The sequence below is a fragment of the Pseudomonas sp. RIT-PI-AD genome, from assembly GCF_025642785.1.
GTDB lineage: Bacteria > Pseudomonadota > Gammaproteobacteria > Pseudomonadales > Pseudomonadaceae > Pseudomonas_T.
On record NZ_JANZKU010000016.1, the window covers coordinates 1 to 111,611 of the forward strand.

Sequence of the window (111,611 nt, forward strand, 5' to 3'; positions counted from 1 at the left end):
CTTCCACTTTCTTCGAAATAGTCGAATGGCGTCTTTTGGCATGGCGCTCCAAGGCAGTAGCCAGGGGAGGAAACCGAACCAGCAGGAGCGCCGTCGCGATGGCGGTGTAGAGCGTCCATTCGCCCAGGTCGGAACGGACGATCCACAGCATATGCAGCAACGCGAGCCCAACGGCGGGATAGATGAGGCGATGAAGCCGCTTCCAACGCTTGCCCAAGCGGCGGATGCTGAAGCGATTCGAGGTCAACGCCAGACAGAAAAGACAGGACCAAGCCAGGGCGCCGACGATGATATAAGGACGCTCGCTCAGGTCCTTCAACAGTTGACCGGTATCCAGCGCCAGCAAAAAGAACGCATAGCCCGCCACATGCAGGAAGGCATAGGCAAAGCTCCAGAGCCCCAGTTGCCGACGCAGCGCTATCCAACCTCCCCATCCACTGAGCGCTCGCAACGGCGTCATCGCCAGCGTGATCAACAGGAAAATCAGCGCCGTCACACCCAGGCGATCGACCAAGGTCTTGCCCGGATCGGCACCCAGACCATCGCCCAAGCCCTGATACACCCAAATCGCCAGGGGCAGGCAGGCGCCCAGAAACACCAGCACTCGCAATGCGCGGTACCGCATCAATAGTTCGCCTTCAAATCCATGCCGCCGTAGAGGCTGGCGACCTCGTCGTAGCCGTTGAACAAGCGTGTCGGAATCACATTGGGTCGGAACAGGCTTCCCGGTAGCCGGCGTTCCTTGGCCTGGCTCCAGCGAGGATGATCCACCTGCGGGTTGACGTTGGCATAGAAACCGTACTCATCCGGCGCGATGCCTTCCCATGTCGTCTTGGGCCGCTCGCGAGTCAGACTGATCCGCACGATGGACTTGATGCTCTTGAAGCCGTACTTCCAAGGCAGCACCAACCTCAACGGGGCCCCATTCTGGTTCGGTAGAACCCGTCCATACATGCCAACCGCCAGGAAGGCCAGCGGATGGGCCGCTTCGTCCAACCGCAGTCCTTCTACATAAGGCCAGTTCACCAAGGTGAACCCGGAACGTACCCCGGGCATCTGCTCGGGGGCGACCCGGGTCTCGAAACGCACGTAACGCGCCTGAGCGCTGGGCTCTACCTGCTTAAGCAACTCCGCAAGGGGAAACCCCAACCATGGGATCACCATCGACCAGCCCTCCACGCAGCGTAATCGGTAGATGCGCTCTTCGAGCCCATGGGGTTTCATCAGATCTTCGAGGGAATAGGTACCCGGCTTGCCCACCTCGCCATCCACGACCACTTGCCAGGGCTCGGTCTGCAAGGCTCCCGCGTTGCTCGCGGGGTCGCCCTTGTCGGTCCCGAACTCATAGAAGTTGTTGTAATGGGTGGCGTCCCGGTAGGGCGTCGTCGCCTCATCGCCCGCGGTGATAGCCTGCCACTGGGCAGAGGGAAGCTTTTCCGTGAACCATTGCGGCGCCTTTGCCGGATCGACGCCCTCATAGCGGCTGATCTCGGCCGCCGTGACGGGCAACGCCAGCCCAGCCGCCAACGCACCGCTAACGGCCATGAAGGCACGACGGGACAGGTACAGGGATTCGGGGGTAACGTCGGATTCGTGGGAACGTGAAGCGGCGGGAATCTTGATCAGCATGGCGGGCTCCGCACTGGACACCGGGGATGGCCAGTAGACTGCGGAGCCCGGCAGAAATTACATCACTCGACCTGCTTGCGCCGACGCAATTGCAACAAATACTGCACCGGCCCGGACGCCGCATAGGCGAGGAAGATCAGCAGCAGGATGCGCGGCGGGTCGCTGAAGATCACCGCGAACGCCAGGACCACGATCAGGATCGCGACGAAGGGCACCCGGCCTTTCATGTCCAGGTCCTTGAAGCTGTAGTACTTGATGTTGCTGACCATCAGCGTACCGGCACCAGCGACCAGCAGCGCGACGAGGAACGACATGTTCGATCCCTTGATGCCGAAGTCGCTGAAGGCCCACACCGTACCCGCCACCACACCGGCCGCGGCCGGGCTGGCGAGGCCGATGAAGTACCGCTTGTCGACCTTGCCGATCTGCGTATTGAAGCGCGCGAGCCGCAACGCGGCGCCTGCGACATAGATGAAGGCCACGGCCAGGCCCACGCTGCTCAGACTGACCAGCGCCCACTCGAACGCCAGTAGAGCCGGGGCGACGCCGAAGGCCACCATGTCGGACAGGGAATCGTATTCCGCCCCGAAGGCGCTCTGTGTGTTGGTCAGGCGCGCGACGCGACCGTCCAGGCTATCCAGCACCATGGCGACGAAAATGGTCGCGGCGGCCACGGAGAAGTTGCCGCTCATGGCGTTGATGATGGAATAGAAGCCAGCGAACAGGTTGGCGGTGGTGAAGAGATTGGGCAACAGATAGATGCCGCGATGGCGGACCTTGCGACCTTCGTCGTCATGTCCTTCCTCGACATGCTCGTCGATCGGCAACAGGCTTTCGGCATCGGCCGCCTGGTTGGACTCCTCGGGACGTTCGTTCATGAACAATACCTTGCAACGGGTTTGGTTAGGGTTACGACAGGCATCACCGGCTCGGGTTCGAGCTCTGATGCCCTGGCTTTATACCAGATGCCCTTTCCGGAAATGAAAAAACGCGGCCGGGGCCGCGTTTTCTCAGGTGACCGCCGGACTCAGTTCTTGCTCTTGTCGACGATCTTGTTGGCGGAGATCCACGGCATCATCGCGCGCAGTTTTTCGCCGACCTGCTCGATCGGGTGAGCCGCGTTGTTACGACGATAGGCCGTCATCGACGGGTAGTTGCCCGCCCCTTCGCCGATGAACATCTTCGCGTACTCGCCGTTCTGGATGCGCTTGAGGGCATTGCGCATGGCTTGGCGGGACTCGGCGTTGATGACTTCCGGGCCGGTCACGTACTCGCCGTACTCGGCATTGTTGGAGATCGAGTAGTTCATGTTGGCGATGCCGCCTTCATACATGAGGTCGACGATCAGCTTCAGTTCGTGCAGGCATTCGAAATAGGCCATTTCCGGCGCATAACCGGCTTCGACCAGGGTTTCGAAGCCGGCCTTGACCAGCTCGACGCAACCGCCGCAAAGCACCGCCTGCTCGCCGAACAGGTCGGTCTCGGTCTCGTCCTTGAAGGTGGTCTCGATGATGCCGGTACGGCCGCCGCCGACGCCGGAGGCGTAGGACAGGGCGACGTTCTTGGCATTGCCGGAGGCGTCTTGGTAGATCGCGATCAGGTCGGGAATGCCGCCGCCCTTGACGAACTCGGAGCGCACGGTATGACCCGGAGCCTTCGGCGCGATCATGATCACGTCGAGGTCGGCGCGGGGCACCACCTGGTTGTAGTGGATGGCGAAACCGTGGGCGAAGGCCAGGGTGGCGCCTTTCTTCAGGTTCGGCTCGATTTCGTTCTTGTACAGGTGCGACTGGAATTCGTCGGGGGTGAGGATCATCACCAGATCGGCGGCCGCGACGGCGGCGGGCACGTCGGTCACTTTCAAGCCATGGGCCTCGGCCTTGGCGACGGTGGCGGAGCCCGGACGCAGACCGACGGTCACGTCGACACCGGAGTCCTTCAAGTTGCACGCATGGGCGTGGCCTTGGGAGCCGTAGCCGATGATGGCGACTTTCTTACCCTGGATGATCGAGAGGTCGCAGTCTTTGTCGTAGAAAACTTTCATGGATATCCCCTATTTTCTTGGCCTGAGCCGGCCATTCGCTAATGCGTTCAAATGCTGAGTACTTTGTCGCCCCGGGCGATGCCGGTGACGCCGCTGCGTACGGTTTCCAGGATAGAGGCGGTGCCGACGGCCTGGATGAAACTGTCCAGCTTGTCGCTGGTACCGGCCAACTGGATGGTGTAGACGCTGCTGGTCACGTCGACGATCTGCCCGCGGAAGATGTCGGTGGTGCGTTTGACCTCGGCACGTTGGGCGCCGGTGGCCTTGACCTTCACCAGCATCAGCTCGCGCTCGATGTGCGCGCTTTCCGACAGGTCGACCAGCTTGACCACCTCGATCAGCTTGTTGAGGTTCTTGGTGATCTGCTCGATCACTTCGTCCTGGCCGGCGGTGGTCAGGGTCAGGCGCGACAGGGACGGGTCCTCGGTCGGCGCGACGGTCAGGCTTTCGATGTTGTAGTTGCGCTGGGAGAACAACCCGACCACGCGCGAAAGCGCGCCCGGTTCGTTTTCGAGCAACAGGGAAATGATATGGCGCATGTCAGGTCCGCTCCGTCTTGCTCAGCCACATGTCGCGCATGGCGCCGTCTCTGATCTGCATCGGATAGACGTGCTCGCTGTCGTCCACCTTGATGTCGAGGAACACCAGGCGATCCTTGAGGGCAAAGGCTTCCTCCAGCTTCGGCTTGAGGTCCTTGAGCTCGGTGATGCGCATGCCGACGTGGCCGTAGGCCTCGGCCAGCTTGACGAAGTCCGGCAGCGATTCCATGTAGGAGTGCGAGTAGCGGCTGCTGTACTGCATGTCCTGCCACTGCCGCACCATGCCCAAGGCGCCGTTGTTGAGGTTGACGATCTTCACCGGCAGGTCGTACTGCAGGCAGGTGGACAGTTCCTGGATGTTCATCTGGATGCTGCCTTCACCGGTCACGCAGGCGACTTCGGCTTCGGGGAAGCTGAGCTTGACGCCCATCGCCGCCGGGAAACCGAACCCCATGGTGCCGAGCCCGCCGGAGTTGATCCAGCGATTGGGCTTGTTGAAGCGGTAGTACTGCGCCGCGAACATCTGATGCTGACCCACGTCGGAGGTCACGTAGGCGTCGCCCCGGGTGACTTCCCAGAGCGTCTCGATCACCGTCTGCGGCTTGATGATGCTGCCGTCGCCCTTGTCGTAGGGGAAGGTGCCGCGGCTCTCGCGCCATTCCTCGATCTGCTTCCACCAAGTGGCGACGTTCTCCGGATTGGGCTTCTCGCCCATGTCCTTGAGGATCGCGACCATCTCGGTGAGCACGCTGTCCACCGGACCGACGATCGGGATGTCCGCCTTGATGGTCTTGGAGATCGAGGCGGGATCGATGTCGATATGGATGATCTTGGCGTGGGGGCAGAACTTGCTCGCCCCGTTGATCACCCGGTCGTCGAAGCGCGCGCCGACCGCCAGGATCACGTCCGCGTGATGCATCGCCAGGTTGGCGGTGTAGCTACCGTGCATGCCGAGCATGCCGAGGAACTGGCGATCGCCACCGGGATAGCCGCCGAGGCCCATCAGGGTGTTGGTCACCGGTAGCTCGAGCATCTGCGCCAGCTCGGTGAGCGGCGCCGAGGCATTGCCCATGATCACGCCGCCACCCGAATAAAGGATGGGCCGTTGGGCCGCCAGGAGCATTTCCGCCGCCTTGCGGATCTGCCCGGAGTGCCCGCGTACCGCCGGACTGTAGGAGCGCAGCTTGACCTTCTTCGGATAGGCGTATTCGAACTTCTGGCTCGGATCGCCCATGTCCTTGGGAATGTCCACCACGACCGGGCCCGGGCGGCCGGACTGGGCCAGGTAGAAGGCTTTCTTGATCACTTCGGGGATTTCCGAAGGATGCTTGATGATGAAACTGTGTTTCACGATGGGCCGGGAGATGCCGACCATGTCGGTTTCCTGGAAGGCATCGGTGCCGACCATGTTGCTCGGCACCTGGCCGGACAACACCACCATCGGGATCGAATCCATGTAGGCGGTGGCGATGCCGGTGATGGCATTGGTCGCACCGGGGCCGGAGGTCACCAGGACCACGCCGGGCTTACCGGTGGCGCGCGCGTAACCGTCGGCCATGTGGGTAGCGGCCTGTTCATGACGCACCAGGATGTGGGTGACGTCGTTTTCCTTGAACAAGGCATCGTAGATATGCAGGAGGGCACCGCCCGGGTACCCGTAGATGTACTTAACGCCCTCGTCACGCAATGAGCGGACGACCATCTCAGCGCCGGATAAAAGCTCCACGTTGTTCACCTCTAAAACGCCGGAACACCGTCCAAGGCTGGACGGATGTCGAAGTAGGTTACTGCCGAGCAGAGAGCATGAGCGACGTGTGGTCGCCGACTACGTCAGCTACTGACTGAGCAAGTATTGGGAACACCCCAAGTGTTGCGGGGCTTCCCACCCAGCGCGAGGTAACGCGGTACGGGTAAAAGCAGGTCGGCGCGGGTGTGCACCTCATGGTCTGCTGAGAGAAGCCGGCTTGCGGCCAGCCCACTACAGCGAGCCTTGGATTGTTCGGAATAGACAACGGCAAGTCAAGTCATCCGTTTGCATTCTTCACTGCGCGGCTGTGACGCGGCGCAGGATGACGCGGCGTCGGTTTTGGTTATAGTAACGGGCAGTTCCGCAGCAACTCACAAAGGAAACAGCATGCGTCGCATGATTCTAACGAGCAGCCTGCTACTCGCCTTGAGCGGCACCGCGATGGCCGCGCAGGTATACAAGTGGGTGGATGCTCAGGGCATCACTCATTTCGGCGCGCAACCGCCGGAGGGCCAGGAGACCAAGGCGATCAGCACCACCGTCGCGCCGCCTCCGAAAGGCACTTCGCCCGCGAAGCCGGCCATTACCGCCCCGACCACGGGTCAGCCCGACGCCGAACAGGAGGCGATCAACGAAAAGGTCAAGCAGGAAGTGGCCGTTCAGGAAGCCAAACGCAAGAAGTTCTGCGAGGACTCGCGTACGAACGTCGCCCAGCTACAGAACAACCCGCGAGTGCGTGAGAAGGTCGACGGCGAGTTGCGCCGCCTGACCGAAGAAGAGCGCCAGTCACGCATTGTCGAACTGCAGAAAAGCATCGGCGAGAACTGCCTCTAAGGGGACCGTCGCCTGGCGCGGCGTCAGTCCGCGCCGCCGATCAACCGATCGAAGACACCCAACGCCGTCAGCAGCCCCCGCGCCTGCGTGGCGCGCTCCCGATACGCCACTTCCGCCATCGGCCGGATGCCCGAAGCCCTGGGCAGCTCGGCGCCCTCTTCGAGGATGAGCTTCATCCGCGGCAGGAAGATCCACTGCAACCATTCCTCGAACGCCAGCGTATCCACGCAGAACGGTGCCTGACTGGAAAGCGCTTCCTGGCTCGGCGAACGCTCCGACCACCATCCTTGCATGCGCAGCTCGCGCTCGATGGAAAGGAGTTGGTCGGCCACGGCCGGGAAGCGCTCGTCCATCATCACAGGGTCACGCGGGCCTTTTCACGCGCCTGCGCCGCGCCGGCGGCGTCGCCACGGCGTTCCCGCGCCTGGGCGATCAGTCCCCACAGGCTGGCCTGCAGGGCGGGGCGACCGTTGGCGTAGGTCAGACCGCGCTGGGCGAATTGCTCGGCCTGCTCGGCATCGCCCTGGGCCAGGCGGACCTCGGCCAACCGATAGAGCACCTGCGGCTCCCGCGGAGCGATCCGTTGCGCGCGTTCCAGGCTGGAGGAGGCGCCGTTCAGATCACCGCCGCCCTGCTGCTGTTGCGCGGTGGTCAGGAGAGCCAGGACCGGCCCATCCAATTGCTCGTCCGCCGCCAGTGCGCCGCCGCCATTGGCGGGTATGCCGCTGGGGGAGGCCGGAGCCGGCGCGCTGTAGCTGCCGGACGACATCGGGCTGGTGACCGGTCCTGGCGTGATCGGCGCGCTGCTGATGGGCGCACTGGCCGCGGCGGGATAGGCCTGGATGGGCGCGGACGAAGCGCCGGCTCCACCAGGCACCATGACCACCACGCCGGAATCGTCGTTTTGCGGGACGCTGGCCGCCGCGCGGGGCGCCGCGACGGGGGCCGGCGCACGGTAACCGCCGCTGTTGGCGAGCGGCTCTTCGTTGGAAAGAGGCGCCCCGGAGTCCACCACCGGAATAGCGCCGCGCTGCGGAGTCGAACAACCGGCGAGCATCACCGATGCCGCCAGAACAGATAGCCACCACTTGTTCACGTAAGACCCTCTTCGCTCAGTTCATCCACCCGCGGACCCAGTCCATCACCGAATCCGCCGGCGTATCGCCGCCACAGGCAGGGCCCGGGGCGGGTTCGCTGCCGCGAATATACGGCATCTGCACGGCGTTCGGACAACCGGCCGCCGATCCCTGGCCGGTACCCGCGTCGATCCAGGCCTGGGTGACGTTGTTCGGCAATGGCATGTCCAGTGGCAGCGGATCGGCCTTGCGCATGAAGCCGGTCCAGACCTGCAAGGCACCGGTGGCGCCGGTAAAGGGCGTCTTGCCGTTATCGTCGCGGCCCAGCCAGACCACCGCCAGGAGATCCTGGCTGAAGCCGGCGAACCAGCTGTCGCGGGAGTCGTTGCTGGTCCCGGTCTTGCCCGCCAAGGTGAGGCTGGACGGTAGCTGGCTGTAGACCGAGCGGCCCGTGCCTTCGCGCATGACTCGCTGCATGGCGTTCTGCACCAGGTAGATGGCGCCCGGGTCGAAGCGTTGCTCGATCTGGAACGGATAGCGCTTGAGCGGCTGGCCCTCGGCGGTCAACACGCTACGGATGCCCCGCAACGGCGTATTGAAGCCACCGCTGGCCAGGGTCTGGTACATGGTGGCCACTTCGATCGGGCTAAGGGCGCCGGCGCCCAGCAGCATCGAAGGGAAGGCCGGCCAATCGCGGGACACACCGAGGCGTTCCAGGGTCTTCAGCACGTTCGGCACGCCCAGTTCCAGGCCGAGCTTGGCGGTGGACAGGTTGTAGGAGTTGGCCAGCCCCTGGTAGAGGTAAATGGTGCCGTGAGCCTTGCGGTCGTAGTTCTGCGGCTTCCAGATCTGACCGTCCTGGCCCTTCACCGAGAAAGGTTCGTCGGCCAGCCAGCTGGTGAGGGTGTACTGGCTCGGCCGTTCGAGCGCGGTCAGGTATACCGCCGGCTTGATCAACGAGCCGATCGGCCGCACCGCGTCGAGCGCCCGATTGAAGCCGGCGAAACGCGGCTGGCGGCTGCCGATCAGCGCCTGCACCTCGCCGGTCTCCGGATTGCTCACCACCATGGCCGCCTCGACGTCCTCGGCCCCTTTGCGGCCACCGAGGCGCTTGAGGGTTTCGCTCAGGGCGCTTTCCGATTTCAGCTGCAGGATGGGATCGAAGCTGGTGAAAATGCGCAGGCCTTCCTCGGTGAGGTCTTCATCGCGGTAATCCTGGCGCAACTGGCGCTTGACCAGGTCGAGGAAGCCGGGGAAAGAGCTGTCGGCGAGGCTTCCGCGCTGGGTGACGCCCAGCGGCTTCTGCTTGGCCGCCGCCGCCTCGTCGGCGCTGACGACGCCCCGCTCGACCAGCACGTCCAAGACCAGGTTGCGCCGCTCCAGGGCACGCTCCCGATAACGCCGCGGGTTATAGAAGGTGGGCCCCTTGACCATGCCCACCAGCAAGGCGACCTGATGCAATTTCAACTCGGGCAGGGGCTGGCTGAAGAAATACTGGCTGGCCAGGCCGAACCCGTGCACGGCCCGCTGGCCATCCTGGCCGAGGAACACCTCGTTGAGATAGGCTTCGAGGATTTCCCGCTTGTCGTAGTGCAGCTCCAGCAGCATCGCCATCATGGCCTCGGTGGCCTTGCGGGTGATGCTGCGCTCATTGGTCAGGAAGAAGTTCTTCACCAGCTGCTGGGTCAGGGTGCTGCCGCCCTGGCGCAGTTGTCCGGCGGTGGCGTTGATCCAGAAAGCACGGGCGATGGACTTGGGCGAGACGCCGTGATGGTGGTAGAACTCGCGGTCCTCCACCGCCACCAGGGTCTCCAGCAGGTAGGGCGGCGCCTGATCCAGCTTGATCAGGATGCGATCCTCATGGTGCGCCGGATACAGGCCGCCGATCAGCAGGGGTTCCAACCGGGCCACCGCCAGGTCCGCGCCATTGCCCTTGGTCAGGCCGGCCACGTAGCTGCCGGAGAAGCGAACCCGCACCGGCTGCGCCGGTTCCGCGCCCTCGTAGAATTGAAAGCCACGGGTATGCAGGTCGACGGTGTTTCCGGATACCGCCACCGCGCCAGGACCGGTCACCGAACCCTCGCGCCGATAACCCAGGGCGTCGAGTTCGACGAGGAAATCCTCCTTGCTCAACTTCAGGCCGCTGAACAACTCCAGCGGGCGCGCATACACCTTCGCCGGGATGGTCCAGCGCCGGCCGGAAAATTTTTCCTGGACCACGGCGTCCAGGTAAACGGCGAAACCCGCCAGGACGACCAACCCCACCAAGGCGAGTTTCAACCCCCAGGCGAGCCAGGGTCGTGTGCGGGAAGAGGAACGTTTGGAAGGGGTGCGGGAAGATCGGGAGCGAGTCATGGCGCGGCATTATACGCACTTTGCCAGTGCTCGACAGGCGGCCCTGGAGCAGTTTGCAGTGTCGCGCCCAGCGGCCATAATGCGGGCTTCAACTCAGCCCAGACGCAAGGATTGACTGTGAGCCAAGCCCTGATCGCCGCCCTGCAGAACCCCACCCTGTATCCGCATCCGGTGGAGCAGTTCCAGGTCATCGAGACCCATATTTCCTGGGTGCTGCTCACCGGCCCCTACGCATACAAGATCAAGAAACCGGTGAACTTCGGCTTCCTCGACTTCACCGATCTCGAGGCCCGGCGACACTTCTGCGAAGAGGAGCTGCGCCTGAACCAGCGTCTCACCCACGGGCTCTACCTGGAAGTCCTGCCGGTCGCCGGCAACGAACAGGCGCCCCGGCTGGACGGGGACGGCCCGGTCATCGAGTACGTCCTGAAGATGCGCCAGTTCCCGCAGAGCCAATTGCTCGCCGAGGTACAGGCGCGCGGGGAACTGACCCCGGAGCATATCGACGCCCTGGCCAAACGCATCGCCGAATTCCATCGGGAAACCCCGCGGGTAGCGGACGATCACCCGCTCTGCACGCCGGAGTCGATCATCGCCCCCCTGCGCCAGAACTTCGAGCAGATCCGCCCGCTGCTCTCGGAAAAGGCCGACCTGCTTCAGTTGGACGCCCTGGAAGCCTGGGCCGAAAGCAGTTTCGAACGCCTGCGCCCGCTGCTCGCCCAGCGCGCCAGCGAAGGTCGGATTCGCGAATGCCACGGCGACATCCACCTGGGTAACGCGACGCTCATCGACGGCGAAGTGGTGCTGTTCGACTGCATCGAGTTCAACGAGCCTTTCCGCTTCATCGACATCGCGCTGGATACCGCCTTCCTGATCATGGACCTGGAGGACCGCAACCTAAAACCCCTGGCGCGGCGCTTCCTCAACGCCTGGCTGGAACACACCGGCGACTACGCGGCGCTGGAACTGCTCAACCTGTACAAGGCTCATCGCGCGCTGGTGCGCGCCAAGGTGAACCTGTTCCGCCTCGGCCAGGAGCAAGACGCGGTGAACCGCGCGGTGATCCTGCGCCAGTACCGTGCTTATGCGGCCCTCGCCGAAAGCTACAGCGCCATTCCGTCCTGCTTCCTGGCGATCACCCACGGGGTGTCCTCGGTCGGTAAAAGCCATGTGGCGCTGCGCCTGGTGGAGGCGCTGGGCGCCGTTCGCCTGCGCTCCGACGTGGAACGCAAGCGCCTGTTCGGGGCGCAACCCGAGCAGGCCGGGGACGACCTGAATGCCGGCATCTACAGCGAGGAAGCCAGCGAGGCCACCTACGACCGCCTCCACGAGCTGGCTCGCCGCGCGCTGCGCGCCGGATTCCCGGTGGTGATCGACGCCACTTACCTGAAGCACGCCCAACGCCGCGCGGCGCGCAAGATCGCCGAGGCCACCGGCACGCCTTTCCTGGTGCTCGACTGCCAGGCGCCGGAAGCGGTCGTCGTCGGCTGGCTGGCCCAGCGCCAGGCGCGGGGCGACGACCCTTCGGACGCCACCCTGGAAGTGATCAAGGCGCAGGAGGCCAACCGCGACGCGCTCGACGAATACGAGCAGGCCCACAGCAAGCGCATCGACACCCATCAGCCGGCCAGCCTCGATAGCCTGGTCGAGCGCATTCGCCAGTCCCTTCCGGGTTTCTGATCGGGACGCCACGCGCGCGCAGACCGCGCCGTGGCCGGGCAGACTGTCCGGCGGCTTCTATACTCCGGTAAAAAACCTGCCGGATATGCGCCATGACACAGCCCCATCAGCTCGACGATCCGCTGTATACCCTGCTGCGCAACGAAGATGTCACCGGCTTCAATGCGCAGCGGCCTAGAGATCGGGAAGTCGACTTCAGCGAAGGCGATTTCCGCGGGCTCGACCTCCGGCGCCTCGACGCCGCGCAGGTGAATTTCAGTGGTGCCTACTTTCGCGGCGCCGATCTCCGCGGACTCGACCTGCGCCAAGCCAATCTGGAAGGTGCCAGCATCGCCCATGCGCAGATTTCCGGGGCCTACTTTCCGGTCGACCTGAGCGCCGACGAGATTCTCATGTCGGTCAATTTCGGCACCCGCCTGCGCTATCGGTCGCGTCCGTGAGGTCGAGCATCCGGCATCCGGAATGCACCCAGACAGCCCCCCTCCGCCTGGCGAACCCACCGCCAGCAGCGGCCTGCCCAACGAAAGAGTCCGTGGAAGGTCATTCACCGGACAAGGCGAAAGCCGCGGCCGGGACGTTGAAACGCACAAGCCTCGAGCCGGGAAAGCCCGTCCCTCCCCCAGGAGTGGACCCGCAAGAGGGTCCCTCGGCCCTCCCGGGATTGGATGCTGCGCTAACGCCAAGGCCTGGCTTCCCGGCTCGAAGCGTCCTTTGCGACCTCCAGTCGACACCCCTGTTCGGCACCCATCGCAAGGAGGCTCGATGAACGACGAACTGCAGCATTTGAAAAACCTCGGCAAGACCTCGGCCCAATGGTTGCACGCCGTCGGCATCCATACCGGCGCCGACCTGCGACGCGTCGGCGCGGTGGCAGCCTACCGGGCAGTACGCGCCCGTGGATTTCGTGCGTCAAAGGTGCTGCTATATGCCATCGAAGGCGCCCTGCTCGACGTACACTGGAATCAGTTGTCCGCTGCCCATAAAGCCGAGTTGAATGACCGGCTGGCGGCAAATCCTCCCGGCAACAAGAGCTAGCTCACAACCCGGGCGTCCGAAGATTTACGTCAGGCCACGCTCAACCTATTGTTTCAGGGACGTTCGTGCGTTTTCGTCAGACCAGCCAGTTCAAGGATATTCAGTCATGTACTTACTCGGGGAGCAACCGGCCTACGCCGATCAGCTGATCAATCGCTTGCAGGGCATCCCCAGCCAGTTGCTCGAAGGCCTTGAGCCGAGCGGCCCAGCGGTGAATCTGGAGCGCGTCGACGACTTGGCTCGGGTGCTGCCCGGCAATCAGTTGTTCCTGATCGACAACGGTTTGCTGCACGCCCTGGTGGACGAACGCCCGCTGTTCTACCTCCAGGAAGGCGATCTGGTCGGCTTGCGCCAAGGCATCGAATTGCCCAGTTGCCGCTATAGCAGCGACGAACCCCTGACCCTGACGCCCTACCTGCGTACCGAAGTGTTCAAGCACATCTACGCCAGCGAACAGCGCCAGGAACTGTTCATCCAGTACCTCATCGGCCATACCGCCCTGCTCTCCGATGCCCTGGCGCGCCTCAAGCAGCCCGAGATCCGCCCCGCCACCGGCTTCCAGCACTTCGCCGCGGGCGAAGAGCTGATCCACCAGGGCGACGAAGCCGATCACGTGTTCATCATCATCGAGGGGCATGCCGAGGCCTATGTCGGCGGGCAGAAAGTCGGTGACGTGCAAAAGGACGAGATTTTCGGCGCCATGGCGGTATTCACCCACGAGAAGCGCAGCGCCACGGTGATCGCCAGCGAGCCCTGCACGGTGATGGTGATTCCCAAGGAGCAGTTCCTCAGCCTGATGCAAAGCAACCCGCGCATCGCCCACAGCCTGATCGAGAGCATGGCGCGGCGCATCGACCTGTTGAACAAGGAAGTGACGCAACTGCGCATGCCCGACGCGGAAGACCACTGAGCGCTCGTTCCAAGCGCCTGGCGAACGTGCGAGTGAATGCGAATGCGGGGCAATTGAAAATACTTCGCAAGAAGTCTTGACACTGGAATGAGAATTGTTATTATTACCGCAACTGGTCGCGAGATCAGCCGATAAAATGAAGGCTCAAGCAGTTGGACTTCAGATTATCTCCTCATCAGGCTAATCACGGTTATTGACCCGGCTTTTTGCCGGGTCTTTTTTTGCCTGAAAATCAACCCCGGCGTCTCATCGATCACCGCCCGGAGGCGGTGTGTTTCCATCCCTCAGCGTTTCAGTTCGGCACAGTGGTCGCGCTCGGGCACCGCGGCGGTGTACCACACGTAATCGGCCGCGCCAGCCGGAACCTCCTTGCCCACCTCTGACAGGATCAGCACCTGCTCTCCCTGACCCGGCTGCAAGTCGGCCAGGTGCAGCGGAACGCCCAGGTCGCGACGCACATGGAAGGCGCCCGCGAACAACAGCGCGGGCGCCGCGGCGGCCGCCACGCGCTGCGCCATGCGTCGGTCGCGCTGCTGCTGCACGGCGAGCATCGCCGGCAGTTGCGAATCCGGCAACAGCCCGCAATGGGATTCGCGTATCTGTTCCAGCAGGGCCTTGCGCACCTTCGGCGCCGTCGAGGCCTTGCCGGTGAGCGTCGGCCGCGCGGTGTAGATGTCCATGATCTCGGCGCGATCCAGGTTGGCGGCCAGCAACGGGTAGGGTCGTTCCAAGGCATGGCGTACCAAGGGCCCGTAGAGGGCCCAGTCCCAGCCCTTCTGCCAGGCCAGCGCTGCAGCGAGGTCGGCCGGAGGATGGCCCTCGGCATAGGCCGCCCGGGCGGTTTCGACCCGCGCCTGCTGGTCGGGGTTGAGCATTTCCAGCAGCAGGCTGCCCTGTGGCCGGCGCGCCTCCAGCGCCTGCAGCAGCCATACCTGCAAAGCGTGGTGATCGGGGTTGTCGTGCTGCTCGCCGACCAATACCCGCGGGGCGCGGGCAAGGCGATCGAGCAACTGCACGGGACTCAGGGTCTCGCCGCTGCGCAGGTCGCGGATCAACCCCAGGTCGGGGTGCTTGCGCCCTTGCGGGCTCTGCCAATCGGGCAATGGCGGTGCAGCGGCACAGGCGGCCAGCAACAGGCAGCAGCCCAGGAAAAATGAACGCATGGAAACTCCTCGTTAGGCGCGGGCGCCTGTGATCTCAACGGGCGACGATCAGCGGATGGCCGCGCTCCGGATGGTGCTGCACCAGCACCTCGAGGCCAAAGACCGCTTGCAGCGGCTCGACCCTGAGCACCTGCTCGGGACTGCCGAGCGCATGGGGACGGCCGGCATCGAGCAGCAGCAGACGATCGCAGTAACGGGCCGCCAGGTTCAGGTCATGGAGGATCACCAGGACCGCGGCGCCCTCGCCGGCGAAATCCCGGGCGGCCTGTAAAGTCGTGTGCTGATGCAGGGGGTCGAGCATTGAGGTGGGTTCGTCGAGCAGCAGTATCTGTCCCTCGGCGCCCGGCCACAGCTGCGCCAGCACACGCGCCAGATGCACGCGCTGGCGCTCGCCCCCGGACAATGCCAGGTAGCTGCGCCCGCGCAGGTGCCAGGCGTCCGCCGCGCGCAAGGCCTCCTCGACGATCTGGGCGTCGCGCTGACGCCCGCTGGCATGGGGCAGACGGCCCATGCCGACCACCTCCTCCACGCGAAACGCGAACCCCAGGGTGGAGGTCTGCGGCAACACCGCCAAGCGCCGGGCCCGCTCCGGGCCTGGCCAGTCGCCGAGCGGTCGCTCGTCCAGGCTGACCCGTCCGGCCGTGGCGGGCAGTTCGCCGCACAGCGCGGCGAGCAGCGTGCTCTTGCCGGCGCCGTTCGGCCCGAGCACGCCGAGCATTTCGCCGGGCCGCAGTTCCAAGTCAATGTCCGCCAGGACCGGGGTGGCGCCCCGGCAGACCCCAAGGCGTTCGGCTCGCAGCATCAGACACGTCCCCGCAACAACAGATAAAGGAAGAAGGGTGCGCCGAGCAGGGCCGTGACGATGCCGATGGGCAATTCCGCCGGTGCCAGCAACAGCCGCGCCAGCAGATCCGCCAGGAGCAGCAGACTGGCGCCGGCGAGCATCGAGGCCGGCAACAGGACCCGGTGGTCGGGCCCGACCAGCAGGCGCATCAGATGCGGCACCACCAGGCCGATGAAACCGATCATGCCGGCCGCCGCGACGGCGGCGCCGACCCCCAGCGCGGTGCAGAACACCAGTTCGCGCTTGACCCGCTCCACCTCGAAACCCAGGTGCCGTGCCTCCGATTCGCCCAGCAACAAGGCGTTCAGCGCGGCGGCGCGGCGCGGCAACCAGCCGGCGACCGCGACGGTCACCAGCAACAGCGGCCACAGCCGCGCATAGCTGGCGCCATTGAGGCTGCCGAGGTTCCAGAACGTCAGGGTGCGCAAGGTGGCGTCGTCCGCCAGGTAGGTGAACAGCCCGATGGCCGCGCCGGCCAGGGCGGTCAATGCGATCCCGGCGAGCAGCATGGTCGCCACGCTGGTCTGGCCGTCCCGGCGCCCCAGTCGATAGACCAGCCAGGTCACGCCGAGGCCGCCGCCGAAGGCGCTGAAGGACAGCAGGTAAGGCGCCACGGCGTCGGGCCAACCGCCCACCAGCGACCCGCCGACGATGGCCATCGCCGCACCGAGCGCCGCGCCACTGGAGACGCCGACCAAGCCGGGATCGGCCAACGGGTTGCGGAACAACCCCTGCATGGCGACTCCCGAAAGCGCCAGGACCGCGCCCACCGCCAGGCCCAGCAGGGTACGCGGCAGGCGAATCTGGCCGAGGATCAGCTCGGCGCGCTGCAATCCCTCGCCCGCCAGCGGCAAGCCCAGTGCGCGCCCGGCGGCCCGCAGGGTCTCGCCCAGGGGCAGGCTAACCGGTCCCAGTGCCAGGGAGAACCAGATGGCCAGCAGGAGCACCCCGCCCAGGACGATGAACAGGCAACGGGGCTGAATCGTGGCCTTCATGGGAGCGGCCGAGCGCCGCTCGCCGGTTTCGGATAGAACCCCGCCGACAGCGCGGCCAGAGCGTCCGGCAGGCGCGGCCCGAGGCCGCCCACCAACAGGGTCGGATCGAGCGGCAGGAAGCGGCCCTCCCGCGCCGCCCGGGTGGCGGCCAGGGCAGGATTCTGCTTGAGCAGCGCCTGCCGCGCGGCGTCGCCTTGCAGGGCGCGGTCGGTGAAGATCACCACCTCGGGGTCGAGGGCCGCGAGGGCCTCGCTGGAAATCGCCTTGTAGCCCTGGTGCTCGCTGACGTTGCGACCGCCGGCGCGCTCGATCAGCCACTCCGCCGAGGTGTCCTTGCCGGCGGCCATCGGTCGATCGCCGGCGTGCCCGAGCAACAGCAGCACGCGGGGTGTCGGGCGTTCGGCCTGGGCGTGTGCCACCCATTGCGCCTGGCGTTGCAGGCGCTGCCGGTAGTCGGCGAGCACCTGGGCCGCACGCGGCGCCAGGCCCAGCCACTCGCCGAGCCGGGTGAGGGTGTCGGCCAGCGCCTGTTCGTCGGCCTTGGCCGACAACCGCTCGATGCGGATACCGGCGGCTTCGAGCTGCGCGAGCACCGGCGGCGGGCCCATCTCCTCGGTGCCGACGAGAATATCCGGTCGCAAGGCGAGGATGCCTTCGGCGGACAGTTGCCGCTGGTAGCCGATGCTCGGCAATCCTTTCAAGGACTCCGGATGCTGGCTGGTGGTGTCCACGCCGACCAGTCTGTCCTCCGCCCCCAGGGCGACCACCCATTCGCTCAGGCTGCCGCCGGCGCTGACCCAGCGCTGGGGCAGCGGTTCGGCCGCGAGTGAAAGACTGAATACAAGGCTGGCACAGAGGCCGGTGAGGCAGGCGCTTAGGCGCATCGGATATCGCTCCAGGGATCCAGTGACGACGGCGCCCGGCAGAGGCCGGGCGCCAGGGTTACAAGCAAAGCAGGTTCGCCGCGGTTATGGCAACGGACGACGGCTCAGGCCAGTGCCGCGGCCTCCTCCGCCAGCGTCCGCCAGTCCTCGCGCTCGGGGATGCCGGGCTTGCGCGCGCCGAACAACTGGACGATCAGTTCGCCGTCGGCATCGAAGGCCTCCCAACTGGTGATCACCCCGTCGCTGCTGGGCTTGCGCACCCGCCACAGCTCGGCCACCGCCGGCGTCTTCAGGTGCAGGTTGAACTCCGGATCGAGCACATTGAACCAGGTATCCATCCACGCGAGGTTCTGCACCGGCCCGCTGTGGATCTGGATGCAGTGCCGATTGCCGACGAACACCATGATCGGAATCCGCCTCGCCCCTGCCGCCTCCAGCAGCCGCGGCAATTCCGCGGGGTCGAGCGCTTCGGCCCACGCCCCGCCGGCCAGGCGCAAGGCCTGGGTGCGGGTGGCGCCGTGCTTTTTCAGCAAGGCGAAGAAGTGATGCGTGTCCTTGAGAGCGGCCCAGCCCTCGCGCAGCGCCGCGACGTCGACCTGGGTATCCGCGCGCGGCGCCTCGGCCGCGGGAAGCGGGCGCAGCTCCAGACGCGCCTGCTGGTCCTCGTCGCGGAAACGCTCGACCAGCGGCTCCCAGGCGCTGTCCTCGCTTTCCTCGGTGAGGAACACCTTGTGCACGGCCGTGCCCTGGTGATCGAAGACCTGGATGCTGCGTTGCAGGCCCCGGGCGGTGGACTCGGCGATCGCGAAGACGCTGGCCCAACCGCCGAGGAACAGGCGCAGGTCGATGTCGGCGGAAACCACCAGGCCCATCTGGCCGTTGGCCATGATCGACACCTCCCGGTAATAGCCCTTGCGCTCGTGCACGCAGTGCTCGTTGCGGGTCAGAGCCATCACGTAACCCAGGTCGCCGAGGGCCGGCAGCAGGCTCGCCCATTCGGGCCGCAAACGGACCGCGTCCACACCCAGGCGGCTGGCGGTCAGTTCGGCTTCGCTCACTGCGAGATGGGCGGCGGCATCGCGGCTGCGCAGACGTGGCTGCTGGTTACGCAGGGCCTGCCAGGCCTGGTAGAGCGCGGAAGGTTCGGGGGCGGCCTGAATCTGGACGGTCATGGGATTCTCCTGGGATCAAGGGTTCGCTTTCAGGGCGAATTGAATCGGTATTTGCACGCGGCTGGGTACTTGGCGTCCCTCCTGGGTTTCCGGGCGAAAACGCCAGACGGATACCGCTTCCAGGGCAGCCACGTCGAGGCTCTCGACCCCCGACGAACGCAACAGCTTGAGCTCGCGCTGCTGCCCGAATTCGTCCAGGCGGACCTCCACCCAGACCACCCCCTGCTGATTGCGGCGGCGGGCCTGGGTCGGGTAGCGCGGTGGCGTCGGCGGTTGCAGGAATGCCGGCTCCCGGCTCACCACTTCCACTGCAGCCGGGACGGCCGGAGCGGCCGGCAAGGACGCGACCTGCCGCGGAGCGACCGGCGAGGCCGCGGGCCGGTCCGTGCCGGCCGCCGGGGCGAGTGGCTCGGCTGGCCTGGCGCGAACCTCGGAGGAACGAGCCCTGGGCTCGATCCGGGCGATCGGCGGTTTCGCCTCTACCCTACGCGGCGGCTCGACCGCTTTCGACGGCTTGGCCACAACCGGCGCAACGGGTGCGGGCGAGGCGCTTGGCGTATTCGCCGAAACCGCTGGCGACTCCAGCGGCGCCAGACTGATCCGTATTACGCTGGCCGCCGCGTTCCTGTGGGTTCCGCCGGCGACCTGCGGCGACTCGCGGAGCAACCAGCCGAAACCGGCGTGCAAGGCGAGCGACAGCAATAGGTAGAGGGTCAGGCGCAGCATCGGAGCTTCGACATCCTAAAGACGAATACATTTGATAATTATTTGCATTTATCTGTCAAGGTGACTAAGGTTTGCCGCCGATGCCAACCCCCGGCCACGCACGCGGACGTTTGAACCCCGCAGAGGGTGGGCGAAAGCCCGAGACGATCCGAAGTCCCCGCGAACAGGGCCATCAACCCCATGGGTTCGCCCGGCGGGCTCCGCGTGCGTCGGCTGGAACTCGATAACCAGGAGTATCCATGTCGCCCGTTCGTCCTCCTCACGCTCTTCGTCCCTGGCTGGCCCTGTTGCTGCTCAGCCCGTCGCTCGCACTCTCCGCGGAGAAGACCGCCACCCAGTTCGATACCGTCACGGTGACCGCCACGCGGAACGAACAGACCCTCGGCGAAGTGCCGAGCACCGTGTCGGTGCAAAGCGAACGCGACATCGACCAGAAGAACGTCAGGGACATCAAGGATTTGGTGCGTTACGAGCCGGGCGTCTCGGTGGGGGGCAGCGGCAGCCGCTTCGGGCTCTCGGGCTTCACCATCCGCGGCATCGGCGGTAACCGCGTGCTGACCCAGGTGGACGGGGTGAGCATGCCGGACGCCTTCTCCTTCGGCGGCTTCCTCAGCGCGCAGCGCGACTACGTCGACCCCGACACCCTCAAGCAGGTGGAAATCATCCGCGGGCCGGCCAGCTCGCTCTATGGCAGCGATGCCATCGGCGGCGCGGTGAGCTTCCTCACCAAGGACGCCGCGGATTACCTGGAGGACGGCGACGACTTCTACGCGCGCCTGAAGACCGGCTACGACGGCGCCGACGACAGCTGGCTGCGCAGCACCACCCTGGCCGGGCGCCAGGGCAGCGTCGACGGCCTGCTGCACCTCGGCCGGCGCACCGGCCAGGCGACCGACAGCGACGGCCATGAAGGCGGCATCGGCAGCGCGCGGGAAAAGACCAACCCGCTCGACTACACCACGGACAACCTGCTGGCCAAGGCCGGCTGGGACTACGCCGAGGGCGAGCGCCTGCAATTCACCTACGAACGCTACCAGAACGACGTCGATACCCGCGTGCTGAGCAACTACAGCCGCACCGCGACCATCCGCACCCAGGACGCCGACGACGCCGTCGACCGCGAGCGGTTCTCCCTGGCCCATACGCTGCGCCTGGACAACCCGCTGGCCGATCGCATGCAGACTCAACTGAGCTATCAGGACAGCCAGACCCGCCAGCGCACCTACGAGGATCGTGTGGTCGCGAACCAGCCGCGCTACCGCACCCGCGATTCCCACTACGAGGAAAAGCTCTGGGTCTTCAACAGCAAGCTGGACAAGGCGTTCGAGCTCGGCGAGACCCGCCACGCGCTGGTCTACGGCGTCGACCTGAAGCGCCTGAAGAACAGTGACCTGCGCGAAGGAGGCGAGACCGTGCTGGCCAGCGGGGTCCGTACGCCGGTACTGCCCACCAGCGACTTTCCCGACCCGACCACCAGCGAGTACGCGCTGTTCGTGCAGGACAGCATTGCTATCGGCCGCTGGACCCTGCTACCTGGGCTGCGCTACGACCGCTATGAGATGAAACCCCACGCCACCGGCGAGTACCTCAACAGTCAGGCCACCGATGCCAGCCCGAGCGACTTCGAGGATTCGGCGGTCTCGCCCAAGTTCGGCATCACCTATCAGGTCGACGATCACCACAGCGTTTATGGCCAATACGCCGCCGGCTTCCGCGCCCCGCAGGCGGTGGAGATCTTCGGCGAGTTCATCAACCCCGGCATGTACCGCACCCTGGCCAACACCAACCTCAAGGCGGAAACCAGCGACAGCTACGAGCTGGGCCTGCGCGGGCAGTACGACCTCGGCAGCTTCGGCGTCTCGCTGTTCTACAACCGCTACGACGACTTCATCGAGCAGGTCAGCCGCCCCTCCAGCGTGCCCGGCTATCCCTACGGCGAGTTCCAGTACGTCAACCGCGACCGCGTGACCATCCGCGGCGCCGAGGCCAAGGGCGAGTTGTTCCTCGACCACCTGGGCCTTCCCGGCGGCTGGCGCGCCATGGGCTCGCTGGCCTACGCCCGCGGCAAGGACGAAGGCACCGGTGAGCCGATCAACAGCGTCGACCCGCTCAAGGGCGTGTTCGGCGTGGGCTACAGCGAGCAGAGCGGCACTTTCGGCGGCGAGCTGAACTGGACCCTGGTGGCGGCCAAGCAGCGCGTCGACAAGAGCCAGACCACCGACCAGTTCGAGACCTCCGGCTATGGCGTGCTCGACCTCAACGGCTGGTGGCAGGTCAGCGAAGCCTTCTCGGTGAACGCCGGGCTGTTCAACCTGACCGACAAGCAATACTGGCAGTGGGCCGACGTCCAGGGCCTCGGCGAGAACACCGCCGGCCTGCAACGCTTCAGCCAACCCGGCCGCCACGCGGCGGTCAACCTGATCTGGGAAATCTGACGCCCCGTTCGGCGCAGGGACGCGCACCCCTCTTGGCAAGCCGCGGCGGAGCGGGATAATGCCCGCCTTTCGCGGAGGCGCCGATGATCCTGCTCTGCGCCCCGGATGCACTGGCCGAAGGCCAGAGCCGGGGCTTCCAACTCGGAAATATCAGGCTGCTGGCGGTGCGTAGGCACGGCCAGGCCTATGTCTATGAAAACCGTTGCCCCCACCGCCATGTGCCGCTGGAATGGCAGGCCGACGGGTTTCTCGACGACAGCGGCAGCCTGATCCGTTGTGCCACCCACGGCGCCCTGTTCCTCATCGAATCCGGCGAATGCGTCGCCGGCCCCTGTGCCGGCGACGCCCTGCATGCGCTGGCGTGTCGCGAGGACGACCAGGGCCTCTGGGTGCAGACGGACTGAACGCCATGCAGGAAACCGCGCCCCCGCGCCAGCCCTAGTCGATCAGCACGTCCAGGCGCCGCTCCAGGCGGATCGCCTCGGTCGACAGCACGACGCCATAGGCCAGGACCTCGACGCCGGCGGCCACCGCCTCGCGCAAGGCCGCGGCGTACAGCGGATCGATCTCCGCCGCCGGGCGTACCCGCTCGATATCGCTCAGGTTCACGCAATACAGTTGCACTGCGCGAACGCCCTGGCACGCCAGGGTGGCCAGCTCGCGCAGATGCTTCGCGCCGCGCTGGGTCACCGCGTCGGGGAAAGCCGCCACCGCGGTATCGGCGAACCCCAGGGTGATGCTTTTCACCTCGACGTAGGCCGGGCCCTCGGGGTAGTCGAGGCGGAAGTCGATGCGGCTGCGCTCCTGGCCGTAGGCCACTTCGCGGCGCAACCCGGTGAAGCCCGTCAGCTCGGCCAGCGTGCCGGCCCGCAGCGCCTCCTCCACCAACGGATTGGCCCGCGCGGTGTTGATGCAGGCCAGGCGGCCCTGGGGCGTCTCGCTGAGCTCCCAGGTCCCCGGCAGTTTGCGCCGCGGATCGCTGGAGCGGCTGAACCAGACGCGCCCGCCGGGGCTCATGCAGTTGAGCATCGAGCCGGTGTTCGGGCAGTGCAGGGTCAGGCGCTCCCCGGCGGGCGTCTCGATATCGGCGAGAAAGCGCTTGTAGCGCAGCAGCAGGCGGCCTTCCTCCAGGGCCGGCTCGAACCTCATCGGACCGCCGCCCAGGTCCGCAGGCCCCGGGCGATGCGCTCGACCGCCTGTTCCAGGCGCTCCAGGCTCTGGGTGTAAGCGAAGCGCACGTGACACTCGGCCCGGTGATGACCGAAATCCAGCCCCGGGGTGAAGGCCACGTGCTCGGTTTCGATGAAGTGCTGACAGAACCGATAGGCGTCGCCGCCGAACGCGGAGATATCGGCGTACAGGTAGAAGGCGCCCTCGGGCTCCACCTCGATGCGAAACCCCAGGGAACGCAGCGCCGGTAATAAATAGTCGCGGCGCTGGCCGAAGGCGTGGCGGCGCTCCTCCAGCAGCGCCAGCGTCTCGGGCTGGAAGCAGGCCAGGGCGGCATGCTGGGCCATGGACGGCGCACTGATGTAGAGGTTCTGCGCCAGCTTCTCCAGTTCCGGCACCGCCTCGGGGGGTGCCACCAGCCAGCCCAGGCGCCAGCCGGTCATGCCGAAATATTTCGAGAAACTGTTGAGCACGAAGGCCGAGTCGTCCACTTCCAGGACGCTGGCGGCCTCGCAGCCGTAGGTCAGCCCGTGATAGATCTCATCCACTACCAGATGCCCCGAGCGCGCCTTCAGGGTCGCCGACAGCGCGGCCAAGGCCTCGCGACCGAGCAGGGTCCCCGTGGGGTTGGCTGGCGAGGCGACCAGCGCGCCGACGCTATCGGCGTTCCAGTGCCGCTCCAGCAGTTCCGGGGTCAGTTGGTAGTGGGTCTCGGCGCCTACCGGCACCAGTTGCGCCGACGCCTCCACCAGGCGCAGGAAGTGGCGGTTGCACGGATAGCCCGGATCGGCCAGCAGCCAGTGCTTGCCGGGGTCCACCAGCAAGGCGCTGGCCAGCAGCAGGGCACCCGAGCCGCCGGGCGTGACGAGGATGCGCTCGGGGTCGAGAGTGATCCCATTGCGCTCGGCATAGAAGCCGGCGATGGCTTCGCGCAGCGCCGGCAATCCGCGCGCCGCGGTATAGCGGGTATGGCCGGCGGCCAGTGCGGCCTGGCCGGCGGCGATGATCGGGGCGGCGGTGGTGAAGTCCGGCTCGCCGATCTCCAGGTGGATCACATCGTGCCCGGCGGCCTGCAGTTCGTTGGCGCGGGCGAGCAGCGCCATCACGTGGAAAGGTTCGATGGCGCGGCTGCGTGCGCTGTAGGAGGTGGCCATGGCCTTCCTTATATAGAGGCAAAGAAGGGATTCTAACCAACCGCCTGCGATCGCTGCAGCAGCCACGACAACCGGGAGTGGCGCGGCCTGATTCGATCTGGTAAGTTCGCCGGCTTGCAGTCGCAGGGGGCCGACGCCGTTGGCCGGATAACCGGTCCTGCGCAGGAATTAGAAAGAGTGAGAGGCGGTCATCATGCCCACTAAAGCGAAGCAACAGAATAGCCAGCTGAACCGTGGTTACGAGCCCTACGTCGAGACCAAGGGCGAGGAATACATGAGCGATCGCATGCGCGCTCACTTCACCGACATCCTCAACAAATGGAAACAGGAGTTGATGGAAGAGGTGGACCGTACCGTGCACCACATGCAGGACGAAGCCGCCAACTTCCCCGACCCGGCCGACCGCGCCAGTCAGGAAGAAGAGTTCAGCCTCGAACTGCGCGCCCGCGACCGCGAGCGCAAGCTGATCAAGAAGATCGACGAGACGCTGCAACTGATCGAGGAAAACGAGTACGGCTGGTGCGATTCCTGCGGCGTCGAGATCGGCATCCGCCGACTGGAAGCCCGCCCCACCGCCACGCTCTGCATCGATTGCAAGACCTTGGCGGAAATCAAGGAAAAGCAACTCGGTTCCTGATCCTCGACGGGGCGCTACGGCGCCCCGTTTCACATGCCTCGCCCCCGCTCCGCTGATGAATCTCCCCTCCTACGTCGGCCGCTTCGCTCCCACACCCAGTGGCTACCTGCATTTCGGCTCCCTGGTCGCGGCACTCGCGTCCTGGCTCGACGCGCGCGCCGTCGGCGGCCGCTGGTTGCTGCGCATGGAAGACCTGGATCCGCCCCGGGAAATGGCCGGCGCACAGGCCGCGATCCTGCGCGCGCTGGAGGCCTACGGCCTGCATTGGGACGGCGAATGCGTGCGCCAGAGCGACCGTCACGCCGCCTACGCCGCGGTGATCCAGCGCTTGTCCGAACAGGGCCTGGCCTATGCCTGCACCTGCTCGCGCAAGCAGCTCGAGCAGAACGGCGGCCTCTACCGCGGTACCTGCCGCGACGCCTGCCACCCGCTGGAGGAGGCGGCCGTGCGCATCCGCGTGCCGCAGCTCGGCTATGGCTTCGTCGATCGGGTGCAGGGCGAATACCGCCAGCACCTAGGCCGCGAGGTCGGCGACTTCGTCATCCGCCGCCGCGACGGCCTGTTCGCCTACCAGTTGGCGGTGGTGCTCGACGACGCCTGGCAGGGCGTGACCGACGTGGTGCGCGGCGCCGATCTGCTCGACTCCACGCCCCGCCAGCTCTACTTGCAGGAACTGCTGGGGCTGCCGCAGCCGCGCTACCTGCACGTTCCGCTGATCATCCAGCCGGATGGGCACAAGCTGGGCAAGACCTATCGTTCGCCGCCGCTCGCCGCCGACCAGGCCGCGCCGCTCCTGACCCGCGCCCTGCGCGCCCTGGGCCAACGGCCACCGGCGGACCTGGCCGACGCCGGGGTCGAGGGGGTGTTGCAGTGGGGCGTCGCCCATTGGCGCGTCGAGGGCATCCCCCGCACCCGCACGCTCGCCGAAGCGCAGCTGGTCTGAGCCGGCCCGCTTCCGGCGCTTCCGGCCAACCCCGGCCTCCAGTACCATCGCCGCACACTCGACGCGAGAAGCGGCATGTACATCTATCGACTGGTGTTGCTCCTGGTGGTTGGGATCTACCTGTTCTCCCCGGCCATCATGGATTGGTGGATCGACCCCAACGGCGCCTGGTACCGGCCCTACCTGCTGTGGCTGATCCTCATCGTGGTGACCTTCATCCTGCAGAGTCAACGCGATGCTGACGAGCTTTAGCCTCGGCCACCTGGTGCTGATCAGCACCGCCTACCTGCTGGTCCTGTTCGGCATCGCCTGGCTCAGCGAGCGGGGCGTGGTACCCAAGCGGATCATCCGCCACCCCCTGACCTACACCCTGTCCCTCGGCGTGTATGCCAGCGCCTGGGCGTTCTACGGCACCGTCGGCCTCGCCTACCAGTACGGCTATGGCTTCCTCGCCAGCTACCTGGGCATTTCCGGCGCCTTCCTCCTGGCACCGGTGTTGCTCTACCCGATCCTGCGCATCACCCGCACCTACCAGTTGTCGTCCCTCGCCGACCTCTTCGCCTTCCGCTTCCGCAGCACCTGGGCGGGCGCCCTGACCACGCTGTTCATGCTGATCGGCGTGCTGCCGTTGCTGGCCCTGCAGATCCAGGCGGTGGCCGATTCCATCGGCATTCTCACCCGCGAACCGGTGCAGCAACGGGTGGCCCTGGGTTTCTGCGGGCTGATCTCGCTGTTCACCATCCTGTTCGGCGCCCGCCAGATCGCCACCCGCGAGCGGCACGAGGGCCTGGTGGTGGCCATCGCTTTCGAGTCGCTGGTCAAGCTGGTGGCCCTGGGCGGCATCGGCCTGTACGCCCTCTACGGGGTGTTCGGCGGGCCCCATGAGTTGGAACTCTGGCTGTTGCAGAACCAGACCGCCCTCTCGACCCTGCACACCCCCTTGCAGGAAGGCCCGTGGCGCACCCTGCTGCTGGTGTTCTTCGCCTCGGCGATCGTCATGCCGCACATGTATCACATGACCTTCACCGAGAACCTCAACCCGCGGGCCATGGTCAGCGCCAGTTGGGGCCTGCCGCTGTTCCTGCTACTGATGAGCCTGGCGGTGCCGCTGATCCTCTGGGCCGCGCTGAAGGTCGGCGCCGCCACCGCGCCCGAATACTTCACCCTGGGGCTGGGCATCGCCCTGAACAGCAACGCCCTGGCGCTGCTTGCGTACATCGGCGGGCTGTCCGCCGCCAGCGGACTGATCATCGTGCTCACCCTGGCGCTCTCCGGCATGGCCCTCAACCACCTGGTGCTTCCGCTCTACCAGCCTCCCGCGGAAGGCAACATCTACCGCTGGCTGCGCTGGACCCGGCGTGGCCTGATCATCGCCATCATCATGGCCGGCTATGGCTTCTACCTGCTGCTCGGCACCGAGCACGACCTGGCCAACCTGGGCATCGTCGCCTTCGTCGCCACCCTGCAATTCCTCCCCGGCGCCCTCTCGGTGCTGTACTGGCCGACCGCCAACCGGCGCGGTTTCATCACCGGGCTGCTGGCCGGCATGGCGGTGTGGGCGCTGTCCCTGCTGCTGCCGCTGATCGGCGACCCGCAGGGGTTCTACCTGCCGCTGCTGGACATGATCTACGTGCCGGACGACACCAGTTGGCACCTGGCGGCCATCGCCTCCCTCGCCGCCAACGTGCTGGTGTTCACCCTGGTGTCGCTGTTCAGCGAGGCCAGCCCGGAAGAGCGCAGCGCCGCCGAGGCCTGCATGGTGGACAACGTCCGCCGTCCGCAACGGCGCGAGCTCAGCGCCAACTCGCCCCAGGAATTCGCCGCGCAACTGGCCAAGCCCCTCGGGGCGAAGACCGCGCAGAAGGAAATCGAACAGGCGCTGCGCGACCTGCACCTGCCGTTCGACGAGCGTCGGCCCTATGCCCTGCGACGGCTGCGCGACCGCATCGAGGCCAACCTGTCCGGGCTGATGGGCCCCAGCGTGGCCCAGGACCTGGTGGAAACCTTCCTGCCCTACAAGACCGGCAGCGAGAGCTATGTCACCGAGGACATCCACTTCATCGAGACCCGGCTGGAGGACTACCAGTCGCGCCTCACCGGGTTGGCCGCCGAGCTGGACGCGTTGCGCCGCTACCACCGGCAGACCTTGCAGGAACTGCCCATGGGAGTCTGTTCCCTGGCCAAGGACCAGGAGATCCTCATGTGGAACCGGGCCATGGAAGAGCTCACCGAGATTCCCGCGCAGCGGGTGGTCGGCTCGCGCCTGTCGGCCCTCGACGAGCCCTGGCGCGGCTTGCTCGAAGGCTTCACCCGGCAGGCGGACGAGCACCTGCACAAGCAGCGCCTGTCCCTCGACGGGCAGACGCGCTGGCTGAACCTGCACAAGGCGGCCATCGACGAACCGCTGGCTCCCGGTAACACCGGGCTGGTGCTGTTGATGGAGGACGTCACCGATACCGAGCTGCTGGAGGACAAGCTGGTCCATTCGGAGCGCCTGGCCTCCATCGGCCGCCTCGCCGCGGGCGTGGCCCACGAGATCGGCAACCCGATCACCGGTATCGCCTGCCTCGCCCAGAACCTGCGCGAAGAACACGAGGAGGACGGGGAGCTGGCGGAGATCAGCGGACAGATTCTCGAGCAGACCAAGCGCGTCTCGCGCATCGTCCAGTCGTTGATGAGCTTCGCCCATGCCGGCGGCCGCCAGGAAGCCCACGAACCGGTGTGCCTGGCCGACGTGGCGCAGGAAGCCATCGCTCTGCTGTCGCTGAACCGCCGCAGCGTGGAGGTGCAGTTCTTCAACCTCTGCGACCCGCACCACCTCGCCGAAGGCGACCCGCAACGCCTGGCCCAGGTATTGATCAACCTGCTCTCCAACGCCCGCGACGCCTCGCCCGCCGGCGGCGCCATCCGCGTGCGCAGCGAGCGGCAGGAGCACACCGTCGAACTGGTGGTGGAGGACGAGGGCAGCGGGATTCCCAAGGCGATCATGGATCGCCTGTTCGAACCGTTCTTCACCACCAAGGACCCCGGCAAGGGCACCGGCCTCGGTCTCGCACTGGTCTATTCGATCGTGGAAGAGCATTATGGACAAATCACCATCGACAGCCCGGCCGATCCCGAACGGCAACGCGGCACCCGCATTCGGGTGAGCCTGCCCCGGTATGTCGAAGCGACGTCCGCAGTGAATTAGCGAGTGCAGGGAAGAGAAGACGCGCGCAGCGAGGAATTCGGCGACGACGCGATCCAGCCACTGGATACGCCAGCGCACCGCCCTCCCGAAGTGCCCCGCGCGATGCCTCGAACCGCCTCCGAGACCGTCGAGAGAGCCTGATTAATGCCACATATTCTGATCGTCGAAGACGAAACCATCATCCGCTCCGCTTTGCGCCGCCTGCTGGAACGCAACCAGTATCAGGTCAGCGAAGCCGGCTCGGTGCAGGAAGCCCAGGAACGCTACAGCATCCCGGGCTTCGATCTGGTGGTCAGCGACCTGCGCCTGCCGGGCGCGCCCGGCACCGAATTGATCAAGCTGGCCCAAGGCGCGCCGGTGCTGATCATGACCAGCTATGCCAGCCTGCGCTCCGCGGTGGATTCGATGAAGATGGGCGCGGTCGACTACATCGCCAAACCCTTCGATCACGACGAGATGCTCCAGGCCGTGGCCCGGATCATCAAGGACCGCCAGAACACCAAGGCCGCGCCGGCCGGCGAGCGCAACACGGGCTCGCCCCGCGGCGCCGACAAGTCGAATGCCGCCGAAGGCGAGATCGGCATCATCGGCACCTGCGGGCCGATGCAGGACCTCTACGGCAAGATCCGCAAGGTCGCCCCGACCGACTCCAACGTATTGATCCAAGGCGAGTCGGGCACCGGCAAGGAACTGGTCGCCCGTGCCCTGCACAACCTGTCCAAGCGCGCCAAGGCGCCGCTGATCTCGGTCAACTGCGCGGCGATCCCGGAAACCCTCATCGAATCGGAACTCTTCGGCCACGAGAAAGGCGCCTTCACCGGCGCCAGCGCCGGCCGCGCCGGGCTGGTGGAGGCCGCCGACGGCGGCACGCTGTTCCTCGACGAGATCGGCGAACTGCCCCTGGAAGCCCAGGCACGCCTGCTCCGCGTATTGCAGGAAGGCGAGATCCGCCGGGTCGGCTCGGTGCAGTCACAGAAGGTCGACGTACGCCTGATCGCAGCGACCCACCGGGACTTGAAAACCCTGGCCAAGACCGCCCAGTTCCGCGAAGACCTCTATTACCGCCTGCACGTCATCTCGCTGAAACTGCCGCCGTTGCGCGAGCGTGGCAGCGACGTGATCGAAATCGCCCGGGCCTTCTTGGAACGCCAATGCACCCGCATGGGCCGCCCGGACCTGCGCTTCGCCGCGGACGCCGAGCAAGCCATCCGCCATTACTCCTGGCCGGGCAACGTGCGCGAGCTGGAGAACGCCATCGAGCGGGCGGCGATCCTGTGCGAAAGCCCGGACATTTCCGCGGAGCTGCTGGGCATCGACATCGAGCTGGATACCCTCGACGACCTCGATCAGGACGAGGCTTACGGCGACAGCGCGCTGCTGCCGAGCAACAACCACGAACCCACCGAAGACCTGTCCCTGGAAGACTATTTCCAGCATTTCGTGCTGGAGCATCAGGACCACATGACCGAGACGGAACTGGCCCGCAAGCTGGGCATCAGCCGCAAGTGCCTATGGGAACGCCGCCAACGGCTGGGCATCCCGCGCCGCAAGACCAGCGCCGTCACCGGCACCTGATCGCACTTCCCCCCAGCCAGGCCCACCCCTGGCTGCGTACCCTGCCCTTCCCTAGCCTCCCTGATGGGTCCCGCGGCGCCGCCTTTTCAATCTCGCAAGGTGTCTAGCTCGCCCTTCGGAGCTGTTACCACCCCCACAAGACCCGTAACAAAACGGGGCTATCGGTAACGGAACTCCACCGGAAAATGCTGTCGCGCACGCCACCTAAAATCGCAAACTATTGTTTTTAAAGAGAATTAAAAACCTGGCACGGCATCTGCTTTATCTCAGGCACAACAACAATAACAAACGCTGAAACCCACAATAAAAATAAGACGTACCGGCTCTAGCACAATAAAAACAACAACGCGGAGGCGCAGCTAACTGATTCTTTTGGAAACTAACTGGCTCCTCATGGAGGAGAAGTTGCTCGAGGGGCCTAGCCCCGGGACCAGACCGAGAACAATAAAACTGCCACGAGGCAGCACCCGAACTGGTTGGATCTTCATGATCGAGGCAACGTCAGCGACCAAAGCAATCCGTTTGCTATTGACCCTCGAGTCGAGGGTTTTTCCGGAAACCATGGGTTATCCGGAACGGGTCCAACAACAAGAACAACAAGCCCGAAATAACAATAAAAACAAAGCACGCACCAATTTGGGGGGGAGCTTCGGCTCCCCCAGTAGCTTTGACACCCGCCCCCTGCGTCATTCAACATCCCCCCAGCCAATGCTAGAATCCGCGCCACCTATGCGGTCATTCATCATTCCGGCCGCCCATTCCGCAAAACAGTGCACCCCATGCTGAAGAAGCTGTTCCAGTCTTTACGTTCTCCTTTGCGCCGCCAGCATCCGCGTAGCACTCCCGCCGTGCTGGGCAACAATCAACACGCGCTCAAACGCGAGCGCATCAGCCGGCATGCGGTGAGCGTGGTCGAGCGCCTGCAGAAATCCGGCTACCAGGCCTATCTGGTGGGCGGTTGCGTACGCGACCTGCTGCTGGACATGGAGCCCAAGGATTTCGACGTCGCCACCAGCGCCACCCCCGAGCAGGTCCGCGCGGAATTCCGCAATGCCCGGGTGATCGGCCGCCGCTTCAAGCTGGCCCACGTCCAGTTCGGTCGCGAGATCATCGAGGTCGCCACTTTCCGCGCCAACCATCCGGTGGGCGACGAGGAAGAGAACACCTCGCAGTCGTCGCGCCACGAGAGCGGACGCATCCTCCGCGACAACGTATACGGCAGCCTGGAGGACGACGCCCAGCGTCGCGACTTCACCATCAACGCGCTGTACTACGACCCGGCGAGCGAACGCATTCTCGACTACGCCAACGGCGTACACGACATCCGCAACCGCCTGATCCGGCTGATCGGCGATCCCGAACAGCGCTACCTGGAAGATCCGGTGCGGATGCTGCGGGCCATCCGCTTCGCCGCCAAGCTCGACTTCGAAATCGAAAAACACAGTGCCGCCCCGATCCACAAACTCGCGCCGATGCTGCGGGACATTCCCTCGGCCCGGCTGTTCGACGAAGTGCTCAAGCTGATGCTCGGCGGCAAGGCCGAACGGACGTTCGACCTGCTCTGCGAGTTCGGTCTGTTCACCCCCCTGTTCCCGGCCAGCGGCGCCGCCCTGGCGCGCGACCCGGAATACGCCGGCAAGCTGATCCGCCAAGCGCTGGCCAACACCGATGCGCGCATCCACCAGGGCAAACCGGTCACGCCGGCGTTCCTCTTCGCCGCCCTGCTCTGGCCGGCCCTGCCCGCCCGCGTGGTGCTCCTGCAGGACCGCGGCATGCCGCCGATTCCGGCGATGCAGGAAGCGGCCCACGAACTCATCAGCGAACAATGCCAGCGCACCGCCATCCCCAAACGCTTCACCATCCCGATCCGGGAAATCTGGGACATGCAGGAGCGCCTGCCGCGGCGTAGCGGCAAACGCGCCGACCTGCTACTGGAGAACCCGCGCTTCCGTGCCGGCTACGATTTCCTCCTGCTCCGCGAAGGCGCCGGCGAACGCACCGATGGCCTCGGCGATTGGTGGACGGATTACCAGGACGCCAGCGACAGCGAGCGCCGCACCATGATCCGCGAGCTCGGCAGCAAGGACAAAGACAGGGAAGACGGCCCCAGCGGCGCTCCACGCAAACGCCGCCGCAGCGGCGGACGGCGGCGGCGCAGCGGGCGCGGCGAAGGCGACGCGGCGCCCAGCGGCGAGTGACGATGGAACGGGCCTACATCGGCCTGGGCAGCAACCTGGCGAAGCCCCGGGCGCAACTGGAAGCGGCGCTCGCCGCCCTGGCCCGGCTGCCGGACTCGCGTCTGGCCGCGGTCTCCTCCCTGTACGCCAGCGACCCCCTCGGCCCCGCCGATCAGCCCCGCTACGTCAATGCGGTGGCGGCCCTGGACACCCGGCTCGATCCCCTCCTTCTGCTCGACGCCCTGCAAGCCATCGAACGGGAGCAGGGTCGAGTACGCAAGGCCGAGCGCTGGGGGCCGCGGACCCTCGACCTGGACATCCTGCTCTACGGCGAACGGACGCTCGACTCGCCGCGCCTGACCCTGCCCCACTACCACATGCACGCGCGCGCCTTCGTGCTCTATCCCCTCGCCGAGATCGCCGGCGACCTGCGCCTGCCCGACGGCCGTCCCTTGCGGGCCCTGCTCGACGCCTGCCCCTTCACCGGGCTGGAACGGCTGGGCGCCGCATCCGACATTTCGGTAACGCCGTAACACGCCGGTAACAGGCCCGATTGACTTCGCGCAGCCCCATCGGGACTATAGGCGTCCCGTCGCCCGGCCCGACGCCGATCGTGGCGGCCGGATGCGATGCGGATCGCCCGCGAACAACAAGACAGGGCGCGCTCCAGGCGGCGACATCACCCAATTCGCTCGTTCGGCACGCGACCCGTCCCTCGGCGCCATCGTTCCAGCACGCCCCGGAAGAGGACGTATTCCATGCCTGATGTCACCCTGCTCACCCTGCAAGCGATGAAGCAGAAAGGCGAGAAGATCGCCATGCTCACCGCCTACGACGCCACCTTCGCCCGCGCCGCCAATCAGGCGGGGGCCGACGTACTCCTGGTGGGGGACTCCTTGGGCATGGTCCTCCAGGGCCACGACAGTACGCTGCCGGTAAGCACCGCCGACATGGTCTACCACACCGCGGCGGTCAAGCGCGGCAACCTCGGCGCCCTGATCATCAGCGACCTGTCGTTCATGTCCTACGCCACCCTCGAACAGACCTTCGCCAGCAGCGCCGCGCTGATGCAGGCCGGTGCGCACATGGTGAAGCTCGAAGGCGCGGCCTGGCTGGCCGAGCCGATCCGCCTGCTCGCCGAACGCGGCATCCCGGTCTGCGCGCACCTCGGCCTGACCCCGCAGGCGGTCAACGTGCTCGGCGGTTTCCGGGTCCAGGGTCGCGGCGAAGCCCAGGCCCGCCAGTTGCGAGCCGATGCCATGGCCCTGGAACAGGCCGGCGCGGCGCTTCTCCTGCTGGAGTGCGTGCCCAGCGAACTCGCCGCGGAGATCACCCAGTCGGTGAAGATCCCGGTGATCGGCATCGGTGCCGGCCCGGCCACCGACGGCCAGGTCCTGGTGCTGCACGACATGCTCGGCCTGTCGCTGAGCGGCCGCGTACCCAAATTCGTCAAGAACTTCATGGAGGGCCAGGGCAGTATCCAGGGCGCCATGAGCGCATACGTCACCGCGGTGAAAGAGGGAAGCTTCCCCGCCGCCGAACATGGGTTTTCCGCATGATCACTCTGACCACCGTCCGTGAACTGCGCGCCGCCGTGTCACAGGCGCGCCGCGAAGGCAAGCGCATCGGCCTGGTGCCGACCATGGGCAACCTGCACGCCGGCCATGCGGCCCTGGTGGAGCGCGCCGCGCGCCACGCCGACTTCGTGGTCGCCAGCGTGTTCGTCAATCCGCTGCAATTCGGCCCCCACGAAGACCTGGACAAATACCCGCGCAGCCTGGCCGCCGATCAGCAGCGACTGACCGAGGCCGGCTGCCACCTGCTGTTCCATCCGGGGGTCGAGGACATGTACCCGGACGGCATGGACGGACAGACCCGGGTCAGCGTCCCGCTGGTATCCGAAGGCCTGTGCGGCGGCAGCCGCCCCGGGCATTTCGAAGGCGTGGCCACCGTGGTGAGCAAACTGTTCAACATGGTCCAGCCGGACCTGGCGGTCTTCGGCGAGAAGGACTTCCAGCAACTGGCGGTGATCCGCAAGCTGGTGCGCGACCTGAACATGCCCATCGAGATCATCGGCGGGCCGACGGTGCGCGCCGAGGACGGGCTGGCCCTGTCGTCCCGCAATGGCTATCTCGACCAGGCCCAGCGCTCCGCCGCGCCGGCGTTGTACCGGGTCCTGCAAGGCCTGGCGGCGGACCTGCGCGGAGGCCGGCGGGACTACCCCGGGCTGATCGCCGAAGGGCTGCTGCACCTGAGCCAGGCCGGTTTCCGCACCGATTACCTGGAAATCCGCGAGGCGACCAGCCTGCGCCCGGCCGCTGTCGACGATCGCGATCTGGTGATTCTCGCGGCCGCCTACATGGGACCGACCCGGCTGATCGACAACCTGGCCCTGAGCCTTCCCCAAAGCCTTTGAGCCGACGCGCCGTGGCCGCTGGCCCCCGGCCGGCGGCGCGGCCCGTCACGCCGCCTCCCCGCCTGGCTCCTGCCCCGTCGAAGACGACCGGGCCGATCCGCCCGGCTCACCACCAGGCTTTCCGGCCCGGCCTGGCGAGGCGAGGCGTCGGTCCGGCCTGTTCCAGGCCAGACGCGAACCCCACTCCTCCGGCTCTCCTCGCTGGCCTTGCGATGAGTCCGCGCAGACACCGGATCGCCTGCCGGCGCGCGCGGAACGCTGCGCGGTGCCAGGGCGGTCGCCGCGAGCCGCGCCCTACAGGGCCCCGCGGCTGGCGCGATCCGCTAGACTGAAACCCGGAACGCACCGGGCTTTTCCAGGCTCCAAAAAGACAGCAGCCCGTTCACTCTAAGGGACACCATGGACCACCACCTGACCCCGATCGATGTCACCCAATTGCCCAGCTGGCACACCTTGCAGGCCCACCGCCAGGAACTGAGCGATTTCAGCATGCGCCAGGCCTTCGCCGACGACCCCGAGCGCTTCAAGCGTTTCAGCCTCAGCGCCTGCGGCCTGTTCCTCGATTATTCGAAAAACCTGATCCGCGAAGACAGCCTGGCGCTGTTGGTCAAACTCGCCGAGGAGGCGCATCTGGCCGACGCGATCAAGGCGATGTTCCGCGGCGACGTGATCAACAACACCGAGGGCCGCCCGGTCCTGCACACCGCGCTCCGCCGCCCGATGGGCGACAAGGTCAAGGTCGACGGCGTCGACGTCATGCCCGAAGTGCAGCGGGTGCTGCACCAGATGACCGAACTGGTCGGCTACGTGCACAACGGCCTGTGGCGCGGCTACACCGAGAAGCCGATCACCGACGTGGTGAACATCGGCATCGGCGGTTCCTTCCTCGGTCCGCAACTGGTCTCCGAGGCGCTGCTGCCCTTTGCCCAGAAAGGCGTGCGTTGCCACTACCTGGCGAACATCGACGGCAGCGAGTTCCGCGAGCTGGCCAGCAAGCTGAATGCCGAAACCACCCTGTTCATCGTTTCCAGCAAGTCCTTCAACACCCTGGAAACCCTGAAGAACGCCCAGGCGGCGCGTGGCTGGTACCTGGCCCAGGGCGGCAGCGAGGAAGAGCTGTACCGTCACTTCATCGCGGTCTCCAGCAACCGCGAGGCGGCCATCGCCTTCGGTATCCGCGAGGAGAACATCTTCCCCATGTGGGATTGGGTCGGCGGCCGCTATTCGTTGTGGTCGGCCATCGGCCTGCCGATCGCCATGTCGATCGGCATTTCCAACTTCAAGGAGCTGCTGTCCGGCGCCTACAGCATGGACCAGCATTTCCAGACCGCGCCCTTCGAGCGCAACATCCCGGTCCTGCTCGGTTTGCTCGGCGTCTGGTACGGCGACTTCTGGGGCGCGCGCAGCCACGCCATCCTGCCCTACGACTATTACCTGCGGAACATCACCGACCACCTGCAGCAACTGGACATGGAGTCCAACGGCAAGAGCGTGCGGGTGGACGGCACCCCGGTCACCAGCGGCACCGGCCCGGTGATCTGGGGCGGCGTCGGTTGCAACGGCCAGCACGCCTACCATCAATTGCTGCACCAGGGCACCCACCTGATCCCCGCCGACTTCATCGTGCCGGTGAGCAGCTACAACCCGGTGGCCGATCACCATCAATGGCTGTATGCCAACTGCCTGTCCCAGAGCCAGGCGCTGATGCTCGGCAAGAGCCGCGCCGAAGCGGAAGCCGAACTGCGCGGCAAGGGCCTGCCGGAAGCCGAGGTGCAGCGCTTGGCGCCGCACAAGGTGGTGCCCGGCAACCGGCCGAGCAACACCCTGGTGGTCGAGCGCATCAGCGCACGGCGCCTTGGCGCGCTGATCGCCATGTACGAGCACAAGGTCTACGTGCAAAGCGTGCTCTGGGGCATCAACGCCTTCGACCAGTGGGGCGTGGAACTGGGCAAGGAACTGGGCAAGGGCGTCTATTCTCGGCTGGTAGGCAGCGAGGAAAGCCCGGCTGAGGACGCCTCGACGCAAGGCCTGATCGACTTCTTCCGCGGCCGCCATCGCGGTTGATGCCGCGGGGCCGGCGACGGTCCCGCACGCATCAAGGCTCGAACCGGGCGCGCGCCCGGTCCAGGCCGGGGCATCGCGGGCACAACGACAAAAAGGAACCGCCGCCATGTTCGACATCGACCGCCACCCCGTTTCCGCCGCCACCCGCCAGCGCGCGCTCCTCGACGAAGCCGGCTACCGGCGCCTCTACCGACAATCCCTCGAGCAGCCGGAGTTGTTCTGGAGCGAACAGGCGACCGCCTTCCTCGACTGGTTCGCCCCCTGGGACACCTTGTACGCCGGGGATTTCGCCGCAGGCCGGGTGGAATGGTTCAAGGGCGGCAAGCTGAACGTCGCCCACAACTGCATCGACCGTCATCTGCGCGAGCGCGGCGACCAGGTGGCCTTCATCTGGGAAGGCGACGACCCGGCCGAATCGGCGCACATCACCTACAACAAGCTGTTCCGCAACGTCTGCCGCCTGGCCAATGTGCTCAAGGACCGGGGCGTGGCCAAGGGTGATCGGGTCTGCATCTACATGCCGATGGTGCCGGAAGCGGCGTATGCGATGCTCGCCTGCGCGCGCATCGGCGCGGTGCACTCGGTGGTGTTCGGCGGGTTCTCGCCGGATGCCCTGCGCGAACGTATCCTCGACGCCGACTGCCGGGTGGTGATCACCGCCGACGAAGGCGTACGCGGCGGCAAGTACATCCCGTTGAAACAGAACGTCGACCAGGCCCTGACGCAATGCCCGCAGGTCTCCACCGTGGTGGTGGTCGAACGCACCCAGGGCGAGGTGGACTGGGTCCAGGGTCGCGACATCTGGTACCACGAGGCCCTGCACGGGGTCAGCGACAGCTGCCCGCCGGAATGGATGGACGCGGAAGACCCGCTGTTCATCCTCTACACCTCCGGGTCCACCGGCAAACCCAAGGGCGTCCTGCACAGCACCGGCGGCTACCTGCTGGCCGCCGCCCTGAGCCACAGGTACGTGTTCGATTACCACGACGGCGATATCCACTGGTGTTCGGCCGACGTCGGCTGGATCACCGGCCATACCTACCTGGTCTACGGCCCGCTGGCCAACGGCGCGACCAGCCTGATGTACGAGGGCATCCCGCTGTACCCGGACGCCTCGCGCATGTGGCAGGTGATCGACAAGCACCGGGTGAACATCTTCTACACCGCGCCCACGGTGATCCGCGCCCTCATGCGCGAGGGCGAGGCGCCGGTGCGCCAAACCTCGCGCGCCAGCCTGCGCCTGCTGGCCACCGCCGGCGAACCGATCAACCCGGAAGCCTGGGAATGGCTGTACAACGTGGCCGGCGAACGCCGCTGCCCGATCATAGACACTTGGTGGCAGACCGAGACCGGCAGCGTGATGATCACCCCGCTCGCCGGCGTCACTGCGCTCAAGCCGGGCGCGGCGACCCGTCCGTTCTTCGGCGTGCAGCCAGTGCTGCTGGACGAGCACGGCGAGGAGATCGTCGGCGCCGGCAGCGGCCTGCTGGCCATCCGCTCGAGCTGGCCGAGCCAGATCCGCAGTATCCATGGCGATCACCAGCGCCTGCTCGACACCTACTTCGCCCCCTACCCCGGTTACTACTTCACCGGCGACGGCGCACGCCGCGACGAGGGAGGCGACTACTGGATCACCGGACGGGTGGACGACGTGATCAACGTCTCCGGCCATCGCATCGGCACCGCCGAGGTGGAAAGCGCCCTGGTCCTGCACGACGCGGTGGCCGAAGCCGCAGTGGTCGGCTATCCCCACGAGGTCAAGGGCCAGGGTGTCTACGCCTTCGTCACGCCGATGCGCGGTGTGGAACCGGACGAGGCCCTGCGCACCGCCCTGCTGGCCTTGGTGAGCAAGGAAATCGGCGGCTTCGCCCGGCCTGAACTGATCCAGTGGGCACCCGGGCTGCCGAAGACCCGCTCGGGCAAGATCATGCGGCGCATCCTGCGCAAGATCGCCTGCAACGAGCTGGACAGCCTGGGCGACACCTCGACCCTCGCCGAACCGGCGGTGGTCGCCGAGCTGATCGAGCAGCGCCTGAACCGCTGAGCCCGCGGTGCGGATCGGCTCGAACGCGCGGCCAGCCCCGCGCCACGGGAGCCCGCGCCCGACTCGCCCTCTTGGAGCCGGCGCCGGGACCGGTTAGCCTGCGCGCCTATGGAATGCCTCCGCCGTCGTATCGAAAGCCAAGTCCTCAGCCTGAGCGGCGTCGCCCTCAAGCAGATCGACTTCGAGCAGCCGCCGGGCGATCCCGGCCTGTTCGGCCCGCATGCCGTGTGCTGGCAGGTGCATGGCGACTTCACCAGCATGATGGTCGGCGGCATCGCCGCGCTGCTCATGCAAGCCCTGCATCCACTGGCGCTGGCCGGGGTCTGGGACCATTCGAATTTCCGCGAGGACCTGATCGGCCGCCTGCGCCGAACCGGCCAGTTCATTTCCGGCACCACCTTCGCCGGCCGCGAAGATGCCGAACGGCTGATCGAGAAGGTCCGCCTCATCCACCTGCGGGTGGTCGGCACCGCGCCGGACGGGCGCCCCTATGCCGCCAGCGATCCGGACCTGCTCACCTGGGTGCACGTCGCCGAGGTGAGCAGTTTCCTCCGCGCGCACCTGCGCTACCGCAACCCATACCTGTCGGGTCCCGATCAGGATCGCTATTACGCCGAGGTCGCGCGGGTCGCCGAGCGGCTGGGCGCGCGCAACGTGCCGCGCACCCGTGCACAGGTCGAGGCCTACCTCGTCGCCATGCGCCCGCATCTGCTGGGCGACCAGCGCTCGCAGGAAATCCTGCGCATTCTCTTCGACGCGCCGGCGCCCAGCGCCCTCGCCGTACCGGTGGGCAAACTGCTGCTGCACGCGGGGGTCGAGCTGCTGCCGCCCTGGGCCCGCCTCGAACTCGGCCGCCACCTCGGACCGCTGCGTGCGGCGCTGCTGCGCCAGGGCGTGCGCAGCCTGGCGCCGCTGCTGCGTTGGGCGGTGCGCAATGGCGCGATACACCGCTCGCGTCGCCGCCTGGGCCTGGCGGACCGCGGCTGACCGGCCGGTTCGCGTGCTGGTCGAGCGCGGAAGCGCTGTGCCAACATAGGCGATCGCGGCCCGCCGCCTTCGCTTTCGAGGAACATGCCATGCAAGAGGTCGTCATCGTCGCCGCCACCCGTACCGCCATCGGCAGCTTCCAGGGCGCGCTCGCCGGGTTGAGCGCGGTGGAACTGGGCACCGTCGTGGTCCGCCGCCTGCTGGAGCAGACCGGCCTGCAAGGCGCCGAGGTGGATGAAGTGATCCTCGGCCAGGTCCTCACCGCCGGCGCCGGGCAGAACCCCGCCCGCCAGACCGCCATCGCCGCCGGGCTGCCCGCGTCGGTGCCGGCGCTGACCCTGAACAAGGTCTGCGGCTCGGGCCTCAAGGCGTTGCACCTGGCGACCCAGGCGATCCGCTGCGGCGATGCCGAGATCGTCATCGCCGGCGGCCAGGAAAGCATGAGCCAGGCACCCTACGTGCTGCCCAAGGCGCGTACCGGCCTGCGCATGGGCCATGGGCAGGTGGTCGATACGATGATCAGCGACGGCCTGTGGGACGCCTTCAACGACTACCACATGGGCATCACCGCGGAGAACCTGGTGGACCAGTACGGCCTCGACCGCTCCGTCCAGGACGCCTTCGCCGCGGCCTCGCAGCAGAAAGCCGTGGCCGCCATCGAGGCCGGCCGGTTCGCCGACGAGATCACCCCGGTGTCGATCCCCCAACGCAAGGGCGAGCCGTTGAGCTTCGCCATCGACGAGCAGCCGCGCGCCGGTACCACGGCGGAAGCCCTCGGCAAGCTCAAGGCAGCCTTCAAGAAGGACGGCAGCGTCACCGCCGGCAACGCCTCCAGCCTCAACGACGGCGCCGCCGCCGTGTTGCTGATGAGCGAGAGCAAGGCCAAGGCCCTGGGGCTTCCGGTACTGGCGCGCATCGTGGCCTACGCCAACGCCGGCGTGGACCCGGCCATCATGGGCATCGGCCCGGTCTCGGCGACCCGCCGTTGCCTGGAGAAGGCCGGCTGGCAGATCGGCGACCTCGACCTCATCGAGGCCAACGAAGCCTTCGCCGCCCAGGCACTGGCGGTGGGCTGGGAGCTGGGCTGGGACGCCGACAAGGTCAACGTCAACGGCGGCGCCATCGCCCTCGGCCACCCCATCGGCGCATCCGGCTGCCGGGTGCTGGTGACCCTGCTGCACGAGATGATCCGCCGCGATGCCCACAAGGGCCTGGCGACCCTGTGCATCGGCGGCGGCCAGGGCGTGGCGCTGGCCATCGAACGCTGACCCCGGCTTTGCTAGACTGCGCGGCCCTCCTTCCGAGTCGCCGCGCATGCCCTCTCTCGATCTGGCGCTGCGCGCCGCCCTCGCCCGCCGCCAAGAACTGCTGACCGAGCTGCACGGGCAAGCGACTGACTGCTACCGCCTGTTCCATGGCAGCCAGGAAGGCGCCGCCGGTCTGACCATCGACCGCTACGGCGCGCAGTTGCTGGTGCAGAGTTTTCACCAGCCCCTGGAGCAAGAACGCTTGCCGCATTTCGCGGCCTATTACGAAGATGCCCTGGGCCTCCCGCTGCAACTGGTCTACAACGACCGCTCCCAGGGCAACTCGCGGATCGACCGGCGCGACTCGGTGTACCAGAACCCGGCGTCCGCCTTGGAGGACATGACCGCGCGGGAATGGGGCATCCACTATCGCGTGCGCGGACGCCATCCCGGGCAGGACCCGCTGTTGTTCCTCGACCTGCGCAATGCCCGTGGCTGGGTGAAGACCCATAGCGCCGGCCTGTCGGTGCTCAACCTGTTCGCCTACACCTGCGGTGTCGGCCTGTGCGCCGCGGCGGGCGGCGCCCGCGAGGTGTGGAACCTCGACTTCGCCGAAGGCAACCTGGCAGTGGGCCGGGAGAACGCCGCCCTCAACCCGGACCTGGCGCCGATGCGCTTCGTGCAGTCCGATTACTTCCCGGCGATCCGCCAACTCGCCGGCTTGCCCATGGCGCGCCGGCACGGGCACAAGTTGCCGAGCTACCCGCGCCTGGAGCCCCGCCGCTTCGACTTGGTCCTGCTCGACCCGCCGGCCTGGGCCAAGAGCGCCTTCGGCACCGTCGATCTGCTGCGCGACTACCAGAGCCTGCTCAAGCCCGCCCTGCTGTGCACCGCCGAGGGCGGCACGCTGATCTGCTGCAATAACCTGGCGAAGGTCGAGCTGGAGGATTGGCGCGCCCAGGTGCTGCGCTGCGCGGAAAAACTCGGCCGACCGGTACACGACTGCCAGACGCTGGCGCCCGCCGCCGACTTTCCCTCGCAGGATGCCAAGCCTCCGCTGAAGACCCTGATCCTGCGCCTGTGACGCCTGCATCGGCCAGGAAAAGACCCGCGCCGCCGCCCCGCTGACAGCCGCGTTGCGGCGGTGTAGTCTGCCGGCCATTTCCCACCGTCAAGGCAGACCCCGATGAAAGCCGTCCTTCCGCTCGCCCTCCCGCTACTGTTGCTGGCCCTGCCGGCCCAGGCATCCTCGACCATGCGCTGCGGCAGCAAGCTGGTCAGCGTCGATACGCCGAGCGTCGAGGTCCTCGCCAAATGCGGCGAGCCCTCCAGCCGGCAGGCGCTGGGCTTTCGCCAGGTGGTCGACCGCTACGGCATGATCAACGACATCGCGGTGGAGGAATGGGTCTACGGTCCGCAGCGCGGCGGCATGTATTACTACCTGCGTTTCGAAGGCGATCGCCTGTTCTCCGTCGACAGCAAACGCGCCAACTGAGCCCAGGGGTCCACCCGCCGCCCGCATGATCATTCTTCCCGCCGAGCACCCGCTGGACTGGAAACGTCCCCCGGTGGTCACGCTGCTGCTGATCCTGCTCAACCTGCTGGTCTACGTCGGCTACCAGAGCGGCGACGACCAGCGGCGGGAGGCCGCCGTGCGGCTCTACCTGGACGGCGGCCTGCTCGAACGCGAGCGGGCCCTGTTCCTGAACGATCCGGCCCGGCACGATCGCCCCGCCGACGAGCGTGAGGCGCTGGAGGGCCTGCGGCGCCCGCAATTGGCGACCCTGGTGCTGTTCGATCTCGCCTTCGCAGATCGCCTGCACCGCCACGACGCCTACCTGGCCGACGCGGCCTGGCAGCGCGCCCGGCAGAACGCCGAACGTGCCCGGGACAAGGTCAGCAGCATGGCCTTCGGCTTCATCCCCGCCCGCTTCACCCTGAAGGGGCTGTTCGGCGCGATGTTTCTGCACGGTAGCTTCGAGCACCTGCTGGGCAACATGGTGTTCCTGTTCATCTGCGGCTTCGCCGTGGAATCGGCCCTGGGCCGCTGGCGGTACCTGGGACTCTACCTTGCCGGCGGGCTCGCCTCGCATCTGCTGTGGTGGTTCTGCGAGCCCAGTTGGGTCCCGGGCATCGGCGCCTCGGGGGCCGTCTCCGGGGTGATGGGCATGTACATCGGGCTCTATGGGCTGCGGCGGATCGCGTTCTTCTACTGGCTGGGTCCGCTGATCGGCTACTTCCGCGCGCCGGCCCTGTGGATATTGCCGGCCTGGATGGGCAAGGAACTCTATGGGGTGCTGCTGGCGAGCGATCACGTGAACTATTACGCCCACCTGGGCGGACTCGGTTTCGGTTTCCTGGCCGTGTGGTTGCTGCGTCGGCTGGGCGGCATGCGGGTCGATGAAGCCTATTTGCTGAAGGTCGACCCGGATGCGGCCTTCAAACGCGAGCTGGCCGCGCTGGATCGGGCGATCGGCCAGTTCGACCTGGAGCGCGCGGCGAGCCGTGGCCAGGAGTTGCTGGAGCGCTACCCGCAGCGCCTGCCCTTGCTGGAGCGCCTGTATGCGGTCGCCAAGGGTCGCGTGGATCGGCCTCTCATGGGCGCCTTGCTGAAGCAGGTGTTCGCCATGCAGACCGGGGCGACGCTACCGCTGCTGCAACGCCTGGCGGACGACGGCGCGGAGCCCCAGCAGGTACTGTTGAGGCATCCTTCTATCCTCGCGCAATTGCTGCCCCGCCTGCTTCGCGCAGGCGATACCGCCCGTGCGTTGGCCAGTTGGCGACGCGTGAGGGATCACCCGAGCGCTTCCGCTGCGTTGCCGTCCCTCACCTTCGCCCTGGCCAAGCAACTCGGGCAGAACGGACAGGTTCGGCTGATGGGCGAACTGGAGGATTTCCTCAACGAGGCTTATCCCGACAGCGAGGACACACGGCGACTGGCACTGTACCGGCGGTATCTTCTCGGCTGACCCTTTCCGAGGAACGGAAACGAGAAAGCCCCGCCAGTCCTTGGCGGGGCTCATCGAATAGCGGCATCCTGCTGCCTGTTCGTCATCTCGGCAGCGATCAGAGATCGCGGCTGAAATTCTTCACTTCTTCCTTGGCCTTGTCCTTGGTCCAACCGTAGCGTTCCTGGAGTTTGCCTTCGAGATACTCGGTATGGCCTTCGGCCACGTCGAGATCGTCGTGGGTCAGGTCGCCCCAACGCTCCTGGATCTTGCCGGTCAGTTGTTTCCATTTTCCTTTGATCACATCGGAATTCATCTGTCTTCCTCCGTTATCCGGCCAGCCTCGGAGGCCGGCCTTCCTTCGACAATGCACCAGGCTCCCAGTAGCAGCTGATCGAGTCCGGTGCGCGTCTACTCGCCGATCACTCGGCGGATTTCAGGCCATCAGCGGAAACGGCTTTGACGCCTTTGATGGTTTTGGTCTTGGCGACGGCCAATTCGCGTTGAGCGTCGGTGGCCACGGTACCCGACAGGGAAACCACGCCTTTGTTGGTTTCGACCTTGATGTCCAGAGCGCTGAGTTCTTTCTCGGCGACGAAGGTGGATTTCACTTTGCTGGTGATCCAGGTATCGGAAACCGCTTCTTCGGTTTTGTCGACGGTGTTGGCTGCAACGACCATCGGGCTATGAGCAGGGGCTTGAGCGGCCATGGCGGCATTGGCCATGGAAAGGCTCAGGGTAGCGGCGGCAGCGAGAGCGAATACGTTAAAAGACTTATTCATGGAAGTACTCCTGTAGATGACCTAAATGCTGCGCCTGGTCGGGCGGCAGTCTCGTAGAAGGTAATCGCAAGCGCTGTGCCAGCTTTCTTATTTAAAAAAACCGTTAAAAATCAAATAGATGTAAAAACATTTTTGGAGGTGGCCCGTGCAACTTGCACGTTCGTCGCCCGGCTCGCATGCAAGTTGCAAGGCTTTCCGGATCGGATGGCGCCTGCGTCAGGCATTTCCCCGCAACCTGGCCAGGGTTTGCTCCAGTTTCGTCACCTCCCCCATGAGGGGAGTCTGCGGATACCGGCTGCGGATGAAGCCGAGCAGCTTGGAGGCCGGCTCGAGTTGGCCCAGCCCCTCGGCCAGGATATTGGCCGCGAGCAAATAGGCGCGAGGCACCTGCGGATAATCGGGAAAGCGCAGGTGGAGGTTGCGCAGCAGGCCGATGGCTTCGCGATGCTTGTGTCGTTCGCTCAAGGCAGCCGCCACCCGCTCGCAGATCAAGGGGTCGTCCGGAAGGTAATCGGGCTGCAGAGTCCGCGCGTTCGACCAGGCCGTGGCGGCCAGGGCCGGGTTCGCCTGGGCGGCGAGCGGCAGGTAGTGCGCCAGGTGGCGCAGGCAGCGTTCCCGGGCGTTGAGGCCGAACAGCAGCCGGTGGAAACGCTCGTTGAGGACCAGGTCGCCGGGCTCGCGGTCGAGTGCCTCGGCCAGGGTTTCCAGGGCACTACCGCCTTGCCCTTCCTTCAAGCGAACCTCGGCCTCCGCCAGCGCCCGGCGACGCCGCCACTCGCGCTCGGGGAAGCCCTCCAGGGCGTCCTCGCCGGCGATCGTATAGCCGAGGGGTTCCTGATACTGGAACACCGCGTAGCCCATCATCGCGCACATCACCACGCCGAAATAACCGAAGCAGAACGCCGCCACCGGCACCAGGACCACCCTAGGCAGGCCATGGGAAAGCAGGAAGGTCACATAACTCGGGGATTGCCACAGAGCGAACAGGAAGGCGCAGAGGATCAGGTAGCGCCAGCCCATGGCCTTGATGACCTGACCGACCTGTTCCGGGCTGAGCGCGGCGGACAGCTCCTTTTCCAGGGCGAGGCGGATGATGCTCGCCGGCATCAGCAGCATGATCGTCAGGTTGACCACCCAGAAGACCATCTCGCTGTGGAAGTCGCTGGCCAGCCAGAGCGCACCGAAGGCCAGAAAGAACACCACCAATTGCTTGAAGAACAGGCTGAAGCCTTCGCCGACGAAGGCGCTGAGCAGGGTCGGCGCCTCGCGTTCGGCCTGGCTGCTGGCCTCGATCACGCTATAGAGGTATTTGGTCGCCACGCTGAACAGCAGTATCCACAACAGGAAGAAGCGCGGCATGAACAGACTGGCCAGCGCCAGCGCGCCGCTGAACGCCAGGGGACCGGGCTGCAGGCCGTAACGAAAGAATTGCGGAATGCGCTCCCAGAAAGGCTGGGCGGTATTCGCCGCGCCGAGGAAGGTCAGGGCGCCCTGGCAGAGCGGACAGACCGGCCCACTGTCCGGGGCGTCCGCGTTCAGCGGGATACAGCAGTCGCCATAGGGGCGCTGGCAGGGCGCGCAGTTCCAGGTGGCGGGCTGTGCGGGGTGGTAGTGGCAATGGGTGATATCCATGACCGGCGCAATCCTGAATCCATGGGGAGTGTTCGCCCGCGCCATGGCGCCGGAGCGATAGACGGGTGATGCAGCCTCGAAACGCCGAAGGGCATCCCCCCGGCCAGCGCGAGCGGACGCCGTCGCGCATTTTCCTGGCAAAAAAAGAGGGCCCGCAAGGGGCCCTCTTCATTACTGCGTACGCGGCATCAAACGCCGGAGCTTTCCGCCGAGGCGACGTCCTTGATCGACAGCTTGATACGGCCGCGGTTGTCCACGTCCAGTACCAGGACCTTCACTTCCTGGCCTTCCTTGAGCACGTCGGTGACTTTCTCGATGCGCTGATCGCTGATCTGCGAAATGTGCACCAGACCGTCCTTGCCCGGCAGGATGTTGACGAAGGCGCCGAAGTCGACGATGCGCTCGACCTTGCCGACGTAGACCTTGCCGATCTCCGCCTCGGCGGTGATACCCAGCACGCGGAGTTTGGCGGCTTCGGCCGCTTCCTTGGTCTCGCCGAAGATCTTGATGCTGCCGTCGTCTTCGATGTCGATCGACGCCTTGGTTTCCTCGCAGATGGCACGGATGGTCGCGCCACCCTTGCCGATCACGTCGCGGATCTTGTCGGTGTCGATCTTCATGGCGATCATGGTCGGCGCGTTTTCCGACAGCTCGCTGCGGGACTGGGCGATGACCCGGTTCATCTGGCCGAGGATGTTCAGGCGCGCTTCCAGGGCCTGGCCCAGGGCGATCTCCATGATCTCTTCGGTGATGCCGTTGATCTTGATGTCCATCTGCAGCGCGGTCACGCCCTTGGCGGTACCGGCAACCTTGAAGTCCATGTCGCCCAGGTGATCTTCGTCACCGAGGATGTCGGTGAGGATGGCGAACTTCTCGCCTTCCTTCACCAGGCCCATGGCGATACCGGCCACCGGCGCCTTCATCGGCACGCCAGCGTCCATCAGCGCCAGGGAAGCGCCGCAGACCGACGCCATGGAGCTGGAACCATTGGACTCAGTGATTTCCGACACCACGCGGATGGTGTAGGGGAACTGGTCCGGAGCCGGCAGCATGGCCTGGACGCTGCGGCGGGCGAGACGGCCGTGGCCGATTTCGCGGCGACCGGCGCCCCCCATGCGGCCACACTCGCCCACCGAGAACGGCGGGAAGTTGTAGTGCAGCATGAAGGGGTCTTTTTTCTCGCCTTCCAGGGTGTCCAGCAGTTGCGCATCGCGGGCGGTGCCGAGGGTCGCGACCACCAGGGCCTGGGTTTCGCCACGGGTGAACAGCGCCGAGCCGTGGGTCTTCGGCAGCACGCCGACTTCGATGTTCAGCGGGCGCACGGTGCGGGTGTCGCGGCCGTCGATACGCGGCTTGCCGTTGACGATGTTCTCGCGCACGGTGCGGTATTCGATTTCGCCGAAGGCGTCCTTCACGTCGCTGGCGGAAGGCTGGCCTTCCTCGCGGGCGAACTTGGCGACGATCTGGTCGCGCAGCTCGCCCAGGCGGCCGTAGCGCTCGTGCTTGACGGTGAGGGTGTAGGCCTGGGAGATCGCCTCGCCGAACTCAGCGCGGATCGCGCTCAGCAGGCTGGTGTTCTCCGGCTTGGCTTGCCAGTCCCAGGTGGGCTTGGCGGCTTCGGCGGCCAGTTCCTTGACGGCCTTGATCACCGCCTGGAACTCGTCGTGGGCGAACAGCACGGCGCCCAGCATCTGGTCTTCGGTCAGTTCCTTGGCTTCGGATTCCACCATCAGCACGGCGGTCTCGGTGCCGGCCACGACCATGTCCAGGCTGGATGCCTTGAGTTGCTCGTAGGTCGGGTTCAGCAGGTAGCCGGTGCTTTCATGGAACGCCACGCGAGCGGCGCCGATCGGGCCCTCGAACGGAATGCCGGAAATGGCCAGGGCGGCGGAGGTGCCGATCATCGCGGCGATGTCCGGATCGGTCTTCTTGCTGGTGGACAGCACGGTGCAGACGACCTGCACTTCGTTCATGAAGCCTTCGGGGAACAGCGGACGGATCGGGCGATCGATCAGGCGCGAGGTCAGGGTTTCCTTCTCGGAAGGACGGCCTTCACGCTTGAAAAAACCGCCGGGGATACGGCCGGCGGCGTAGGTTTTCTCTTGGTAGTGCACGGACAGCGGAAAGAAGCCCTTGCTGAGGTCGGCCTGCTTGGCGCCGACCACGGTGACCAGCACGCTGACGTCGTTATCGACGTTGACCAGCACGGCGCCGGAGGCTTGGCGAGCGATACGGCCCGTCTCGAGAGTGACGGTCGATTGACCGAACTGGAATTGCTTGATGACCGGGTTCACGGTGTCTTTACCTTCTCTGTTGCCTTTGGGGAAATGGTCAGGAACGCGGGAGTCGGACCCGGGCCTATTCCTGAAAAGCTCGAAGCTGGAAGCCCGACGCCGAAAGCCGATGCATGATCGGCTTCCAACCCCGGACTCCCAGCTTCTCGCTTCAAGCGGTTTGCGCGCGGCTTAGCGACGCAGACCCAGACGCCCGATCAGGGTGCTGTAACGAGTGGTGTCCTTACCTTTCAGGTAGTCCAGCAGCTTGCGGCGCTGGTTAACCATGCGGATCAGGCCACGACGCGAGTGGTGGTCCTTACCGTTGGCCTTGAAGTGGCCTTGCAGCTTGTTGATGTTGGCGGACAGCAGTGCGATCTGCACTTCCGGGGAACCGGTGTCGCCTTCAGCTTGCTGGTACTCGTTAACGATCTGGGCTTTTTCTTCGACGCTCAGTGCCATGGTGGGCTTCCTCTGAGTGAACAGGCCGGGAATCGCTTCCCGTGTTTAAAAAAGAGGTATGACCGTGCCTGCTGACAGCCACCCTCGTTGACGCACCCCCACGCGATCAGGCGTGGAGCCGCGGTGCGGTCGTCATCGACCGCATCATTCTGCGCGGATCAGGCGACGCGGCGCGATGCGCCCGTCCTCGCTCACCTCACCGATGCCGATGAACCGGCCGAGGTGATCCTGTACCCGCACCATGCCGAACTTCGGCGCTTCCGGTGCGCGCACCGGCTGGCCATGCAGCCAGTAATAGGCGCTGTGCTCCGAAAAACTCAACAGCGGCCAATGCTCCAGCCCACTGTCCACAGGCAGCAGGAACGCATCCAGGGCTTCGTTGCCGCCTTCCGCGTGGGCCTGTTCCAGGGCCTCCAGCGCGATGGTCTGGGCGATCCCGAAAGGACCCGCCTGGACCCGGCGCAACTCGGCGACATGGGCGCCGCAACCGAGCAACTGACCCAGGTCTTCGACCAGGGTGCGGATATAGGTGCCCTTGCTGCAGGCCACGCTGAGGCGCGCCTGGTTCCCTTCGCACGCCAGTAAATCCAGGCGCGCAATAGTAACAGAACGGGCTTCGCGCTCCACTACCTCGCCGGCCCTGGCCAGCTTGTACAACGGCTGGCCATCTTTCTTCAGGGCCGAATACATGGGCGGTATCTGCTTGATTTCGCCACGGAAACGCGGCAACTGGGCTTCGATGGCGTCGCGACCGACGGTCACCTCGCGCCGCTCGACGACCTCACCCTCGGCATCGCCGGTGGTGGTGGTCACACCCAGTTGCATCAGGGTTTCGTAACCCTTGTCGGCATCCAGCAGGTACTGGGAAAACTTGGTCGCCTCGCCGAAACACAACGGCAGCACCCCGGTGGCCAGCGGATCGAGGCTCCCGGTGTGGCCGGCTTTCTCGGCGTTCAGCAGCCAGCGCACCTTCTGCAGCGCGGCATTGGAGGAGAGCCCGCGGGGCTTGTCGAGCAGGAGGATGCCGTTGACCGCACGGCGGATACGCTTCACCTGGGCCACGTATCAGTCCTCGGAATCGTTCTGATGCTTGCGGTCTTCGGCGACGGCGCGTTCGATCAGCGCCGACAGCTCCACGCCACGACGGATGCTGGCGTCGTAGTGGAAATGCAATTGCGGCACGCTGCGCAACTTCATCGACTTGCCCAGGTGCATGCGCAAGAAGCCGGCAGCATCCTGCAACACGTCCAGGTTGAGGGCGATCTTCTCTGCATCGTCGTCCTGGCCCATGACGGTCACGAACACCTTGGCATGGGACAGGTCGCGGCTCACGTTCACCGCGGTAATGGTGACCAGACCCAGGCGCGGGTCCTTGATTTCACGCTGGATCAGTTGCGACAGCTCGCGCTGCATCTGATCGCCGATGCGTTGGGTACGACTGAATTCTTTAGCCATCTCGTCACTCGCTCCGGCCCGTGCGCTCGAGGCCAGGACCGTGAAACTGAAAAAGCAGAAAAACGAACGGCAAGCCCGGGCGAAACGTCGAGGACGCCGAACCCATGGCCTGCCGCTTGATGCAGTGGGCGACGCTTACAGCGAACGCGCCACCTGGACCTTCTCGTAGACTTCGATCTTGTCGCCGACCTTGACGTCGTTGTAGCTCTTCACGCCGATACCGCACTCCATGCCGGCCCGCACTTCGGACATGTCGTCCTTGAAGCGGCGCAGGGATTCCAGTTCGCCTTCGAAGATCACCACGTCCTCGCGCAGTACGCGGATCGGACGGTTCCGGTGAACGACGCCCTCGATCACCATGCAACCGGCGATCGCGCCGAACTTCGGCGAACGGAACACATCGCGGACTTCGGCCACGCCCAGGATGTTCTCCCGGACATCGCTGCCGAGCATGCCGGTGAGCGCTTTCTTGACGTCTTCGATAATGTCGTAGATGACGTTGTAGTAGCGCATGTCCAGGCCTTCCTGCTCGACGATCTTCCGCGCACCGGCATCCGCCCGTACGTTGAAGCCGAACAGCACGGCATTGGATGCCAGCGCCAGGTTGGCGTCGCTCTCGGTGATGCCACCCACGCCGCCGCCGACCACGCGGACCTGCACTTCGTCGTTGCCCAGGGTGCTGAGGGAGCCTTGCAGGGCTTCCAGCGAACCGCGCACATCGGCCTTGAGCACGATGTTGAGGGTCTTCTTCTCGTCCTGGCCCATGTTCTCGAAGATGTTTTCCAGCTTGCCGGCGTGAGCGCGGGCCAGCTTGACTTCGCGGAACTTGCCTTGGCGGAACAACGCGACTTCGCGGGCTTTCTTCTCGTCGGTGACCACGCTCAGCTCGTCACCGGCATCCGGCGTGCCGTCCAGGCCGAGGATCTCGACCGGAATCGACGGACCGGCCTGTTTCACCGGCTTGCCGTTCTCGTCGAGCATCGCCCGGACGCGACCATAGTTGACGCCGACCAGCACCATGTCGCCCTGGCGCAGGGTACCGTCCTGGACCAGCACCGTCGCCACCGGGCCACGGCCTTTGTCCAGGCGCGACTCGACCACGACGCCGCGGCCAGGGGCCGAAGGAACCGCGGTCAGCTCCAGGACTTCAGCCTGCAGCAGCACCGCTTCGAGCAGTTCGTCCACGCCGGTACCCAGCTTGGCGGAGACCGGTACGAACTGAGTGGTACCGCCCCATTCTTCCGGGATCACGTCGCGACCGGCCAGGTCGTTCTTGATCCGGTCGAGGTCGGCGCCCTGCTTGTCGATCTTGTTGATCGCCACCACCAACGGAACGCCAGCGGCACGGGCGTGCTGGACGGCTTCCTCGGTCTGCGGCATCACGCCGTCGTCCGCGGCCACCACCAGGATCACGATATCGGTGGCCTTGGCGCCACGGGCACGCATCTGGGTGAACGCCGCGTGGCCGGGGGTATCGAGGAAGGTGACCATGCCACGGTCGGTTTCGACGTGGTAGGCACCGATGTGCTGGGTGATGCCGCCGGCTTCACCCGCGGCCACCTTGGCGCGACGGATGTAGTCGAGCAGCGAGGTCTTGCCGTGATCGACGTGACCCATCACGGTCACCACCGGCGCACGATGGATGGCCTCGCCTTCGAATTTCAGCGACTCGGCCAATTGATCCTCGAGAGCGTTCTCGTTGACCAGCTTGACCTTGTGGCCCAGCTCTTCCGCGACCAGCTGTGCGGTTTCCTGATCGAGGACCTGGTTGATGGTGACCGGGGTGCCCATCTTGAACATGAACTTGACGACTTCGGCGCCTTTTACCGACATCTGCTGGGCCAGTTCGGCCACGGTGATGGTCTCGCCAATGTTCACTTCGCGCACGATCGGTCCTGTTGGGCTCTGGAACCCATGCTGGTTACGCTTCTTCAGCTTCGACTTGCCACCGCGGCCGCCACGACGACCGAAGCTGTCGCTCTCGTCGTCGGTGCTGCGCGGCGCAACGCGAGGCGCCGGCACCCGCTCCTTCTCCTTGACCGAAGGACGGTGCTGCGCATGCTTGCGATCGCGGCGTTCCTCTTCGTCGGTGCGGGCCTTTTCGGGACGGCGCGGTTCTTCCTTCTTGCGCGGATCGATCGCCGGCGCCGGAACACCGCCGTCCACCGGAGCGGCTACGGCTGGCGCGACTGCGGACGAGGCGTCGACCGCGGCGTTCGCCTCGGTGTTCGCCGCCGGAGAAGCAGCCTGGCGCTTGGCCTCTTCCTCGGCACGCCGCTTGGCCTCTTCCTCGGCCTTGGCACGCGCCGCCTCTTCGGTAGCCCGCAGCTCTTCCAGCTCGCGCTGACGCTCGGCTTCGATTTCCGCAGGGCTACGCTTGACGTAGGTTTTCTTCTTGCGCACTTCGACGCTGATGGTCTTGCTACCCGCCACCCTCAAGGTCGTGGTGGTCTTGCGCTGCAGGGTAATCTTGCGCGGTTCTTCCAATTTCTCACCGTGACTGCTTTTGAGATGGGCCAACAAGGCCTGCTTCTCAGTATCCGTCACCGCTTGTTCGGCGTTGGTGTGCGGCAGGCCAGCCTCACGCATCTGCTGCAGCAGGCGCTCCACCGGTGTATCGACCACTTTGGCCAGTTCTTTCACCGTGACTTGCGTCATGCACTTCTCTCCTCAGGCCGCGACGTCTTACTCGAACCAATGGGCTCGGGCGGCCATGATCAACTTGCCGGCACGCTCTTCATCCATGCCGTCGATGTCGAGCAAGTCGTCGATAGACTGCTCTGCTAGGTCTTCGCGGTTAACCACGCCACGCACTGCCAGTTCAACAGCCAGATCCTTGTCCATGCCCTCGAGGGAAAGCAGGTCTTCGGCAGGCTGGGCATCTGCCAGCTTCTCTTCAGTGGCGATCGCCTTGGTCAACAGACGATCCTTGGCACGCGCACGCAGCTCGTTGACGATGTCTTCGTCGAAGCCGTCGATATTGAGCATTTCTTCCATCGGCACGTAGGCGATTTCTTCCAGGCTGGTGAACCCCTCGTCCACCAGTACCTGCGCCAGCTCTTCGTCGACTTCGAGCTCGTCGATGAAGGCTTGCAGGATGTCGCCGGTTTCCGCCTGCTGCTTGGCCTGGATGTCGGCCTCGGTCATCACGTTCAGGGTCCAGCCGGTCAATTGACTGGCGAGACGCACGTTCTGACCACCACGGCCGATGGCCTGGGCCAGGTTGTCCTCGCCGACGGCGATGTCCATGGCATGGGCATCCTCGTCGACGATGATCGCCGCCACTTCCGCAGGGGACATGGCGTTGATCACGAACTGCGCCGGGTTGTCATCCCACAGCACGATGTCCACCCGCTCGCCCCCCAGTTCGCCGGAAACCGCCTGTACGCGCGAACCGCGCATACCGATGCAAGCGCCCTGGGGGTCGATACGTTTGTCCTTGGAACGCACCGCGATCTTGGCGCGCGAGCCCGGATCGCGGGAGGCGGCCATCACTTCGATCAGTTCTTCGGCGATTTCCGGCACTTCGATGCGGAACAGCTCGATCAGCATCTGCGGCGCGGTGCGCGACAGAATGAGCTGCGGGCCGCGGTTCTCGGTGCGGATTTCCTTGAGCAGCGCACGGACGCGCGCGCCGACCCGGAAGGTCTCGCGCGGAATGATGTCTTCCCGCGCCAGCAAGGCCTCGGCGTTGTTGCCCAGGTCGACTATCACGCTGTCGCGGGTAACCTTCTTGATCGTACCGGAGATGATGTCCCCCAGACGCTCGCGATAGGCCTCGACCACCTGGGCACGCTCGGCTTCGCGAACCTTCTGCACGATGACCTGCTTGGCGGTCTGCGCAGCGATGCGTCCGAACTCGATGGACTCGATCTTCTCTTCGATCAGGTCACCGACCTTGGCGCCCTTTTCCTTTTCCTGGGCCTGCTCGACCGTCAATTCAGCGGCAGGGTTTTCCAGATCGTCCTCGTCCACCACCGCCCAGCGGCGGAAGCTGTCATAACTGCCGGTGTGGCGATTGATCTCCACACGCAGGTCGACTTCGTCTTCGTAACGTTTCTTGGTAGCGGTGGCCAGGGCCAGTTCCAGCGCCTCGAAAATCACGCCGGCCGGTACCCCTTTCTCGTTGGATACCGACTCCACAACCAGCAGTACTTCTTTGCTCATCGTACGCCTCGCCTTTCGCAATCCATTGGATCCGCGGGATCCGCGTCTCAGTCAAAACGGGGAATGATGTTGGCTTTGTCGATCGAGTCGATCGGCAACAGGTACTCATGGTCGTCCACCAGAACCACCACATCCTGCTCCTCCACCCCGCGGAGAAGGCCCTGAAAATTGCGTCGCCCTTCATAAGGCGAACGCAGCTTGATTTTCACTTGCTCACCGGCGTGTTTGGCGAACTGTTCAAGGGTGAACAATGGCCTATCCATGCCTGGCGAAGATACTTCCAGGGTGTATTCGTTGCTGATCGGGTCCTCGACGTCGAGCACCCCACTGATCTGCCGACTTACTTTTTCGCAATCCTCGACGAGGATGCCGTCGGCGTGGTCGATGTAGACCCGCAACAGAGAATGCCGCCCTTGAGACAGGAACTCGACACCCCAGCATTCGTAGCCAAGTGCTTCGACTACCGGGGCCAACAAGGCCTGCAACTGTTCTAGCTTGCTCGACACCTGAACCCCTCGCGCATGCTGTGCAAATAAAAAATGGGCGAAACGCCCATCCCTTTTATGCCACCCGATCGGACATCGATGGCGACTGTCCAGCTAGCAAAAAGCCCCTAAAAAGGGGCTCCGCTATAACTGGTTGCGGGGGCTGGATTTGAACCAACGACCTTCGGGTTATGAGCCCGACGAGCTACCAAGCTGCTCCACCCCGCGTCAAAGCTGGAGCGGAAGTATACGGCCGCCACCCCTTGATGGTCAACCGAACACTCCGCCAACAAGAAAGCCCGCGTATTGCGGGCCCTCTTAAATGGTACCGAGGAGGGGACTCGAACCCCTACAGCCTATGGCCACTACCACCTCAAGGTAGCGTGTCTACCAATTCCACCACCTCGGCAAAACTGCTTTTACTTCTGTTCCGACTGCCCCTGAACCGGAGCGGACTCGGAATTCTGAGGAACGTCGTCGGTTTTTTCTACTGATTTCTGCCCCTCAAGCACCGGCACATCGCTTGCTGCCGGAGCAGGCTGCTGAACCTCTATGACAGCAGGATCAGGCAATCCGATCTTGCCCAGCGCTTCAGACTTCTCTTTAGCAAAGTAGCCTAAGCCCAGGCTGGTCAAGAAAAAAACCGTGGCTAGTATAGCAGTAAAACGGCTCAGAAAGGTAGAGGAACCTTGGCTTCCGAAAACAGTGGCCGACGCGCCCGAACCGAACGAGGCCCCCGCATCAGCCCCTTTACCTTGCTGCAACAATACCAGCGCGACCACACCGGCAGCGCCCAGCAGATGAACCACGATTACGACTGTTTCCAGCATTATCAGCTTCCCGCGGCACGACAGATCGCACCGAACTCATCCGCATTCAGAGAGGCTCCACCGACCAGCCCCCCATCGATATCCGCCATGCCAAACAGCTCGACGGCGTTGACGGCCTTGACGCTGCCGCCGTAAAGAATTCTCATCGCCTGCGCCACCGAAGGACTCTCGTCCGCCAGCTGCGCTCGGATCGCCGCATGCACCGCCTGCGCTTGCGCGGGGGTCGCCGTGAGCCCGGTCCCGATGGCCCATACGGGCTCGTAGGCGATCACCGCATTGGAAAAAGCCCCGATCCCCAGCTCATGGATCACGTTACCCAGTTGCTCGGAAACCACATCCAGCGTCCGACCTGCTTGGCGCTGCTCCAGCGACTCGCCGACACAGAGCACCGGCATCAGACCGCAGGACTGCGCCGCGATGAATTTCCGGCTGATCACTTCATCGGTCTCGCCGAACAACTGGCGACGCTCGGAGTGACCGATCAACACAAGCTTGCAACCTACGTCGGCCAGCTGCGCCGCCGAGACTTCCCCGGTCAACGCACCTTGCCAGGCATCCTTGGCGCAGTTCTGCGCGCCGACCGCCACAGGCGACTCGGCCAGAATCTGCTGTACGCGCTCCAGGTAAAGAAAGGGAGGCAGTACCGCCACATCGATGGAGGCATCAACCTCCATACGACTCACACCTTGGGCGAGCGCATCGACGCTGGCGCGGGTACCGTGCATTTTCCAGTTACCAGCAACCAAAGGGCGACGCATGCGATACCTCGTCGATCAAAGTGGGCGCAGATATTACCCAAGGGTTTTCAGACTGGCAAGCCAAATCAAGCACATACCTCAGTGACGACCTTGGCAAGTTCCTCGGCGTAGCCACGAACCTGCGCCTCGTCGTCGCCTTCCACCATCACCCGCACGAGTGGCTCGGTGCCGGACTTGCGCAACAGCACGCGCCCTCGCCCGGCCATGCGGGTGTTCACGCGCTCGCACGCATCCTGCACGGCGGGATGCGTGACCGGATCCTTGCCCCCGGCGAAACGCACGTTAACGAGCACTTGCGGGCATTTCCGCAATCCTTGGCGCGCCTCGGCGAGGCTCTGGCCGCGACGCTTGAGCGCCATCAGCACCTGCAGTGCCGCGATGATCGCGTCGCCTGTGGTGGTGTGCTGGCAGCAAACGATATGCCCGGAGTTTTCACCGCCCAATTGCCAGCCACGCGACAGCAGCTCGGCCATCACATAACGATCGCCAACCTTGGCGCGCACGAAAGGTATGTCCAGCTCCTGCAAAGCCAGCTCGAGCCCCAGGTTGCTCATCAGGGTTCCGACGACGCCGCCCTGCAAGGTACCGCGCTCCATGAGGTCGCGGGCGATGAGGAAAAGCAGCTCGTCGCCGTCCACCACCGCGCCGGTGTGATCGACCATCAGCACACGGTCGCCGTCGCCATCGAAGGCGATCCCGAGGTCGGCCTGCTGGGCGATGACTTCGGCCTGCAAGGTCTCCAGGTGGGTGGAACCGCAATCGGCATTGATGTTGAGCCCGTTCGGCTGCGCGGCGAGCACCGAGACCTGCGCGCCCAACTCACGGAACACGTTGGGCGCGACCTTGTAGGTCGCGCCATGGGCGCAATCCACCACGAGCTTGAGCCCGGCGAAACTGGTGCTGGAGGGCACGCTGCTCTTGCAGAACTCGATGTAACGCCCGGCGGCGTCGTTGATACGCGACACCTTGCCCAATTGCGCGGAGTCGACCACAGTCATCGGCTGATCGAGCAACTCCTCGATCATCAGCTCCACTTCGTCCGCGAGCTTGGTGCCCTGGCCGGAGAAGAACTTGATGCCGTTATCGTAGTGGGGGTTGTGGGATGCGCTGATGACGATGCCCGCTTCCGCGTGAAAGGTACGCGTGAGGTAGGCGATCGCCGGCGTCGGCATCGGCCCTAGCAGCATCACGTCGGCGCCGGCGGCGGACAATCCCGCCTCCAGGGCTGACTCGAACATGTAGCCGGAAATGCGCGTGTCCTTGCCGACGAGAATTCGGCAATTACCCTGCTTGCGAAACGCCATGCCGGCGGCCCAGCCGAGCTTCAGCATGAAATCGGGCGTGATGGGGTACTGACCGACCTGCCCGCGAATACCATCGGTACCGAAATACTTCCTACTCATGACCACTTCGCCCTTTTCCTTTATTCCGCCGCTTCCACGGCGGCTATCATCCGAATCACATCGGCCGTTTCAGCCACATCGTGTACGCGCAGGATACGCGCGCCCTTGGCCACTGCCAGGGCCGCCAGTGCCAGGCTGCCATAGAGGCGCTCGCCGACATCCCGCTGCAACACCTGTCCCACCATACTCTTGCGGGAAACGCCTACCAGGAGCGGACAACCCAGTGCCAGCAGCACAGGCATATGCTTGAACAGGCTGAGGTTGTGCTGGAGCGTCTTGGCGAAACCGAAACCGGGATCGAGGATCACTCGATCGGCGCCTATCCCGACCTCGGCGCAGGCCTGCAATCGCTCCCGGAGAAACGCCTGCACTTCACCGAGCAAATCCAGGTAGCGCGGATCCTGCTGCATGGTACCGGGCTCGCCCTTCATATGCATGAGGCACACGGGCAAACCGCTGGCGGCGGCCGCCTCGAGAGCGCCTGGCCGGCGCAGCGCCCGCACGTCATTGATCAGGCCGGCGCCCAAGCGCGAGGTTTCCCGCATGACCTCCGGAGTGGAGGTGTCCACCGAGATGATCACGTCCAATTCGCGGGCCAGGGCCTCGACCACCGGAGCGACCCGATCCAGCTCCTCGGAGGTGGAGACCACGGGCGCCCCTGGCCGGGTCGACTCTCCCCCTACGTCGATGAGGCTCGCACCCGCCGCAAGCATGCTTTCGGCATGACGCAACGCCGCATCGGGCCGGCCATAGAGGCCGCCGTCGGAGAAGGAATCAGGGGTGACGTTGAGAATACCCATCACATGGGGACGGGATAAATCAAGAACCCGGTTGCCGCAAGACAACCGGGTTGGGAATTGCTGTACGTTCATGCCAGCCTTAATGCTCGCTGGCCGGACCACCGATGGGTGTTTCCGGACGGTCGGGGCTCTCGCCGACTATTGGCGCCCCCGGGCCGGTACCGGTTCCCGAACCACCTTGCCAATCGCGGGGCTCACGCGGGCTTCGACCGGCCATGATGTCGTTGATCTGCTCGGCGTCGATGGTTTCGAACTTCATCAAGGCATCGGCCATCATGTCGAGCTTGTCGCGGTTCTCCATCAGAAGCTTGCGCGCCGTGTCATAGCAATGATCGATGATGCTGCGCACCTCTTCATCGATTACCCGGGCCGTCTCGCCCGAGACATTGGCATGCTGGCCACCCGCACCGCGCCCAAGGAAGACCTCGCCCTCCTCTTCCGCATACATCAGCGGACCGAGTTTCTCCGAAAGCCCCCACTTGGTCACCATGTTCCGGGCGATCTGAGTGGCGCGCATGATGTCGTTGGACGCACCAGTGGTAACGCCATCGAACCCCAGGGTCATTTCCTCGGCGATCCGCCCACCAAACAGGGAACATACCTGGCTGATCAAGGCGCGCTTCGACAGGCTGTAACGATCTTCCTCGGGAAGGAACATGGTCACGCCCAAGGCGCGGCCGCGAGGAATGATGGACACCTTGTAGACCGGGTCATGCTCTGGAACCAGGCGCCCGACGATGGCGTGACCGGCTTCATGGTAGGCGGTGTTGAGCTTTTCCTTTTCGGACATGACCATGGTCTTGCGCTCGGCGCCCATCATGATCTTGTCTTTCGCCAACTCGAACTCGCGCATTTCGACCACGCGCTTGTTGGAACGCGCCGCGAACAGCGAGGCTTCGTTGACCAGGTTGGCCAGATCCGCGCCCGAGAAGCCCGGCGTACCGCGAGCGATCACGGCCGGTTCGACGTCCTCGCCCATCGGCACCTTGCGCATGTGCACTTTCAGGATCTGCTCGCGCCCCCGGATATCGGGGAGGCCGACCACCACCTGGCGGTCGAAGCGGCCTGGACGCAACAAGGCCGGGTCCAGCACGTCGGGGCGGTTGGTCGCGGCGATGACGATGATGCCGTCGTTCACCTCGAAGCCGTCCATTTCGACCAGCAGCTGGTTGAGGGTCTGTTCACGCTCGTCGTGACCGCCGCCCATGCCTGCGCCGCGATGGCGGCCGACGGCGTCGATTTCGTCGATGAAGATAATGCAGGGAGCGTGTTTCTTCGCCTGATCGAACATGTCGCGAACCCGCGACGCACCGACCCCGACGAACATTTCCACGAAGTCCGACCCGGAAATGGTGAAGAAAGGCACCTTGGCCTCGCCGGCGACCGCTTTCGCCAGCAGAGTCTTACCGGTGCCGGGCGAGCCCACCATCAGTACGCCACGGGGAATACGTCCGCCGAGGCGCTGGAACTTGCCGGGATCGCGGAGGAATTCGACCAGCTCGCTGACCTCTTCCTTGGCTTCGTCGCAGCCGGCGACATCGGCGAACGTGGTCTTCACCTGATCCTCGGAAAGCAGTCTCGCCTTGCTCTTGCCGAAGCTCATGGGACCGCCGCGGCCACCGGAGCCGCCCTGCATCTGGCGCATGAAGAACATGAATACGGCAATGATCACCAGGATCGGGAAGCTGGCCACCAGAAGCTGGGTCCAGATGCTCTGCTGCTCGGGCTTCTTGCCTTCGACCACCACCTTGTTCTCGATCAGGTCGCCCATCAGGCCCCGGTCTTCGATCATCGGCCGTACGGTGGTGAAGGTGGAGCCGTCCGAGCGCTTGCCGGTGATGGTGTAGCCTTCGACGGAGACGCGTTCGACACGCCCTTCCTTGACCTGCTCGATGAACTCGGAATAGTTCAGCGCCTGCGACTCGCTCGGGCTGGAGAAGTTGTTCATCACGGTGACCAGAACGGCCGCGATGATCAGCCACAGGATCAGGTTCTTTGCCATATCGTTCAATTAGCTACCCTCTGAAGCAGGCCCCGTCCTGGAACGTGCCTCGCATGACGGCTGGTTGATTACCGGCCTAACTTACTACACAAGCCCTGCCCCTGGCAGACGCCGTCTGTAACCCTTTACTACCTATGCAACGCGAATCCTTGACGCTCTTGCAGTCTAGGCCTCGCGATAGCCGCGCGCGAGGAGGTATTGTTCGCGTGAGCGATCCCGTGACGATTGCGGCTTGCGCATCTGCACCTTCTCGAACCTTTCGCGAACGCTCTTGTGATATTCGTCGAAGCCTTCCCCCTGGAAAATCTTGATCAGGAAGTCGCCACCGGGTCGCAGTACCCGACCGGCCAGATCCAGCGCCAGTTCGCACAGGTACATCGCGCGCGGCTGGTCGGCGGACCTCAAGCCACTCATATTGGGGGCCATGTCGGAAATCACAAGGTCGACGGGCTTGCCGTCGATCGCCGCCAATATCTGTTCGAACACCAGATCGTCGGTGAAATCCCCTTGAATGAAGGTGACGTCGGCAATGCTGTCCATCGCCAGGATGTCCGATGCGATCAGACGCCCCTTGTCGCCGATCAGCCGGCTCGTCACCTGGGACCAGCCGCCCGGCGCCGCGCCCAGATCGACCACCGTCATGCCGGGGCGGAGGATGCGGTCCTTCTCCTGGATCTCCAGCAGTTTGTAGCTGGCGCGCGAACGGTAACCGTCCTTCTGTGCCATTTTGACGTAGGGATCATCGAAATGTTCTTTCAGCCAACGGGGGCTTGTCTTGGAACGGGCCACGGGTTACCTCGTGAGCGGCTGGGCGCTCCGACTGACTGTCGGGTACACTAACCGCCGATTTTTACTGGGATCAGACGCAAGGGTCAGATTATGGCGCTCAATCAGGAGCAGAAGAAACACTACAAATCTATCGGCCACCACCTGAAACCTGTATTGATCGTGGCCGAAAACGGATTGACCGAAGGGGTGACGGCCGAACTGGAGCGGGCGCTGAACGATCACGAGTTGATCAAGGTGCAATTTCGCATCACCGAACGCGACGACCGTCGCGCCTTGATCGACGAACTTTGCCGGACCGCACGCTGCGAATTGATCCAAACCATCGGCAAGATGGCACTGATCTACCGCAGGAACCCGAAACCGAACAAGAACCTTTCCAACGTCAGCCGCTTCAGCGGTCACTGACCTCCCCTACCGCCCGGAGCGATCCGGGCGCGTCAGGCGTGCCCGCCCGGCGCTCGCCGCATCACCAGCAAAGCTCCCGCGAACGCCGTCACCAGATAGGCGAAGCGCAGGCCGTATTCGATTTCAGGTGCCCAATGACGCAGGGCGAAGTAGGCCGCGACGGACACCAGGCACACCAGCAGCAGTTGGCCCCGCGAATCCCGCAGCGGCCGCGCCACGTCCCGGGCGAAATGCAGCAGCGCCCCTTGAAGGATTGCGCAGAAGGCCGCGAAGCCCATCAATAAAGGACGCAACCCGCGGGCGACGTCCTCGACCAACAGAGACGCCAGGCCGAAACGCTCGAGGGATGGCAGCACGACGAAATGCAGCAGCCACAGGCCGCCGACCCAAAACGTGAGGGCCAGGCGCCAGGTGGCTGCCATCCACGGCACGCGCCGCTCAGAGGTGACGGACTTCGACAATCTCGTACTCGACCAGGCCGCTCGGTGTCTTGACCGTCACCACGTCGCCCTCTTCCTTGGCGATCAGGGCGCGGGCGATGGGCGAACTGACGGACAGCTTGCCGCGTTTGATGTCGGCCTCGTCGTCGCCCACGATTTGGTAGGTCACGCTTTCGTCGGTCTCGACGTTGGCGATCTCTACGGTGGTGCCGAAGATCACCTTGCCGGTGTGGGGAATGCTGGTGACGTCGATGACCTGGGCGTTCTGCAAGCGGCCCTCGATGTCGCGGATGCGCGCCTCGACCATACCCTGCTGCTCGCGGGCGGCATGGTATTCGGCGTTCTCCTTGAGGTCACCGAGTTCGCGGGCGGTGCCGATGTCCTGGCTCAACTTGGGCCGGACCACCTTGGTCAGGTGGGCGAGTTCTTCTTCGAGGGCGCGGGCGCCCTGGACGGTCATGGGGTATTTAGTCATGCCTTGATTCCTGCATGGAGATCCTGCAACCGGCGCACGGTCTTCTCGGAGCCGTATTTGAGCGCCTCACAGATGGCTTGCCCACCGGCGATCGTGGTGGTGCAGCAGATCTTGTGTTGCAGAGCGTTACGACGGATGGAATAGGAGTCAGCGATGGACTGACGCCCTTCGGTGGTGTTGATGATCAGCGTGACCTCATCGTTCTTGATCATATCCACCACGTGGGGACGGCCCTCGGTCACCTTGTTCACGCGACGCACCGGCAAGCCGGCGGCCTCGATCACGCGGGCGGTGCCGGCCGTGGCCACCACTTCGAAGCCCAGCCCCACCAGGTCGCGCGCCACCTGGGCGGCGAAGGGCTTGTCGTCCTCGCGCACGCTGATGAAGGCGCAACCCGCGGTCGGCAGGATTTCGCTGGCACCCAGCTGGGCCTTGGCGAAGGCTTCGGCGAAGCTGTCGCCGACCCCCATCACCTCACCGGTGGATTTCATCTCGGGGCCGAGGATCGGATCGACGCCGGGGAATTTGGCGAAGGGGAACACCGCTTCCTTGACGCTGAAGAACGGCGGGATGATCTCCTCGGTGAAGCCGATTTCCTTGAGCGTCTTGCCGGCCATCACCCGCGCGGCGATCTTCGCCAGCGAGGTGCCGATGCACTTGGACACGAAGGGCACCGTCCGCGAGGCGCGCGGGTTCACTTCCAGCACGTAGATGTCCTCGCCCTGCACCGCCATCTGCACGTTCATCAGGCCGACCACGCCGAGTTCCAGGGCCATTTTCTTGACCTGGCTGCGGATCTCGTCCTGGATCGCCATCGGCAGCGAATAGGGCGGCAAGGAGCACGCGGAGTCGCCGGAATGCACGCCGGCCTGCTCGATGTGCTGCATGATCGCGCCGATCACCACGTCGTCACCGTCGCACACGGCGTCGACGTCGACCTCGATGGCGCAGTTCAGGAAGTGATCGAGCAGGACCGGGCTGTCGTTGGAGACCTGGACCGCCTCGCGCATGTAGCGCTTGAGCTCGTCTTCTTCGTAGACGATCTCCATGGCGCGGCCGCCGAGCACGTAGGACGGGCGCACCACCAACGGGTAACCGATGCGCTTGGCGCCGGCGATCGCCTCGTCTTCGCTGCGCGCCGTGGCGTTCGGCGGCTGGCGCAGGTTGAGCCGCTCGACCATCTGCTGGAAGCGCTCGCGGTCTTCGGCGCGGTCGATGGCGTCGGGGCTGGTGCCGATGATCGGCACGCCGGCTTCTTCCAGGGCGCGGCAGATCTTCAGCGGCGTCTGCCCGCCGTACTGCACGATCACGCCCTTGGGCTGCTCGACGCGGACGATCTCCAGCACGTCCTCCAGGGTCACCGGTTCGAAATACAGGCGGTCGGAGGTGTCGTAGTCGGTGGAAACGGTTTCCGGGTTGCAGTTGACCATGATGGTCTCGTAGCCGTCTTCGCGCATGGCGAGGGCCGCGTGCACGCAGCAGTAGTCGAACTCGATGCCCTGGCCGATGCGGTTCGGCCCGCCGCCGAGGATCATGATCTTGTCGCGCCCGGACGGATTGGCCTCGCACTCCTCCTCATAGGTGGAATACAGGTAGGCGGTATCGGTGGCGAACTCCGCCGCGCAGGTGTCGACGCGCTTGTAGACCGGCAGCACCTTGAGCTTGTGGCGATGGCTGCGCAGGTTCTTTTCGGTGACGCCGAGCAGCTTGGCCAGGCGCGCGTCGGAGAACCCCTTGCGCTTGAGCTTGTACATCAGCCCATGGTCGATGCTGGACAGGCCGAGGGTCTTGATCCGCTCCTCATCCTTGACCAGGTCCTCGATCTGCACGAGGAACCACTCGTCGATGCGGGTCAGCTCGAAGACGTCCTCGACGCTCTTGCCGGCGCGGAACGCGTCGGCCACGTACCAGATACGGTCGGCGCTGGGCACGGTGAGTTCGCGCTTGAGGATGCCTTCCGATTCCGGATTCGCCGGGTCCAGCTTGGGATCGAAGCCGGTGGCGCCGACTTCCAGCCCGCGCAGGGCTTTCTGCAGGGACTCCTGGAAGGTCCGGCCGATGGCCATGACTTCGCCGACCGATTTCATCTGGGTGGTCAGGCGCGCGTCGGCCTTGGGGAATTTTTCGAAGGCGAAACGCGGAATCTTGGTCACCACGTAGTCGATGGCCGGCTCGAAGGACGCCGGGGTACGACCGCCCGTGATGTCGTTCTGCAGCTCGTCGAGGGTGTAGCCGACCGCCAGCTTGGCGGCGATCTTGGCGATCGGGAAACCGGTGGCCTTGGAGGCCAGCGCCGAGGACCGCGACACCCGCGGGTTCATCTCGATCACCACCATGCGTCCGGTGTCCGGGCAGATGCCGAATTGCACGTTGGAGCCGCCGGTTTCCACGCCGATCTCGCGCAGCACCGCCAGCGAAGCGTTGCGCAGGATCTGGTATTCCTTGTCGGTCAGGGTCTGGGCCGGCGCGACGGTGATCGAGTCGCCGGTGTGCACGCCCATGGGATCGAAGTTCTCGATGGCGCAGACGATGATGCAGTTGTCCTTCTTGTCGCGGACCACCTCCATCTCGTATTCCTTCCAGCCGATCAGCGACTCGTCGATCAGCAGCTCACGGGTCGGAGACAGATCCAGGCCGCGGGCGCAGATTTCCTCGAACTCCTCGCGGTTGTAGGCGATGCCGCCGCCGGTGCCGCCCATGGTGAAGGACGGCCGGATGATGCAGGGGAAGCCGACCTTCTCCAGCACGCCGTAGGCTTCTTCCATGCTGTGGGCGATGCCGGAGACCGGGCAGGCCAGACCGATGTCCTTCATCGCCCGGTCGAAGCGCGAGCGATCCTCGGCCTTGTCGATGGTGTCGGCGTTGGCACCGATCATCTCGACGCCGAATTTCGCCAGCACGCCGTGGCGCTCGAGGTCCAGCGCGCAGTTCAGGGCGGTCTGGCCGCCCATGGTCGGCAGCAGGGCGTCGGGGCGCTCCTTCTCGATGATCTTGGCCACCGTGGACCATTTGATCGGCTCGATGTAGGTAGCGTCGGCCATGGACGGGTCGGTCATGATGGTGGCCGGGTTGGAGTTCACCAGGATGACGCGGAAACCTTCTTCCTTGAGGGCCTTGCACGCCTGGGCGCCGGAATAGTCGAACTCGCAGGCCTGGCCGATGACGATGGGGCCGGCGCCGAGGATCAGGATGCTCTTTATGTCTGTACGCTTGGGCATGGGATTCTCGTTGCAGTAATCGGGCTTGTCAGGAAAGGGTCGCGGTCGCCAGCTTCACGCCAAAGCCGACGAACAGGGCGCCGACGCCGGTGGTCGCACCGGCCGTCAGGCGGCGGCGCCGACGGAACCAGTCCGCCAGGCGCACACCCGTGAAAATCAGGAAACTCAGGTAAAGGGCGCTCACCACTTCCAGGATGCTTCCCAGGACCAGGAAGGCCAGGCCCGGGTGGGCGAACCCGGGATCGACGAACTGGATGAAGAAAGACATGAAGAACAGGATCGCCTTGGGGTTGGACAGGCTGAGCAGCAGCGCCTTGCGGAACGGCCGCTGCACCTCGACCTGCGCGGCCGCGGCCGGGACGTCCTGCGGATGCCGCCAGGTGCGCCAGGCACCGAACAGCATGCCGATCCCCAGATAGAAGAGGTACGCCGCACCCAGGTACTTGAGGGCGATGAACAGCACCGGCTCGGCCTCGAGCACCGAAGCGATACCCAGGGCGGAGAGCAGCATCAGCAGCGCATCGCCGAGGAACACCGCGCAGGCCGCCCGATAGCCGGCCGCAACGCCGCGCTGGGCTGAAGTGGCGAGCACGAACAGCGAGTTGGGGCCGGGCAGCAGCACGATGAATACCACGCCGAGGACATAGGTCCAGAGGTCGGTGACACCCAGGCTTGGCAGCATGCCGGACACCTCAGCGCCGCTCGGCCATCGCCGCGATGAAGCGGTCGAACAGCGGCGCGACATCATGGGGCCCCGGGCTGGCTTCCGGGTGGCCCTGGAAGCTGAATGCCGCCTTGTCGGTGCGCTCGATGCCCTGCAGGGTGCCGTCGAACAGAGACTTGTGGGTCGCCCGGAGGTTGCCCGGCAGGCTCGCTTCCTCGACCGCGAAACCGTGGTTCTGGCTGGTGATCATCACCACCCCGGAATCCATGTCCTGCACCGGGTGGTTGGCGCCGTGGTGGCCGTGCCCCATCTTCACCGTCCTGGCGCCGGATGCCAGGGCCAGCAATTGGTGGCCGAGGCAGATGCCGAACACCGGGATCGGCGTATCGAGGATCTCGCGAATCGCCTGGATCGCGTAATCGCAGGGCTCCGGGTCGCCCGGGCCGTTGGAAAGGAAGACGCCATCCGGTTGCAGCGCCAGGACCTCGGCGGCCGGGGTCTGGGCCGGCACCACGGTCAGGCGGCAACCCCGCGCCACCAGCATGCGCAGGATGTTCACTTTCACGCCGTAGTCGTAGGCGACCACGTGATAAGGCAGCTCGGCCGCGGCGATTTCCGGGTGGCTATCGCTCTTCAGCTCCCACACACCGGAGCGCCACTCGTAGGATTGCTTGACGCTGACTTCCTTGGCCAGGTCCATGCCCTTGAGCCCTGGGAAGCCACGCGCCAGCTCCAGCGCCCGCGCCTCGGTGGCATCGTCGCCCACCAGGATGCAGCCGCTCTGCGCGCCCTTCTCCCGCAACAGGCGAGTGAGGCGGCGGGTATCGATGCCGGCGATGGCGACGGTGCCGTTGGCTTTCAGGTAGTCGGGCAGCGACTGCTTGCTGCGCCAGTTGCTGGCGATCAACGGCAGGTCGCGAATGATCAGACCGGCGGCCCATACCCGGTCGGCCTCGGCATCTTCCGGGGTGGTCCCGGTGTTGCCGATATGGGGATAGGTGAGGGTGACGATTTGCTGGGCGTAGGAAGGATCGGTGAGGATTTCCTGATAACCGGTCATGGCGGTGTTGAACACGACCTCGCCAACGGTATGACCGTCGGCTCCAATGGCTTCGCCACGAAAAATGCTGCCATCGGCAAGGGCCAGAATGGCAGGTTTAGGGGCTGGCTTAGTCAAGAAGACCTCCGGTAGATCAGAGCTGAAGCAAACGCAGGTTGTAAAAAAGCGGGATGACGTTCGAACCGTCACCCCGCTTTTTTATTTGAGCCATTCTGCGTAACTTTTAGTGGACACACTAAAGCTGCATCTTACAGGAAAGGCTCTTTCCGGTCCACCCGCGAGCTGGCGCGCCTCGTAACGTGCGCAGGATGCGATGGAAACCGCCCAGCCTCCGCGGCGGGACCGCACCACGGAAGGCCGGTGCGGGAGGCCCGCGCCGACGCCTCCTCACCCTCACTCAATGCAGGCCGAGCACGTCCTGCATGTCGTAGAGACCCGGCTCCCGATCCTGCAGCCAGAGCGCCGCCCGCACCGCGCCGCGAGCGAAGGTCATCCGGCTGGAGGCCTTGTGGGTGATCTCCACCCGCTCGCCGTCGGAGGCGAAGAGCACGGTATGGTCACCGACCACATCGCCCGCCCGCACGGTGGCGAAACCGATGGTGTCGCGCTTGCGAGCGCCCGTCTGCCCCTCGCGACCATAGACAGCCACCTGGGAGAGGTCGCGACCCAGGGCATCGGCCACCACTTCGCCCATGCGCAGCGCGGTGCCGGACGGCGCGTCCACCTTGTGCCGGTGATGGGCTTCGATGATCTCGATGTCCACCTCGTCGCCCAGCACCCGCGCGGCGGTGTCCAGCAGCTTCAGGCAAAGGTTGACGCCCACGCTGAAATTGGCCGCGAACACGATGGGGATCGTCTTCGCCGCCTCCGCCAACCGGTGCTTCTCCTCGGGGGAGAAGCCGGTGGTGCCGATCACCATGGCCTTGCCGGCGTGGCGGCAGACCTCCAGGTTCTTCAGGGTCACCGCGGGGTGGGTGAAATCGATCAGCACGTCGAACTCGTCGGTCACCCGCTGCAGATCGCCCGACAGCGGTACGCCGATGCGTCCCAGGGCGGCCAGTTCGCCGGCATCCGCGCCGACCAGCGTGCTGTCCGGACGGTCGACCGCCGCGGTCAATCCCGCGCCCGGCGACTGCTGAACGGCCTCGATCAGCGTCTTGCCCATGCGCCCGGCGGCGCCCATCACTGCAATACGTCGCATAACCAAACCTCGGCGGCGCTCAGGATCGACCCGCGGAGGACAGGTCGACCCTGGGCGTCACCTCAAAGATCACCGAAAAAACGCTTCATGCCTTCGAACCAGTTGCTGGCCTTGGGCGAATGGGAGCCATCGCTCTGCAAGCTGCGGCGGAACTCCTCGAGCAGTTCGCGCTGGCGCTTGTCCAGATTGACCGGTGTCTCCACCGCGACCCGGCACATCAGGTCGCCGGCACCGCCGCCGCGCACGGGCGCGACACCCTTGCCACGCAGCCGGAACAGCTTGCCGGTCTGGGTTGCCTCGGGGATTTTCAGCTTGACCCGGCCATCGAGAGTGGGCACTTCCAATTCGCCGCCCAGGGCTGCATCGGCGAAGCTGATCGGCACCTCGCAATACAGGTGCTTGCCGTCGCGCTGGAAGATCGGGTGCTCGCGCACATTGACCACCACGTACAGATCGCCGGGCGGTCCGCCGAGCGTACCCGCCTCGCCCTCGCCGGACAGGCGGATCCGGTCGCCGGTGTCGACGCCCGCAGGCACTTTGACCGAGAGGGTCTTGTGTTCTTCCACGCGGCCCTGTCCATGGCAGCTGCCACAGGGGTCGGCGATCATCTTGCCGGTGCCATGGCAGCGCGGGCAGGTCTGCTGCACCGAGAAGAAACCCTGCTGCATGCGGACCTGGCCGATCCCGCCGCAGGTGGTGCAGGTGACCGGCGTGGTTCCCTTCTTCGCCCCGCTGCCATCGCACGTCTTGCAGGCGACCAGCGTCGGCACGCGGATGGTGACGGTGGTCCCGCGAACCGCCTCTTCCAGATCCAGCTCCAGGGTGTAGCGCAGGTCGCTGCCGCGCTGGGCACCGCCGCGCGAACCGCCGCGGGCGCCGCCGAAGAAATCGCTGAAGACGTCGCCGAAGATGTCCGAAAAGCTCGCCCCGCCACCGCCGAAGCCCGCGCCACCGCCGCCCATGCTCGGGTCGACGCCCGCATGGCCGTATTGGTCATAGGCCGCGCGTTTGCTGGAGTCGGAGAGCACCTCATAGGCCTCGTTGGCCTCCTTGAACTGCTCTTCGGCGGATTTATCGCCAGGGTTGCGGTCCGGGTGATGCTTCATCGCCAGGCGTCGATAAGCCTTTTTCAGCTCCGCTTCGCTGGCGCCGCGCTCCACACCGAGCACTTCGTAATAATCTCGTTTAGCCATACGCTTCATTCACTCTCAAATTCGTACCCTCCAGACACGCCGACGCGGGAGCAAGCCCCCGCGCGGCGGTCGTGCCCACCGCGGAAACCGCGGCAGGCTGGAGCGGAAGCAAGCGTGGCGCTTACTTGTTGTCCTTGACCTCTTCGAACTCGGCGTCGACCACGTCGTCGGCGCCACCCTTGGCATCGTCGGCGGCATGGCCGGGCGCTTCACCCGCCTGCGGTTGCTCGGCATACATCTTCTGCGCCAGCGGAGCGGAAGCCTGGGACAGGGCATTGACCTTGGCTTCGATCTCAGCCTTGTCGTCGCCCTTCACCGCCGCTTCCAGTTCGCCGAGCGCTTTCTCGATGGCGGCCTTTTCCTCGGCCGTGGCCTTGTCGCCCGCCTCGGTCACCATCTTGCGGGTGGCATGCACCAGGGCGTCGCCCTGGTTACGCGCCGCCGCCAGCTCTTCGAACTTACGGTCTTCCTCGGCATTCGCCTCGGCGTCGCGGACCATCTGCTGGATCTCGTCCTCGGACAGGCCGGAGTTGGCCTTGATCACGATGGACTGCTGCTTGCCAGTGGCCTTGTCTTTGGCGGACACGTGCAGGATGCCGTTGGCGTCGATGTCGAAGGTCACCTCGACCTGCGGCACGCCACGCGGCGCCGGCGGGATCTCGGCCAGGTCGAACTTGCCCAGGGACTTGTTCTGCGCGGCTTGCTTGCGCTCGCCTTGCAGCACGTGGATGGTCACCGCGGACTGGTTGTCATCGGCGGTCGAGAACACCTGGGACTTCTTGGTCGGAATGGTGGTGTTCTTCTCGATCAGCGCGGTCATCACTCCACCCAGGGTTTCGATACCCAGGGTCAGCGGGGATACGTCCAGCAGCAACACGTCCTTCACGTCGCCGGACAGCACGGCGCCCTGGATGGCGGCACCGATGGCGACCGCTTCGTCGGGGTTGACGTCCTTGCGCGCTTCCTTGCCGAAGAAGTCAGCGACTTTCTTCTGCACCAGCGGCATGCGGGTCTGACCGCCCACCAGGATCACCTCGTGGATGCCGGACACGTCGAGGCCGGCATCCTTGAGCGCGATGCGGCACGGCTCGATGGTGCGCTCGACCAGGTCTTCGACCAGCGATTCCAGCTTGGCGCGGGAAATCTTCACGTTCAGGTGCTTCGGACCGGTCTGGTCGGCCGTGATGTACGGCAGGTTGACATCGGTCTGCTGGCTGGAGGACAGCTCGATCTTGGCCTTCTCCGCCGCTTCTTTCAGACGCTGCATGGCCAGGGGGTCGCCCTTGAGGTCCATGCCGGTTTCTTTCTTGAATTCCTCGACGAGGTAGTCGATCAGGCGGATGTCGAAGTCCTCGCCACCGAGGAAGGTGTCGCCGTTGGTGGCCAACACTTCGAACTGGTGCTCGCCATCGACTTCGGCGATCTCGATCACCGACACGTCGAAGGTGCCGCCGCCCAGGTCATAGACGATCACGGTGTGGTCGCCCTTGGCCTTGTCCATCCCATAGGCCAACGCCGCTGCGGTCGGCTCGTTGATGATCCGCTTGACGTCCAGACCGGCGATGCGACCGGCGTCCTTGGTGGCCTGGCGCTGGCTGTCGTTGAAGTAGGCCGGCACGGTGATCACCGCTTCGGTCACGGTCTCGCCGAGATAGTCTTCGGCGGTCTTCTTCATCTTCTTCAGCACTTCCGCGGAAATCTGCGGCGGCGCCATCTTCTGGCCCTTGATCTCGACCCAGGCATCGCCGTTGTCGGCCTTGGCCACCTTGTAGGGCACCATCTTGATGTCTTTCTGCACCACGTCTTCTTCGAAGCGACGACCGATCAGACGCTTCACCGCGTACAGGGTGTTGTGCGGGTTGGTCACTGCCTGGCGCTTGGCGGACTGGCCGACCAGGGTTTCGCCGTCGTTGGTGTAGGCGATGATCGACGGCGTGGTACGAGCGCCTTCGGCGTTCTCGATGACCTTGACGCTACCGTTTTCCAGAATGGCGACGCAGGAGTTGGTGGTCCCCAGGTCGATACCGATGATTTTTCCCATGTTCTCTCTCCCGAAACTTTGTTTTACCGAGGCTCCGTTTCAGGCACCGCGGCAGCATATAAACGCTTGATTCACCAGATGGGGGCTCGCAGGCCGATTTCAAGCCTGCTCGTCGATGCTCGGCGGCGCGTCGGCGGGGGCCTTGCTGACGACCACCATGGCCGGCCGCAACAGGCGGCCATTGAGCAGGTAGCCTTTCTGGAACACTTTCAACACACTGCCGGGCTCGACATGCGTGCTCTCTTCCATCGCCATCGCCTGATGGTGTTCCGGGTTGAACGGCGCACCCTGGGGATCGACCTGTTCCAGCTGATAGCGCTTGAGCGTGTCGTGGAACAGCTTGAGGGTCAGCTCCATGCCTTCCCGCACCGGCTTGATCGAATCGTCGTCGGCGCTGGTCATTTCCAGGCCCCGCTCCAGGCTGTCGACCACCGGCAGCAGATCGCCAGCGAATTTCTCCAGGGCGAACTTGTGCGCCTTCTCGACATCCTGCTCGGCACGGCGGCGGATGTTCTGCACATCGGCGGCAACGCGCAGAGCCTGGTCCTGGGCGGCGGCCAGTTGCTCTTCGAGTACCTGTACGCGAGTCGCCAGATCGTCGCCTGCCTCGGTGTCCACGCCCGGGCCAGCCTCGGGGTTCTGAGTATCCAGGATCTGTTCGTCAGCCATGCGTTCCTCCTTACGAAACGGTTGCGGCGTTCACTCCACCGCTTCTGCCCGCCTATATGGGGCCGCAATTCGGCGCTTCAAGGGGCAGCGTTCCATCCCGAAGGGCAAAGCGACCGGCGCACCGGCCACCGATCGAGTCACGGAGCCGCAAGGCAATGGCGCCGACGATCATCGACATTCGTCGGCTTTTGTTGACGAAGAAAAGCGGTACTGTATAAATACCCAGCAACACCCTCTGGAGCGCCTGCCATGCTGGTTCACCTCTCCGTTCACAACTACGCCATCGTCGAACACCTGGACCTCGAGCTGGCCGGCGGCATGACGGTGATCACCGGCGAGACCGGCGCGGGCAAATCCATCATGCTCGACGCCCTGGGCCTGACGCTCGGCGGCCGCGCCGACAGTGGCGCGGTGCGCCCCGGCGCGGATAAGGCGGACATCCTCGCCAGCTTCGACCTGGGCGATATCCCGGAAGCCCGCGCCTGGCTCGCCGAGCGCGACCTGGACCGCGACGGCCCCTGTATCCTGCGTCGGGTGATCACCGCCGAGGGTCGCTCCCGCGCCTATATAAACGGCAGCCCCTGCCCCCAGGGCGACCTGCGCAGCCTGGGCGAACTGCTGATCGACGTGCACAGCCAGCACGAACACCAGTCACTGTTGAAGCCGGAAACCCACAGGCGTCTGCTCGACGAATACGCCGGGGCCAGCGAGCTGGCACGCCAGGTGCAACTCGCCGCCCAACGCTGGCGCCAGACCCGCCAGGAGCTCGAGCGGATTTCCAGCAGCGGCGACGAACAACGCGCGCGGCACCAATTGCTGAGCTACCAGCTGGAAGAACTGGAAAATCTCGGCCTGGGCGAAAACGAACTCGCCCAGCTGGAAATGGAACACAAGACCCTGGCCAACTCCGGCCAGCTGCTGGGTGCCTGCCGCCAAGTGCTCGACCTGTGCAGCGAGAGCGATGCCGGCAACGTGCTGTCCGCCCTCACGTCCAGCCTGCAGCGACTGAGCGCCTTCCATGACCAGCCCGGCGCCCTGGGCGAGGCGATCAACCTGCTTGCCAGTGCCCAGATCCAGGTCGAGGAGGCGGTAGGCGAGCTGAACCGTTTCGTCGACCACTTCGACGCCGACCCGCAACGCCAGGTCCAGGTCGAAGAGCGCCTGGACGCCCTTTACACGCTGGCCCGCAAGCATCGCGTACAGCCCGACGATTTGAACGCGCTGCAACAGCGTCTGCTGGAAGAGCTCGAAGGGTTGAATGCCGACGACGAGGCCGCCGAACGCCTGGCCGAGGAACTCGCCGCCTACGCGCGGCATTACCAGGAAAAGGCCGCCCAGCTCAGCAAACTGCGCCACGAAGCTTCCACCCGGCTGGCGAAGGCGGTGGAACAGGAGATGCAACACCTGGGCATGCCGGGCGGCCGCTTGAGCATCGAGTTGCGCGACCTGCCCGAAGGCGATCCTCAACCGCAGGGCTTGGAAGTGGTGGAATTCCTCGTCAGCGCCAACCCGGGCCAGCCGCTGAAAGCGCTGGCGAAGGTGGCCTCGGGCGGCGAACTGTCCCGTATCAGCCTGGCGATCCAGGTCATCACCGCGCAAACCTCGCGCGTGCCGACCCTGGTCTTCGACGAAGTGGACGTGGGTATCGGCGGTCCCACCGCCGAGGTGGTCGGGCAATTGCTGCGGCGTCTCGGCGAGCGCGGGCAGGTGCTGACCGTCACTCACCTGCCCCAGGTCGCCGCCCAGGGTCATCATCACCTGTTCGTGCACAAGCAGCGCGGCAGCAGCGAAACCCGCACCGCCGTTACCCACCTGGCGGATGCCGCGCGCGTCGAGGAAATCGCGCGCATGCTCGGCGGCCTGGACATGACCGACGAATCCCTGGCCCACGCTCGCAAGATGGTGATCAGCGCCCAGGCATGAGGAAGGTATGAAAAAGGCGACCCGAGGGTCGCCTTTTTTCATCGTACTGCGCTCATTTTCGCTTGCGGACGTACAACACCAAGTTGTGATCGACCATTTCGAAACCGTGTTCCTTGACGATTTCCCGTTGGCGCTTTTCGATCTCGGTGTCGAAGAATTCGATCACCTCGCCGCTGTCGACACAGACCATATGGTCGTGGTGCCCGCCATCGGCCAGCTCGAAGACCGCATGGCCTCCGTCGAAGTTGTGGCGAACCACCAGCCCGGCCGCCTCGAATTGAGTCAGAACGCGGTAGACAGTGGCCAGACCGACGTCCTCGCCGGCCTCCATCAGCGCCTTGTAGACATCCTCCGCACTCATGTGGCGTTGCTCGGTGGAGTCGAGCATCTGGAGGATCTTGACCCGTGGCAGGGTCACTTTAAGGCCGGCTTTGCGTAGTTCGTTATTTTCAACCATGGTCAGCTTTCTCATGGAAGGCGGCTTTCGCAGCTTCCCTCAATACGGGTATGATCGGGCTTTAATTTGCCCAGCCAAGATAGTGGAAGTCACCCACCGATGCAAAACACCAAGCTCCTGCTGGCCAGCCTGACCTTCACCGGTCTGGTCGCACTCGCCGGTTGCTCATTCCCCGGCGTCTACAAGATCGACATCCAGCAGGGCAATGTCGTAACGCAGGATATGATAGACCAGTTGAAGCCTGGAATGACCCGCCGGCAAGTGCGGTTTATCATGGGCAACCCGCTCATCACCGACACCTTCCACGCCAATCGCTGGGACTACCTGTACAGCATCCAGCCCGGCGGCGGTAAGCGCCAGCAGGAACGCGTCAGCCTCTCCTTCGACGGCAACGACCAGTTGATCGGCCTGGCAGGCGACTTCATGCCGGGTGTCAGCCGCGATGAGGCCATCCTGGGCAACGAGAACTCCAACCCGGACGCTCCGAAGGCCGACGAGCAGAAGCCCGAGCAGGCGCCTCAGCCCGGCTCGCTGCAAGATCGTATCCAGCGGGACGTCGACGAGGTCAAGCCGGTTCCGGTGCCGATCCCCGAGCCCCTGGAAACCTCGCCCGAGTGACCTGACACGAAAAAGCCCGGCTGAAGCCGGGCTTTTTTTATGCCCTGCGGATACTGATCAACCCCTCCCGCTCTGCCGGGCTCCGACTGCGCTGGCGGCTCGCCGCTTGCGGATTTCCTTGGGGTCGGCGATCAATGGACGGTAGACCTCGACGCGCTCGCCATCCTCCAGGATGCGTGAATCGGGCGCGCTCAGCGCCTTGCCGAAAATACCCAGGGGGCACCGGCGCACATCCAGTTCCGGAAAGTCGGCACCCAAGGCCGAGCGCTCGACGGCCTCGCGTGCCGAGGTACCGACGGGCACCACCAGCTTCAACAGAACCTGCTGATCGGGCCATGCATACACGACCTCGACGGCTATCGACTCAGCCATACAACTGCTTGGCGCGCTGGCAGAAGGCGTCCACCAGGGTATTGGCTGCCTGATTGAACAGGGGCCCGAGGGTGGCCTTGATGATCGGGCCGGCATAATCGAAGTTCAGGTCAAGGCTGATCTTGCAGGCCTTTTCGCCCAGGGCCTTGAATTGCCAGGCCCCCTGGAAATGGGTGAAAGGCCCCTCGTCCAGGTTGAGTTCGATGGACTGCCCGGGCACCAGGGTGTTGCGCGTCACGAAACGCTGGCTCAGGCCGGCCTTGCCCACCGTCAGGCCCGCGCGCATATGGGTCTCGTCGGCGTCCAGCACTTCGCTGGCCGAGCACCAGGGAAGAAACTCCGGGTAGCGCGCCACATCGTTGACCAGCTCGTACAGCGCCTGGGCTGAATACGGCAGTAGCGCCGAGCGCTGGATATGCGTGCTCATAAGTCTGTCCTCGTCCGGGGCGTCGCCGGTGCTGGCGACGGAGCATCGCAGCTGCACGCGAGTCCGCTACCCGCCAATCGTAAAGGTTGGCATTGTCCGGGTTTCGTCGGACACGCTCAAGCTGCAACGCCGCCGTAGCCGCGCCGCGAGCGACTGCCTATAATGCCGCGCCTATGGCTAAGCAAAAGAAAGCCCCGCAGGGCAACATCGCGCAAAACAAGAAAGCGCTGCACGACTATTTCATCGAGCATAAATTCGAGGCCGGCCTGGCCCTCGCCGGCTGGGAAGTGAAAAGTCTGCGCGCCGGCAAGGCGCAACTGGTGGACAGCTACGTGCTGCTCAAGGATGGCGAGGCCTGGCTCATGGGCAGCCACATCACGCCGCTGACCACCGCCAGCACCCACGTCATCGCCGATCCCATCCGCACCCGCAAGCTGCTGCTCAACAAGCGCGAGCTGGGCAAGCTGTTCGGCGCGGTGCAGCAGAAGGGCTACGCCTGCGTGGCGCTCTCGCTGTACTGGAAGAAGCACCTGATCAAATGCGAGATCGCCCTGGCAAAGGGCAAGAAGGAATTCGACAAGCGCCACACCGAGAAAGAGCGTGACGCGGACCGCGAAGTCCAGCGCGCCATGCGCACCGAAAAGTAGCGCGCCGCCTCCCACATGCGCCAAAGAGCCAGGCGCCTCGGCGCCTGGCTTCCCTCACATCCCCTGTCTACGCTGCGAACGCGCCACGCGCAGGGCCTCCTGCCGCACCTCGGCGAGCACTTCCTGCACGTAATGGATATGCCGATGGGAAATCTCCCTGGCCTCTTCCGCCCGCCCCTCGAGGATCGCCTCGAACAGCGCCTTGTGCTGGCTCAGCAGCATGTCGCGGGTTTCGCTGCGCTGGGCATACATGCCGCCGATATTGGTCACCACGTTGCGTTTCAGTAGATCGAACAGGCCACGGATGGTGTGTAGCAGCACCGCGTTATGGCTGGCCTCGGCGATGGCCAGGTGGAAGCGCGCGTCGGCCGCCCCTTCCTCGGCGCGGTCCACCTCGTCGCTGCCGTCATAGCAGGCCTGGAGCGCCTCGAAGGCCTCGCGCAGGCGCTGGTGATCCATCGGCGTGGCCCGCAACGCTGCGTAGTAGGCGCATGACCCTTCGAGGGTATGGCGAAACTCCAGCAGGTCGCGCTGAGCCTCGGGATTGGTTTCCAGAAGCTGCAGCAAGGGATCGCTGAAGGTAGCGCCGAGCCCCTCGGCCACGTAGTTGCCGCCGCCCTGGCGACTGATCAGCAACCCCCGCGCCGCCAACTTCTGGATCGCCTCCCGCAGCGAAGGCCGCGATACGCCGAACTGCTCGGCCAGCGCGCGCTCCGCCGGCAGCCGCTCGCCCGCCTTGAGCGTGCCTTCCAGGATCATCGCTTCCAGTTGCGCGACGATGTCGTCCGACAAGCGGCGTTGCCGGACCTGATCGAATGCCATGAATCCTTTTCTCCCATGCACTTGCATGCTTTTCGAAGCGCCGTTAGCGGCGCGCGCCATACCGACGAGGGGCTTTATCCCAAGTCGATCCGCAGCGTCACCCGACCAAAGTCGTAGTACGGCAAATTGACACACCGGAGCCCGGCTTTTAACCTGAGCCCTATCGATTGTAAATTGGTCTTACCAATTTAGTACATGCGACAAATCGTTCCACCCGCGTCGGTCGAGCCCGCGGCTCCATTCTCCGGTGCGAAAGCAGGCAACCAACAACAATCAGGAGCTCCCTCCATGCAAGCCTGGCAACAGCTGTACGCACCGCTCGGCACCTTCGGCCTGTCCGCCCTGGTCGCCGTCATCCCGATCCTGTTCTTCTTCCTGGCGCTGGCGGTGTTCCGCATGAAGGGCTACATCGCCGGGACCGTCACCCTGGCGCTGGCCATCTGCGTGGCCATCTTCGCATTCGGCATGCCGGTCGACATGGCCCTGGCGTCCGCCGGCTACGGCTTCGCCTACGGCCTGTGGCCGATCGCCTGGATCATCGTCGCGGCGGTATTCCTCTACAAACTCACGGTGAAAAGCGGCCAATTCGAGGTGATCCGCAGCTCGGTGCTCTCGGTCACCGGCGACCAACGCCTGCAGGTGCTGCTGATCGGCTTTTCCTTCGGCGCCTTCCTCGAGGGCGCTGCCGGCTTCGGCGCGCCGGTGGCGATCACCGCCGCGCTGCTGGTCGGCCTGGGCTTCAACCCGCTGTATGCCGCCGGCCTCTGCCTGATCGCCAATACCGCGCCGGTGGCGTTCGGCGCTCTGGGCATTCCGATCATCGTCGCCGGCCAGGTGACCGGCATCGACGCGTTCAAGATCGGCGCCATGACCGGCCGCCAACTGCCGCTGCTGTCGGTCATCGTGCCGTTCTGGCTGGTGGCGATGATGGACGGCTGGCGCGGCATCAAGGAAACCTGGCCGGCCGCGCTGGTGGCGGGTGCCAGCTTCGCGCTGACCCAGTACTTCACCTCCAACTTCATCGGCCCGGAACTGCCGGACATCACCTCCGCGCTGGTCAGCCTGATCTGCCTGACCCTGTTCCTCAAGGTCTGGCAGCCGAAGTCCGCCCAGGTAACACTGAACGCCAGCGGCGCCGCAGTGGCCGGCGGCTTCGGCGGCGAACGCAGCAGCAGCCCTTCGCCCTACAGCGTCGCGCAGATCCTCAAGGCGTGGTCGCCGTTTCTGGTACTCACCGTACTGGTCACCTTTTGGACGCTGAAACCCTTCAAGGCCTTGTTCGCCCCCGGCGGTGCCCTGGAAAGCTGGGTGTTCATGTTCGCCATTCCGCATCTGGATCAACTGGTGGTGAAGGTCGCGCCGATCGTCGCCACCCCCACGCCGATCGCCGCCGTGTTCAAGCTGGACCCGATTTCCGCCACCGGCACCGCGATTTTCTTCGCCGCGTTGGTGTCGATGCTGATCCTGCGAATCGACCTTAAAACTGGTCTGACCACTTTCCGCGACACCTTGGTGGAATTGAAACTGCCGATCCTCTCCATCGGCATGGTGCTGGCCTTCGCCTTCGTCACCAACTACTCCGGCATGTCCACCACCCTCGCGTTGGTGCTGGCCGGTACCGGCGCGGCCTTCCCGTTCTTCTCGCCGTTCCTCGGCTGGCTGGGGGTGTTCCTCACCGGTTCGGATACCTCCTCCAACGCGCTGTTCAGCTCCCTGCAGGCCACCACCGCGCACCAGATCGGGGTTAACGACACTCTGTTGGTGGCGGCGAATACCAGCGGCGGCGTGACCGGCAAGATGATTTCGCCGCAGTCCATCGCCGTGGCCTGCGCCGCCACCGGCATGGTCGGCAAGGAATCGGACCTGTTCCGCTTCACCCTCAAGCACAGCCTGTGTTTCGCGGCTATCGTCGGGTTGATCACCCTGGCCCAGGCCTACGTCTTCACCGGCATGCTGGTGCATTGACCCTTCGCCGGGTGCCTCCCCGGGCACCCGGTCGGACCTTTACCCGGCGCCGCACATGCGGCGCTTCGTTCAACCCGAGCCGCCACGGGCCGCTCCCTCACTCGGTGTGAATCCCATGATCATCTCGGCCTCTACCGACTACCGCGCCGCGGCGCAGCGCAAGCTGCCCCCGTTCCTCTACCACTACATCGACGGCGGCGCCTACGCCGAATACACGCTGCGGCGCAACGTCGAGGACCTGGCCGGCATCGCCCTGCGCCAACGGGTGCTGAAGAACATGTCCGAACTCAGCCTGCAGACCGCGTTGTTCGGCGAGACGCTGGCCATGCCGGTGGCGTTGGGCCCGGTGGGCCTCACCGGCATGTATGCGCGGCGCGGCGAGGTGCAGGCGGCACGGGCGGCGGCGGCCAAGGGCATCCCCTTCACCCTGTCCACCGTATCGGTGTGTCCCATCGAGGAGGTGGCGCCCGCCATCGACCGGCCGATGTGGTTCCAACTCTACGTGCTCAAGGACCGCGGCTTCATGCGCAACGCCCTGGAACGCGCCAAGGCGGCCGGGGTGACCACCCTGGTATTCACCGTGGACATGCCCACGCCCGGCGCCCGCTACCGCGACGCCCACTCCGGGATGAGCGGCCCGAACGCCGCCCTGCGCCGCATGCTCCAGGCGATGACCCACCCTGCCTGGGCCTGGGACGTGGGCCTGCTGGGCCGGCCCCACGACCTCGGCAACATCTCCACCTACCGAGGCAACCCCACGGGCCTGGCGGACTACATCGGCTGGCTGGCCGCCAACTTCGACCCGTCGATTTCCTGGAAGGACCTGGAGTGGATCCGTGACTTCTGGGAGGGCCCGATGGTGATCAAGGGCATCCTCGATCCGGAGGACGCGCGGGACGCGGTGAAGTTCGGCGCGGATGGCATCGTGGTCTCCAACCACGGCGGTCGCCAGCTCGACGGCGTGTTGTCCAGCGCACGGGCATTGCCGGCCATCGCCGACGCGGTCAAGGGCGAGCTCAAGATTCTCGCCGACTCGGGCATTCGCACCGGCCTGGACGTGGTGCGGATGATCGCCCTGGGCGCCGACAGCGTGTTGCTCGGGCGTGCCTTCGTCTACGCCTTGGCGGCGGCCGGCGGTGCCGGCGTGGCCAACCTGCTGGAGCTGATCGAGAAGGAAATGCGCGTGGCCATGGTACTGACCGGGGCCAAGTCGATCGACGAGATCAGCGCCGAGTCGCTGGTCCGCGAGCTGCCCGTCGCCCAACCCGCGTAGGCGGCGGACGAAAAAGTGCCCGCCTCGCCGCGGCATCGTTGAAAACCGGTTCGGCACGCCCGCCGCTGCTTCGCGGGCTCGCCCCGCGCGGCGTCGCCCGGCGGCTTTCCGTGCGGGACCCGGCAGGTCGAACACCGGCCACTGAACACCCGACGGGCCGCTCGAACGGCCCGCGGCAACCGATGATGACAGGGAGATACCCATGAGCCTGCCCGCCGCCTTCCTGCGCGCCGCGGAGCGCCTGATCCCCGCGCAGCGGCGTTTCGACGACCCGCTGTCGACCCTGGCCTTCGGCACCGACGCCAGTTTCTATCGCTTGATTCCGAAGCTGGTGGTCCGCGTCGAATCCGAGCATGAGGTGGCCGAGCTGCTGCGCCTGGCCCACGCCGAGCGGGTCCCGGTGACCTTCCGCGCCGCGGGCACCAGCCTGTCCGGCCAGGCGATCAGCGACTCGCTGCTGATCGTCCTCGGCGATAACTGGAACGGCCGGGAAATCCGCGACAACGGCGCGCGGATCCGCCTGCAACCCGGCGTCATCGGCGCCCAGGCGAACGCCTGGCTGGCGCCCTTCGGTCGCAAGATCGGCCCCGATCCGGCGTCCATCAACGCCGCCAAGATCGGCGGGATCGTCGCCAACAACTCCAGCGGCATGTGCTGCGGCACGGCGCAGAACAGCTATCACACCCTGGCCGGCATGCGCCTGCTGCTGGCCGACGGCAGTGTGCTGGACAGCGAGGACGCGGCCAGCGTTGCGGCCTTCCGCGCCCGCCACGGCGCGCTTCTCGAGCGCCTGGCCGAGCTCGGCCGGCAGACCCGCGCCAATGCCCCGCTGGCGGCGAAGATCCGTCACAAGTACCGTCTGAAGAACACCACCGGGCTGTCGCTCAACGCCCTGGTGGATTACGACGAGCCGCTGGATATCCTCACCCATCTGCTGGTCGGCTCCGAAGGCACCCTCGCCTTCATCAGCGCCGTGACCTACGACACCGTGCCGGAACACCCGCACAAGGCCACCGCCCTGGTGGTATTCCCCGACGTGGAAACCTGCTGCCTCGCGGTGCCGGTGCTCAAGCAGCAGCCGGTCTCGGCGGTGGAGCTGCTCGACCGTCGCAGCCTGCGCTCGGTGCAGGACATGCAGGGCATGCCGGACTGGGTGAAGGGGCTGTCCGCCGGCGCCTGCGCCCTGCTGATCGAATCCCGGGCGGCCAGCGCCAGCTTGCTGCACGAGCAACTGGGTTTGATCATGGCCAGCCTGGCGACCTTCCCGGTGGAAAAGCAGGTCGACTTCAGCCAGGACCCCAAGGTTTACGAGCAGCTCTGGCGCATCCGCAAGGACACCTTCCCGGCGGTCGGCGCGGTGCGCGAAACCGGCACCACGGTGATCATCGAGGACGTGACCTTCCCGGTCGAGCGGCTCGCCGAGGGGGTCAACCGCCTGCTGGAGCTCTTCGACCGCCATCGTTACGACGAGGCGATCATTTTCGGCCATGCCCTGGAGGGCAACCTGCACTTCGTCTTCACCCAGCGCTTCGACTCGGCGGAGCAGGTGCGTCGATACCAGGGGTTCATGGACGACGTGGCGCAATTGGTGGCCATCGAGTTCGGCGGTTCGCTGAAAGCGGAACACGGCACCGGCCGTAACATGGCACCCTTCGTCGAGCTGGAATGGGGCCAGGAAGCCTATCTGCTGATGTGGCAGCTCAAGCACCTGCTCGATCCGCGCGGCATCCTCAACCCGGACGTGGTGTTGTCGGAAGACCCGCAGATCCACCTGAAGAATCTCAAGCCGATGCCGGCCGCCGACCCCATCGTCGACACGTGCATCGAATGCGGCTTCTGCGAACCGGTCTGCCCGTCCAGGGGGCTGACCCTGAGCCCGCGCCAGCGCATCGTCATGTGGCGCGATATCCAGGCCAGGCGCCGTGCCGGCGAGGACACCCAGGTCCTGCGCGACGCCTACCAGTACCAGGGCATCGACACCTGCGCCGCCACCGGCCTCTGCGCCCAGCGCTGCCCGGTGGGGATCAACACCGGCGAACTGGTGAAGAAACTGCGCGGCGAGCAAGCCCATCACGCGGGCACCGCCGGTTGGCTCGCCGGTCATTTCGCCACGGCCTTGCGCGGTGCCCGCCTCAGCCTGATGGCCGCCGATGGCGTGCGCCGGGTGCTCGGGGCACCGCTGCTGGCCGGGACCAGCGCCAGCCTGCGCAAGCTCTCGGGCAACCGCCTGCCGCAGTGGACACCGGCCATGCCCCAGGCGGCCCGGCCGATCCACATCGACCGCTCGCGCCTCGACGCGCGTCCACGGGTGGTCTACCTGGCCGCCTGCGTTTCGCGGGCCATGGGCCCGGCGGCGTTCGACGCGGAACAGGTCCCGCTGATCGAGAAAACCCGCAGCCTGCTGGAAAAGGCCGGCTACCAGGTGGTGTTCCCGGCCAACCAGGATAGCCTGTGCTGCGGCCAACCCTTCGCTTCCAAGGGCTACGGCGAACAGGCCGATGCCAAGCGCCAGGAACTGCTAGACGCCTTGCTCGAAGCCAGCCGCGGCGGCCTCGACCCGATCTACTGCGACACCAGCCCCTGCACCCTGCGCCTGTTGCAGGACGGCCTGGATCCGCGGCTGACGCTGCACGATCCGGTGAAGTTCATCCGCACCCACCTGCTCGACCGCCTGGAGATCACCCCCCAGCAATCGCCCATCGCCGTGCACGTTACCTGCAGCACCCAGCACCTGGGAGAGAGCCAGGGGCTGATCGACCTGGTGAAACGTTGCTGCACCCAGGTGGTGATCCCGGAGGGCATCCACTGCTGCGGTTTCGCCGGCGACAAAGGGTTCACCACGCCAGAGCTGAACGCCCACGCGTTGCGCAGCCTGAAGGATGCGGTGCAGACCTGCGGCGAGGGGATTTCCACCAGCCGGACCTGTGAGATCGGCCTTAGCCACCACGCCGGTATCGACTACCACGGGCTGGTCTACCTGGTGGATCGAGTCAGCCGTGCCAAGGCGCCCTCATTGGACTGAACCCTCGCCGACGAACGGGAGTCCATTTCTATGAGCCCGCCGGTCGGGCTTATTCGACTCGGATGCCGCCGATCCCTCAGTCCATCGAGAGGACTTTTCCGAGAGCCAAAGGACGATGAGAGGACATACCGATGAAACGTACCGCCCTGTTGATCACGGCCGCACTGATGGTATCCCCGGTGTTCGCCGCTGAGGATCTTTGCGCGCTGAACCTGCAAAAGATCGAAGACACCAAAGCCACCAACCCCATCTTGGGCGACCCGCTCAAGGAGCAAGTCGCCGACCTCGAGAGCAAGGCCAAGAAATCCCAGGCCGCCGGCGACCTCGAAGGATGTTCCAGCTCCGCCCAGCAAGCCCTGACGCTGCTGGAGAAGAGCACCGAGGGTGGCGGTGAAGGCGATAACTGATCGCGCCCCGTTCGAAAAAGGCCAACTCCGGTTGGCCTTTTTTTCGCCCGCGAAAACACCAGGCAATGGGTGTACAGCCCGAGGAAGGGTTCAGCCACTGCCCAGCAGCGACAGCGCCATGCGCCGGATGTGATGCAACTCGACCGGTTTGATCAGGCAAGCCGACGCGCCGCGCCGCTGCGCCTCCTCCAGATCGGTGGGGTCGGCGGCTTCGCTCACCACGATCACCGGCACACCGTGCAGGCGCGGATCGCGGCGCAGCGCGTCGAGCAATTCGAAGGCGCTGTCGCCGGGCAGATCCAGGTCCAGCACCAGCAATCCCGGCACGCTCCGCTGCAACGCCTCCAGGGCCTGGGCGACCGAGACGGCGTCGCTGACCTCGGCATAGTCCTTCAGGCCCTCCTGCAAGACCCTCATGCACACCGGCTGCTCCTCGACGCAGAGCACTTCCGCCAAGGGCCGGTTCAACCGAGCGGCGTCGGGCGGAGCGATCGTTCCAGCCGGTATCGCGGCGCTCGGCAATTCGATCCAGAAACGGCTGCCGACGTTTTCCGCGCTGCTGTAGCCCACCTCGCCGCCCATCAGTTCGGCCAGTTCCCGCGACAGCACCAGGCCGATGCCGGTCCCCGGAATGATCGAATTCTCCCGCCCGAGGCGCTGGAAGGGCTGGAACAACTGCGCCTGCTGCTCGGCGCTCAGGCCGTTACCGGTGTCCTCCACCCACAGCCGCACTCCGCCCGGACGCAGTTCGTAACCCAGGCGCACCAGCCCGCGCGCGCTGTTGTACTTGACCGCGTTGGAGAGCAGGTTGAGCAGGACCTGACGCAGGCGGCGCGCATCGGCCATTACGTAGAGCGGCGGATGCGGCAGTTCCATGGCCTGCAATTGCAACTGACGCGCCTGCAACTCCGGCTGGATCAACTCGGCGCAACCGGTGAGGATCGGGCCGATGTCCACCGCCTCCAGGCGAAGTTTCTGCCGGCGGTTCTCGATGCTGGACAGGTCGAGGATGTCGTCGACCAGGGAAGTCAGGTGGCGGCTGGCGTTGACGATTTCCCGCGCGTACTCCGACTCCACGCACCCCGACAGCGGGTCGCGCTCCTCGGCCTCCATGGCGATCAACTGGGCGAACCCGTGGATCGCGTTCAATGGCGTGCGCAACTCGTGGCTCATGCTGGAGAGGAAGCGGCTTTTCGCCTGGCTGGCGGCCTGGGCCTCCTGGCTGGCCTGGCGCAGTTCCTCCTCGACCTGCTTCAGGCGGGTGATGTCCACGTGCGTGCCCGCCATGCGCAGCGCCTTGCCATAGGGATCGCGGTCCATCACCTTGCCGCGGCTGAGCAACCAGGCATAAACGCCTTCGGCGTCGGCGAAACGGTACTCCGCATCGAACTCGCCCTCGTCGCCTTCCATGAACGCATGCCGCATGCGCCGGACGCGGTCGAGGTCGTCGGGATGCACGCGCTGGTTGAATTCGGTGAAGGTCAGGGTGTCGCTCTGCAGGCCGAAGCGCTTGACGAAACGGCCGCTGATCTTGAAGCGCAGGGAGCGCGCGTCGATTTCCCAGATGCTCTCGGTGGTGCTTTCCAGCACCAACTCCAGGTTGCGTTGCGCCTCGCGCCGCTCGAGCTCGCTCGCCTCCAATTGCTTGCCGGCCTGACGTACCGCCTCGGCCATGGCGCTCAGCTCGGTGATCGGCGTTTCCGGCACCGCCGGCCGATAGTGGCCCTCGCCGATCGCCCGCATCATCGCCCCGATGCCGGAAATCGGCTGGGCCAGGGCATCGCTGAGGCGTCGCGAGCGCGCCCACATCCAGGCGAAGAACAACGCGTAGAACAGCACCAGACCGGCGATCAATACGTAGCCGATCTGCTGGTAGCGCTGCGCCAGGGTATTGGTCTCGTGGAAGATGTCGGCCTCGTCCACCACCATCAGCAGGTGCCAGCCGGTCTGGGGGATCTCGCTCCAGGCCACCAGTTGCTTGCGGCCACCGAGCAGCACCTCCTGCACGTTGCTGCCGCGCTTGGTCGCCATCGCCTGCAACAGCGGCTGCATGCCGTTGCGCCGCGCCAGGTTGAAATCCTCCGGCTTGAGCACTTCGCGGCGCACGGCCTCGGCGTAGGAGTAGCTGGTCAGCTCGCGCAGGGCGAAGTCCTGCTCGCCGGCCTCCGGCAAGGCCATGATGTTGTTGTCGCGGCTGACCAGCATCGCGTAGCCCTGCCAGGGCACCGCCAAGTGGCTGATCTCGCTGAGCATCTGCCCGACGGTGATGTCGAGGCCGACCACGCCTTCGAGAAAATCGCCGCGGTAGATCGGCGCGATGGCCGACATCATCCAGCCCTGCCCGGCAGGATCGAGATAGACATCGGTCCAGACCAACCGGCGCTGCGGGTTGTGGCGGGCATCGGCGAGGTAATAGAAGTTGTAGTTCGGTATCACCATGTCGTGGGGATACTGCTCGAGGGGCGCGAAGAATGGGTAGATGCGGTTGTAGCTGTCCCAACTGTTGTAATACACCGCCGCCACCAGCGGGTTCGCCGAACGGATCGAACGCATCAGCGGATCGACCTGGGACAACCGCAGCGCCTTGTCACGATCCTGTTTCTCCAGGGGCGTGCTGTTGGCGTAGAAGGAGGCGGCGCGACCGTCGTCGCTGTGGCTGTAGAACACTCCGTCCGGGCTGAGGGTATGGCGCGCGCGTTCGATGGCATCCGGCTGGAAGCGGGTGTCCTGCAGGGCATTGGCGGTGGAGTCGCGGTAGATGCTCACCTGCGCTTCGATGCTTTCCAGGCGCCCGGCGATCACCTGGCCTTCCCGTTGCGCGGCGCTGGCGAGGTCCTGCACGGCGTTGCGCTGCAGGTAGTCCAGTTGGGCGTCGCGAATCGCCCCATTGCTGAACAGGTAAACGCCGATCAGCACCGACTCCACCAGCACCAGAGGAATCAACGCGCTCTGCACGAAGGCACGCCAGATCCACTGGCGCAAAGCTTTACCCGACTTGCGCGACATCGAAACGCTCTCCAGGACTCGCGGAATCAAACAGCAATCATATAGACCATTGCGGCGAAAGGCAGAGTCGACGTTGCAGAACCTTTGCCGTACACTAGCCCACGGTGCTTCGAGCACCGTTTTGGGGCCGATTAGGATTCGACGCCGGTAACAAAACTTGAGGGGCATGCCGAGCTGGTAGCAGAACTCGTAAATTCGCTGCTGCAAACTTATAGTTGCCAACGACGACAACTACGCTCTAGCAGCCTAAGTGCCGCTAGCTGTCCATAGGGGATGCCTGTAAACCCGAAGATTCTGGACAGTCAGATAGAACAGGATCGCCGCCAAGTTCGCTGTAGACGTAACGGCTAAAACTCATACAGCTCGCTCCGAACGCCCTGCCACTCGGGCCGTGAGGAGTTAACTCAGTAGAGATGGCTACGCATGTAGAACCAATAGCGGAGAGCTGGCGGACGGGGGTTCAAATCCCCCCGGCTCCACCATTTAGTCTTCCCAGGAAGACCCATAAAAGCCGTAAAGCCTAGAGAAATCAAAGCTTTACGGCTTTTTTCTTGCCCGCGTTTTCCCACCTAATCCCAGTGCATCCCACGGTTGACGGGGGCATATATGGGGGCATAAAACGCTCATCAGCTCGCTCGGAGAGGATGTGCCCCCAATGCCCCTGAAAGACACCAACTGCCGCAACGCCAAGCCCCAGGACAAGCCGTACCGCTTGTATGACGAACAGGGCTTGTACCTAGAAGTACAGCCCAATGGAGGCCGTTACTGGCGCTTGAAGTACCGCTTTCTGGGAAAGGAAAAGCGCCTGGCGCTTGGTGTTTATCCTGAGGTCGGCCTGCAGGAGGCGCGGCGAAAACGTGATGATGCCCGTGTCCAGCTCGCCAGCGGCCAAGACCCTTCATTGCAAAGACGCATGGCCAAGGTGGTCAGTCAGCTCGATCACCAGCACACCTTTGAGTCGGTTGCCACGCAGTGGCTGAGTATTCGCGAGTCCTCCTGGGACCCGGAGTACACCCGCACGGTGCGGCAGCGCCTTGAGCTCAATGCCTACCCCTGGCTGGGAAAACTCCCGATCAGCAGCATCAGCACGCCCATGCTGGTAGAAAATCTGCAGCGCATCATCAAACGCGGTGCTCGCGAGACGGCGCGTCGTGTTGCCCAGATCTACAAACAGATTTTCGAGTTCGCCGAAGCTGCCGGCATCACCCCACCCCACCAGATCGGGAATCTCTCGCGTACTCTCCCAGCCAAGCGGGTGAAACACTTTGCTGCCGTGACCGACCCTGAAAAGCTCGGCGCTCTGCTTAAAGCACTGGATAGCTACAGCGGAACGATGCCTGTTTGTTGTGCGTTAAAACTGGCTCCGTTGCTGTTCTGCCGACCCGGAGACCTTCGACACATGGAATGGTCGGAGGTCAATCTGGATGCTGGCGAATGGCTGATTCCCGGCCACAAGATGAAAGGGCTCACTGTCACCAAACAGGATCGCCCGGATCATTTGGTTCCCCTAAGCCAGCAAGCAATCGCTGTTCTGCGCGAGCTGAAACCACTCACCGGCAGACATCGGTACGCCTTCCCCTCGGCACGAGGAGGCGACCGACCGATGTCCAACAACGCCGTCCTCAGCGCACTACGCCGCATGGACATTAGCGGCGACGAAATGACAGGGCACGGCTTTCGTGCAACAGCGAGAACCATAGGTGCTGAGGTGTTGGGGTTCCGCCCAGACCTCCTCGAGCATCAGCTTGCTCACACGGTAAAAAATCCGCTGGGACGTGCGTACGACCGAACCTCATTTCTGCCAGAGCGACGCGACATGATGCAGACATGGGCCGACTATTTGGACTCGATAAAACTGAATGCGCGCTCATGCCATCAGCCGGCCCCTTCAAGCCAGTACAAGCAGCATCGCTTCGCATCAGTACGGGCTGAATTGCTAAACTGCGCGAATTTGGCGTCTGCAATGCGCCACGCGTAGTTCAAAAGGAATTCCTGCCGATGTCAGCCTTATCAGCCTTGCTCAATACCTACCGTAGCGCTTCTGTCACCGAACGCGAAAAAGGTACTTACTTTGAAGAGCTGGTTTGCACTTACCTGCGCAACGAAGCCACCTACCGCGACCTGTACGACAAGGTATGGACATATGCGGAATGGGCGAAGGAGCAAAGCCTCAGCGGCAAAGATGCGGGCATTGATTTAGTGGCTCGCGCCCAGGGCACCGGCCAATACCACGCTATCCAGTGCAAGCTGTATGCCGAGGACTACAAAGTCCAGAAGAAGGACATCGACAGCTTCTTCACCGCCTCGGGCAAAACGCCGTTCTCGCACCGCGTCATCGTTACCACCACCAACAACTGGAGCGAGCACGCCGAGGATGCACTGCAAGGCCAGCAGCCCCCAGTCAGTAAGATCGACCTACAAGCCTTAGAAGACAGCCAAATTGACTGGGCCAAGTATCAACCCAATCAGGCAGTCGCCCTCAAGGCCAAGAAGCAGCTACGCGATCACCAACAGACCGCCCTTAACGCCGTTGCCGCAGGCCTCAAGGAGGCCGAGCGTGGCAAGCTGATCATGGCTTGCGGCACCGGCAAGACCTTCACCAGCCTGAAGATTGCCGAGCAGCAGGCCGGCAAGGGCAAGCGTGTACTGTTCCTGGTGCCCAGCCTGTCACTGCTATCGCAAACCCTTACCGAATGGACGCAGGAAAGCGCCACCCCGCTCCACAGCTTTGCCGTCTGCTCCGACAATGACGTAGGCAAGAAGCGAAAAACAGAGGATGACGCGGTTCAGGTGTTCACCCATGAACTGCGATATCCGGCCACTACCAAGGCAGATCGCCTCGCGGCAGAAATGCTCAAGCGTCACGATGCCGAACACATGAGCGTGGTGTTCTCCACCTATCACTCCATCGATGTGATCAGCCGCGCCCAGGCTGATCATGGCCTGGCCGCTTTCGATCTGGTGATCTGCGACGAAGCACACCGCACCACGGGTGCCACCTTTGGCGACGATGACGAAAGCAACTTTGTGCGCGTTCATGATGCCGACTACATCCGCGCCACCAAACGTCTGTACATGACTGCTACGCCGCGCATCTACGGTGACAACGCCAAGCTCAAGGCTGAGTCCGGCGAAGTTACCCTGTGCTCGATGGATGACGAAGCGCTCTACGGCAAAGAGCTGTTCGTCATCAACTTCTCCGAGGCCGTTCAGCGCGGCCTGCTCACCGATTACAAGGTGCTGGTACTCACCGTCGAGGAGAGCACCATCAGCCGCCGCCTTCAGGAGATGCTGAAGGACGAGAACAACCAACTCAAGGTAGACGACGCCGCCAAAATAGTCGGTTGCTGGAAGGCGCTGGCCAAGCAGGGATTGGCCGAAAACTTGGTGGGTGATGATCAGCCCATGAGACGCGCTGTAGCTTTTTGCCAGGTCATCTCGCCCAGCTACAAGGGCACCAAGCACAAGGTCAGCTCGATCAACATCGCCAGCATGTTCCAGTCGGTGGTAGAGGCTTATCAGGAGTCAGAAAACATCGATGAGGCCTCACGCATCATCTGCGAAGCAGCACACGTCGATGGCGGCATGAACGCCAGCGCCAAGGAAGCAAAGCTCAACTGGCTCAAGGAAGAGCCGCCAGCGAATACCTGCCGCATCCTCAGCAATGTGCGCTGCCTGTCTGAAGGTGTGGACGTGCCAGCGCTGGACGCCGTGCTCTTCCTCACCCCGCGTAATTCCCAGGTGGACGTGGTGCAGTCCGTTGGCCGGGTAATGCGCAACGCACCGGGTAAGAAGCGTGGCTATGTGGTGCTGCCAGTGGTCATTCCGGCCGGCATGGAGCCCCACGAAGCGCTCAATGATAACCAGACCTACAAAGTAGTCTGGCAGGTGCTTCAGGCACTGCGCTCGCACGACGACAGCTTCGACGCCATGGTCAACAAGCTCGACCTGATCGGCTCTGACCCGCGCAAGATGGAAGTCATCGCCATCACCGACAAGGCCGAGAAAAAGGCCAGGAAAGCTAGCGGCACGAGCAACGGCCAGGCAGGCAAAGGCCAGTACGGCATTGGTGAGAAACACGCTAAGTACGATGTTGAAGGCCAGATGACCCAGCAGGCCGAGCTGACCTACGAGGTCGGGGAAATCGAGAAGGCCATCTACGCCAAAATCGTCGACAAGTGCGGCAACCGCCACCACTGGGAAGACTGGGCCAACGACATCGCCAAGATCGCCCGCACCCATATCGACCGTATCCAGGGCATTTTGGAGAACCCTGAATATACCCAGGAGAGAACGACTTTCGATGCCTTCGCCGCAGAGCTGCGCGATGATCTCAACGACAGCATCAGCGATGGCGAGATCGTCGAAATGCTTGCCCAGCATCTGGTAACAAAGCCAGTGTTCGATGCGTTGTTCGATGAATACAGCTTTGCTAGTCACAACCCCATGTCCAAGGCCATGCAAGGCGTACTGGACGCGCTTCACGAACATCACCTGGCCAAGGAAGCCGATACCCTCGAGAAGTTCTACGCTAGTGTGCGTCAGCGTGCTGCCGGCATCGACAACGCCCAGGGTAAGCAGAAGATCATCGTCGAGCTGTACGACAAGTTCTTCCGCAACGCCTTCCCCAAGATGACCGAGCGCTTGGGCATCGTTTACACCCCAGTCGAGGTGGTGGACTTTATCCTCCACAGCGTCAACCACCTGCTGCAACAGGAGTTCGGCCAAACCCTGGGCAGTAAGGGCGTCCACATCATCGACCCGTTCACTGGCACCGGTACCTTCATCACCCGCCTGATCCAGTCTGGCCTGATCAAGCCGGAAGAGTTGCCGCACAAATACCGGCACGAGATCCACGCTAACGAGCTGGTACTACTGGCCTACTACATTGCCGCCATCAATATCGAAGCGGCCTACCATGGCGAAGTAATCGACGAGTACGCCCCGTTTGAGGGCATCTGCCTGACCGATACCTTCCAGATGTATGAGAAGGACGATTTGGTAGACGCGCTGTTGGAGGACAACAGCGCGAGACGTAAGCGGCAGAAGGATTTGGATATACGAGTGATTGTGGGCAATCCGCCGTATTCCATTGGGCAGGGTAGCCAGAACGACAATAACCAGAACGTCAGCTATCCGAGCCTAGATAGCCGCATTGAGGAGACCTACGCCGCCCGCTCAAATGCAACGCTCTCTAAAGGGTTGTACGACAGTTACATACGCGCCATTCGCTGGGCCAGTGACCGTATTGGAAATGCAGGTGTGATTGGCTTTGTTACTGGTGCGGGTTGGATCTCTACAAATACTTTTGATGGCCTGCGTAAATGCCTGGCCGATGAGTTTTCCAGCCTTTATGTGTTTCATCTGCGTGGTAACCAGCTCACCAGTGGCGAGACCTCACGTAAGGAAGGTGGCAAGATTTTCGGCAGCGGCAGCCGCGCCCCTATCGCCATCTCCCTGCTGGTCAAGAATCCCGACGCAAAGGCTCACGGTCAGATTTATTTCCACGACATTGGTGACTATCTCAGTCGTGAGGAAAAACTGGAGAAAATTGCAGGTTTCAGCAGCGTTGGCGGTATTGAGCAGTGGCAACAAATCCTCCCGGATGAGCACGGTGACTGGCTCAAGCAGCGCGACAGTAGCTTTAGCCAGTTCATCGTCATAGGTGACAAAAAGAGCGACTCGCCAAAGCTTTTTGATAATTTCTCGCTGGGCGTAGTGACCAACCGCGATGCTTGGGCCTACAACGCCAGTCAGGACAAGCTGAAAGCGAATATGAGTAGCATGATCGGCTTTTATAACTCCGAGGTGGCGCGTTTCAACGCGGCGCACCTTGCGCTGGATAGCAAGAAGCGGCAAGCAAGCGTAGATGGCTTTATTGATACCGATCCATCCCGTATCAGTTGGACGCGCGGTCTGAAACAAGAGCTGGCAAAAAACCGCACGTTTGAATATGAAGCTACCTCACTGACACCATCGCTCTACCGTCCATTTACCAAGCAATGGCTATATTTCAACCGTACTTTCAATGAGATGGTGCTCCAGATGCCACGCATTTTTCCCAATGCGGGTTCTAGGAATTTGGTGATCTGCTTGGCGGGAGCAGGCGCAAAGCACAGCTTCTGCTGCTTGATGGCCGACGCGCTTCCAAACTTAGGAATGGTAGATATTGGGGTTACCCAATGCTTTCCACTTTACCTTTACGATGAAGCTGCACAAGCCTCAAAAGATGACCTTTTTGCCGAACTTACTGAATGCGGTATGCGCCGCCGCGAGGCCATTACTGACATAGGCTTGGCTCACTTCCAAGCGGCCTATTCCGGCGAGCAGATCAGCAAAGAAGACCTTTTCTACTACGTCTACGGCATCCTCCATTCGCCTGATTACCGCGAGCGCTACGCAGATAATCTGAGCAAGGAACTGCCGCGCATTCCGGCAGTGAAGAAAGCCGCCGACTTCTGGGCTTTCAGCAAGGCGGGCCGCGCCCTTGCTGAGCTTCATCTGAACTACGAAACCGTCGAGCCATACCCACTGACCATTGAGGCCAAGGGCGCACTCACGAATGCCGATTACCTCGTAGAGAAGATGAAGTTCGCCAAGAAGGGCGACAAGACCACGGTCATCTACAACCACCGCATCACCCTCAAGGGCATTCCTGAAGCGGCCTGGGATTACGTGATCAACGGCAAAGCCGCACTCGATTGGGTCATGGAGCGCCAGGCAGTGCGCACAGACAAAGCCAGCGGCATCGTCAACGACGCCAACGACTGGGCCAACGAAACCATGGGTAACCCCAAGTACCCACTCGAGCTGTTCCAGCGCGTGGTCACCGTCAGCTTGGAAACCCAGAAAATCGTCAAGGCGCTGCCAAAACTCGATATCGGCACAGATGACTAGTTGAGTCCGGTAGAACGCTAAGCATTCAGTCAACTACTGCCTTGGTTGGGCCACCCTTTCCCAACCAAGGCAGAGCTTCTGCTGATTGCCAGCCCTGCATTCTCATGTTAAAAATTGTCCGTCCCAAGCGATCCCTATCGATCCGCAACGGTCCGCCACGTCGCTCTGGTAACGACGTTAAAAACTTTCGACTCGTTTGCATCCGCTGAACGGGCCGCATCAGCTGCCCTTGGCTGATTTGCGTATCTGGTCAGAACATTCGCAGTCCGTTCTGCCCCTAGAAGCCTTAGTGCCCTAGAACTTCTGTAGCCCACAACGACCTCCGACGCTACCGACCATAAATCTCGGAAACGCGCATATACCTATGCGTGTGGCAAATGCCCGTGCTCGCTATATAGCCAGCCGATATCCGTCTTTTACCCTTTTTAGCAGTAGTGCCGGAGGACACTGCCCCACGCCTCAGGACCTAGGACTCAAAACCTATGGCAATGCACGTTAGCAACTCCGACGACATCGGCGACGATGACAAAATTCTTCGTTTGCGCGATGTTGAGGCAATCGTCGGCCTGAAACGCTCGACGATCTATCGCAAAATATCCGAGGGCCTTTTCCCGCGACAGCGCCTTTTGTGCGGCTCCAGCGTCGGCTGGAAAAACAGCGAAGTCCAAGCTTGGATTCGTCAAAGGGAGGCGCTGTAATGCAGCGCCAAACACCTCAACAACCGGGCTGGATGGTGGAACTCACAGCAGCGGTCGATATTCCAGCGGAAAAAATCCAATGGGTTTGGCCAGGCTGGCTGCCAAAGGCAAAGCTATCCATCCTTGCAGGCGCAGGTGGATGCGGCAAAACCACGCTGGCAATCTCGCTGGCCGCCACGCTCAGCAAGGGTGGTGACTGGCCAGATGGCAGCAAATGTGAGGCAGCAGGCAACATCGTAATCTGGAGTGGCGAGGATGGTATCGCTGACACGATCATTCCCCGCCTTACGGCTGCAGATGCAGACCTAACCCGCGTGCACATTATCGAGGGGCTCAGAGATCAACGTGGGAACAGACGACAGTTTGATCCTGCAGCCAACTTCTCCCTTTTGGATGAAGCAGCCGCAAAAATTGACGGCGTTTCATTACTGATTTTCGACCCACTGATCAATCTCATTCGTGGGGACATGCACCGGGCAAACGAAGTTCGACAGGGGCTACAAATGGTAGTGGATTTCGCAGAGCAGCATTGTTGCGCTGTCCTCGGCATATCGCACCTGAGCAAAGGTACATCCCAGTCCTCCGTAGCTGATCGCGTAATTGGCAGTCAGGCATTCTCAGCACTTGCTCGCACGGTACTGGTGGCTGGGAAAGCTCATAACTCCGAAGCGCGAGTGCTTGTTCGACCGAAATCCAACGTCTCGATTGATAGTGGGGGGATAGAGTACTTCGTTGAGCCTGTAGTGATAAACGAGCAGTTGGAAACAACCTGCATCCGGTGGGGAGAGGCCGTCGAAGGTAGTGCTGAAACTATTTTGACGGATATCGAGCGAGCGGACGAACGACCAGCGTCAGCTACTCAAGAGGCCTGCAGCTTTCTTAAAGAGACGTTGCAAGCTGGGCCTGTTGCAAGCAATGATTTGATAGCTCTAGCTGAAGAGCGTTGCATTTCTTCGGCGTCACTTCGCAGGGCCCAGAAACAGCTAGGTATACGTTCACACAAAACAGGAATGCAGGGCGGATGGGCATGGGAGCTTCCCACCGCTCCCTGAAGGCGCTCAACGCACGCCGAAGGTGCTCAATGTTTGTGTTGAGCACCTTCGTTTTTTATTGAACGCCTTCGCCTCGCGAGAGAATCTGCATGACTGATCACGCAGATAAAATTCCGAAATGATTGGCTGATCGCCAGTCGCACAGGTCGACCACGACTACTTCCCAATGAAATAAAGATTGCCGTTCTTGTTGTAAATCGCGGCAGGTCGGAAGTCCTTTGGCCAATTCCGGCCAGGATAGTATGCATACATCCATTCGGGTAGGTGACGAGCAATACCCGCCAGCGCATCCATGCCGTCCTTATCAGCTCTGCTAGCGTCAGCAAATAGTTCGCCTGAAGGATCGGTCAGGAAAATCGGGCCGTAGGCTTTCTCGGCCGAAATGAATGCCGGCGCAGCGCTCGCCGGAGCGTCGAACGGCGCGGGGTTCCCAGCAGCCAAATCTGCAAGCCTGTCGTATTTCTTACCTGAGCCGTCAGCGTACTTAGCAGGCTCATGGCGCAACGTTGAGATTGTTCCACCGAAGTATTTCTCTCTCGCCTCAAGCCAAGCCGACCTGACCAACGCAGATGCCTCCTTTGGGTTAGACGCCAGCTCCTCAGGCACCCACGCAGCAACCTGGTAGTGATAGACAGGGCCAGCACTACCACCACCCAACAAGAACAACCCGACTCCAAGAGAGGCTGCTCCTGCGCTGCTAAAACCAGTTGGAGGTGACACGTATCCCAAACCTGCCGTCGCTAGACCTCCAGAGCCTCCTGAAGACCGCGGCGCGCTCAGGTTATCTACTTCATTCCCAACCATTTCCCTTGGAATATCGCGCTGACCATAGATGCGCATGGCTTCCAGAACCAGCATGGCATCGGACCATTTCTCGCGAGGAACATCTTTAGGTTCTGGCAACGTGACCTTCGGGGTACTGGAACAACCAACCAGCGCAACCAACAGCAAGGTACCAACGCATCCCTTCACAGAAAAAAGCACCGACATGAAAACTCCCTATTTATTCAGTGGTAGTCCGGCACACGTAGTACGCCGGGGACATCCTTCACTTGCCTGCCAGGTCGTAGTGCCCAAAGTTATCTGGGCAACTCAGCGGAAAATACCACCACCACTTAAACGACTGCAGATGATTTCGGCGAACCGACGTAGCGATAAAGCGTTGTTCGAGAAACACCATACCGTCGTGCAACATCGGTTACCTGTATCTCAGGATCTCTGAGAAGGGCCCGTATCTCACGTACCTGACGATCATCCAGCGCAGGCTTGCGCCCCCCCTTCCGCCCACGAGCTCGAGCCGCAGCCAGCCCTGCGCGGGTACGCTCTCGAATAAGGTTGCGCTCGAACTCTGCCAAGGCTGCAAACACGTGAAAGATCAGCTTGCCGGCAGCACTGCTGGTTTCGATTCGTTCGGTTATGGATTCGAAGGCCACCCCTTCCCGCTCCAAGCTACTGACAATCCCAACCAAGTCAGGCAAAGATCGACCGAGACGGTCCAGTCGCCAGACAACCAGAGTGTCACCGTTACGCAGAGCTTTGATGCAATGCCCCAGCTCCGGCCTGTCCGCTGACTTGCCGCTCATTGTCTCTTCGTAAACTACGGAGCACCCAGCCAGGGCAAGTGCATCTCGCTGCAGGTCGAGATTCTGATCATCAGTCGAAACTCGGGCGTACCCAATCCGCTTTCCCATACGTTTTTCTCACACTGATTTCGGTACGAGAAAAGTGACAGGAAAGCGGTAAATCCCAAGTCCAAAGGATCATCTGGAATAGGTGTGCCATAAACGACCGTTTACGGGACGGATGCGCTCGTCAATTTCAGGCGCTGAAAGCGACCGAAAACGAGCCCCAGAATATTTTTCCTCGCTCAACATTTCCTTCAGCAGCTCAGCACCTGAGCTGAATGGAGGAATGACCATGAAGAAGAGTTTCCACGCACATTTTGATCGGGACTTGACCAAGGCAGGTTCGGCAATTCTCAGGGAGGCAGTCCGGCGCGGGCTTCTCAGTCAGCACGAGGCCATGATCCACGACCAGCAATGGGCACAGTTTAGTATTTACGCCAAGGAGTCTCATGAGGTGGATATCTTAGAACTCGTCAATAAAAAACTGGTGCGGCAATACGGCGAAGCACTTTGTACGCAGGTGTACCAAGGGAATCTCTCGGAGCAAGGCGCGGTGAGTCTTCTTGAGACCGTGAGTTCAGTTATGGACCTCGCGACCAGGGGTGACTGGAAAGTCGTGATGCCTGATATTGGCTTTCCTGGCCATGCACGGATTACGGCCCCACACAGCCTTGATCAAGCGAAGTTCGAAGCCGCAGTGGAAGACGTTCAGGCTCGCCTATCAGAGCATCTGGCGGTGGCGTTGATGTTAGTGCGGTACCTCGGCATCTCACTACGTGAAACAGTTTTCTTCGACGCCCAAGCGGCCCTAGAAGCAGCCAAGAGGGATGGATGTATTTCCCTGGAAAGCGGCAAAGAAGGGCCGTATACACAGAGGATAATTAACATCTCGATGCCAAAGCAGATCGCCGTTCTGGAGACGGTATCCGCCGTCCAAGATGTTCATCGCTATCCACAATCAGAGCAGACATGGCGGCTCTGGAAGCAGAACAGCTTACCTGCTGCCAAAGAGATTTTACTTTTTCATGGGCTTAGCTTCTGTGATTGCCGAGCAGCGTTTGCATGTGAGCTTTACAAGCAATGGTCCGGTCATGAAGCCCCGATTATTGGAGGGAGCGCTCCTAATATCGAGGATCTAGAGGCGCGGGATCACGTCGCCTACGAGCTCGGGAGTTTGCGTATCTGGGAAACTGATGCGTACGTCGGTGCCCGAGCCAACCTGAGGAAGGAAGTCGCCAGTACCGGTTGCTAAACCATCACACAGCAGGTTTGGGATTAGATCAGACGCCCTTAAGTTTGGCAGACCTCGAATCAAAGGAGTCAGGCTATGGATCGTTTTGAGCTGCTTGTATATGCCGTGCTTGCCGTCGTCAGTGCGCTGACCATCGCAGGCGCTATTGGCTACATGGTCGCAGCGCGTCTGGACAAAAAGCGTGGCGACGACTGAGTCTTCAGCGGTGCGGCCAGCTACCTGCAAAAAACTGCCCGCTGCCCCCTTGGCAGCGGGCACTTAACCAAATCCATTGGCAAGGCACCCTACCGCTGCGATACGCAGTATTTCCCCAAGCCTATGAGGTCATGGGATGACTTCGGAAGGGCTGTCAATTTCCGCGCCATAGCGAAAGCGACCGGAGCGCCGAAGCGTTTAGTTCAGCGACATGCACACCCGCCATTTGGCGAGCTAGCTTGCCCAGCACGCTAAAACTCGTGCGCCTCGTGCGCCGAATCGATGGCAACATCTGATCTTGGGTTTTCGTGAAGCTACCGGAGAGTCTAGCGACCTCATCTATCCGGAGCACAAGCATGGAATTTCGTCACCTCCGTAACGGGCAATACTTCCCACCTATTGCACCAAACGGTCGGATTTATGCTGTACCTCTTGGGCAGGAAACCCAGGTAGAAATTTTCTGCCTGACCCCAGTAGGCATCATGGGCACGGGCATCCAATCGCACTGGTCAGAAATCGTTGGTTGTTACTACGACGACGAATCATGGGAAATCATCCCGCGCATTACTCGGGACGAGGAATGCGCTTCCGCAGAGGCCTATCCTGCATCATGGTGATCGCAGGCAACGAGACCTTCACGACACACATCCAGGGCTACCCCATCCCCATGTGCGTAATGAACCGCATTTCATTCGAACAGCAGCGAGGCATTGAGGGATAGAGCGTTACCGTCACAACCCGCTACGCGACACGGGTACCAGCTAGGCCGGCACCTACCAAAGATTATTTTATGAAAGTGAAGCCTTTCACTACTAATACCGATCACAGTTAGCCGACTGACTTGGTCGTAAGCGTCATTGCTAATAGCAAATACGGCCTGCGCGCCCCGCGTGCACGGGCGTGCTGGCTGACAGCGAGTAGATTTAGCGTATTACACTGCTTATAGCCCGCACCCGACGTCTGTCCTGACCAAGCGCAGCAACATGTCTCGCAGGAGTTCACTGCTGATACGAGAAAGCCCCGTCAGACTAAGCTGCACGGGGCTTTCGGGTATTGAAGTCGGTTCAGATCCGTTTTGCACTGCTTATAGTGTGCTCAGCCTCTACTCCTCCGAGCAGAGGTCGCCATGATCAAGCGCTTGATATCTAGACAGCTTTTTCTCATAGGCGACCAACGTCCGACGCAGCTGACGATTCTCACTGGCGATGCTGCGAATCTCAGCCAGACGCTCCTCAACCTGTAAAACGAGGACACGGTAAGGGGATTTAACAAACTCAAATGAGGAAGCAGGGTATTTGTGTTTACCGTTGCCTTTGGGAATAGTCAGGGGCGCAAACTTGTTTTTTTGCCCTTGCAGTGGCACCAGTTTGCACCAATAGATAGAGTAGGCATTCGGGCTGGTTTGCTTGATTGAAACGGCAGCCACGACAGATTTAACCCCAGTCTTTTTGTATATCTTCATGGACGCATCCATATAGCTTGCGGCCAGGCATCTCGCGCCCGCAAGCAACTGCTCGTACTGCTGATCCAGCAGGGTGACTATCGTCTGTGCTTCTTTACTCATGGCCAAGGCTCTCTTCGCTGTAAGAGCCAAAATGGTGACCGATCGCTGAGCCCACGGAATTCGATTTCAGACCGTTCTACCGTCGGAAATCTAGCGAAAGTGGGTGGACTGGCTCACGCTGTCATCCTACCTAGCGTCAGATGATCGACGGATGACGACATGTCAGTCGCAGAAAAACATAACGTGCAAAGGATGCACAACAGATGACGACGGCAGCCTTTACCCCGAGCGGAGCAAGATCAACATGTTAAAAGCAGATGATAGCGAGCAGGCATGTATACCTGCCGAGCTGCAACTGGCCGATTTCTGCCAGTTGCGACAGGCAGAAATCGGCCAAAAGCAGCCAGTCGAAACCGTCTAGGACATCAGGGCCATTGAATGATACGTTGTTCGTCAGTCATCTCGCTTGTCTTTGATTCTGGCTACCGGCTTGAAGCCAATTCATTTGGCGTGCATCCCATACAGCGTCTGGATCGCCTGAGGATGGGGCAGATTTTCGAGGTCTGGCAGTTTGATATCAAACTGGTGTAAGTTCGATGCCAAATGCACGAGAGCTGCTAAAGGGACTTTCATGAAAATCGTCAACCATGGCTTGGGTATCCACGAACGTGAAGTCCCAGGGATCGACTACTTCCAAAAGAATCTCCCCGAAGATTGGGTTGGCCACACCAATCTGGACTTGTCGCTTCCTCAGGGGCCGCGTGAAATCGACGTAATCCTCTTTGCCAATGATCGTATTTACCTTGTTGACCTTAAAGATGGTCATGGGCGTTACGAAAGCAAAAATGGCGATTGGTTTCTCAACGGAAAGCCTCAAGAAGGGCGATCCCCAGTAAAGAAAATCCTCGAAACAGCAAGGCAGGTGATGATTCTTCTTCGCGAGCATTTGGCTGAATTGGCTAAGCGCACGGGACATCCAAAACTTCCGACCCCACGCATCGAAGGCGTAGTTGTTTTGACCGGAAGCTCTGACCTCAGCGGCATTGCTCCAACTGAAAACTGTCAGGTTTTTACGCTAAAAAATTTCGTGGACACGGTCACTGATACCCGAAAGCGTCTTGCTCGCTTCGCTGCAGTCAACTCTGACTTCGTTTCGCGACCAGTGAATTCGACCGAATGGAAGCCGCGACTGGAGAGGTTCTTTAATGTAAGAGATGGACTCTTTAAAGAAGGGATGCGCCACTATGGGGGCTATGTCGTCATCGGGTCTGGCGAGTCTGTGTATGAGCATGAAAAGGGAATTTATAAGGAGTTCAACGTTCAAGATGACTCCGCCGCTCAAGCAGTAGGCCTCCTTCGCCGGTGGGATTTTAGCAAGGCAGATACGCGATTTCAGACAGAAAAGGGACGCGCGGAAATTGCAGGACGCGAGCGCAAAGTAATTGCGTGGCTAAACGATCGTAGTACTGCCACTGAGCAGACTGTTCTACAGGTTAAAGCCTTCGACCTAGAGGCAGGTGTCGACAACTGGGAGGTCTACGAGCGTCGTCGCAATATGAGGCGTCTGTCGGACTTCGCAATCAGCGAACTGCCATTTCTTCGGCCAAAGGAGCGGCTTGAGTTAGTACGACAGATGCTCTCTCAAGCCAAAACGCTCCACTCCTATGACGCTGCGCATCTGGACCTTGGGCCGCACAGCGTTTGGGTAGACGCACCTTCCGTCGTACGCTTTTCTCACTTGATGTCAGCCCGGTATCCGGAAGCCAATTCGCTACGTGAATCCAGGTACCAGTTTCTTTCCAGTGTGCAAACACCCGAAGAGGCCCTTGATGTGACATCTAGCGCACCACAGAAGGATGTTTACCATCTAGGGTGTTTGATGCACCTTTTCCTTTACGAGCGCCTTCCACAGTCAGTCAAAAATGAACCGCCTGAATGGAACTCTGATGTAGATCCTGATGGCACGTATCAACTGGTTTACGAGGTCTTGGAGCGCTCGCTATCCTGGGAGGCCTCGGAGCGTTTTGAGAATGCCTCACAGATGCTAGATCGCTTCAATTCGCTCTTGAGCAATCAGGTGAACGGAGCTGCCGTTTTGAAGCGACTCGAGCGCTTCAAAACTGTGGACGGGCAGATGGAGCTTTCTCTGGAGTATCCGTTCAAGGAGGCGCTGAAGAAAGACAATTATGTGCTCATGTGGTTGTCGGAAAAAGCTGGCGAACGCCTGGTTGTGAAGCTCTGGAAAAGAACCTCATGGAGCGATGGAGATTCAGACTACCCTCGGATACTGGACTTTCTGGAGAAAGCACAAGAACTTTCCTATTCACCTCCGCCTTCATGCGTTCCGATCAAGAGCGCTATTTGGCTTGGCGATGGGATCGTCATTACTCAAGTGCATGTTGACGGGCCGAATCTGGCTGAACATGCGTTGATGCGAGATCGAGCAGGACTTTGCACTCACTCTGTTCTTTCGTTTTTGCTGGCTCTTGTACGTAGCATTATGGGAATGCATGACTCGGGTGCTGCTCATGGAGATCTGAAACCCAGCAACGTCCTTGTCACTGATGAACCCTTTACCCCTCATTTCATTGACTACCACGATTTCTCATGTGCGGCCGATGGAGAGGTTCAGACGTCATCATATTCGCCTGTTAAAGGCGGGCGGTTTGAGCGTGACCGTTTTGCTGTAACGGTGATGTGTGAAGAAATTCTGGATGGTTTGGACATTACATCAGAGGACCTGCAGCGCATTGTGACAGCCATTCAGGTGTGTCAGGGTAAGTCGCCTGAGAACGCGACCCTGCACCCTCTCGCCGATGCTCTGGCAAAGGTGCTTGCACCTGAACCTCCAAAAGTGATCCGGCATTTATCCATTGGCCTGCCAAGCGCTGAGACCGGCGAACTGCTCTCTGATGAAGGAGTGTTTGGCTACGGATTCGACCGGGGACAATTCTTCATTCGTGGTGCCACTCAGGCAATTTTCTTCAGAACGAAGGGAAGCCAGATCAAATTTGCTCGGATTTCTGCGACCTCTCATCTGACGAATAAGATTCTTTCACTACGCCAGCATGGATCGCTCCCCCTCGAGATTCAGGTTGTCGGAGGCGTCTCTAACTCCTTTGGCGACTTCCAGGCGCTGTTCCATGAAGAGCCTTTTGCAGCTCTACTTTCCGGTTCAGAGGTCGACGATGCAGCCGTTACCGAGAGATTAGATGAGGAGGATCAGGAGCAGCCAGAGGAGCTGCTAACTGAGGCAGAGACTGATGAGGACGCGATTACCGAGCTTGTAAACAGCCAAATTGAGCGCGCGTTCACCAGTGTCCCTGAGTTGTGGCGCAAGCTTGTCGATGTCGAGAAAGACCTAACCATTGAAGCCGTTGCGTTGGGAATCAGCAGCTTCCGAAAAGAAACAAAACTCCATGTCGTCCCAATCGTCCTTGAGTGCGGAACTTTCGACTTTGATCGGAGCGACCGAGTCTATGTTGAACGTTTGAGCAAGAGGGGGTGGAGGAGGATAGGCCTGCTTGACGTCAGTAGTTCTAACGACACAACAGTCTTCATTGACGCCGAGGGTTGGTTGTCCGCCAGCGGTAATCTTGTCGATTCGGACCAAAGGCTTCGCTTCCAGAGTCATATGGAGCAAGCCAATATAGACCGACGGGTATCTGCAGTTTCACGCATTCTGGAACGGCGGTCGGCGGTGAGGAACCTAATCGATTATTTCAATCCCGACAGCAATGCTCAGGTGAAATACGAACCCATTTATGTCGATGTTGAAGAGATTCGGACCCTGTATGGCTTTAACCAGAGTCAAGCAGAGGCATTCGCGGATCTTTTCAGGGTTCGCCCGCTCGGCCTTTTGCAAGGTCCGCCTGGGACAGGCAAAACTCTGTTCATTGGTGCGCTGATCCACTACGCCTTGACGAAGGGGTACGTGCGAAATGTCCTGCTCTCAAGTCAGTCACACGAAGCCGTGAATAACGCAGCTGAAGCCGTTTTGAAGCTATATCCGACGCCACTGGAAGCTCCGAGCATTATCCGCGTAGGCCATGAGCCAAACGTGTCGGAGCGTCTACTTCCATTCCACGTCGCGCGTGTGGAGCAACTCTACAAAGACAAATTCCAAGCGACACTAAAAGATCGATTACTCACATCAGCGAAGGCGATCGGAATTCCTCTGGAAGTGGCATCAACATTCACGCTGCTTGAAATCACCATACGGCCCGTTGTTGAACAGATAAATAGACTGGCCGAGGATAAAGAAGCTGACGGTGCAGTGGATCGAATCCATAGCCTTCTAGGGACTCTAGAAACGCTGAACATTGATTACGAACTCGGGCTTGAGATATCAGAAATGAGGGATCTTCCCTATTCGGATCTACTTGACCGTTTCTTCCACACAGTAGCGGGCAGGAATAAGTGTTCACTGGACAACGTGGCAAAATTTCGAGCTGTGGCCAGATTGACACGAGATATTATCGGGAGTGTCTCCACTACCGAGCGTAGTTTCGAGACTTTCCTCGCCGGCACCAGGCAGATCGTTGCTGGCACTTGTGTCGGTCTCGGTCGCTCATCACTTGGGCTAACGTCCACTGTTTTCGACTTGGTTGTAATTGATGAAGCTGCCCGATCCACAGCAAGTGAGCTTGCTGTACCAATGCAAGCCGGTCGTTGGGTGGTGCTTGTCGGTGATCAGGAACAGCTCGAGCCGCGGTTCAAGGAAAATGTCGTCTCTACGGTTGTGGATGCCACCGGCTTTGCTGCCAACGAGATCGTGAAAAGCGACTTCGAACGAGTATTCGAGTCTCCTCTTGGTAAGCAGATAGGCAGGAGGATTACAACTCAATACCGCATGCTACCGCCAATTGGACGCGTGGTTTCCAGTGCGTTTTATGACGGCGACTTGGAACCAGGTCGCGAAACCCCCAAAATCAATCCTGAGGTATTCCCTGATAGTCTGAAACACCCACTAACTTGGGTTTACACGGATGAGCTCAAAAAGGAGTCCTACCAGAAGCCGGAAGTAGGTAAGTCTCGGAAGTCGCTTACGAACCCCAAAGAGATTGAGCTCATCATGGGGATGATCCTTGAATGGGACAAATGCATCAGGTTTGTTCAGTGGCTTGAAGGTCGAGAAAACCCCGATCACGCTATTGGCGTCATTTGTACCTATGGAGCTCAGGCGTCGGCTCTAAGGAATAAGCTTCGGGTTGCAGGCTTGAGTAATGTTATGCGGCATGCCATCAAAATCGACACAGTGGACAGCTATCAGGGAAAAGAGAACCTTGTCGTGATTCTATCTCTGGTTCGGAACAATGCGGATGGATCTCTGGTGGAGGGGGAGCCTTCCATCAGACCTGGCTTCATGGGAAGGCCCAACCGGATCAACGTTGCAGTTAGCCGGGCAATGGACAGGCTGATAATCGTTGGTGCCAAGCAACGTTGGGCGTCAGGTGGACCGATGGCAAACCTGATTGAAAAATTCAATGTAGAAGTTGAGACCGGTGGAGCAGTTTTTGTTGAAGCCGAACAGCTACTGGAGCAACAGCGGGCAGCTCTTGGGGCGTCAGCGCAATCGTTCAAGGCGAGAAAAGATAAGAGGGTGGTGTCATGATCGGAACTCTGACCCTTAATAGGATCGCCGAAACGCCCGATGACGAGGAAGTAGCAGATGTTGTCATCGGTGTTTATGACGCTCTGTTGCCGGGTAGGAACTACAAGATCGAGCACAAGGTCGCTGAAGTTGGCAAAGTATCCCTGACAACCGAATTTCTTGTGCGCCTGATCTACTCAGTTGACGGGATGCCTGAAGCTGAGGTTGCCAAGTTTTTCGATTTCTCCCCCCAGGAAATGACTTTCCTGCTTAACGATGCAGTCAGCCTTGGTTATGTGAGCCGAGACTCAGGCCGGCTTAGGATTACTCGTGCTGGTCGAGACCTATTCTTAACAGGGGGCGACGAACCGCAGATTTTTAATGTTGAGAAACGCACGTCGACAGTCGGTTTTGACCTCATTTCTTTTGCCCCACAACGCTGGGATAGGACCGAGGCGTTCGACCATTGCCTACACTCTCTCGAAATGGACACGGAAATGGTCAGTAACGCGAGTGGGAAGATACCTGGCTCATTCAAGCGCCATTTCACTGAGCTCAATACAAGGAAAGGGGCACGAGCGTATTTAAAGCGTTCGTTGTATTCGATTGACGCCGTAACACCTGCTGAGAAATTCTCGGCATTGGTGCCTGTGTTCGTGAAAGCTCCGAGAGCAACCCTTACCCAAGGGGCAGCAAATCTCCTTGAGTGGCGGCCAGAGGATGAGCTTGATGACCGGTCTGGGGTTGCCGCTGCAGTCGGGAACTTTGTAGATGATCTGCGGATCCAGGTAGCCGATACAGCGATTAATGAATACCGGTTGCTGATCGAACTCGCACCAGAATTCTTTCGCAGCTACACGGTAAAGAGTGAGTTTTCAGTTTTACGATACCAACGTTATGCCTTGGGTATGAAAGAGCACAGGTTTCATAAGCTTAGGAAAACCATACCAGTTATCGGCCCGTTCTTTTCGCCAATCAACTCAGGGGTTCTTGACCTAGCGGTGAACCAGGCAGTGAAGTACACGCCAGCGAGCTTTCTTCCTAGTAAAATCTACTGGAAAGCCCCTAGAAGACCATATTGGGGGACTACTTGGGTTCTACCCTCGATCCTGGAAAAGGTTCAAGAGCGGATTGTTGAAAAACTAGGTACCGAAGATCTCCCCCCCGAAACGGTATTGCTGCTTGAGAGTCATGCGCAGGGGCCGATCAAGGCTTTTACCAAGACGCAAATTTTCTCGAACGGAGGTCCGCCTGATTCGGTTGAGATATTCCTTGTACCTGGCGTAGCCGCTGGCGTCCTGATTCACTTGCCGGGGACTGCTACCTACGGCCATGCAGTTCCACTGGGTTTCATAAGTGTTGACCCGCATGTGGTTAGTCGGACGGAGGAATATCTCTCGCAGTTTGGAGAGATAGAAGTTCCGAAAGAGCGTGTTTCGGAAGAGGACATTGATCTTCCTGAAGAGTAAAAGCTGGGCTTGGCAGAGCTGGCCATGTGCTCGCCAAGCGTTATCATACTAGGTCGGTTGTGGTGTCATTTGTCGGCTCATGAATTGGTTGTAGCTATCAGTAAAACCTGATCTGAATTGGTCGGTGTACAGTGGGGTTGCTTCTCTGTTGAGCAGCTCAAGGTTTTCATAGTTAACCTCTGAGCGGAACACCGTCCCCTCGTAGAAGTTAAGCTGAGGGGTGGATGGTAAGCCTAGTCTGGGAGCGTTCAGAGTGAGCGGGCCCAATACTTTCGCAGCCTTGGCTGGATCATCAACGTTTCCTTTGAGAAACCGGTTAAGGCCAGAGATCATTAAGTCAGCTACCTGGAGTCCAAGTGTGTTTTAGAACCATCGAAATTTGAATCGTGATCTAGCAGTTTATGGAAGTCAAAACTCATCGTGGAGCTTGTAATCTCGGAATAGTCCATCCCGTAGATTTTCTTTCGCTCTGCCAGCTCCTCCTGACTCATTGGGGCAAATGGCGTCGATCCGCCATAGTTTTTGAGAAAATACCTGAAGTCACTCTTTGCAGTGATCGGGATGCCTCTGAGTTCTCTTTTGAAATTTGCCTGAACAAATGGAGGCATCAGCGCTAAATACAGGGTCTCGAATACCTTCATCTCCCGATTTTTTGATCGATGACCCACGAAAACCGGGAAAGCTCTTTGGGGGATCAATAACTGCTGTTGGTTACAGGATGTCAATAACGCGGTGGATATGGAATTATTGGCCGCTCCGAATATATAAGGAAGAATGCTGTTGTCTGCTACTAAGGATCTCATTTCCCTGCACTTGGATAAGGCAGCGGCGCAACTGCGTGCCGAGGCGCTTGAGCAAAACCGGGCCCTCCACCTGGAATTGCAAGAGCTCAAGTCGTCCAGCGCTCTTCTGCTCCACGAAGTCCAGAGCCAGATCGGCAATGCCGAGGCTAAGATCTCCGAGCGGGCCATTGAGAAGACACTGTCGATTCTTCATCACATCAAGCAGTGGATTCTCGCGGTCGGAACCTTCATCACCCTGGCATTGGCCGTGGGAGCATTCTTTGGCTACAAGAACCTTGCCGACAGTTTGACAAACACCTTCACGAACAAGGTTGATCGGTGGTTGCGCTTCGAGGACGGTGATAGCGATGAAAGCAAGACGCTTGATGCAATGCGCACCCAAGCGCTGCTGGACGCCTACATGGTGCGTTTCGCTCGTGAGCGTGTGGATGGGCGCAATGGTTCATTGTCTCTGACGGAAGCTGAGCGGCAGCGTCTACTCGCGATCCTTCAAGATCCCTCATCGGATGTCGGGCAGTTCTCCGACGCGTTGACCATCATTACCCGCAGTCGTGGGCTGTTCGCGCCGGCCTGGATGGAGGATCCAACCGGTAAAGCCCTTGCCCAACTGGTGAACGAGTCGTCTTTGAGCCAGCACAAGCGGGTGTTGCTGCTGGAGCGCCTGAAATTCGACCGTGCTTTCCTACCGTTCTCGCGCACCCTCGTCACTGATGCAGATAACGTTTGGTCTATGAAAATGCTGGCATTCGATAACCTCAAACTGTTCGAAGATCCTATGGCCTTGGAGTTCGCCCGAGCCAATGTGGGCAAGGTGGACCGTTATTATCGTTCCCAACTGGCGCTCTATATCGCGCAGGAGACAGGGTCTTACGTGGCGGTGAACGAATATGCACAGTTCCTGCGCCAGACAAAGCCAGAGCTGTGGCAGTCCGATCTTTTGGGACTAGTGGCAGGCCTGGGTGGAATCTTGCCAAGCAATGGTGAGTTGCCGCTGGAGGATATCAGCGCCCTGATCGCTGATAGTGTGCTGCTGGGGGCAGGCATTCGCCTGACTGATCTGTTAGGTTCCAGACGCTTGGCGCTTGAGCTGGATGGAGGCTACGCAGCGCTGGTTGAGCCCGGCCGCTGGCTCAATGAGCCAAGCGTGATTGGTGCGATTATCCGACATCGGCCACTTTCACCTGATTGGTTGGCCAGGGTGGTCTCGTTCTTCCAGGTCAATGACCAAGGTTACGAACTGGCGACGCTGCAACTAACGCTTCGAGACAAGGACCGCTTGCTGACGCAACAGGGTGCCGTCGGCGCCAGCGACGTGCGTGGCCAGGTGTGGTTGAGGGTTGAAACTGTTCCAGGGGGACATCAGCTTAGCGCGACCTGGCGCGATGCGAACACAGGGCGGATATCGGCAAGCGTGATCGAGTCACCGCAGCGCTTGCCAAACAGCCTTTTTCAACTGTCGTTTGATCCTCAGTTGTTGAAAAGCCTGACCTATCAAACGCGCGTCTATGAAGACTACCTATGATTTGAAGAGGCGCTCAGCCTTGCTTGGTCTAGGGGGTGTAGAAGTTACTCAGCGAGTATCGCCAGCTGGGCATTCCAGCCCGGCCACACCTTCGCAGGACAAGGCTTTCTGCAGGCTGCACTCTCCAGCATTCCAGCATTCCAGCATTCCAGCATTCCAGCATTCCAGCATTCCAGCATTCCAGCATTGCACGAGGCCAGATAGAAACCGGCGCGGCAACACGCTGAACATCGGCTAC

Annotated in this window: 91 protein-coding genes, 2 tRNA genes and 1 other RNA gene; 42 read left to right on the forward strand and 52 right to left on the reverse strand. The window is 62.9% G+C overall.

The annotated features are described in order from the left end of the window. The 6 genes from msrQ to OGL92_RS14575 all read right to left on the reverse strand — a co-directional run. Window positions 1-625 (reverse strand): protein-methionine-sulfoxide reductase heme-binding subunit MsrQ (gene msrQ / locus OGL92_RS14550; protein ID WP_263144611.1); only part of this gene is annotated, 625 nt, incomplete at its 3' end. Further along, window positions 625-1,629 (reverse strand): protein-methionine-sulfoxide reductase catalytic subunit MsrP, encoded by a 1,005-nt coding sequence (gene msrP / locus OGL92_RS14555; protein ID WP_263144612.1) that lies wholly within the window; start codon window positions 1,627-1,629, stop codon window positions 625-627. The genes msrP and msrQ, both read right to left, overlap by 1 nt. 62 nt (window positions 1,630-1,691) lie before the next feature. After that, window positions 1,692-2,507, reverse strand: coding sequence for a CDP-diacylglycerol--serine O-phosphatidyltransferase (pssA, locus tag OGL92_RS14560; RefSeq protein WP_263144615.1), 816 nt, complete (start codon window positions 2,505-2,507; stop codon window positions 1,692-1,694). A gap of 149 nt (window positions 2,508-2,656) precedes the next feature. Continuing rightward, window positions 2,657-3,673, reverse strand: coding sequence for a ketol-acid reductoisomerase (gene ilvC / locus OGL92_RS14565; RefSeq protein WP_263144617.1), 1,017 nt, complete (start codon window positions 3,671-3,673; stop codon window positions 2,657-2,659). 47 nt (window positions 3,674-3,720) lie between these two features. Then, entirely contained in the window at window positions 3,721-4,212 is a 492-nt protein-coding gene (gene ilvN, locus OGL92_RS14570) for an acetolactate synthase small subunit (protein ID WP_263144619.1), read from the reverse strand. Between the two features lies 1 nt (window position 4,213). Beyond that, a complete protein-coding gene (locus OGL92_RS14575; RefSeq protein ID WP_263144621.1) occupies window positions 4,214-5,938 on the reverse strand; it encodes an acetolactate synthase 3 large subunit in 1,725 nt (574 codons plus the stop codon). A 408-nt stretch (window positions 5,939-6,346) separates the two neighbouring features. Here OGL92_RS14575 and OGL92_RS14580 point away from each other — a divergent pair, with 408 nt between their 5' ends. Beyond that, window positions 6,347-6,793: a DUF4124 domain-containing protein gene (locus OGL92_RS14580; protein ID WP_263144623.1), complete on the forward strand. Its 447-nt coding sequence runs from the start codon at window positions 6,347-6,349 to the stop codon at window positions 6,791-6,793. Window positions 6,794-6,816: 23 nt separating this feature from the next. On the opposite strand, the gene OGL92_RS14585 is transcribed toward OGL92_RS14580, so the two are convergent. Genes OGL92_RS14585 through mrcB form a run of 3 tightly spaced genes read right to left on the reverse strand, consistent with a single transcriptional unit; the run spans window position 6,817 to window position 10,224 of the window. After that, a complete protein-coding gene (locus OGL92_RS14585) occupies window positions 6,817-7,146 on the reverse strand; it encodes a YqcC family protein (protein ID WP_263144625.1) in 330 nt (109 codons plus the stop codon). Between the two features lie 2 nt (window positions 7,147-7,148). After that, window positions 7,149-7,889: a bacterial transcriptional activator domain-containing protein gene (locus tag OGL92_RS14590; protein WP_263144628.1), complete on the reverse strand. Its 741-nt coding sequence runs from the start codon at window positions 7,887-7,889 to the stop codon at window positions 7,149-7,151. 16 nt (window positions 7,890-7,905) lie between these two features. Continuing rightward, the gene (gene mrcB, locus OGL92_RS14595) at window positions 7,906-10,224 is read right to left on the reverse strand and encodes a penicillin-binding protein 1B (RefSeq protein WP_263144629.1); all 2,319 of its coding nucleotides are present in this window, start codon (window positions 10,222-10,224) and stop codon (window positions 7,906-7,908) included. 117 nt (window positions 10,225-10,341) lie between these two features. Here mrcB and OGL92_RS14600 point away from each other — a divergent pair, with 117 nt between their 5' ends. From OGL92_RS14600 to OGL92_RS14615, 4 genes are all read left to right on the forward strand, one after another. Further along, window positions 10,342-11,904 carry a bifunctional aminoglycoside phosphotransferase/ATP-binding protein gene (locus OGL92_RS14600; RefSeq protein ID WP_263144631.1) on the forward strand — a complete coding sequence of 521 codons (1,563 nt, stop codon included), beginning with the start codon at window positions 10,342-10,344 and terminating at the stop codon, window positions 11,902-11,904. Window positions 11,905-11,996: 92 nt separating this feature from the next. Then, window positions 11,997-12,344 (forward strand): pentapeptide repeat-containing protein, encoded by a 348-nt coding sequence (locus OGL92_RS14605; RefSeq protein WP_263144634.1) that lies wholly within the window; start codon window positions 11,997-11,999, stop codon window positions 12,342-12,344. A 322-nt stretch (window positions 12,345-12,666) separates the two neighbouring features. Further along, window positions 12,667-12,939, forward strand: a complete 273-nt coding sequence (locus tag OGL92_RS14610; RefSeq protein WP_263144635.1) for a TfoX/Sxy family protein — start codon at window positions 12,667-12,669, stop codon at window positions 12,937-12,939. Window positions 12,940-13,045: 106 nt separating this feature from the next. Then, on the forward strand, window positions 13,046-13,849 hold the full coding sequence (locus OGL92_RS14615; protein ID WP_263144636.1) for a cyclic nucleotide-binding domain-containing protein: 804 nt from the start codon (window positions 13,046-13,048) through the stop codon (window positions 13,847-13,849). A 284-nt stretch (window positions 13,850-14,133) separates the two neighbouring features. On the opposite strand, the gene OGL92_RS14620 is transcribed toward OGL92_RS14615, so the two are convergent. From OGL92_RS14620 to OGL92_RS14645, 6 genes are all read right to left on the reverse strand, one after another. Continuing rightward, window positions 14,134-15,012 carry a ChaN family lipoprotein gene (locus OGL92_RS14620; protein ID WP_263144637.1) on the reverse strand — a complete coding sequence of 293 codons (879 nt, stop codon included), beginning with the start codon at window positions 15,010-15,012 and terminating at the stop codon, window positions 14,134-14,136. A 34-nt stretch (window positions 15,013-15,046) separates the two neighbouring features. After that, window positions 15,047-15,814, reverse strand: coding sequence for a heme ABC transporter ATP-binding protein (locus OGL92_RS14625; RefSeq protein ID WP_263144639.1), 768 nt, complete (start codon window positions 15,812-15,814; stop codon window positions 15,047-15,049). Beyond that, window positions 15,814-16,797, reverse strand: a complete 984-nt coding sequence (locus tag OGL92_RS14630) for an iron ABC transporter permease (protein WP_263144823.1) — start codon at window positions 16,795-16,797, stop codon at window positions 15,814-15,816. The genes OGL92_RS14625 and OGL92_RS14630 overlap by 1 nt, the downstream gene beginning before the upstream one ends. A gap of 50 nt (window positions 16,798-16,847) precedes the next feature. Then, window positions 16,848-17,735, reverse strand: a complete 888-nt coding sequence (locus OGL92_RS14635) for a helical backbone metal receptor (protein WP_263144642.1) — start codon at window positions 17,733-17,735, stop codon at window positions 16,848-16,850. A gap of 104 nt (window positions 17,736-17,839) precedes the next feature. Next, a complete protein-coding gene (locus tag OGL92_RS14640) occupies window positions 17,840-18,907 on the reverse strand; it encodes a ChuX/HutX family heme-like substrate-binding protein (RefSeq protein WP_263144644.1) in 1,068 nt (355 codons plus the stop codon). 15 nt (window positions 18,908-18,922) lie between these two features. Further along, the gene (locus OGL92_RS14645; RefSeq protein ID WP_263144646.1) at window positions 18,923-19,633 is read right to left on the reverse strand and encodes an energy transducer TonB; all 711 of its coding nucleotides are present in this window, start codon (window positions 19,631-19,633) and stop codon (window positions 18,923-18,925) included. 239 nt (window positions 19,634-19,872) lie between these two features. Between OGL92_RS14645 and OGL92_RS14650 the strand changes: the two genes are divergently transcribed. Both OGL92_RS14650 and OGL92_RS14655 read left to right on the forward strand, forming a co-directional pair. Beyond that, window positions 19,873-22,068 carry a TonB-dependent hemoglobin/transferrin/lactoferrin family receptor gene (locus OGL92_RS14650; protein ID WP_263144647.1) on the forward strand — a complete coding sequence of 732 codons (2,196 nt, stop codon included), beginning with the start codon at window positions 19,873-19,875 and terminating at the stop codon, window positions 22,066-22,068. Window positions 22,069-22,151: 83 nt separating this feature from the next. Then, window positions 22,152-22,472, forward strand: coding sequence for a Rieske (2Fe-2S) protein (locus OGL92_RS14655; protein ID WP_263144649.1), 321 nt, complete (start codon window positions 22,152-22,154; stop codon window positions 22,470-22,472). Window positions 22,473-22,506: 34 nt separating this feature from the next. Here OGL92_RS14655 and sfsA read toward each other — a convergent pair whose 3' ends face one another. Both sfsA and OGL92_RS14665 read right to left on the reverse strand, forming a co-directional pair. After that, a complete protein-coding gene (gene sfsA / locus OGL92_RS14660) occupies window positions 22,507-23,217 on the reverse strand; it encodes a DNA/RNA nuclease SfsA (RefSeq protein WP_263144653.1) in 711 nt (236 codons plus the stop codon). After that, complete coding sequence (locus OGL92_RS14665; protein WP_263144655.1) at window positions 23,214-24,392, reverse strand: pyridoxal phosphate-dependent aminotransferase; 1,179 nt, start codon at window positions 24,390-24,392, stop codon at window positions 23,214-23,216. The genes sfsA and OGL92_RS14665 overlap by 4 nt, the downstream gene beginning before the upstream one ends. Before the next feature lie 193 nt (window positions 24,393-24,585). Here OGL92_RS14665 and dksA point away from each other — a divergent pair, with 193 nt between their 5' ends. The 16 genes from dksA to OGL92_RS14745 all read left to right on the forward strand — a co-directional run bounded on the left by dksA (window position 24,586) and on the right by OGL92_RS14745 (window position 44,641). Then, on the forward strand, window positions 24,586-25,029 hold the full coding sequence (gene dksA, locus OGL92_RS14670; RefSeq protein WP_263144656.1) for an RNA polymerase-binding protein DksA: 444 nt from the start codon (window positions 24,586-24,588) through the stop codon (window positions 25,027-25,029). Window positions 25,030-25,084: 55 nt separating this feature from the next. Then, window positions 25,085-25,972, forward strand: a complete 888-nt coding sequence (gluQRS, locus tag OGL92_RS14675) for a tRNA glutamyl-Q(34) synthetase GluQRS (protein WP_263144659.1) — start codon at window positions 25,085-25,087, stop codon at window positions 25,970-25,972. A 75-nt stretch (window positions 25,973-26,047) separates the two neighbouring features. Next, window positions 26,048-26,224, forward strand: coding sequence for a hypothetical protein (locus OGL92_RS14680; protein ID WP_003095129.1), 177 nt, complete (start codon window positions 26,048-26,050; stop codon window positions 26,222-26,224). After that, window positions 26,208-29,162 (forward strand): sensor histidine kinase, encoded by a 2,955-nt coding sequence (locus tag OGL92_RS14685; protein WP_263144662.1) that lies wholly within the window; start codon window positions 26,208-26,210, stop codon window positions 29,160-29,162. Before OGL92_RS14680 ends, OGL92_RS14685 begins: the two co-directional genes overlap by 17 nt. A 144-nt stretch (window positions 29,163-29,306) precedes the next feature. Continuing rightward, the gene (locus OGL92_RS14690; protein ID WP_263144664.1) at window positions 29,307-30,737 is read left to right on the forward strand and encodes a sigma-54 dependent transcriptional regulator; all 1,431 of its coding nucleotides are present in this window, start codon (window positions 29,307-29,309) and stop codon (window positions 30,735-30,737) included. A gap of 779 nt (window positions 30,738-31,516) precedes the next feature. Further along, a complete protein-coding gene (locus OGL92_RS14695) occupies window positions 31,517-32,935 on the forward strand; it encodes a polynucleotide adenylyltransferase PcnB (RefSeq protein WP_263144666.1) in 1,419 nt (472 codons plus the stop codon). Window positions 32,936-32,937: 2 nt separating this feature from the next. Further along, on the forward strand, window positions 32,938-33,447 hold the full coding sequence (folK, locus tag OGL92_RS14700; protein WP_263144669.1) for a 2-amino-4-hydroxy-6-hydroxymethyldihydropteridine diphosphokinase: 510 nt from the start codon (window positions 32,938-32,940) through the stop codon (window positions 33,445-33,447). Window positions 33,448-33,672: 225 nt separating this feature from the next. Beyond that, window positions 33,673-34,473 carry a 3-methyl-2-oxobutanoate hydroxymethyltransferase gene (panB, locus tag OGL92_RS14705; protein WP_263144670.1) on the forward strand — a complete coding sequence of 267 codons (801 nt, stop codon included), beginning with the start codon at window positions 33,673-33,675 and terminating at the stop codon, window positions 34,471-34,473. Continuing rightward, window positions 34,470-35,330 carry a pantoate--beta-alanine ligase gene (gene panC, locus OGL92_RS14710; RefSeq protein ID WP_263144673.1) on the forward strand — a complete coding sequence of 287 codons (861 nt, stop codon included), beginning with the start codon at window positions 34,470-34,472 and terminating at the stop codon, window positions 35,328-35,330. Before panB ends, panC begins: the two co-directional genes overlap by 4 nt. A 399-nt stretch (window positions 35,331-35,729) precedes the next feature. After that, a complete protein-coding gene (gene pgi, locus OGL92_RS14715) occupies window positions 35,730-37,394 on the forward strand; it encodes a glucose-6-phosphate isomerase (protein ID WP_263144677.1) in 1,665 nt (554 codons plus the stop codon). A 106-nt stretch (window positions 37,395-37,500) separates the two neighbouring features. After that, complete coding sequence (gene acs, locus OGL92_RS14720; protein WP_263144681.1) at window positions 37,501-39,438, forward strand: acetate--CoA ligase; 1,938 nt, start codon at window positions 37,501-37,503, stop codon at window positions 39,436-39,438. 108 nt (window positions 39,439-39,546) lie between these two features. Continuing rightward, window positions 39,547-40,425 carry an oxygenase MpaB family protein gene (locus tag OGL92_RS14725; RefSeq protein ID WP_263144684.1) on the forward strand — a complete coding sequence of 293 codons (879 nt, stop codon included), beginning with the start codon at window positions 39,547-39,549 and terminating at the stop codon, window positions 40,423-40,425. 89 nt (window positions 40,426-40,514) lie between these two features. Further along, window positions 40,515-41,693 (forward strand): acetyl-CoA C-acetyltransferase, encoded by a 1,179-nt coding sequence (locus OGL92_RS14730; RefSeq protein WP_263144686.1) that lies wholly within the window; start codon window positions 40,515-40,517, stop codon window positions 41,691-41,693. A 46-nt stretch (window positions 41,694-41,739) separates the two neighbouring features. Further along, entirely contained in the window at window positions 41,740-42,756 is a 1,017-nt protein-coding gene (locus OGL92_RS14735) for a class I SAM-dependent methyltransferase (RefSeq protein WP_263144689.1), read from the forward strand. 102 nt (window positions 42,757-42,858) lie between these two features. After that, the gene (locus tag OGL92_RS14740; RefSeq protein WP_263144692.1) at window positions 42,859-43,167 is read left to right on the forward strand and encodes a DUF2845 domain-containing protein; all 309 of its coding nucleotides are present in this window, start codon (window positions 42,859-42,861) and stop codon (window positions 43,165-43,167) included. A gap of 25 nt (window positions 43,168-43,192) precedes the next feature. Then, entirely contained in the window at window positions 43,193-44,641 is a 1,449-nt protein-coding gene (locus tag OGL92_RS14745) for a rhomboid family intramembrane serine protease (RefSeq protein WP_263144695.1), read from the forward strand. 97 nt (window positions 44,642-44,738) lie between these two features. On the opposite strand, the gene OGL92_RS14750 is transcribed toward OGL92_RS14745, so the two are convergent. The 18 genes from OGL92_RS14750 to rlmE form a co-directional block, all read right to left on the reverse strand. After that, on the reverse strand, window positions 44,739-44,936 hold the full coding sequence (locus tag OGL92_RS14750; protein WP_263144700.1) for a CsbD family protein: 198 nt from the start codon (window positions 44,934-44,936) through the stop codon (window positions 44,739-44,741). Window positions 44,937-45,042: 106 nt separating this feature from the next. After that, on the reverse strand, window positions 45,043-45,402 hold the full coding sequence (locus OGL92_RS14755) for a BON domain-containing protein (RefSeq protein ID WP_263144702.1): 360 nt from the start codon (window positions 45,400-45,402) through the stop codon (window positions 45,043-45,045). A gap of 216 nt (window positions 45,403-45,618) precedes the next feature. After that, window positions 45,619-47,034 carry a hypothetical protein gene (locus OGL92_RS14760; RefSeq protein ID WP_263144705.1) on the reverse strand — a complete coding sequence of 472 codons (1,416 nt, stop codon included), beginning with the start codon at window positions 47,032-47,034 and terminating at the stop codon, window positions 45,619-45,621. Window positions 47,035-47,222: 188 nt separating this feature from the next. Beyond that, window positions 47,223-49,328, reverse strand: a complete 2,106-nt coding sequence (pnp, locus tag OGL92_RS14765) for a polyribonucleotide nucleotidyltransferase (protein ID WP_263144708.1) — start codon at window positions 49,326-49,328, stop codon at window positions 47,223-47,225. 171 nt (window positions 49,329-49,499) lie between these two features. Next, window positions 49,500-49,769: a 30S ribosomal protein S15 gene (gene rpsO, locus OGL92_RS14770; RefSeq protein ID WP_263144709.1), complete on the reverse strand. Its 270-nt coding sequence runs from the start codon at window positions 49,767-49,769 to the stop codon at window positions 49,500-49,502. 144 nt (window positions 49,770-49,913) lie between these two features. Further along, a complete protein-coding gene (truB, locus tag OGL92_RS14775) occupies window positions 49,914-50,831 on the reverse strand; it encodes a tRNA pseudouridine(55) synthase TruB (protein ID WP_263144712.1) in 918 nt (305 codons plus the stop codon). Window positions 50,832-50,834: 3 nt separating this feature from the next. Beyond that, window positions 50,835-51,224, reverse strand: coding sequence for a 30S ribosome-binding factor RbfA (rbfA, locus tag OGL92_RS14780; RefSeq protein ID WP_263144713.1), 390 nt, complete (start codon window positions 51,222-51,224; stop codon window positions 50,835-50,837). Between the two features lie 135 nt (window positions 51,225-51,359). Continuing rightward, the gene (gene infB, locus OGL92_RS14785) at window positions 51,360-53,882 is read right to left on the reverse strand and encodes a translation initiation factor IF-2 (RefSeq protein ID WP_263144715.1); all 2,523 of its coding nucleotides are present in this window, start codon (window positions 53,880-53,882) and stop codon (window positions 51,360-51,362) included. Between the two features lie 27 nt (window positions 53,883-53,909). Beyond that, complete coding sequence (nusA, locus tag OGL92_RS14790; RefSeq protein ID WP_263144717.1) at window positions 53,910-55,391, reverse strand: transcription termination factor NusA; 1,482 nt, start codon at window positions 55,389-55,391, stop codon at window positions 53,910-53,912. Between the two features lie 47 nt (window positions 55,392-55,438). Continuing rightward, on the reverse strand, window positions 55,439-55,897 hold the full coding sequence (rimP, locus tag OGL92_RS14795) for a ribosome maturation factor RimP (protein ID WP_263144720.1): 459 nt from the start codon (window positions 55,895-55,897) through the stop codon (window positions 55,439-55,441). Between the two features lie 130 nt (window positions 55,898-56,027). Beyond that, window positions 56,028-56,104: transfer RNA gene (locus tag OGL92_RS14800), tRNA-Met, on the reverse strand. A 95-nt stretch (window positions 56,105-56,199) separates the two neighbouring features. Beyond that, window positions 56,200-56,285 (reverse strand) — tRNA-Leu (locus OGL92_RS14805). Between the two features lie 10 nt (window positions 56,286-56,295). Continuing rightward, window positions 56,296-56,706, reverse strand: coding sequence for a preprotein translocase subunit SecG (gene secG / locus OGL92_RS14810; protein ID WP_263144723.1), 411 nt, complete (start codon window positions 56,704-56,706; stop codon window positions 56,296-56,298). 2 nt (window positions 56,707-56,708) lie between these two features. Beyond that, on the reverse strand, window positions 56,709-57,464 hold the full coding sequence (tpiA, locus tag OGL92_RS14815; RefSeq protein WP_263144726.1) for a triose-phosphate isomerase: 756 nt from the start codon (window positions 57,462-57,464) through the stop codon (window positions 56,709-56,711). Window positions 57,465-57,529: 65 nt separating this feature from the next. After that, window positions 57,530-58,867 (reverse strand): phosphoglucosamine mutase, encoded by a 1,338-nt coding sequence (gene glmM / locus OGL92_RS14820; protein WP_263144727.1) that lies wholly within the window; start codon window positions 58,865-58,867, stop codon window positions 57,530-57,532. A gap of 20 nt (window positions 58,868-58,887) precedes the next feature. After that, complete coding sequence (folP, locus tag OGL92_RS14825) at window positions 58,888-59,739, reverse strand: dihydropteroate synthase (RefSeq protein ID WP_263144730.1); 852 nt, start codon at window positions 59,737-59,739, stop codon at window positions 58,888-58,890. A gap of 7 nt (window positions 59,740-59,746) precedes the next feature. Next, the gene (gene ftsH, locus OGL92_RS14830; RefSeq protein ID WP_263144824.1) at window positions 59,747-61,669 is read right to left on the reverse strand and encodes an ATP-dependent zinc metalloprotease FtsH; all 1,923 of its coding nucleotides are present in this window, start codon (window positions 61,667-61,669) and stop codon (window positions 59,747-59,749) included. Between the two features lie 165 nt (window positions 61,670-61,834). Then, complete coding sequence (gene rlmE / locus OGL92_RS14835; protein ID WP_263144732.1) at window positions 61,835-62,458, reverse strand: 23S rRNA (uridine(2552)-2'-O)-methyltransferase RlmE; 624 nt, start codon at window positions 62,456-62,458, stop codon at window positions 61,835-61,837. A gap of 90 nt (window positions 62,459-62,548) precedes the next feature. Here rlmE and OGL92_RS14840 point away from each other — a divergent pair, with 90 nt between their 5' ends. Beyond that, complete coding sequence (locus tag OGL92_RS14840; RefSeq protein ID WP_263144734.1) at window positions 62,549-62,863, forward strand: YhbY family RNA-binding protein; 315 nt, start codon at window positions 62,549-62,551, stop codon at window positions 62,861-62,863. A 32-nt stretch (window positions 62,864-62,895) separates the two neighbouring features. Here OGL92_RS14840 and OGL92_RS14845 read toward each other — a convergent pair whose 3' ends face one another. The 9 genes from OGL92_RS14845 to grpE form a co-directional block, all read right to left on the reverse strand. Next, window positions 62,896-63,285: a DUF4149 domain-containing protein gene (locus tag OGL92_RS14845; RefSeq protein ID WP_263144736.1), complete on the reverse strand. Its 390-nt coding sequence runs from the start codon at window positions 63,283-63,285 to the stop codon at window positions 62,896-62,898. Window positions 63,286-63,301: 16 nt separating this feature from the next. Further along, the gene (gene greA / locus OGL92_RS14850; RefSeq protein ID WP_263144738.1) at window positions 63,302-63,778 is read right to left on the reverse strand and encodes a transcription elongation factor GreA; all 477 of its coding nucleotides are present in this window, start codon (window positions 63,776-63,778) and stop codon (window positions 63,302-63,304) included. Then, window positions 63,775-66,996, reverse strand: coding sequence for a carbamoyl-phosphate synthase large subunit (gene carB, locus OGL92_RS14855; protein WP_263144741.1), 3,222 nt, complete (start codon window positions 66,994-66,996; stop codon window positions 63,775-63,777). The genes greA and carB overlap by 4 nt, the downstream gene beginning before the upstream one ends. Window positions 66,997-67,024: 28 nt before the next feature. Next, window positions 67,025-67,675, reverse strand: coding sequence for a leucine efflux protein LeuE (leuE, locus tag OGL92_RS14860; protein WP_263144826.1), 651 nt, complete (start codon window positions 67,673-67,675; stop codon window positions 67,025-67,027). 13 nt (window positions 67,676-67,688) lie between these two features. Beyond that, window positions 67,689-68,837, reverse strand: coding sequence for a glutamine-hydrolyzing carbamoyl-phosphate synthase small subunit (gene carA, locus OGL92_RS14865; RefSeq protein ID WP_263144743.1), 1,149 nt, complete (start codon window positions 68,835-68,837; stop codon window positions 67,689-67,691). A 280-nt stretch (window positions 68,838-69,117) separates the two neighbouring features. Beyond that, window positions 69,118-69,921 (reverse strand): 4-hydroxy-tetrahydrodipicolinate reductase, encoded by an 804-nt coding sequence (gene dapB / locus OGL92_RS14870; RefSeq protein WP_263144746.1) that lies wholly within the window; start codon window positions 69,919-69,921, stop codon window positions 69,118-69,120. Window positions 69,922-69,983: 62 nt separating this feature from the next. Then, the gene (gene dnaJ / locus OGL92_RS14875; RefSeq protein ID WP_263144749.1) at window positions 69,984-71,114 is read right to left on the reverse strand and encodes a molecular chaperone DnaJ; all 1,131 of its coding nucleotides are present in this window, start codon (window positions 71,112-71,114) and stop codon (window positions 69,984-69,986) included. A 121-nt stretch (window positions 71,115-71,235) separates the two neighbouring features. After that, a complete protein-coding gene (gene dnaK / locus OGL92_RS14880) occupies window positions 71,236-73,155 on the reverse strand; it encodes a molecular chaperone DnaK (protein WP_263144752.1) in 1,920 nt (639 codons plus the stop codon). Between the two features lie 99 nt (window positions 73,156-73,254). Next, a complete protein-coding gene (gene grpE / locus OGL92_RS14885) occupies window positions 73,255-73,824 on the reverse strand; it encodes a nucleotide exchange factor GrpE (RefSeq protein WP_263144756.1) in 570 nt (189 codons plus the stop codon). 249 nt (window positions 73,825-74,073) lie between these two features. On the opposite strand from grpE, the gene recN reads away from it, so the two are divergent. Continuing rightward, window positions 74,074-75,747: a DNA repair protein RecN gene (gene recN, locus OGL92_RS14890; protein WP_263144759.1), complete on the forward strand. Its 1,674-nt coding sequence runs from the start codon at window positions 74,074-74,076 to the stop codon at window positions 75,745-75,747. Window positions 75,748-75,799: 52 nt separating this feature from the next. Here recN and fur read toward each other — a convergent pair whose 3' ends face one another. Beyond that, window positions 75,800-76,204, reverse strand: a complete 405-nt coding sequence (fur, locus tag OGL92_RS14895) for a ferric iron uptake transcriptional regulator (protein WP_263144830.1) — start codon at window positions 76,202-76,204, stop codon at window positions 75,800-75,802. 99 nt (window positions 76,205-76,303) lie between these two features. Between fur and OGL92_RS14900 the strand changes: the two genes are divergently transcribed. Then, window positions 76,304-76,822, forward strand: coding sequence for an outer membrane protein assembly factor BamE (locus tag OGL92_RS14900; RefSeq protein ID WP_263144761.1), 519 nt, complete (start codon window positions 76,304-76,306; stop codon window positions 76,820-76,822). A gap of 57 nt (window positions 76,823-76,879) precedes the next feature. On the opposite strand, the gene OGL92_RS14905 is transcribed toward OGL92_RS14900, so the two are convergent. Continuing rightward, window positions 76,880-77,194, reverse strand: a complete 315-nt coding sequence (locus tag OGL92_RS14905) for an RnfH family protein (RefSeq protein WP_263144764.1) — start codon at window positions 77,192-77,194, stop codon at window positions 76,880-76,882. Then, window positions 77,187-77,621: a type II toxin-antitoxin system RatA family toxin gene (locus tag OGL92_RS14910; protein ID WP_263144767.1), complete on the reverse strand. Its 435-nt coding sequence runs from the start codon at window positions 77,619-77,621 to the stop codon at window positions 77,187-77,189. The genes OGL92_RS14905 and OGL92_RS14910 overlap by 8 nt, the downstream gene beginning before the upstream one ends. A 173-nt stretch (window positions 77,622-77,794) precedes the next feature. On the opposite strand from OGL92_RS14910, the gene smpB reads away from it, so the two are divergent. Continuing rightward, window positions 77,795-78,268, forward strand: coding sequence for an SsrA-binding protein SmpB (smpB, locus tag OGL92_RS14915; RefSeq protein ID WP_263144770.1), 474 nt, complete (start codon window positions 77,795-77,797; stop codon window positions 78,266-78,268). A 54-nt stretch (window positions 78,269-78,322) separates the two neighbouring features. On the opposite strand, the gene OGL92_RS14920 is transcribed toward smpB, so the two are convergent. Beyond that, window positions 78,323-79,090 carry an FCD domain-containing protein gene (locus OGL92_RS14920; RefSeq protein ID WP_263144773.1) on the reverse strand — a complete coding sequence of 256 codons (768 nt, stop codon included), beginning with the start codon at window positions 79,088-79,090 and terminating at the stop codon, window positions 78,323-78,325. Window positions 79,091-79,378: 288 nt separating this feature from the next. Between OGL92_RS14920 and OGL92_RS14925 the strand changes: the two genes are divergently transcribed. From OGL92_RS14925 to OGL92_RS14940, 4 genes are all read left to right on the forward strand, one after another. Then, a complete protein-coding gene (locus OGL92_RS14925) occupies window positions 79,379-81,055 on the forward strand; it encodes a lactate permease LctP family transporter (protein ID WP_263144775.1) in 1,677 nt (558 codons plus the stop codon). Between the two features lie 115 nt (window positions 81,056-81,170). Continuing rightward, on the forward strand, window positions 81,171-82,328 hold the full coding sequence (lldD, locus tag OGL92_RS14930; RefSeq protein ID WP_263144778.1) for an FMN-dependent L-lactate dehydrogenase LldD: 1,158 nt from the start codon (window positions 81,171-81,173) through the stop codon (window positions 82,326-82,328). A gap of 202 nt (window positions 82,329-82,530) precedes the next feature. Beyond that, window positions 82,531-85,350 (forward strand): FAD-binding and (Fe-S)-binding domain-containing protein, encoded by a 2,820-nt coding sequence (locus OGL92_RS14935; RefSeq protein ID WP_263144781.1) that lies wholly within the window; start codon window positions 82,531-82,533, stop codon window positions 85,348-85,350. Window positions 85,351-85,481: 131 nt separating this feature from the next. Then, window positions 85,482-85,757 carry a hypothetical protein gene (locus OGL92_RS14940; protein WP_263144784.1) on the forward strand — a complete coding sequence of 92 codons (276 nt, stop codon included), beginning with the start codon at window positions 85,482-85,484 and terminating at the stop codon, window positions 85,755-85,757. Window positions 85,758-85,847: 90 nt separating this feature from the next. On the opposite strand, the gene OGL92_RS14945 is transcribed toward OGL92_RS14940, so the two are convergent. Further along, window positions 85,848-88,763 (reverse strand): ATP-binding protein, encoded by a 2,916-nt coding sequence (locus tag OGL92_RS14945; RefSeq protein ID WP_263144787.1) that lies wholly within the window; start codon window positions 88,761-88,763, stop codon window positions 85,848-85,850. A gap of 123 nt (window positions 88,764-88,886) precedes the next feature. Between OGL92_RS14945 and ssrA the strand changes: the two genes are divergently transcribed. The 5 genes from ssrA to OGL92_RS14970 all read left to right on the forward strand — a co-directional run bounded on the left by ssrA (window position 88,887) and on the right by OGL92_RS14970 (window position 97,410). Beyond that, window positions 88,887-89,245, forward strand: a transfer-messenger RNA (tmRNA) gene (ssrA, locus tag OGL92_RS14950). 173 nt (window positions 89,246-89,418) lie between these two features. After that, window positions 89,419-90,741: an integrase arm-type DNA-binding domain-containing protein gene (locus OGL92_RS14955; protein WP_263144790.1), complete on the forward strand. Its 1,323-nt coding sequence runs from the start codon at window positions 89,419-89,421 to the stop codon at window positions 90,739-90,741. Window positions 90,742-90,761: 20 nt separating this feature from the next. After that, window positions 90,762-95,660 carry a type ISP restriction/modification enzyme gene (locus OGL92_RS14960; RefSeq protein WP_263144793.1) on the forward strand — a complete coding sequence of 1,633 codons (4,899 nt, stop codon included), beginning with the start codon at window positions 90,762-90,764 and terminating at the stop codon, window positions 95,658-95,660. 482 nt (window positions 95,661-96,142) lie between these two features. Next, the gene (locus OGL92_RS14965) at window positions 96,143-96,358 is read left to right on the forward strand and encodes an AlpA family phage regulatory protein (protein WP_263144796.1); all 216 of its coding nucleotides are present in this window, start codon (window positions 96,143-96,145) and stop codon (window positions 96,356-96,358) included. Next, entirely contained in the window at window positions 96,358-97,410 is a 1,053-nt protein-coding gene (locus tag OGL92_RS14970) for an AAA family ATPase (RefSeq protein WP_263144799.1), read from the forward strand. Before OGL92_RS14965 ends, OGL92_RS14970 begins: the two co-directional genes overlap by 1 nt. Before the next feature lie 156 nt (window positions 97,411-97,566). Here the strand turns inward: OGL92_RS14970 and OGL92_RS14975 are convergent, their stop codons facing one another. Both OGL92_RS14975 and OGL92_RS14980 read right to left on the reverse strand, forming a co-directional pair. Then, window positions 97,567-98,400, reverse strand: coding sequence for a hypothetical protein (locus OGL92_RS14975; RefSeq protein ID WP_263144802.1), 834 nt, complete (start codon window positions 98,398-98,400; stop codon window positions 97,567-97,569). 125 nt (window positions 98,401-98,525) lie between these two features. Further along, window positions 98,526-99,101 (reverse strand): recombinase family protein, encoded by a 576-nt coding sequence (locus OGL92_RS14980; RefSeq protein ID WP_263144804.1) that lies wholly within the window; start codon window positions 99,099-99,101, stop codon window positions 98,526-98,528. 226 nt (window positions 99,102-99,327) lie between these two features. On the opposite strand from OGL92_RS14980, the gene OGL92_RS14985 reads away from it, so the two are divergent. Next, window positions 99,328-100,287: an integrase gene (locus OGL92_RS14985; RefSeq protein ID WP_263144807.1), complete on the forward strand. Its 960-nt coding sequence runs from the start codon at window positions 99,328-99,330 to the stop codon at window positions 100,285-100,287. A gap of 551 nt (window positions 100,288-100,838) precedes the next feature. Then, window positions 100,839-101,099: a hypothetical protein gene (locus OGL92_RS14990; protein WP_263144810.1), complete on the forward strand. Its 261-nt coding sequence runs from the start codon at window positions 100,839-100,841 to the stop codon at window positions 101,097-101,099. Window positions 101,100-101,584: 485 nt separating this feature from the next. On the opposite strand, the gene mobI is transcribed toward OGL92_RS14990, so the two are convergent. After that, complete coding sequence (gene mobI / locus OGL92_RS14995) at window positions 101,585-102,046, reverse strand: conjugative transfer protein MobI(A/C) (protein ID WP_263144811.1); 462 nt, start codon at window positions 102,044-102,046, stop codon at window positions 101,585-101,587. 571 nt (window positions 102,047-102,617) lie between these two features. On the opposite strand from mobI, the gene OGL92_RS15000 reads away from it, so the two are divergent. The 4 genes from OGL92_RS15000 to OGL92_RS15015 all read left to right on the forward strand — a co-directional run. Further along, window positions 102,618-107,600 (forward strand): AAA domain-containing protein, encoded by a 4,983-nt coding sequence (locus OGL92_RS15000; RefSeq protein ID WP_263144813.1) that lies wholly within the window; start codon window positions 102,618-102,620, stop codon window positions 107,598-107,600. After that, the gene (locus OGL92_RS15005; RefSeq protein WP_263144815.1) at window positions 107,597-109,048 is read left to right on the forward strand and encodes a hypothetical protein; all 1,452 of its coding nucleotides are present in this window, start codon (window positions 107,597-107,599) and stop codon (window positions 109,046-109,048) included. Before OGL92_RS15000 ends, OGL92_RS15005 begins: the two co-directional genes overlap by 4 nt. A gap of 780 nt (window positions 109,049-109,828) precedes the next feature. Then, complete coding sequence (locus tag OGL92_RS15010) at window positions 109,829-111,373, forward strand: hypothetical protein (RefSeq protein ID WP_263144817.1); 1,545 nt, start codon at window positions 109,829-109,831, stop codon at window positions 111,371-111,373. Next, a partial coding sequence (locus OGL92_RS15015) for a hypothetical protein (RefSeq protein WP_263144820.1) occupies window positions 111,357-111,611 on the forward strand: 255 nt, incomplete at its 3' end. The genes OGL92_RS15010 and OGL92_RS15015, both read left to right, overlap by 17 nt.

Coding starts and splice junctions, on each gene's coding strand:
- pgi (WP_263144677.1), top strand. CDS start 35,730: ATGGACCACCACCTGACCCCGATCGATGTCACCCAATTGCCCAGCTGG.
- OGL92_RS14695 (WP_263144666.1), top strand. CDS start 31,517: ATGCTGAAGAAGCTGTTCCAGTCTTTACGTTCTCCTTTGCGCCGCCAG.
- OGL92_RS14945 (WP_263144787.1), bottom strand. CDS start 88,763: ATGTCGCGCAAGTCGGGTAAAGCTTTGCGCCAGTGGATCTGGCGTGCC.
- ilvN (WP_263144619.1), bottom strand. CDS start 4,212: ATGCGCCATATCATTTCCCTGTTGCTCGAAAACGAACCGGGCGCGCTT.
- OGL92_RS14955 (WP_263144790.1), top strand. CDS start 89,419: ATGCCCCTGAAAGACACCAACTGCCGCAACGCCAAGCCCCAGGACAAG.
- OGL92_RS14605 (WP_263144634.1), top strand. CDS start 11,997: ATGACACAGCCCCATCAGCTCGACGATCCGCTGTATACCCTGCTGCGC.
- acs (WP_263144681.1), top strand. CDS start 37,501: ATGTTCGACATCGACCGCCACCCCGTTTCCGCCGCCACCCGCCAGCGC.
- OGL92_RS14735 (WP_263144689.1), top strand. CDS start 41,740: ATGCCCTCTCTCGATCTGGCGCTGCGCGCCGCCCTCGCCCGCCGCCAA.
- glmM (WP_263144727.1), bottom strand. CDS start 58,867: ATGAGTAGGAAGTATTTCGGTACCGATGGTATTCGCGGGCAGGTCGGT.
- dnaK (WP_263144752.1), bottom strand. CDS start 73,155: ATGGGAAAAATCATCGGTATCGACCTGGGGACCACCAACTCCTGCGTC.
- OGL92_RS14845 (WP_263144736.1), bottom strand. CDS start 63,285: ATGGCAGCCACCTGGCGCCTGGCCCTCACGTTTTGGGTCGGCGGCCTG.
- OGL92_RS14925 (WP_263144775.1), top strand. CDS start 79,379: ATGCAAGCCTGGCAACAGCTGTACGCACCGCTCGGCACCTTCGGCCTG.
- OGL92_RS14680 (WP_003095129.1), top strand. CDS start 26,048: ATGTACATCTATCGACTGGTGTTGCTCCTGGTGGTTGGGATCTACCTG.
- nusA (WP_263144717.1), bottom strand. CDS start 55,391: ATGAGCAAAGAAGTACTGCTGGTTGTGGAGTCGGTATCCAACGAGAAA.
- OGL92_RS14990 (WP_263144810.1), top strand. CDS start 100,839: ATGGAATTTCGTCACCTCCGTAACGGGCAATACTTCCCACCTATTGCA.
- lldD (WP_263144778.1), top strand. CDS start 81,171: ATGATCATCTCGGCCTCTACCGACTACCGCGCCGCGGCGCAGCGCAAG.
- mobI (WP_263144811.1), bottom strand. CDS start 102,046: ATGAGTAAAGAAGCACAGACGATAGTCACCCTGCTGGATCAGCAGTAC.
- OGL92_RS14980 (WP_263144804.1), bottom strand. CDS start 99,101: ATGGGAAAGCGGATTGGGTACGCCCGAGTTTCGACTGATGATCAGAAT.
- OGL92_RS14750 (WP_263144700.1), bottom strand. CDS start 44,936: ATGAATTCCGATGTGATCAAAGGAAAATGGAAACAACTGACCGGCAAG.
- OGL92_RS14685 (WP_263144662.1), top strand. CDS start 26,208: ATGCTGACGAGCTTTAGCCTCGGCCACCTGGTGCTGATCAGCACCGCC.
- OGL92_RS15005 (WP_263144815.1), top strand. CDS start 107,597: ATGATCGGAACTCTGACCCTTAATAGGATCGCCGAAACGCCCGATGAC.
- infB (WP_263144715.1), bottom strand. CDS start 53,882: ATGACGCAAGTCACGGTGAAAGAACTGGCCAAAGTGGTCGATACACCG.
- OGL92_RS14900 (WP_263144761.1), top strand. CDS start 76,304: ATGCAAAACACCAAGCTCCTGCTGGCCAGCCTGACCTTCACCGGTCTG.
- OGL92_RS14650 (WP_263144647.1), top strand. CDS start 19,873: ATGTCGCCCGTTCGTCCTCCTCACGCTCTTCGTCCCTGGCTGGCCCTG.
- OGL92_RS14935 (WP_263144781.1), top strand. CDS start 82,531: ATGAGCCTGCCCGCCGCCTTCCTGCGCGCCGCGGAGCGCCTGATCCCC.
- OGL92_RS15000 (WP_263144813.1), top strand. CDS start 102,618: ATGAAAATCGTCAACCATGGCTTGGGTATCCACGAACGTGAAGTCCCA.
- sfsA (WP_263144653.1), bottom strand. CDS start 23,217: ATGAGGTTCGAGCCGGCCCTGGAGGAAGGCCGCCTGCTGCTGCGCTAC.
- OGL92_RS14585 (WP_263144625.1), bottom strand. CDS start 7,146: ATGGACGAGCGCTTCCCGGCCGTGGCCGACCAACTCCTTTCCATCGAG.
- OGL92_RS14690 (WP_263144664.1), top strand. CDS start 29,307: ATGCCACATATTCTGATCGTCGAAGACGAAACCATCATCCGCTCCGCT.
- OGL92_RS14975 (WP_263144802.1), bottom strand. CDS start 98,400: ATGTCGGTGCTTTTTTCTGTGAAGGGATGCGTTGGTACCTTGCTGTTG.
- OGL92_RS14840 (WP_263144734.1), top strand. CDS start 62,549: ATGGCGCTCAATCAGGAGCAGAAGAAACACTACAAATCTATCGGCCAC.
- panB (WP_263144670.1), top strand. CDS start 33,673: ATGCCTGATGTCACCCTGCTCACCCTGCAAGCGATGAAGCAGAAAGGC.
- OGL92_RS14625 (WP_263144639.1), bottom strand. CDS start 15,814: ATGCTGCGAGCCGAACGCCTTGGGGTCTGCCGGGGCGCCACCCCGGTC.
- msrP (WP_263144612.1), bottom strand. CDS start 1,629: ATGCTGATCAAGATTCCCGCCGCTTCACGTTCCCACGAATCCGACGTT.
- ftsH (WP_263144824.1), bottom strand. CDS start 61,669: ATGGCAAAGAACCTGATCCTGTGGCTGATCATCGCGGCCGTTCTGGTC.
- dapB (WP_263144746.1), bottom strand. CDS start 69,921: ATGCGACGTATTGCAGTGATGGGCGCCGCCGGGCGCATGGGCAAGACG.
- OGL92_RS14730 (WP_263144686.1), top strand. CDS start 40,515: ATGCAAGAGGTCGTCATCGTCGCCGCCACCCGTACCGCCATCGGCAGC.
- secG (WP_263144723.1), bottom strand. CDS start 56,706: ATGCTGGAAACAGTCGTAATCGTGGTTCATCTGCTGGGCGCTGCCGGT.
- mrcB (WP_263144629.1), bottom strand. CDS start 10,224: ATGACTCGCTCCCGATCTTCCCGCACCCCTTCCAAACGTTCCTCTTCC.
- dnaJ (WP_263144749.1), bottom strand. CDS start 71,114: ATGGCTAAACGAGATTATTACGAAGTGCTCGGTGTGGAGCGCGGCGCC.
- OGL92_RS14910 (WP_263144767.1), bottom strand. CDS start 77,621: ATGAGCACGCATATCCAGCGCTCGGCGCTACTGCCGTATTCAGCCCAG.
- OGL92_RS14905 (WP_263144764.1), bottom strand. CDS start 77,194: ATGGCTGAGTCGATAGCCGTCGAGGTCGTGTATGCATGGCCCGATCAG.
- tpiA (WP_263144726.1), bottom strand. CDS start 57,464: ATGCGTCGCCCTTTGGTTGCTGGTAACTGGAAAATGCACGGTACCCGC.
- recN (WP_263144759.1), top strand. CDS start 74,074: ATGCTGGTTCACCTCTCCGTTCACAACTACGCCATCGTCGAACACCTG.
- OGL92_RS14725 (WP_263144684.1), top strand. CDS start 39,547: ATGGAATGCCTCCGCCGTCGTATCGAAAGCCAAGTCCTCAGCCTGAGC.
- grpE (WP_263144756.1), bottom strand. CDS start 73,824: ATGGCTGACGAACAGATCCTGGATACTCAGAACCCCGAGGCTGGCCCG.
- rpsO (WP_263144709.1), bottom strand. CDS start 49,769: ATGGCACTGAGCGTCGAAGAAAAAGCCCAGATCGTTAACGAGTACCAG.
- OGL92_RS14965 (WP_263144796.1), top strand. CDS start 96,143: ATGGCAATGCACGTTAGCAACTCCGACGACATCGGCGACGATGACAAA.
- folP (WP_263144730.1), bottom strand. CDS start 59,739: ATGAACGTACAGCAATTCCCAACCCGGTTGTCTTGCGGCAACCGGGTT.
- OGL92_RS14920 (WP_263144773.1), bottom strand. CDS start 79,090: ATGGCATTCGATCAGGTCCGGCAACGCCGCTTGTCGGACGACATCGTC.
- OGL92_RS14940 (WP_263144784.1), top strand. CDS start 85,482: ATGAAACGTACCGCCCTGTTGATCACGGCCGCACTGATGGTATCCCCG.
- OGL92_RS14970 (WP_263144799.1), top strand. CDS start 96,358: ATGCAGCGCCAAACACCTCAACAACCGGGCTGGATGGTGGAACTCACA.
- panC (WP_263144673.1), top strand. CDS start 34,470: ATGATCACTCTGACCACCGTCCGTGAACTGCGCGCCGCCGTGTCACAG.
- OGL92_RS14740 (WP_263144692.1), top strand. CDS start 42,859: ATGAAAGCCGTCCTTCCGCTCGCCCTCCCGCTACTGTTGCTGGCCCTG.
- OGL92_RS14645 (WP_263144646.1), bottom strand. CDS start 19,633: ATGCTGCGCCTGACCCTCTACCTATTGCTGTCGCTCGCCTTGCACGCC.
- folK (WP_263144669.1), top strand. CDS start 32,938: ATGGAACGGGCCTACATCGGCCTGGGCAGCAACCTGGCGAAGCCCCGG.
- pssA (WP_263144615.1), bottom strand. CDS start 2,507: ATGAACGAACGTCCCGAGGAGTCCAACCAGGCGGCCGATGCCGAAAGC.
- dksA (WP_263144656.1), top strand. CDS start 24,586: ATGCCCACTAAAGCGAAGCAACAGAATAGCCAGCTGAACCGTGGTTAC.
- gluQRS (WP_263144659.1), top strand. CDS start 25,085: ATGAATCTCCCCTCCTACGTCGGCCGCTTCGCTCCCACACCCAGTGGC.
- OGL92_RS14960 (WP_263144793.1), top strand. CDS start 90,762: ATGTCAGCCTTATCAGCCTTGCTCAATACCTACCGTAGCGCTTCTGTC.
- OGL92_RS14760 (WP_263144705.1), bottom strand. CDS start 47,034: ATGGATATCACCCATTGCCACTACCACCCCGCACAGCCCGCCACCTGG.
- OGL92_RS14620 (WP_263144637.1), bottom strand. CDS start 15,012: ATGCGTTCATTTTTCCTGGGCTGCTGCCTGTTGCTGGCCGCCTGTGCC.
- OGL92_RS14745 (WP_263144695.1), top strand. CDS start 43,193: ATGATCATTCTTCCCGCCGAGCACCCGCTGGACTGGAAACGTCCCCCG.
- OGL92_RS14580 (WP_263144623.1), top strand. CDS start 6,347: ATGCGTCGCATGATTCTAACGAGCAGCCTGCTACTCGCCTTGAGCGGC.
- OGL92_RS14610 (WP_263144635.1), top strand. CDS start 12,667: ATGAACGACGAACTGCAGCATTTGAAAAACCTCGGCAAGACCTCGGCC.
- OGL92_RS14615 (WP_263144636.1), top strand. CDS start 13,046: ATGTACTTACTCGGGGAGCAACCGGCCTACGCCGATCAGCTGATCAAT.
- smpB (WP_263144770.1), top strand. CDS start 77,795: ATGGCTAAGCAAAAGAAAGCCCCGCAGGGCAACATCGCGCAAAACAAG.
- OGL92_RS14665 (WP_263144655.1), bottom strand. CDS start 24,392: ATGGCCACCTCCTACAGCGCACGCAGCCGCGCCATCGAACCTTTCCAC.
- OGL92_RS14640 (WP_263144644.1), bottom strand. CDS start 18,907: ATGACCGTCCAGATTCAGGCCGCCCCCGAACCTTCCGCGCTCTACCAG.
- greA (WP_263144738.1), bottom strand. CDS start 63,778: ATGACTAAATACCCCATGACCGTCCAGGGCGCCCGCGCCCTCGAAGAA.
- OGL92_RS14985 (WP_263144807.1), top strand. CDS start 99,328: ATGAAGAAGAGTTTCCACGCACATTTTGATCGGGACTTGACCAAGGCA.
- fur (WP_263144830.1), bottom strand. CDS start 76,204: ATGGTTGAAAATAACGAACTACGCAAAGCCGGCCTTAAAGTGACCCTG.
- OGL92_RS14755 (WP_263144702.1), bottom strand. CDS start 45,402: ATGAATAAGTCTTTTAACGTATTCGCTCTCGCTGCCGCCGCTACCCTG.
- OGL92_RS14655 (WP_263144649.1), top strand. CDS start 22,152: ATGATCCTGCTCTGCGCCCCGGATGCACTGGCCGAAGGCCAGAGCCGG.
- carB (WP_263144741.1), bottom strand. CDS start 66,996: ATGCCCAAGCGTACAGACATAAAGAGCATCCTGATCCTCGGCGCCGGC.
- ilvC (WP_263144617.1), bottom strand. CDS start 3,673: ATGAAAGTTTTCTACGACAAAGACTGCGACCTCTCGATCATCCAGGGT.
- rbfA (WP_263144713.1), bottom strand. CDS start 51,224: ATGGCTAAAGAATTCAGTCGTACCCAACGCATCGGCGATCAGATGCAG.
- OGL92_RS14635 (WP_263144642.1), bottom strand. CDS start 17,735: ATGCGCCTAAGCGCCTGCCTCACCGGCCTCTGTGCCAGCCTTGTATTC.